We start from the raw sequence: 103,535 nt of genomic DNA, 5'->3' as shown, positions 1-103,535 counted from the left end.
GCCCCTTGATGGCTCGCGTTCCGGTCGAGACTCGCGCCTGCGGCGCATGCGCTTCGACCGCTGGAACGCGAGCCGGGCCGCGAACGGCGCTCGTAAGACTCGCGCCTCCAGTGGTTACTTGTGGGGGCAGGTGGGCAGCACAAACCGCCAACTCGCCGCAGGTCGCTCACCGCCACAGCCGGTGGGCAAGCTCCATCATGCACGGACCGGTTGGTCCTGTACATGAACCTAGTGGGCTAACCCCGTCCGGTGTAGTTAGGGGCCTCGACGGTCATGGTGATGTCGTGCGGGTGGCTCTCCTTGAGACCCGCCGCGGTGATCTGCACGAACTGGGCTTCCTGCAGATGCGCGATCGACTGCGAGCCGGTGTAGCCCATGGCCGCGCGCAGACCGCCGACCAGCTGGTGGATCACCTGGTTGACCGGGCCGCGGAACGGCACCCTGCCCTCGATGCCCTCGGGGACCAGCTTGTCCTCGGCGAGCACGTCGTCCTGGAAATAACGGTCCTTGGAGAACGACTTCGCCTGGCCGCGGCCCTGCATGGCGCCCAGCGAGCCCATACCGCGATAGCTCTTGAACTGCTTACCGCCGACCAGGATCAGCTCGCCCGGCGACTCGGCCGTGCCCGCGAGCAGCGACCCGAGCATCACCGTGGACGCGCCCGCCGCGATGGCCTTGGCGATGTCGCCGGAGAACTGGATGCCGCCATCGGCGATCACCGGGACGCCTGCCGGCTTGCACACGGCGACCGCCTCCAGGATCGCGGTGATCTGCGGCGCGCCGACACCGGCGACCACGCGGGTGGTGCAGATCGAGCCGGGGCCGACGCCCACCTTGACCGCGTCCGCGCCCGCCTCGACGAGCGCGGCCGCGCCCTGGCGGGTGGCCACGTTGCCGCCGACCACCTGGATCCGGTCGCCGACCTCGGCCTTGACCTTGGTCACCATCTGCAACACCTGCACCTGGTGACCGTGCGCGGTGTCCACCACCAGCACGTCGACGCCCGCGTCGGCCAGTGTCATGGCCCGCGACCAGGCGTCCTCGCCGACACCCACCGCTGCGCCGACCAGCAGGCGGCCGTCGCGGTCCTTGGTGGCGTTGGGGTACTGGTCGGTCTTGACGAAGTCCTTGACGGTGATCAGGCCGCGCAGGCGCCCGTTGCCGTCGACGATCGGCAGCTTCTCCACCTTGTGCCTGCGCAGCAGTCCGAGCGCGGCTTCCGCGGTGACGCCCTCCTGCGCGGTGATCAAGGGAGCTTTGGTCATGACGTCGGCGACGCGGCGGTTCTGATCCACCTCGAAACGCATGTCGCGATTGGTGATGATCCCCACAAGCGCACCGGTCTCGTCCACCACGGGAAGACCCGAGATGCGGAACCTGGCGCACATCGCGTCGACCTCGGCGAGAGTGTCGGTCGGACGACAGGTCACCGGGTCGGTGACCATACCGGCCTCGGACCGCTTGACCGTCTCCACCTGGGCGGCCTGGTCGGCCGTCGAGAGGTTGCGGTGCAACACGCCCATGCCGCCCGCGCGCGCCATCGCGATGGCCATCCGCGCCTCGGTGACCGTGTCCATGGCCGAGCTGACCAACGGCGTGCGCAGGCGGATCTCCCTGGTCAGCACACTGGAGGTTTCCACAGAACTGGGGATGAGATCCGAGGCGGCAGGCAGCAGCAGCACATCGTCGAACGTGAGGCCGAGCATGGCGATCTTGTTCGGATCGTCGCCACCCGTAGGAGGGCGGACTGCGATTCGTTCGCCCGGTACGGGATTACTCATTCGGATCGACCCCTCCTGGACGTCGATAGCGACCGGCGCCGGTGTCACCGGCGCCGTGACGGCTGATGGGATGGACGTGGTTCGGCGGCGGTGCGATCGGGACCCGCCGTAGCCTGTGCTCCATCGTATCTGTCCGGTGAACTCGCCGACGAAGTGAGCCCACCACCGAAACTGGCAGGCCGCATAGCTGGCGCAGACCACCCTGTTCTGCGTACCGTGGGGATGTGCGTGACCATCTACCACCTGGCTTGCCGCCGGATCCGTTCGCCGGAGACCCCTCCGACCCGTCCGCCGCGCTCGATGCCATCGAGCCCGGCGAACCGCTGGATCCCCACGAGCGCCTTGCGGTCGAGGAGGATCTCGCCGACCTCGCGGTGTACGAGGCACTGCTGGCCCACCGCGGCATCCGCGGACTCGTGGTCAGCTGCGAAGACTGTAGGCAGGACCACTACCACGACTGGGACATGCTGCGCGCCAACTTGCTTCAGTTGCTGGTCGACGGCACGGTCCGCCCGCACGAGCCCGCCTACGACCCGACGCCGGAAGCGTACGTCACCTGGGACTACTGCCGGGGCTACGCGGACGCGTCGATGAACGAGGCTTTCCACGGCGACGGGTTCGACGGATTCGACGGCTGATACCGGATCGAACCGCACGCGGGCCTCTCGAGGCTCGCGTACCTCGCCTTTGCCGCTGTGATTTTCGACGCACACGAATCACTTCGGCAGACGCACCGTGAGGTTCCGTCGCGTGCGGACACGTCCATGAGTCACCCTATGGTCACCGCTGGCTAGATCGGCTTCTCCCGAAAGACAAAAAGCCGACCGCCTGGCTGGCGATCGGTTCTTGCCTGGACCGTTTTCTTCTGTCAGCGGCCGGGCGGCACGAACGAGCCCGGGTTGGGAATGCCGGGGACGCTGAAGGTCGGCGGCGGATTGTTGTTGCTGTTGTGGGTATTGGTGTTGCCCTGCGTCGGAGCCGTGGGCGGCTGCTGCGGCGCCGTCGGATTACCGGTGTCTCCCGTGGGTCCGCCCGTCGGCGGCTTGACCTCGGTGACCGGCGGCTCCTGCGGAGCCGTCGGTTCCACGGTGGCCGGCGGCTGGGTGGGCGCGGGCGGCGGTGTGGTCACCGGCGGCACCGTGGTCGGCGCGCCGCCGCCGTTCGTCGTTCCGCCGCTGTTCGACGTTCCACCATTGGGCGCGGTGGCGTCGGCCGAGGGCGAAGGCTTGTTCGTCGGCGCACCCGGCTGCTGCACGATCGTCGAGGTCCCGCTACCCGGCGTCGGGCTGGGCTTCGTGGTCGCGCTGCCCGGGGTGGCACGCGGGTCGGTAGTCTTGGGCACCGTCGAACCCAGCTGATCGGCCAACTCCGGATTGACCTCGTGCAGCTTCGCGAGCAACTGTTCCCACTCGGTCATCAGCTCGGCGCGCTTGTCCGGATCGCTGACCTGCGCGGCATTCTCCTTGGCCCGCTCCAGGCGCACCTTGGCCTGCGTCGGGTTCTGAGTGACCAGCGTGGAAGCCTCGTTCAGGTCGTCGCCCGCCCGCTGGACCACGGTCGTCTGGGCCTGTTCGCTGAACACGACCTCTTTGACCCGCCACAGTGGATCGCCCGGCTCGGCGTTGTACGAGAACGCCGTCATACCGCCGATGACCAGGGCCAGCGCGGCCGCGGTGCCCATGATCGGACGTAGTAGCCGCAGTCGCCCGCCGCCGCCGTGCGCCCCGATGCGAACCTGCCGCGCGCCGATCTCCTGGTTGACCGCGGCCACGATCGCGTCCAGGTCCGGCTCGGCCGGCATCGGAGGCGCGATCAACTCCGCTCGCCAGTCCGCGAGCAACGTCGCGAGCTGATACTCCTCGGCGCTGTCGGTGTGCACCGGACCATCGCTGGCGATGGCATCGATCAGAGCATCGTCGCGGCGTACCGCGGCGATGTCGACCGGGCCGGTGTCACCGGACGCCTCGGCGTAGGGACCGCTGTTCCGCGATCCAAGCCGCGCCTTCCAGTCACCCCGACCGCGCTCGCCATCCCTAGCCATACATTTCACCTGCCCTCGCCACTTGTGACTTGAGTTTCGCGAGTGCCCTGTGTTGGGCGACCCGTACCGCGCCCGCCGTACTGCCCACGGCGACCGCGGTTTCTTCCGCTGACAAACCCATGACCAAGCGCAGGATCAAGATCTCTCGATGCTTCTCGGGAAGCGTCGCGAGCAGACGGTTCATCTGCCTGCTCGTCTCGGACTCGAGAGCTCGTTGTTCCGGTCCCTGGTCGGTGGATATGACATCTGGTACTTCGGCCATCGCCTCCGCCTTGTTACGGGCGGCGTTGCGATGCGCGTCGGCGACCTTGTGCGAAGCGATTCCGTAAACAAAGGCCATGAAGGGCCTGCCCTGGTCTTGGTACCTGGGCAAGGCTGTCATCACAGCCAGGCAAACCTCCTGCGCAACGTCGTCCGCGGAGAGCTGCCCACGCTCCGCGGCTCCGATCCGCGCGCGGCAGTAGCGCACCACCAGCGGGCGGATCATCTCCAGTACCTGAGCTAAAGCGGATCTGTCGCCCTGCGCAGCGGCAGCGACGGCGAGGTCCAACTCTTCGCCCGTGTGCGTCATCGTCAGAGATATTCCCGGCGTTACAAAGTGGCATGGTCAGGTGACGACCAATGCTTCCACCGAAGGGGCGGAACGGATCTAACAATAGCGACCCGTTGGCCGGAACTGGTCAACACGGTGGACTCCGTGATCACCTACCACCCCGCCATGGGGCGCAACACGCCGCCGGAGCGGGCGATGGCCGCAGCACATTCGGCCGCCTCCGCCGCCGCGTCCCGCGCGCCCGATCCGGCGCGGAGCATGGCACAAGCCCAGCGCAACGGCAGCAGGCCGTGCTCGCGGCACTGCTCGGCGACGTCCTCGGCCGAGACGCCTGATCTTCCCCGCGCGTCGAGCGCCACGTCGGCGGCGGCGACCAGCAAGCGTGACTTCACCCGGTGGCGCACCGACGGGGATCGCTCGGCCAGCTCCAGCGCGGCCGCCGCGTGCGCCGCCGCCACCTCGAAATCGCCTGCCGCCAGCGCCGTTTCCGCGGACACCCAGCGCAAGCGGATCGCGGGACGCCAACCGGCCCGATACTGCTGTGCCGCCGACGCGCTGCGCCGCAGCAAGCGGTCGGCCAGCGCGAGCCGCCCGGTTCCGAGCGCGTCGGCGGCGAGTCCGGTGAGCGCGTCGCAGATCGCGTCGGCGCGGCTGGGACGGTAGCCGCCGAACTCCCCGGCGCTGTCCGGCTCCGCCCCGGCGCCGGCGGTGAGGATCAGCGCGGCCGCCCACCCGTCGAACGCCGCGGCGCGTTCGTGCCAGCCGAGCTGGCGAAGAAAAGAACCCTCGGTGCTTCCCGCCAGTGAGAGGAGAACGGGATCGTTGCTGTGGTTGCATACCCTTCGCAATTCGGCGCGCGCCGCCGCATAACGGCCCTGGCCGCCGAGAACCACCGCTCGATACCACCGGCCGAGCGCGTCCGACGCGGACGGAAGGTCGGCGGCGGCGCGACCCGGAGCGGCGCCGAAGGCGGCCTCGGCGAGGACCGCGAGATGAGGATCTCCGAGCGGAGCGGGCGCGAACACGGGCGCACTCTATCCCGTGCGGCACCCGGGCTCCGGCGACGAAAGGTGAGCGACGGCCGACCGGCGACACCCGGGATTTCCGTCGCCGAGCGGATGTTGCCATTAGGTAAATCTCGTCCTGGCTATCGCCGAGCGGCCAGGCCGGGAATTCATGCGTGTTTCGCGTAATTAACCTGTCCGCCCCGTTACCGCCATCTTGGGATCCACACCCCACGAACGCCCTCGGCCGCGGCCGTGACCGACATCATCGGCACGAGATCGGCGTCACGTCGGCGCTACGACGATGAAATCGCCTCTACCAGCGGAAATTGGGTCAGTTGCGGCACATGCGGCAGCCACGGACCTCCGGCCAACCGAACAGTATCGCCGGAACCAGCACGAAAAGTAAACAGTTCGGAGGTTAAATTTGGCAGCGCGCGATTTGGAAAAGTGCTGCGCCGAACTATTGACGGAATTTCGCGGCTGGACCTAACGTAGCTCATCGCCACGGACGGCGCCGCGCGAAATTGCAGCGACCACGAAGGGCGAGCCCCCCGGGCACCCCCGCCGACACGGCGTCGTGGCCCACAACTGTTGCAGAACAACTGCTCGACAACGCTGACGAGCTCGCACCACGAGGAGTTCACCATGCCCATGCCGACCCACCTCCCGGGACCCAACGCCGATGTCTGGGATTGGCAGATGCGAGGATCGTGCCGCGGGCAGGATTCCGCGGTGTTCTTCCATCCCGATGGTGAGCGTGGCCGAGCCCGCACGGCACGTGAGATGCGCGCCAAGGAGATCTGCCGCACCTGCCCGGTGCTCATGCAGTGCCGCGCACACGCGCTGAAAGTCAGCGAGCCCTATGGGATCTGGGGCGGCATGTCGGAGACCGAGCGCGAGATGCACGCGCGGCGCAGCCGCCGCCGCATGGCCGTCTGAATCAATCCCCTCCCATCCGCACGCCACCCGGCGTCGAATTCCTAGCAAACAACGGGCCACTGCAACACGCTTCGGCCGAGCCGCTCACGCGACACAGTGACCGGTTCCGCGCCGAAGGTCGGCGCGTGGGTTCCGATCGTCACCATCGATCGGCCGGCCGCCGAGCGAGGCCGGATCCGTGCACCCGGCGCTTCCGGCGCGGTGCGAGGGTTCGGCGTGTCACGGCGTGTCTCTCCCGAGATGTCCGGCGTATCGGCGCTTTCCGCAACGCGGCGCCGGTCCACGACGAGCCTTGTGGCCACCCCACCGGAAGGGAGGTCATAGCGGCGCGCTACGGTAGTGACCGATGACACAGAATGGAGCGTTGTGACAACGCGGCCGTCGGCCGCAGAGGGCGACTCGTTCCGAAGAGCAGCCTTCCCACCCACGGTGGATTCTGCGGTTACGGCACGCGCAGCCGAAAGTATCGAGCTCGCCGCGCTTTTGCATCGATGCGGTCGAGCCGACCAGGAAGCATTCGCCGAGTTGTACGACCGGACGTGTGCGCGCGTCTTCGGTCTGGTGTTGCGCGTTCTGCACGATCCGGGATACGCGGAGGAGACCACGCAAGAGGTCTATCTGCAGGTCTGGCGCATGGCATCGAGTTTCGATCCGGCGAAAGGTTCCGCGGTCACCTGGTTGATGACGCTCGCCCACCGGCGCGCCGTGGACCGGGTCCGCGCCGAGCAAGCCCACACCCAGCGCGAGGTCGCGTACGGGATCCGGGTGCTCGGCAACGAATTCGACGAGGTCACCGAAGAGGTCGAGCGCAGGCTCGAACAACAGGCCGTCCTGGCCGGCCTGGCCACACTCACCGAAACCCAGCGGGAAGCCATCTCGCTCGCCTACTACGGCGGGCGCACCTATGCGGAGGTAGCCACCTACCTCGACGTAGGGTTACCTACGGTGAAGTCCCGGATTCGGGACGGATTGACACGACTGAAGAAAAGTTTGGGGGTGACGTGAGATGAACGAACGCCGTATCGATCTCGCGCACACCGTCGCGCTCGGATCGATCGACGACGAAGACCATCAGGAAGTGCAGGAGCTGTTCGACAGCGAGGACCCCGTGCTACGCGCGGAGTTCATCCAGGAAGTCAGAGACACGAAAGAAGCGCTCGCCGTTCTCGCCACAGCCACGGCGGCCACTCCGCCGCCGTCGCTGCGTGCTCGCCTACTCGCGGCCATCGCCGCCGAGCAGCCCCCGGTCGCCAGCTGAATCCGGCGTCCCGCCAGGCCTTCCCGCCCCGCGCATACCGACCTCAGCGGTCCTTACCTTCCGGCGGCCTCCCTCCAGCCCCGCCGCAGACAGCGTGCCGAGCTTCGGAACCCTTTCGGCCAACCGGTAGTCGAGGCCACATCCGGCAAGGCCCCCGAACCGTGTGGTTCGGAGGCCTTGTCCGTGCGTTGTCCCGAGAAAACCGGGCTCAGTGCGCGTGGCCGTGATGGCCGTGGTCGTCCTGCTCCTCGGCGGGCTTGTCCACCACGGCGCTCTCGGTGGTGAGCACCATGCGCGCGACCGACGCCGCGTTGACGACGGCCGAGCGAGTCACCTTCACGGGGTCGACGACGCCGTCGGTGAGCAGGTCGCCGTAGGTGAGCGTGGCGGCGTTGAAGCCCTCCTTGCCCTCGGCGACCTTGCTGACCACCACGGCGCCGTCCAGGCCCGCGTTGGTGGCGATCCAGTACAGCGGCGCACGCAGCGCGGTGCGGACCACCTCGACGCCGACGGCCTCGTCACCGGACAGCGAATCGCGCAGCTCGACGAGCTTGCTGCTCGCCTGCACCAGCGCGGTGCCGCCACCGGGCACGATGCCCTCTTCCACGGCGGCCTTGGCGGCGCTCACCGCGTCTTCGACGCGGTACTTGCGCTCCTTGAGCGCGGTCTCGGTGGCCGCGCCGACCTTGATCACCGCGACGCCGCCGGCCAGCTTGGCCAGCCGCTCCTCCAGCTTCTCGCGATCCCAGTCGGAATCGGTGGCCTCGATCTCGCGGCGCAGCTGCGCGACGCGCGCCTCCACGTCCGCCGCGGAACCGGCGCCGTCGATGATCGTGGTGTCGTCCTTGGTGACGACGACGCGGCGCGCCTTGCCGAGCACGTCCAGGCCTGCCTCGCGCAGGGTGATGCCCAGATCGGGGTTCACCACGGTGCCGCCGGTGACCACGGCCAAGTCGTCGAGGAACGCCTTGCGGCGGTCGCCGAAGAACGGCGCCTTGACCGCGACGGCCTTGATCGTCTTGCGGATGGCGTTGACCACCAGGGTCGACAGCGCCTCGCCTTCGACGTCCTCGGCGATGATCAGGACGGGCTTGCCGCTCTCGGCGATCTTCTCCAGCAGCGGCAGGAAGTCCGGCAGCGAGCTGATCTTCTCGCGGTGCAGCAGGACGAACGCGTCCTCCAGGATGGCCTGCTGGCTGTCGGGGTCGGTGACGAAGTAGGGCGACAGGTAGCCCTTGTCGAACTGCACGCCCTCGGTGACGACGAGTTCGGTCTGCAGCGTCGAGGACTCCTCGACGGTGACGACGCCGTCCTTGCCGACGGCGGTCAGCGCCTTGCCGACCATCTCGCCGATCTCCTCGTCCCGCGAGGACACGGTCGCGACCTGCGCGATGGCCTGCTCGCCGGAGACCGGGGTGGCCAGCGCAAGCAGCGCCTCGGAGACCGCGTCGGCGGCCTTGGCGATGCCGGAGCCGACCACGATCGGGTTCGCCCCGGCCGCAACGTTCTTCAGCCCGGCGCGGACCAGCGCCTGGGCCAGCACGGTGGCGGTGGTGGTGCCGTCGCCCGCGACGTCGTTGGTCTTGGTGGCGACGCTCTTGACCAGCTGCGCGCCGAGGTTCTCGAACGGGTCTTCCAGCTCGATGTCGCGCGCGATGGTGACGCCGTCGTTGGTGACGGTCGGGCCGCCGAAGGACTTCGCGAGTACGACGTGCCGTCCGCGCGGGCCCAGGGTGACCTTCACGGCGTCGGCGAGCTTGTCGACGCCGCGTTCCAGAGCCCGGCGAGCCTTCTCGTCGAACTCGATCTGCTTTGCCATGGGGATTCGCTCCTGTAGTGGATTGCGGCGCTCCCGGGTCCCGTCGTCGTCACGCAGGCTGCCGCCTCCGGGCCCGTCGCTCGCACCGCGTGTTTCAGTGCCGTGGTGTCGGCGCCGAACGCACTCCGCCCCGGGTCACGAAAGACACCGGGGCGGAACGCATGCGTGCCTGATCGGCTACTTGGTGACGACGGCCAGCACGTCGCGCGCCGACAGGATGAGGTACTCCTCGCCCTGGTACTTGATCTCGGTGCCGCCGTACTTGCTGTAGATGACGGTGTCACCCTCCTGGACATCCAGCGGGATGCGCTTCTCGCCCTCGTCGTCCCACCGGCCGGGACCGACGGCGACAACGGTGCCCTCCTGCGGCTTCTCCTTCGCCGTGTCAGGGATGACCAGGCCGGAGGCCGTCGTCGTCTCGGCCTCGTTGGCCTGGACGAGGATCTTGTCCTCGAGCGGCTTGATGTTCACGCTCGCCACGTTGAGCCCTCCACTTTCAGGGGATTCGGTCGTCCGGAACTCGTCGCTCCGAACTCGTCGGTTGGTCACGATGCTGACCCTGCGCATAGCCCCGTCGTCGCGGGTGCCGGGACCCCTGCCCAGTGGTCAAGCTGCTGGCACAAGCACTACACACAGTGCCGACTAGCACTCTATACATGAGAGTGCCAGCGCTCAAGGCTGAGCGGTGCCAACTTTGCCCGGCGCGCCCGGCGACACTGCGAGCTTGGCGATAAGTTCGGGAAAACAGTAACGTTCGGATAACGGATTGTGACACTATTGACGACGGTTGCGGTCCGGCCGCCGGTTCGTCGCTCCTCCGAGCGGTGGCCAGGCGGCACAGAGGTACCAGAGCGTCGCCGAACCCGCAGCGCCGCAAGCACGATCGTTGCACCACCAGCTTCACCAGAGAGCAAGACACACGTGATCCATGGCCGGTCCCCGCGACCCACCCGGACGAGGGGCCGGTTCGTTTCCCGGTCCGGGTCGCGCGTCATCCATACGGCGGTCCGGCAGTCCATTCGAGATGGTCGGCGACACCATGACCATCCGCTCGAAGGGAGGTGAACATGCGAACATCCCTCGGCATCTCGGCCGGGGCAGAGGTCGTGTGCTCGGCGTTGGTCACCACCGCGCCGAACGGCACGCAGAGCTTCGATTACCGCGTCGTGTCCGCCGACGCGGCTCATTCCGATCTCGGTGACCTGGTGTCGTCCTCGATCGAGCTGATGACGACCCAGCTGCCGACCACGCAGCCGCCGCGCGAGATCATCCGCCCGGTCGGCGGCCGTTTCGCGGGCGGCCCACGCGACTTCGAGCCGGTGACGGGGCACCCGCCCACCAGCGTCGCGGTCGCCTACCGCACCAAGGAGCAGGCCCAGATCATCCGCTCGGCCACCGGAAAACAGCGCGACCTGCGGCTGATCCAGGAGGGCACCGCCGCGCTGACCTACTTGCGGCACACCGGCCTGCTGGACCGCTACGACACGGTCGCCATCGTCGATCTCGGCGCATCCGGGCTCGGCGTCACCGTCGCCGACCGCGCCGACGGCTCCCTGCTCCGTTCCGATCGCACCGCGACCGTCAGCGGCAAGGCGATCGACGATCTCATCTACCACCATCTGGTGGATCTGCACTTCGCCCGGCGCGGCACCCGCCCGAACCGCGGCATGCTCACCAACCGGGGCCGCGCGGCGAAGGAGCACCTGTCCATCGCGCCCGCGGTCACCATCGACCACGTCGCCGGTCGTCCGCTGAAGCTGACCAGGGCCGACTTCGAAGAGTTGATCGCCGAGCTGCTGCGCGACCTGGCGCGGTTCGTCACGATGTCGTTCGCCCGGGCGCCCAGGCAGCCGCAGGCGGTCGCGGTCATCGGCGGCGGCGCCAACATCCCCGCGGTGCTCGACACGCTCACCGCCGCCCTGGACATCCCCGTGTTCACCGTGCCGGATCCCGAGGCGGTGACCGCCAAAGGCGCGGCGCTGGTCGCCGATTCGATGCAGCCCTCGGTGTTCCCGGTCGCCGGGCTCGGCGGCGACGCGCCCGCGGGGACGGTAACCAAGGTGTTCGGCACGCTCGCCGGTGCGATCGTGGTCGTCGGACTGATCGTCGGTTACGGGGTAAAGACGTTCGCGCCGACCTCGGATGACGAGGTCTCTCCCGCGGGGACCACGAGCAGCGCGTCGCAACTGCCCAACCCGACATCCGTGCCGCCCGCGACCACGGCGGCCGCCACGCCGCACAACCGCACGCCGGACAACACCGGCATCGCCCCGACGACCACGGAACGCGGACCGCAGAGCACGACCGGCGGGCCGTCGGCCACGCAGGTGATCACACCCACGCAGCCCACGCTGCGCCCGGATCCGAACCTTCCGCCGATTCCGTTCCCCGAGCTTCTCGGCCCCCTGTTCGGGAATCCGAATGCGGCACCGAACAGTTCGCCCCAATCGCCATCGAGCCGGACGTGGTACCCCGCGGCGCCGACCGCTCCTGCGCCCGGCACGAGCCCGGCGCCCACCCAGGCGCCCGCGCAGTCGAGCCTGCCGCTTCCGCTCCGGGGGAATTCGGGGTCGGCGTCGCATCCCGGACTGCTCGCACCGAACTGATCCGGCCGCACGACGGCCCTTCCCGGCGATCTCACCGGAACGAAACCCGGTGCGGCCGCCGCCGCTTCGCGCGCTGAGTCCGAGCCGGTCAGCGAACCATACTGACCGACACCGGCAGGCCCGGATCGGTGGCGACCGTCAGCGGCGAAGCGGCCGCGCCACCAGCGATGACATGCGCGCCGAGCGCGGCGATCATCACCCCGTTGTCCGTGCACAGCCGAGGCTTGGGCACCCGCAAGGTCAAACCGGCCGCGGCGCAGCGTTCCTCGGCCATCGAGCGGATCCGCGAGTTGGCGGTCGCGCCGCCGCCGAGCACCAGCGTGCCGACGCCGACATCCTGGGCCGCGCGAACCGCCTTCATCGTGAGCACATCCGCGACCGACTCCTGGAAAGACGCCGCGATATCGGGGATGGGCAGATCCTCCGCGGCGACGCCGTCGCGCTGGGCCGCCTCCACGTAACGGGCGACCGCGGTCTTGAGACCCGAGAAGGAGAAGTCGTAGCGCGGGTCGCGCGGCCCGGTCATGCCGCGGGGGAAGGCGATGGCGCGCGGATCACCGGCCGTCGCGGCGGCATCCAGCGCCGGACCGCCGGGAAAGCCCAACCCGAGCAGCCGCGCCACCTTGTCGAACGCCTCGCCCGCCGCGTCGTCGACGGTGCTGCCCAGCTCGACGATCGGCTCGGCCAGATCCGTGACGTGCAGCAGGTGCGTGTGCCCGCCCGACACCAGGAGCGCGACGCACGGCGGCATCGGCCCGTGCTCCAGAGTGTCCACCGCGACGTGCCCGCCGAGATGGTTGAGCGCGTAGAAGGGCACATCCCACGCCGCCGCATACGCTTTCGCCGCGGCGACACCGACCAGCAGCGCACCGGCCAAGCCGGGGCCGATGGTCACCGCCAGCGCGTCCGGTTTCGCGATGCCCGCGGCCGACAGCGCGCGGCGCATGGCGGGCACGATCGCCTCGAGATGCGCGCGCGAGGCGATCTCGGGGACGACGCCGCCGAAGCGCGCGTGCTGGTCGACGCTGGAAGCGACCTCGTCGGCGAGCAGTTCGCAGGTGCCGTCGGGGCGCCTGCGGACGATGCCGACTCCGGTTTCGTCGCAGGAGCTTTCGATGCCCATGACGATCACGACAACACCTCGTCCCGTGTGCGCCAGCGCTCCCCGCTGGTCAGCGCGGGGCGACGCATCGTGTACGCGTCCGCGCCGCTGGGGTGGTAGTAGTTCTTGCGCAATCCGATGATGTGGAAGCCGTGCTTGGCGTACAGCGCGATCGCAGGCGCGTTGTCGGTGCGGACCTCCAGGAACACCGGTCCACCGCGCCGGTCCGCCTCGGCGAGCAGCGCCTCCAGCAGGAGCGTGCCGACACCTGTGCGGTGGCAGCCGGGGTCGACGCCGATGGTGTGGACCTCGGCCTCGGGGTGGTCGGCATCACCCAGCAGGGCGATACCCGCGTAGCCGACCATTCGCCCGTCGTCGTCGCGCGCGGTGATGTAGCGGTTGTGCCGCCCGGCCAGCTCGGACTGGAAGGCTACGGCGGCCCACGGGTCGTCCTCCGGAAAAAGCAATTGCTCCAGCTCGACGCAGCGCGTGATGTCGGCGGCCACCATCGGCGCGATTCGGAAAGTCACCGGCTTCACGCCCCCGTCCGGTCGAGTCGGCGGTAGGCGTTCTCGACCGCGTCCGGCCTGCGCAAGTACAGCGGAACCAGCGGCTCCGGCACGCTGCGGGACAGCACCTCGGCGGCGACGACGCGGACCAACCCGGTGGGCGAGGGCGTCTCGGCGGGGAGCACGGGCAGATCGAAGAAGTCGACATGCGAAGCGGATCCGGCGATCGCCGTGGCGTCCCCCGCGTCCAAGTCCGAGGGCTTGCACACGTCTGGTCCGGCCACGCGCGCACCCTCCCGGTACCGCGCCCAGTACACCTCGCGCCGCCGGGCATCGGTCACCACGAGCAGTTCGGCTTCGGGCGGGAGCTCGACGGGGGGCGGCACCGCTGGGTCGACGGCGGCGTCGGCTGCGATCGCGTCGAGGCTGCACGCGCCGTACACCGGGATCCCGAGCGCGTCGCCGAACGCGGCGGCGGTGGCCATGCCGACGCGCAAGCCGGTGAACGGACCCGGACCGACACCGACCACGATCGCGTCGATCTCGGTCCTGGAACGGCCTGCCTCGGTGAGGCATTCGAGGATCTGCGGAGTGAGTACCTCGGCATGGGCACGGGGGTCGACCCGCACCCGGGAGGCGACGGTGCGTACCCGGACCGGATTCGCCGCGTCGGCGCCCTGCTCCAAGTCCACCAGTCCCGCTGTGACGGCGGGTGTCGCGGTGTCGACGGCTAGTACAAGCATGATTGGGCCAACGATACCGGGTGGTAGGTGAGGCCGACGCAGAGCTACCCGGTAGCTAATTCACCCATTCCCAGCTGGCGGTGCGCACATCCGAGTCCGGCGCCCGCGACAGCACCACACGCAGATGCCGATCCGCGAGGTGCTCCACCACGCCGCGGCCCCACTCCACCACGACGACCGCCTGATGCAGATCGGTGTCCAGGTCCAGCGCGTCCAGTTCGTCCAGGTCGCCGCCGAGCCGGTAGGCGTCCACGTGCACCATGGGCACCGACGGGCCGCCGGCGCGCTGCCCCGCGCGGTGCTGGCGGGCGATGATGAACGTCGGCGAGCTGACCCGCCCCTGCACGCCAAGACCTTCGGCGATACCGCGAGTCAGCGCGGTCTTGCCCGCGCCGAGCGGACCGTCCAGCACCACGAGATCCCCGGCACGCAGATCGGTGGCCAGTTCCCGGCCCAGCGCCTCGGTGTCGGCGACGGTGGGCAGCACTCGATGCCCCGGATCAGCCACGGGCCACCTCCGAGGCCTCCCCCTGCGCCGGGTCGACCACGCCCGCACGCACCAGCAAGCGATCCAGCGCGGCGTTGACTATGTCCGGGTATTGCAGATGCGGCATGTGCGCCGCGCCTTCCAACCGGATCAGTTCGCTGCCCGGCAGAGCGGCGGCGAGCGCACGCGAATTCCGGAACGGGATCACCAGATCGTGCCCGCCGCCGAGTACCAGGGCCGGTATGCCCGCCAGCGCGGGCAACGCCGCCGACTCGTCGTGCAGCTCGATGGCCTGAAGGAACTTCACTACGGTCTCCACCGGCGTCTGGTCGATCATCAGCGTCATGAAGCGCGACAGCGTCGGGCTCACCGGTCCGTGGAACGAGCTGACGTGCAGGATCGGCGTGATCACCCGCCGCGCGGTGACGCGGCCGGCCTGCACCAGCGCGGGCGCGGTGTATACGGCCACCCGGAACCCGTCGATCGCGGGATTGCGCAACAGTTGCCCGATCCCTGCCGCGGTGACCTCGGCGGCCGCGGTCGACAACAGTGCGATCCCGATCACTCTGGCCGCGAACAATTCCGGGAATCGCGCGGCCGCGGCCAGGATCGCCATCCCGCCCAGCGAATGCCCGACCAGCACCACCGGCCCCGCCGGAGCGGTGGCGTTCAGCACGGCGGCGAGGTCGCTCCCGAGCTGGGCGACGGTACAACTCGCGGCGCTCGGCACGCCGGAACGGCCGTGCCCGCGCAGATCGAACAGCACCATGCGAAGCCGTGCGCCGTAGCGCTTTTCCAGGTCACGACGCTGAAAGTGGAAGGAAGCCATGCTGTTGCAGAAGCCGTGCACGAAGATCACCGTCACCGGTGCGTCGTCGGGGCCGCAGATCCGCGTGGCCAACGGCACGCCGTCGTCGGCGAGTACCGTCCCCGCGCGGTCGGCATCGATCAGCGCGAAATTCTCGTCGCGGTAGTCGTCGCCCCGCGCGGGCCACAACACCCGCGCACCGGCGCGACGCAAGGCGTGGGCGCCTGCCAGCGCACCGACGAAACCAGCCGTGGCCAGCCCGCCGCGCAGCGGGGTCAGCCGGAAGCGGCTCATCGAACGCCACCGACATAGCGCCGGGTGACCCGGCCGCGCGGTGAACACACCACTTCGTAGTGGATGGTGTCGAGCAGATCCGCCCACTCCTGGGCGTGCGGTCGCGCACCGAAGAGAATCGCGGTGTCGCCTTCCTGAACGCCCGCCGCGTTGTCACCGAGGTCGACGACGAACTGGTCCATACACACCCGCCCCACGTTCCTGCGCGGCGCCCCGCCGAGCCAGACATCGAAACGTCCGCTCAGGGGGCGGAAAACGCCGTCGGCGTAACCGGCGGGGATCAGCGCGACGGTGGTGTCGCGCGGCGCGATCCACTGGTGCCCGTAGGAAACGCCTTCGCCCGCGGCCACTCGTTTGACCAGGGCGACCTGTGCCTGGAACGTCATCGCGGGCCGCAGGCCGAAATCGTCGTCCGGTATCGGGGACAGGCCGTACATGGCGATGCCCGGCCGGACCAAGTCGAAGGCCAGGTCAGGGCGGGTCAGGGTCGCGGCGGAGTTGGCGATGTGCACCAGCTCCGGTTCCAGGCCGTGCTCCTTGGCCGTGGCGATGGCCTCCAGGAACCGGGCGCGTTGCGCGTCGTTGTTGGGATGCTCGGGTTCGTCGGCGTGCGCGAGGTGGGAGAAGATCGCGCGAAACCGCACCACACCCTCGTCGACCAGAGCGCGCAGCGCCGTCAGGACTTCCGGGTACACGACCGGCGACACGCCGTTGCGGTTCAGGCCGGTGTCCACCTTCAGGGTGACCGTCGCCGGACGGCCCAGGTCGCGCGCCGCGGCCTCGACCGCTCGCAGATGAGCCGCCGAAGAGATCCCGATCTCGACGTCGGCGGCCACCGCAGGCGCGAAGTCGGTGTCCGTGCTGTGCAACCAGCACAGGATGGGCGCGGTGATCCCGGCCGCACGCAACTGCACGGCCTCGCCCACCGTCGTGACACCCAGTTCCGCCGCGCCCGCCGCCAGAGCGGCCCGGCCCACCTCGACCGCGCCGTGGTTGTAGCCGTCGGCCTTCACCACCGCCATCACCGCGGCGCCACCCGCGTGCTCCCGCAGAATCCGCACGTTGTGCGCGATGGCGTCCAGGTCGATGACCGTTTCCACTTGCGCTGTGCCGCCTCTCCGCATATTCGGGCCGGACCGGTCGGGCACGCAAGACTCACGTTCGGATCCTGCGTGTGATGCCGCCTTGATTTCGGGCGTGCCCGACGAGTTACCCATGTGCTCTCGAGATCAGTCGTTGCGTCGATTCCGGTCGAGTCTATTGGCGCGCTCGGTGCTGGCTCCAATCGGTTTGTGTGGCGCGTGAGCGAGGCCACGGAGAACGCCGATGGCGGGGCGGACGTGAGCTGCCAGCAGGCTTGCCGAGATGGGGGTTCCCGCCGGGGCGGCGTCATGTGCGGCGAGGTTCGCGGACAACGCGTGCACGCGCGCGGCCGCCGCCGCCGACCACGCGGGTTCCCGCCCCGCCGCGAGCAGCGCGCCGATGATGCCGGAGAGCACGTCGCCCGCGCCGGCGGTCGCCGCCCAGGAACCGCCCGCCTCGTTGACCAGCACGGGACCGCCCGGGGCGGTGACGAGCGTGGCGCGGCCCTTCAGCAGCACCGTGACCTGCCAGGAAGCGGCGAAATCGCGGACCGCTGCCACCCGGTCGGGACCGACCTCGTGGCCGGTGAGGCGGGCGAACTCGCCCGCGTGCGGAGTCAGGACGGTCGGGGCCGCACGACCGCGCACCAGGTCCGGCTCCGCGGCCAGCATGGTCAGGCCGTCGGCGTCGATCACCACCGGGAGGTCGTTGGCCAGGATCTCGCGCAGGCGTTCCCTGGCGGCGGAGTCGGTGCCAGCGCCGGGACCGAAGACCCAGGCCTGGACGCGACCGGTCGCGGCGACCTCCTCGGCGGCGATCACTTCGGGGAAGTGGTTCAACACCTCGGCCGCCGCGGTCCCGGCATACCGCACCATCCCCGATGTCGCCGCGACGGCGGCGCCCGCGCACAGCACCGCGGCGCCCGGATACGTTGCGCTACCCGCGCATACGCCCGTCACACCCTGCGTGTACTTGTCGTCGGCCGGGCCGGGGACCGGCCACGCGGCGCCGATCGCCGCGTGCTCCAGCGCGAGGAGACCCGGTTCCGGGAGACGTAAACCGATGGGCACCAATTCGATTCGCCCGCACTGCGGCGCGGCGAGCGCGTGCACCGGCTTGTACGCGCCGAACGCGACCGTGACGTCCGCGCGAACCGCCGGGCCTTCGATCGCGCCGGTGTCCGGGTCGACGCCGCTGGGCAGGTCTGCCGCGACGACCGGAGCCTCGAGCGCCGCAACGATTTCCGCGGCACGCGGCCGCAACGCACCGCGACCGGAGATGCCGACGATGCCGTCGATCACCAGATCCGGGCGGCCCACGTCGTCGGCGACTCGACCGCCCGCTCCGCGCAGCGCGGCGAGTCCTCCGGCGTGCACCCGCTCCGGGCTGAGCAACACCGCGGTGACCGCGACACCGCGGCGGCGCAGCTGCGCCCCGGCCCAGAGCGCGTCGCCGCCGTTGTCCCCGGAACCGACCAGCAGGGTCACCGCCCGCCCCGCGATACCGCCGGCACGCTCCCCGAGCTCGCCCGCAACCACCGTGGCCAGGCCGTGCGCCGCCCTGCGCATGGGCACGCCGTCCGGCACCCGGGTGAACAGCTCGGCCTCCGCCGCGCGCACTTCGTCTACCGTGAAATAGCCCCGCTGCGTGGACATCGCCGCTCCCTCCGTCGGTATGGCCTACTACGCTTGGCCATCATGCCAAGCGTCCGCCGCATCGGGATCGTCCGCGTCGTCACGGGAGTCGCCCTGGCCTGCGCGCTCCTACTGTCCGGTTGCGGCGGCGACGAATCCGGTTCGGCCGCCACCACGACCAGGAAACCGGCCGGGCCGACCACCACCGCGCAGCAGACCGGTGACCGCAAGCCCGCCGCGGCCACCGTCGTGGCGCACGACATGAAATTCTCCCCCGCCGAGGTCACCGTCGCGGTCGGCGACACGGTCACCTGGAAATTCGACGACAAGGTCCCGCACACCGTGCAGGGCATCGGCGACAAGGCCATGGGCATAAACAGCCCGATCTTCGACAAAGGCGAGTGGAGCTACACCTTCACCACGCCGGGCACCTACCGCTATCTCTGCTCACTGCACCCGGAGATGCGCGGCTCGGTCACCGTGCAGTAGACCGCGCGGTACGGACCCTTCGGGCCTACCGGGGCGTTCCACCGGCAAAGCGCTCCGGACGTCGCCTCGGCGAGGTCCAGCCGAGACACCGAGCCGTCTCGCGCTCACACCGGACGGTAGTCGCGGTGCCGTGCGCCGTGGGTGTTCAGTGCTTCGACCGCGGCCACGAGCGGAGCGAGTTCGGGGTTGGCGGCCGCCTGCCCGAGTGCTCCGGCCAAGGCGGCGTCGTGCGTGGGCCGCGCCTGTTCGAGCAGGTCCAAGCCCGCCGGGGTGACATCGGTGTAGATGCCACGACGGTCGTCGGGGCAGAGGTAACGCTGGAGCAGACCGCGATCTTCCAGCCGGGAAACCAGTCGGGTTGTCGCGCTCTGGCTCAGCACCACGGCCTCGGCCACCTGGTTCATCCGCAGGTGCCCGCCCGGCCCGTCGTGCTGGCGGCTCAGTACGACCAGCAGGGAGTACTCGCGAACGCTCAGGTCGTGGCCGGATTGCAGGGCCCGCTCGATGTGCGCCTCGATCCGGTCGTGCAGCAGCGACAGTGCGTACCAACCATCGGCGAGGCCGGTCAAGGCGGCATCCGCGGTCATCGGCGTTCCTTCGTCGTCGGGGGGCGTGCCTCCAGGATAGCCAGAGATCACAATAGCCCGCGCTTGCAATTAAAGGGCGTCTGCAATTATTGTTTCCGCTTGTAATAGTTTGAAGCAACGTCACGTGGAGGCTTCGTTCATGCCCCTCGCACTCCTCGCCCTGACCCTCGGGGCATTCGGAATCGGGACGACGGAATTCGTCGTCGTCGGACTGCTACCCGACATCGCGAGCAGCTACTCGGTGTCCATCCCCACCGCGGGCCTGCTGGTCACCGGCTACGCGCTCGGCGTCGTGGCGGGTGCGCCGCTGATGACCGGGCTGGGTACCCGGCTGTCGCGCAAACGGATGCTGCTCGGCATGCTGACGCTGCTCGTCGCCGGCAACCTCCTGTCCGCCGCGGCACCGACCTTCGCGCTGATGCTGACCGGACGGATCGTCGCGTCGCTGGCCCACGGCGCGTTCTTCGGGATCGGCGCGGTCGTCGCCGGAACCCTGGTCAGCGCCGATCGGCGCGCCGGTGCGATCGCGATCATGTTCACCGGGCTCACCGTCGCCACGGTGGTCGGCGTCCCGCTGGGGACGCTGCTCGGCCAGCACTTCGGCTGGCGGCTGACCTTCGTGTTCGTCGCACTGGTCGGGTTGATCGGCCTGCTCGGCGTCGCGGCGCTGGTCCCGGAACAGCCCGCCGCGGCGAACGCCGCGCTGCGCACCGAACTCGCGGTGTTCCGCAACCCCCAGGTGTTGCTGGCGATGGCGATGACGGTGCTCGGCTTCGGCGGGGTCTTCGCCGCGATCACCTATCTCGCGCCGATGATGACCGAGGTCACCGGCTATGCGGAGAGTTCGGTCACCTGGCTGCTGGTCCTGTTCGGCCTCGGCTTCTTCGCGGGCAATCTGATCGGGGGCAAGTTCGCCGACCGCCATCTGATGCCGATGCTGTATCTCACACTCGGCGGGCTCGCGCTCGTTCTCGCGCTGTTCACCGTCACCGCGCACGACAAGATAGCCGCCGCCGTCACGGTGGTGTTGATCGGTGCTCTTGGCTTCGCGACCGTGCCGCCGTTGCAGAAGCGCGTCCTCGACCAGGCCGCGGGCGCACCGACCCTCGCGTCGGCGGTGAACATCGGCGCGTTCAACCTCGGCAACGCGGTGTCGGCCTGGCTCGGTGGCGTGGTGATCGCCGCAGGCTACGGCTACACCGCACCCAACTGGGTCGGCGTCGGTCTGGTGCTGGTGGCGCTACTGCTCGCGATCCTGTCCGGGCGGCTCGAGCGTCGCGCGACACCGACCGCCTCGGAGGAGCCCCTGGCTACCGTGCCGGCATAGCCGCCGGTCGTCCCGGCGAAACAGCGGCCGCGCACTGCGAAGTGCGCGGCCGCCGAACTATTCCACGGTGACGGATTTGGCCAGGTTGCGCGGCTTGTCGACGTCGTAGCCGCGCGCCTGGGCCACCTCGGCGGCGAAGATCTGCAACGGGACCGTCGACAACAGCGGCTGGAACAGCGTCGGCGCGCTCGGGATCTCGATGAGGTCGTCGGCGAACGGACGCACCGTGTCGTCGCCCTCCTCCGCGATCACGATGGTGCGCGCGCCGCGAGCCTGGATCTCCCGGATGTTGCTCAGCAGCTTCGAGTGCAACACCGCGCGCCCCTTCGGCGACGGCATCACCACGATCACCGGCAGGCCGTCCTCGATCAGGGCGATCGGACCATGCTTGAGCTCACCCGCCGCGAACCCCTCGGCGTGCATGTAGGCCAATTCCTTGAGCTTGAGCGCACCCTCCAAGGCCACCGGGTAACCGACGTGCCTGCCCAGGAACAACACGGTCGGCACCTGCGCCAGCTCCCGCGCGATGGCCCGCACCTGCGGCGCGGTCTCCAGCACGCGTTCCACCAGCTTCGGCATCGCCTCGAGTTCGGCGAACTCGCGGGCCACCTCGTCCGGGTACTTGGTGCCGCGCGCCTGCGCCAAGGCGAGCCCGACCAGGTAATTCGCCGTCACCTGGGCCAGGAACGCCTTGGTGGAGGCGACGCCGATCTCCGGCCCGGCCCTGGTGTAGAGCACCGCGTCGGACTCGCGAGGGATCTGCGCGCCGTTGGTGTTGCAGATCGCGAGGACGCGCGCCTTCTGTTCCTTCGCGTGCCGCACCGCCTCCAGCGTGTCGGCGGTCTCGCCGGACTGGGAGATCGCCACCACCAGCGTGGAGCGGTCCAGCACCGGATCGCGGTAGCGGAACTCGCTGGCCAGCTCCACCTCGACGGGCAGCCGCGTCCAGTGCTCGATGGCGTACTTCGCCAGCAGACCGGAGTGATAGGCGCTGCCGCACGCCACGACGAAAACCTTGTCGAAATCGCGCAGCTCCTGATCGGCGAGGCGCTGCTCGTCCAGCACGATCCGGCCCGCGCCGTCGTGGTCGGTGCTGAAATGCCCCATCAGGGTATCCGCGACCGCGGCGGGCTGCTCCTCGATCTCCTTGAGCATGAAGTAGTCGTGGCCGCCCTTCTCGGCGGCGGCCAGGTCCCAGTCGATCGTGAACGGGCGGGTGCGCGAGCTCGCGTCCTCGCCCGCGAAGTCGGTGACCCGGTAGCTGTCCAGGCTGATCACCACGGCTTGGTCCTGACCGAGCTCGACCGCCTCGCGGGTGTGCTCGATGAATGCCGTGACATCCGAGGCGATGAACATCTCGCCCTTGCCCACGCCCACCACCAGCGGGGTGGAGCGGCGCGCCGCCACGATCGTGTCCGGATGATCGGCATGCGTGAAGACCAGCGTGAACGCACCCTCCAGACGGCGCAGGACGGACAGCGCGCTGGCCGCGAAGTCGCCTGCGGTCGGGCCATGGGCGTACGCGCGGGCCACCAGGTGCACCGCGACCTCGGTGTCGGTGTCGCTGTTCAGCTCGACCCCGGCGTCCTCCAGTTCGCGACGCAGCGGGGCGAAGTTCTCGATGATGCCGTTGTGTACGACGGCGACCTTGCCGGTGTGGTCCCGATGCGGGTGTGCGTTGCGGTCGGTCGGCGCGCCGTGCGTGGCCCAGCGGGTGTGCCCGATGCCCGTGGTGCCGACGAAGCGATCTATCCCGGTTTCGGCGAGCTGGGCCTCCAGGTTGGCCAGGCGGCCCGCCTTGCGTTCCACCGCCAGCGTGCCCGCGCCATCCAGGATCGCCACACCCGCGGAGTCGTATCCGCGATATTCCATGCGGCGCAACGCGTCAACGACGACGCCGAGCGCGTCTCGGTACCCGACGTACCCCACGATTCCGCACATGGCTCACCACACTACTTATCGGATAACGTTCACGTCGTGTCGGCGTCTGTGAAATCGCTATTGAGCACCCTGACCAGCCGGGGCCCGCACCGCGTGTTGCGTGGCAACCTGGCCATCGCCGGCCAGCCGGGGGTGGTGTTCACGCCCGAGACAGGGCGGAACCTACCTGCTGTCGCGTTCGGACATGGCTGGTTGACCGGGGCGAACCACTACCGCACGCTGCTCGAACACCTCGCGTCCTGGGGAATCGTGGCCGCCGCGCCCGACACCGAGCGCGGGCCGATTCCGTCACATCTGGGGCTGGCCGCCGATTTGCTCACCACACTCGATATCTGCACCGGTGTGCGGCTCGGGGACGGCGAGATCAGCGTGCATCCGGAGCGCCTGGCTCTGGCCGGGCACGGCATGGGAGCGGGCGCCGCGGTCATCGCCGCAGGCCGCCGCGACGTCGCCGCCGTCGCGGCGTTGTTCCCCGCGCCGACGGCGCCCGCCGCCGAAGCCGTCGCCCCGGAGCTGGACGTTCCGGCGTTGATCCTGGCCGGCGCGACCGACATCGCCTCGGTCAGCTCCAACGCCATCCCCCTGGCCACCGCCTGGGGCGGCCCGGCGACCCTGCGCGCCATCGACAAAGCCTCGCACAACGGCATCATCGAGGGGCGGCGCGTCCTCGCCGCCGTGGGTGCGGGCAAGCACGAATCGAAGACCTCCCGCACCACGCGCGCCCTGCTGGCCGGTTACCTGCTCGCCACGCTGGCGGACGACAAGACCTATCGCGCCTTCACTGATCCCGACGAGGTCATCCCGCACACCACCGTCGTCGACCCCGCGGCGCCCCAGGAGAAGGAGCCGCCGAAGCTGAAGGTCGGCCAGCTCGCCGCGCTGCTGCGGCGGTAGCCGACCGACCGGCCCGCGGAGCGTCGGTCAGATCAGCCAGCTCTTGCGTTGGTAGAACTTGGCCTCCTCGTCCTCTTCATCGACCGGCGTCACCGTGTGATTGGCCCGGCGGGCGGCCATCGACCGTGCGATGGCCGCGCGCTGCTCTTGTGCTTCCTCTTGTAGTCGCTGCCGCTCCTCCGCCTCGGCGGCGGCCTTGTCCAGGTCGGCGGCGTGCGTCATCCAGAATTCGTCCATCTCGGCGGTCAGCCGGTCGGCGAATTCCCGGCCGGTCGCCGCGGTCTGCTCGTTGATCGCCTGGATCTCGTCGAGCAACAGCGACATGCGGCGCTGGTTCTCGGCGGCGAGTTGCCTCGCTTCCTCGGCGTAGTCGACCATGCTGCGCCTCCTCGCTCATGCGGTGTGCGACCTCGTCCCGGACGGGCTCACAGTGGGCCCGCCTCAGCGAACCCCGCGTCCAGCGGCCCGGCTTCGGCGAGTTCCGCGCCACTGTCCACTGGAACGTCCGGTCCCCGCTCGCCCTGCTCCGGCATCGGCTTCGGGTAGTGCTCGCCGTCCTCTTCGCGCCGGGTGCGCGGCAAGGTTCCGCTCGGCAGCCCGGGCCGATCGTCCTTGGTGTCCGGTTCCGAACCTGGAGCGGGCGTTTTCTCTTCTTCCCGAGGTTCCGGTGCCGGAGACTCCTCGTTCCGAGACTCCGGCGTAAGAGCCTCAGGCACCGGGGGCTGCGCGTTGTCGGCGTCGCGCTCGATCGTGGAGATGACCGGCATGCCGTGCTCGTTCAGCTCGACGGTGAACACCTGCTCCGCACCCGTGGTATCGGAGAGGACGAGTCTCAACCGGCCGTCCGGCCCCATCTCGAACTGCACATGCTTACCGCCGATTTCGAATTCCGCCTCGGCGCGCGGCTTTTGGTTCTGACCTTCGTCGTCCCGGTCGTCGGCTTCGGCGTTCTGCGGATCGATGCTGTGCGTGAGCTTTTCGATCGCGTCATCGACTCCGCTTTTGATGATTCCGCTCAACGCGGACACGCCCTGCTCCACCGCCTGACCGAGACCGGTTGCCAGCGGCGCGAATTCCCGCGCCACCTGGCTGAGCGCGGCAAGTCCGTCCAGTGCGGGCATCCTGGGCGCGGGGGCGGTCGGAGTACTCGGCGTGGTCGGAGTACTCGGCGTGGTCGGGGTACTCGGCGCGGTCGGGTTGTCCAGCGTGGTCGGCGTGGTCGACGCGGGGACTGTGCTCGGTGTCGTGCTCGCCGGGACCGTGGCGGCGGGCGGGCCCGGCGGGACGGGGCCACTGGTCACCTGGGGTTCGTCCTGGTCGACCGGTGTCCCCGGTGGTGGTTCCGACGGACCTTCCGGGCGCGGGTAGCCATGCTCGGCCACCTGCGTCAGCGCATCGGCCAGGTTCTTGTACTGGTCCTTGAACAGTCGATCGACCTCGGTACAGACGTCGATATAGGACGACAACTTCCGGTCGAAGTCCGGCTTGAACGTCTTGGTCAGCCACTCATCGGTGACGCTGCGCACTCGGTCGCCGTACGCGCCGGTGAGCAGATTCTCGCTGTCGGAGTTGATGAAGCCGAGCACGCTTTTGTTGATCTTGTCCTCCGGCACGGCGAGTGCGGGGAAGATGCGGCCCAGCTCGCGGACCTGGTCGGCGTCGATCCATTCTCGCGCGTTGTGCACGTCGACGATGACCTTCACCTCCGCCGGGGTCTTACCGTCGATCTCGACCACCTTCCTGCCGCCCACCGGTCCCGCGAGCAACTCTCGGGTGGCGAACGCCTTCGCGGCCACCGCCGACCGCAGCGAACCCGCCATATCGGCGATCACGGTAACGGCGGCCCTGACGTGCTGCCGGTCCTCGTCGGCCAGGACCGACTGTTTGCCGAGCATGTCGAGTGCGGCGGCGGCCGCCGTACCCTGCCACAGTTCGGGCAGCCGACGGGTGTAGCCCTGCTGCGCGTCCCATTGCCGATCCACTTCCGACAGTGCGGCTTTCAGCGCCTCGCCCGTCTGCTCCAGTCTCTCCAACCGGGTGCCGCGCTGCTCGTCGTACATCGCCAGCAGCTTGCCGACGCCGACGCGTCTCTCGTTGTCGCCGAACGCCGCCTCGTACAGCGGCGTGAACTCGATCCAGTACCGCAACCCCGCGCTGCCCTCGTCCAAGAGGGTGTCGATCGCCTTGCCCTGCCAGGAAACCGTCATGATTCCGACTCCTCGAATGTCTGGCGTCGCCGGTGCGAGCACGGGTCATTCGGCGGTCTCATGTCTTGTTCGTCTCGGAAGCGCGCTGCTGGTCGGTTTCGGCGTAGGCCACCACGGCGGCCCCGAGCGCGTCGGCGGTCGCGGTCGTGGCCTCACTCCAGATCCGCAGCCACGCACCGACCCGTTCGAGGCCCTGATGCACCGCGATCCCCTGCGGCGCGTAATTCCGGCCCGCCTCGGCACCGCCGCCGAACAGATGATCGGCAACTCGCTTCGCCTGGTCCCGGACGACGTCCGCCGATCTGCGATAGTCGCTGCCGAGCGCACCTAGCTCCCCCGTCCGCACACCGACCATTTCCGACCCGCCCACGAATCCCCTCCGTCCTCGTAGTGTCGTTGCGCCGACGCGAATTTCGTTCGCGCCGAATGCCGCCCTACTTCCTTCGACGCAACACGCCGACACTCGGTTCCCTCGAATTTCCGCCCCCCGCGGATTCGGTCAGCTGCCGATTCTGCCTCGGTCGGTGCGGACCCACTCGGAGGTGCCGTCGGGGTGGCGGTGGAATTCCCATGCGGCGTAGTCGCCGTCTTTCTCCACCACGGTGACGTGGTCGGCGAAGCCGTCGTGGTCGTAGTCGGTCCAGACCTGCATCGCGTCGTCACCCGTGGTGGTGATGGTGTCGAGCGAGCCGTCGCCGTCGATGTCCTGCGTCGGGTGGTGCAATTCGATCGCGCCCAGGCCGTCGAGCGACGAAGACGCGTCGATGCCGGGTATATCCAGGCCTGGGAATTCGCTCGAGGTGATCATGACCCCTCCTCAGCAGGACTCGTACCGGTGGTGCGATGCCGCCCGAGCGGCATCGTTCCATCCTGTCACCCGCGCGGGCTCGACGCAGCCCCCGCGGGTTCACTTCTTGGGCATCAACAGCCACAGCACCAAGTAGATGACGAACTGCGGGCCGGGCAGCAGGCACGACACCACGAACAACAGACGGACGACGTTGGCGTTCCAGCCGAGGTACTCGGCGATGCCACCGCAGACGCCTGCGATCCACTTGTCGTGGGTGGAGCGGGTGAAACGGCGGGTGGGGGCGGTCATTGGTCTTCCCTCTCGTGCGGTGATCGCTACGTCCTCCACTGTGCCCGTCGTCGCGGGCCCCGCCATCGGCCCGGCGGCCGATACCGACCCTGATTTCTCCCGGGGTCGACCTCAGGGTCCGACCCCGAACACGGCAGACTCGTGCTGGTGAGCACCACTCTGCATGCCCGCGGCCTGTCGGCCGGTCACGGCGAGCGCACACTGTTCGCCGACTTGGATCTGACCCTCGCGCCGGGCGACGTGATCGGCCTGGTCGGCGTGAACGGCGCGGGCAAGTCGACGCTGCTGCGCATGCTCGCCGACCGGCACGCGCCGACGGGCAGCATCACGCTCAGTCCCCCGGACGCGACGGTCGGTTATCTGGCCCAGGAGGCACAACGGGTCGAAGGCGAGACCGTCTTCGAATTCCTCGGCCGCCGAACGGGAGTCACCGATGCGCAGCGAGTGATGGACGCCGCGGCCGAGCGCCTCGCCGACGGCGGGCCGGACGAGTACTCCCCCGCGCTGGAACGCTGGCTCGCCCTCGGCGGGGCCGATCTGGACCAGCGCGCCCACGAGGTCGCCGCCGATCTCGGCCTCGCGGACAGTCTGCCCAGCGGCCTGGACACACCCATGACCGGTTTGTCCGGCGGTCAGGCCGCGCGCGCCGGGCTGGCCTCGGTCCTGCTGTCCCGCTTCGACATACTGCTGCTGGACGAGCCGACCAACGACCTGGACCTGGACGGCCTGACCCGGCTGGAACAGTTCGTCGCCGGTGTGCGGGTCCCGTTGATGGTGATCAGCCACGATCGAGAGTTCCTGGCGCGCACGGTGAACCGCGTCGTGGAGCTGGATCTCGCGCAGCAACAGGTCGGGTCGTACGACGGCGGCTACGAGTCGTACCTGATGGAGCGCGAGATCGCCCGGCAGCACGCGCGCGAGGCGTACGAGGACTACGCCGACACCAAGGCGGGCCTGGAGGCCCGCGCGCAGATGCAGCGCAACTGGCTCGAACACGGTGTCCGCAACGCCCGCCGCAAGGCGCGTGATCCCAGGAAGCTGGACTCGGACAAGGCGGGCCGCAAGATGCGAGCCGAGTCCACTGAGAAGCAGGCCGCCAAGGCAAGGCAGACCCAGCGCCGCATCGAACGGCTCGAGGCGGTGGAAGAACCCCGCAAAGAATGGGACCTGCGCATGAGCATCGCCGCGGCGCCGCGCAGCGGCTCGGTGGTGGCGACACTGTCCCAGGCGGCCGTCACCCGTGGCGACTTCACGCTCGGCCCGATCACCACCCAGGTCGACTGGGCCGACCGCATCGTGCTCACCGGGGCGAACGGCTCCGGGAAGTCGACGCTGCTCGCCCTGTTGCTGGGAAAGCTCCAGCCCGACACCGGGACAGCGACCCTCGGCTCCGGCGTCGAGGTCGGCGAGGTCGACCAAGCGCGCGGGCTGTTCCGCGGGACCGCGGCCCTGGCCGCCACTTTCGGCGGCGAACTGCCGGACTGGCCGGAGGCCGAAGTGCGCACCCTACTGGCGAAATTCGGCCTGCGTGGTCCACACGTACTGCGGCCGTGCGACACGCTCTCCCCCGGCGAACGCACCCGCGCCGCCCTCGCGCTGCTCCAAGCCCGGGGCGTGAACCTGCTCGTGCTCGACGAGCCGACCAATCACTTGGACCTCCCCGCCATCGAACAACTGGAGCAGGCCGTCGAATCCTTCACCGGCACACTCCTGCTCGTCACTCACGACCGCCGCATGCTCGACACCGTCCGCGCGACCCGCCGCTGGCACGTGAACGCGGGCGTACTCACCGAAACCCACTGACCTACGGCCGCGGCACGACCTCAACCCGCTATACCCCTGCGACCCGCTTCGCCAGATCGTCCGCCAGCTGGCGCGCCTGCGCCGGGTCGGTGGCCTCCACCATCACTCGCACCAATTCCTCCGTGCCGCTCGGTCGCAGCAGCACACGCCCGGAGTCGCCGAGTATCCGCTCCGCCTCCAGCACGGCTTCGCGAATCTCGGGTGCGCGCGCGACCACGGATTTGTCGTTGACCGGCACGTTCACCAGAATCTGCGGCACGGTGCTCAGCACGCTCGCCAGGTCGGCCAGGCTGCGCCGGGACTGCGCCATCCGCGCCATCAGGCGCAGGCCGGTGAGAATGCCGTCGCCGGTGGTGCCGTATCGCGGGAACACCACATGCCCCGACTGCTCGCCGCCCAGCGTGAAGCCGCCGCGCCGCAACTCCTCGAGCACATAACGGTCGCCGACGGCGGTGGTGCGCATGGTGATTCCGGCCGTCCGCATCGCGATGTGCAGGCCGAGGTTGCTCATCACGGTGGCGACCAAAGTGTCTTCGGCCAACTCGCCCGCCTCGTGCATGGCGAGGGCCAGGATCGCGAGGATCGCGTCCCCGTCGACCACATTGCCGTAGGCGTCCACGGCCAGGCAGCGGTCGGCGTCGCCGTCGTGCGCGAGACCGAGGTCGGCGCCGTGCTCCACCACCGCGGCCCGTACCTGCTCGAGATGGGTCGAGCCGCAGCCGTCGTTGATGTTCAGCCCGTCCGGCTCGGCGTTGATGGCGATCACCGTCGCACCGGCCTCACGATAGGCGGCGGGTCCGACTTCCGCGGCGGCGCCGTGCGCGCAGTCGACCACGACGGTCAACCCGGATAGGTCCTGCCCCGTCGCCTCCACCAGATGTTCCACATAGCGTTCGTGGGTGCCCGCGAGGCTGTACTGATCCGGGACGGACAGCCCGTGATCGCGCGCGCCCGAGGCGTTGCGGACCCGGCCGATGCCCGCGCCGGTCGGCCGGAACGGCGTCTCCGCGGCCATGAGCGCCTCGATCCGGTCCTCGATCGCGTCGTCGAGTTTGTGCCCGCCCGCGGCGAAGATCTTGATCCCGTTGTCGGGCATCGGGTTGTGCGAGGCGGAGATCATCACGCCCAGACAGGCGTCGTACAAACCGGTGAGGTAGGCGACGGCCGGTGTCGGCAGCACCCCCACCGACAACACGTCCACTCCCGCCGCGGTCAGCCCCGCGGTCACCGCGGCCTCGAGCATCTCCCCGCTGGCCCGCGGGTCGCGCCCGACCACCGCGAGCGCGCGCTTCTTGCCCCGGCTCAGGATCTGCGCGGCCGCGCCGGAAACGCGCAACGCCAGCTCCGGACTCAGTGACTCGTTGGCAAGCCCGCGGACTCCGTCGGTGCCGAACAACCGTCCCATACCTCGCCCCTCATTGGTGATCTGTGGCGTGGGCGCGCCGGCCCGGGAGGCACCGGCCCGTGCACCACGAAGGCCCCGCTAACGCCGCATCTTCATACAGCGCGAGAGCAGGCGACCAGCTGTTCGCTGGAGCCTGCTCTCGTACAGCTGCCGCGTCGACCGTACCGCGTCCGGCACCGCGAGGGTGCCGGATGCGGAGGGCCGACGATGCCGAAATCAGCGCTTCGAGTACTGCGGCGCCTTGCGCGCCTTCTTCAGACCGTACTTCTTGCGCTCGGTGGCGCGCGGGTCACGGGTCAGGAAGCCGGCCCGCTTGAGGGCGGGACGATCCTCCGGGGTGACCTCGATCAGCGCACGGGCGATCGCCAGCCGCAGAGCGCCTGCCTGGCCGGACGGGCCGCCGCCGACCAGGCGGGCGTGCACGTCGAAGGACTCGGTGCGCTCGACGGTCACCAGCGGCGACTTGACCAGCTGCTGGTGCACCTTGTTCGGGAAGTAGTCCTCGATGGTGCGTCCGTTGAGCACGAAGTTGCCGGAGCCGGGCAGCAGGCGCACGCGCACGACGGCCTCCTTGCGGCGGCCGACGGTCTGCACCGGGCGGTCGATCACGACCGGAGCGTAGGACGCCGAGGCCTCGGAGTCCTCGTAGCCCGCACCGTCCTCAACGGCCTCGGCGGCGTCGAATTCCTCGACGTATTCCTCGTTGAATTCCTCGGGAGCGGTCACTGGGCCACCTGCTTGATCTCGAACGGAATGGGCTGCTGGGCGGCGTGCGGGTGCGTCGGTCCCGCGTACACCTTCAGCTTGCCCGCGATCGCGTTGCCGAGCTTGTTCTTCGGGATCATGCCCTTGACGGCCTTCTCCACGAGCCGATCGGGGCGGCTCTCCAACACCTGACCGACGGTCCGCGACTTCAGGCCGCCCGGGTGCCCGGAGTGGTGGTGGATCAGCTTGTCCTGCCGCTTGTTGCCGCTGATGGCGACCTTGTCGGCGTTGATGATGATGACGAAATCGCCACCATCGACGTTCGGGGCGTAGGTCGGCTTCGTCTTGCCACGCAGCAGATTCGCTGCCTGGACGGCGAGACGGCCGAGCACTACGTCAGTGGCGTCGATGACGTACCACTTACGGGTCACGTCACCCGCCTTGGGGCTGTACGTAGGCACAGTGCTTCCCTGTCTGTCGTCGGTGTTGCCAGCCGAGCGTGCGGTCGAGGTGTTCCCGGCGGCCGGTGGAGACCCGGGACTCGGCGGACATCCGGACGATCACCAGGAGTCGGCCGGACGTTCCACACGCCAGCGAGCAACGATACCAGTGGGGTATCGCGGGAAGAAATCGCGTCAGATCTCGATCGGCGGGCCCAGGTCGATGGCGCCCGGCGGGCCGGGGACCAGATAGCGCAGAGTATCGACATCGGGCCGTCCGCACTCGGCGACCCGTTCCCGCGCTTCCCGCTGGTTGCCCCGCGCGGCGGTGACCCCTGGCTTGGGCTGGATGATCGCATCGGGCGCGGTCGGACAGCCGACCGGCTCGCCATCGACCCCTTCCTCCGCGACGACCGACGCCGTGTCGAGGACGACCGGCTGCGCGGTCAGCTCCACGCCGTGATTCCCGGAGGGAAGCGCGACCACGGCCAGCGCCACCGCCCCGACGACGGTGTTGGCCCCGAACAAGTTGCCCTTCATCTTGTTCCACAGCTTGCCCTTGGGGTGCCGGTCCTCGTCGTCGGAGTCGGCGCCCGAGTCCCGCCATGGCCCCTGGCGCTGCTGCCCGGGGTACGGCTGTTCCGGCCCGCCCGGATAGGGCGGACGCGGGCCGAGGGGCGGCACCGGCCCACCGGGCGGACGACCGCCGTCTTGCTGCTCGTCCGGCGCGCTCGGCGGCCGGGTGAAGCGGCTACCCAGCTCGGCGAGATTCGGCGGCAGGCCACGCGGCGCTTCGTCGCGACCGATCCTGGTCGTCGCCTCTTCGGGTTGGGTCGGGTATCCCGGGCCGTACTGCACACCGGGCACCGGCCGCGCCGACCGCTGACCCGCGTCCGCCTGCTGCGGAGGGTGCTGCGCGTCCACCGGGCGCTGCGGAGCGGGCGCGGGTTCGGCGTGCCTGCCCGCGGGCTCCGGCTCGTCCGCCTCCGGATCGCTCACCAGCAGGTGCGCGGCGCCGAGGACGAGCGCGTGCATCGGATGATCGGCCACGTGCAGGCGGTGTCCGAGATGGTTCTGGAAGGCCAGGCGCAACGCGTCGTTGAAGCGCACGTTGCCCGACAGCAGGACCGTCGAGGTGTCCGCGCCGATCGAACGGGCCGCCGCCATGACCTCGATCACGACGTCGTCCGCCGACCTGGCGTCACGCATGGCCTCCGCGTCTACCGGAACGTCGACCGACTCGGTGGGCTGCTCGTCGTCGCCGTGCACCGCGACCACCAGCATGCCGCGGCCGTCGGAGTACACGCCCGTCGCGCCGACGCCGTTCGGCCTGGACCGGTCCGGCGGGTGCACCAGTCCGAGGGCGCGGACGTAGCCGGACAGCGCGACGCTCTCCGGCAGCGGTTCCACGACGACATCGAGCTGTTCCACCATCGATGCGTAGACATCGATCTTCTCGTCCGGCCAGCTGTCCGGGTAGGGCAACGCCACCAGATCCGGTTTGCCGCGCAAGTGTTTGCCGATCTCGGCGAGCGGGTTGTACAGGCGCGCGCGGAACACCAACTCCGCGGGCCATGTCGCGCCCGCGACCACGATCTGCGGATGCCCGAGGATGTCGCGCACGTCGGCGATCGCCATCCCGAGATCGGGTCTGTTGCGTTCCACGCCTGCCGTGTGCAACCGGCCCGACGAATCCGCCAGCAGATAGGCCGGCGGCGTCCACATGCCCTCCACCTGCACGGGGCGGATGGGAACGCCACCGCCACCGGCCGCCACGGACACCACATCCCAGCCGAGATGCACTGCCCCTACTCGCACCGTCACAGGCATAAGTGTGCCCGGTTCGCGGCCGAGATGCTCGTCGTTGCCGTCCCACGCCGCTGGGCGCCGCCTCCGCGCACCGGGGCGTAGCCGGACCGCGTCACGCGGCCGACTTCTTCAGTCGCAACCGGCGCCAGGTGATGACCGCGAGCACCACGGTGATCAGCAACAGCACGCCGACGTCCAACGCCCAGATCTCCGCCTTGTGCTGCCAGAGCGTGTCGGCCTGCGCGTTCAGGAACAGTTCGCGGATGTTCACCGTCGACGCGCCCGTCGCGTATCCCCAGCGAGCGGGGAACAGCCAGGACACCTGCTCGAGCACCACCCGGCCGGTGACCGGGATCAGGCCGCCCGCCATCACCAGCTGGCACATGATGGCCACCACCAGCAGCGGCATCACCTGCTCGTTCGACTTGGCCAGCGACGAGAGCAGCAATCCGACGACCACACAGCAGATCGCGGTCAGTGCGATATCGATGTACAACTCCGCGCTGCCGGACGCCAGCACAGCCCCCTGGCCCGGACGCTTCTTGCCCGCCAGGACGATGCCGACCAGCACCGCCGATTGCAGCAGCGCGGTGAAGCTGAACACCGCGATCTTCGCCATCAGATACGCCGAGGGCAACAACCCCACGGCGCGCTCGCGATAAAAGATCGTGCGTTCGCCGACCAGGTCGCGCACCGTGAGCGTGGAGCCCATGAAGCAGGCGCCCAGGATCAGCACCACGAGCAACTGCTGTGTCTCACTTCCGCCTTCGGGCACGAATGTGCCGTCCGGCAGCGCTCTCAGCGCACCGCGCTGGAAACCGTTCTTCCCCGGCACCACCAGCGACAGGCCGCCGAGGATGAACGGCAGCAACACCAGGAACGTCAGATATCCGCGGTCGGCCAGGATCAGGCGGACCTGCCTGCGCGCCAGGGTCGAGAACTGTTTGCCGCGGCTGGATTGCGGCGGACTGCCCGCGGGCCCGTACGGTTGCGCCGGCGGCGGGGGTGGCGCCGCGAACGCCTGCCGGGAGCGATACGCGGCGAACGCCTGATCCGGGTTGGCCGCGACGTTTGCGAAGATTTCCGCCCAGTCGCTGGTGCCCAGCGCCGCGCCGACACCGGCCGGATTGCCGCAGTAGGCGGTCTTCCCCCCTGGGGCGAGCAGCAGCACCTGATCGCACATGTCCAAGTGCGCCACCGAGTGGGTCACCACGATCACCACGCGGCCCGCGTCGGCCAGTTCGCGCAGCATCACCATGACCTGGCGGTCCAATGCCGGGTCCAGGCCCGAGGTCGGTTCGTCCAGGATGAGCAGCGACGGGCCGGTCAGCAGTTCCAGCGCCACCGAGGCGCGCTTGCGCTGACCGCCGGAAAGGCGGTCGACCCTGGTGTCGGCGTGCTCGGTGAGCGAAAGCTCTTGCAGCACACCGTCGATGACCTGCTGCCGGTCCTGCTTGCTGTTGTCCCTCGGCAGCCGCAGCTCGGCCGCGAAACCGAGCGCCTGGCGCACTGTGAGCTGGCGGTGCAGCACGTCGTCCTGCGGCACCATGCCGATCCGGGAACGCAGCGCCTCGTACTCGGCGTGCAGGTTGCGGCCTTCGAAGGTGACCACGCCGCCCGAAGGCCGAGTGGTGCCCGCGATCAGGCGCGACAGCGTGGATTTGCCCGCTCCGGACGGGCCGATCAGCGCGGTCAGGGTGCCGCGGCTGGCCGACATGTTCACGTCGACGAGCAGTTGCTTGTTGCCCTCGACGGTGAAGCCGACCCCGTGCACCGCGAGGCCCTGCTCGGCGACCGGCTTCTGCCGGTGCACCAGTGTGCCCTGCTGGACGACGAAGTCGACGTTGCCGATGGTGATGATGTCCCGCTCGCGCAGCACCGCCCGTTGCTGGCGGTGCCCGTTGACGAACGTGCCGTTCGCCGAGCCGAGATCCTCGATGGCCAGCCCCTCGGCGGAGGCCACCAGGCGGGCGTGCTTGCGCGAGGCCAGCGGATCGTTGACGACGATCTGGTTGTCGGTGGTGCGGCCGATGCTCAGGCCGGTCTGCGGGATCCGGTCGGCGCGGGCGATGGGCGCCGTGCTCGCCCTGGCCCGGACCGGCGGCATGTTCGAGGTGTCCGCCCTGGTCGTCATGTTGATGTTCACCGCGGGCGCCGGTGCGTCCTGGGGCGGCGGATAGTGCGGATGCTGGAACTGCTGCACGGGCCGCCGGACCCCGTGCGGCGGCGGTCCCGGCTGCGGCACCGGAGCCGGTTGCGGCGGGCGCGCGGACGGACGTTGCGGGGGTTGCGGGTTCGCGGGCAGCAGGTGCAACAGCGGGCCGCTGATCGCGTCACCCAGCCGGACCTGCGTGGGGCGGTCGATCGACACCGGCTGGGTCAGCCTGCGCGCGTCCACGAAAACACCGTTGGTGCTCTTGTTGTCGGTCAACACCCAGGCGCTGCCCTGCCAGGCCAGCGTGGCGTGCACACGCGAGACGAGTGGGCTGTCGACGAAAAGCGTCACCTCCGGCGCGCGGCCCATCGTGACGTGCTGGCTCGAATCGAATACTCGTTCGTTTCCATCATGGCGCACGGTGATGGTCTGCGCCCCCGGTGAAGACATGCAGCGGATACTATTCCATCACCCGGACATCGGCGGTGCCCCCGATGCGCCAAATGCCCCGATCCGGCGACCGACGTGAACGACCTAGCGGCCGACTAGGGGGAGCCTTGCCGAGAGTCCGAGCGACCGCGCTGGTTGCGACGCTGCTCAGTTTTTCAGTGCTGGTCGGCGGCTGTATTCGAGTGGTCGACGGCCGGGCCGTCTCCGTCTACGACGATCCGTTCAAGGTTGCCGGGCTACCCACCACGAGCGGCCCAAGCGGCCCCCGCACCGGCGTCCCGGACAGCACGCTGACCGCGACCAACGGCGACGGCGGCGCCGTGGACACCCTGGCGCTCAACGCCGTCGACGACATCCAGACCTACTGGCGCGGCGAGTTCGGCAAGGAGTTCCAAGGCGAGTTCAAGCCGGTCGAGAAGCTGCTGTCCTGGAGCGCGAAGGCCGGGCGTCCCGAGTCGGTCGAGTTCTGCAAGGAGAGCACCTACCGCTTGGTGAACGCCGCCTTCTGCCGCCTGGACAATTCCATCGGCTGGGATCGGTCGGTGCTGCTTCCCACCATGGAGGAGACCTTCGGGAAGATGTCCGTCGTGATGGTGCTCGCGCACGAGTACGGGCACGCGGTGCAGACCATGGCCAAGATCGTCGGCGCGAAGGACCCGGTGATCGTCAAGGAGCAGCAGGCGGATTGCTTCGCAGGCGCGTTCATGCGGCACGTGGCGGAGGGCAAGGCAAAGCACTTCACGATCAACACCTCCGACGGCCTCAACACCGTGCTCGCCGCCACCGTCGCCATCCGCGACTCCGACCCGGATGATCCGGAGAGCGTGCACGGCTCCGCCTTCGAACGGGTCACCGCCGTGCAGATCGGTTTCACCGACGGTCCCAAGGCATGCAAGGGCATCGACCAGGACGAGATCGACCAGCGCCGCGCCAACCTGCCGCAGAGCTTCAGCGACGACAACGGGCGCGGCGAGTACCCCATCACGAAACAGACCCTGGTCGAACTCACCAAAGCACTCAAAGCCATTCTGCCGATCAGCCACGAGCCGACATACGACTACTCACGGGCGAAAATCGATTGCCCCGACGGCGTCGTGACCGGACCGGTGTCGTACTGCCCCGCCGCGAACACGATCGCCACCGATATTCCCGGACTCGCCGAGCGCGGTACCTCGACGTCCGGCGCGGACGACCCGCTGCCGCTCAAGGTAACCGGCGACTACAACGGCTACATCGTGTTCATCTCCCGATACACCTTGGCCGTCCAGCAGAGCCGCGGTCAGAGTCTGGTCGGGGCCAAGACCGGCCTGCGCGCGGCCTGTCTGTCCGGAGTGGTCACCGGCAAACTCGCCGAGTCCGGGCGGCCGGTGGAACAGGGCGATATCAAGCTCGCCGCAGGCGATCTGGACGAGGCGGTCTCGGGGCTGCTCACCGATGGCCTGGCCGCGAGCGACGCCCAGGGCAAGACCGTCCCGAGTGGTTTCTCACGAGTCGAGGCCTTCCGTGCCGGCGTCCTGAACGGCGAAAGCGTGTGCGCCGCGCGCTATTCGTAGCGCGGGCTCAGCGGCCGAACGGCGGCGGCGCGGCCAGTTCGAAGCGCAGCACGCGGTTGCCGAGCATGATCTCGGTGCCCGGCATGAGCGCCATGGACTGGCGCGGCGCCAGGCGCACCCAGTCGCGGTAGCCCGGTAGGCGAGTGCGGGTTCCGTTGGTCGAACCGCAGTCCACCACCGTCACATCCCAGTTCACCAGTCGGATTTCGGCGTGCGCCCTGGACATGCCACCGGAGGCGTCGTCGACCCGCAGCGGGACGAGTCCGCTCTCCGCGGCGGGCGAGCGCTCCGGATCGCGACCGATTACCGCGTCCGCGGCGAGCATGTAGGTCATGCCGTCGTCGAGGATCAGCATGCCCAGCGGCGGGCGGACCACTTCGATCAGCGCTTGGGTCTGGTCGACCGGCATACCGCAGACGGTGCAGAACGCCGCCCGCGGATCGCTGGGATGTGCTCGCGCGCATTTGAATCCCATCACCTTGACGGTCAGCGCGGTGGCCTTCGCGGTCGCCTCGATCCGACGCTGCAACTCCGGGTCGGGCCGCGGCGCGGGATTGGTGCCGCCCAGCTGCGTCGGCGCGTGGTGCGGGTCGATCGGCGTCTGTTCGGTCTGAGCGTCGAGCATCGCGGTCGACGGCGCCGTCGGGTATCGCGGCGGTCGCGGCTCCTGCCGGCGCGATTCGGCGGACGGCTCGGGTTCGACGCGCGGCGTCGGCACCGGAGGCGTCTCCGGGCGGCCGTGCGCGCCAGCGGAACCGGGCTCTCCGCCGTTCGTCGGCAGACTCCTGCGGGAGCCCTCCGTCCAGACGATCGCGCCACCTGCCTGAGCGATGCCCTCGACCAGCCTGCCGATGCCGCGCTCGGGTGGCAGATCCGGGATGCGGCCCTTCGCGTCGTCGACGAACAGCGCCGCCGCCCGCGCCGGAACCGCCGCGACCCGATCCACCGTGAAGGCGGCGTCGCTGCCGCGGTATCGCTCGAGCACGCCGTCACCGGCCAGCACGGCGGTGATCGCCCCGTGCAAGAAGATCGCCACGCCCCCGTGCTCGGCGGTGGACAGAATGCCGAAGTCGATCGGCTCGCCCGGGCTGATCTGCTCGGCCTGTTTCATCAGCCAGCGCGTCGCGTGCCGGGCCACCAGAGCGCCGGGGCCACCCGGCTCCCGATCGGTCGCGTCGCGCACCAGTTCGGCCAGTGATTCCAAAGCGACGACGGCGGTCGAGTCCGGGGTGGGCCTGCCCGGCCTGCGGTGCGCGACGACGACGACCGCGCCCGCGACCCTGGCCACGGCGTGGCTGCCGACGACGACCTCGACCTGCCGATCCATCACCGGTATCGGCCTCCACCGGGATTGCAGTGCAAGGTCGTCGCCACACCGACAAGGGTATTGCAATACGACGACCATCGGTCCCCCTACCCGGCGTCCGTCGGGTAACTTCAGTGTCAGCAACGGGAGGAACGAGGGGCCTGAGATGGTTCGGACGCAACGGATCGCGCTCACCGCGTCTTGCCTGGCACTGGCGGGGATGCTGGCCGGTTGCGCGGGTGTGCACGGCACGCCGACCGCGGGTGAGATCGATGTGCGCAAGCTGGAAGTCGGCACCTATCCCGTCGACAAGCACGAGTACAACCAGGATTCGGCGGGCAAAGGCGCGCTGCTGGAAGGCATGCGGATGTCCGACGCCGTGGCTCCGACCGTGCGCATCGACTCCGCGCTGAAATTCGGCCGCGGCAGCACCGTCGTCAAGGACGCCGAGCAGGCGCTCGACTTCGTGGCCAAGGTGTCCAGGCCGGTCTTCGACAATCGCAAGCTGGTCGTGGGATACGCCGCCAGCGGCGCCGACCGTCCCGATCCGGCCGGCCAGTCCAATCCGGCGCCGCAGGCCACCGCGGTCACGAACGCGTTGTTCCGCTTCCCCGACGAGGCCACCGCGAAGCTCGCCGCCGGTGAACTCGAGGACGTCGATATCGCCGTTTCGCCGGACAATCGCAAACTGTCGTCCACGAAGTATCCCGACTCCTACATCCACTGGCGGCCCGGCGTTCCCAACGTCGGCACTTTCATGGCGTACAAGGAATTCGTCATCTCCTTGTTCATCCAGCGTCCGACGGCGGATGGCGACGACCTGGTGAAGTGGGTCGACAAGACCTTGGCCGCCCAGGTCGCGCAGCTGGACAAGTTCACCCCGACCCCGGTGAACAAGCTCGACACCCTGAAGGCCGATCCCGACGGCCTGCTCGCCCGCGTCGCGGTCGCCGACCGCAAGAACCGCGTGCCGGATCCGGCTACCTTCGCCGTCTACGGCGGCTTTCACACGGTGCACCGCGCCGACGACGAGTCGGTACACCTGCGCCTGGTCGAGGAAGCCGGCGTCGATCACATCGGCCTGCTCGACGACAGTTACGTCGCCCGCACCCGCGACGCGGCCGCCGCCCAGAAACTGGTCACCGGCCTGTTGGACAGCGAAGGCGCGCACTACGACCCGCTGGGCGCTCCCAAGGACGTCCCCGGCGCCAAGTGCCTGCAACTCAACAGCAAGGGCGACCCGGACCGGGAGTACAAATACCGGTGTTACGTCGCGTACAAGCGGTACGTCGGAGTCGTCACCAGTGATAAGGAACCGGACGTGCGACAGAAGGTCGCCGCGGAGTACGCGCTGCTGGCGAACAGTTTCTGAGATCGAAGGCGGTAGGCGCCCAGCGCTTTCGCGATCCTCGGCCGCGGGTGGGCCGAAGTAGGATCCGGCGCAACTACCGCAGTCAGGGGAGGGAAGAGTGCAGCACGGCGCGATGTCGAGACCGATCCGAACCGCCGGTGCCCTGGTGCTGGCCTGCGCCGTCGCCCTCGGGGGCGGCGCGTGCGGCGACCCGGCGGCCGGAACGGACAAGTCCGCGCAGCCCGTCGATCTGGCGCAGCTCGACGTGGGCAATTACGCGACGACCCCGCGCGCGTACGGAACAGCGAAGAATCCCGAGCAGGCACGCATGATCGAGGCGGAGCGGCTCGCGAACTTCCTCCCGCCGCCCTCGGACATCGACCCCGGGTTCGTCTTCCAGAATCCGTCCTTGTCCAAGGTGTTCATCGAGCCGAAGAACTCGCTCGGGCGGATCATGGATGTCTCCCGGTTCGCCGAGGCGGCGCCGGATTTCGTCGCGGGTTTCTTCAGCAACGCGGGCAATGCGCCGGACAACCGGGGCACCGACCTGGTCAACGCCGTCATGATCTTCCCGGACGAGCAGAAGGCGGCGGCCGCGGCGGAAGCCCTGGAACGCGTCGACTTCGAGGCCAACAACCGCAACACGCCCGTCCAGATCGCGAAGTACCCAGCCGCGCACGCGCATTGGCAACCCACGGATCAGTCCATCGGATCATGGTTCGCCACGGGTAAATTCGTCGTCTACACCTGGGTCTACGACTACGTGAAGGTCTACCTGGAGAAAGTCGACCTCGCCGAACTGCTCGCCCTGGTCGAGAAGAGCCTGGACACCGTGGTCCCGGCGATCGGCCGGTTCACGCCCACGCCCGTCGACCAACTGATGACATCGCCGGTCGATATCGACGGCATGCTGAACCGGGCGCTGCCGCGTCCCAGGGAAGACTCCTGGATCGACCCGCCCGGCGCGTACACCGAGCGCGGCGCGCTGCACTTCACCATCGATTCGGCCGACGACCGCCGGATCATCGAAGCGGCGGGAGTGGATCGGTACGCCGCCGACGGCACCCATCTGTTCCGCGCGCGCGACGCCGACTCGGCCGCACGACTACGCGAGGAACTCGGCGGACTCACGAAGAAATTCCGCGGAGCAGAGTCACCGAAGGGCCTTCCCGCTGCCCAGTGCAAGGAGTACATCGGCAACAAGACGGTCGTCGTCCGGTTCTATTGTTCGGTGTCCTACGACCGCTACGCCGCGTTCGCCTGGTCGCATCAGCTGCTCGACGCACAGCAACGCGTCTCCGCCCAGTACGCATTGTTGGTGAATGCCGCATGACAGGATTCCGTACCGCCGCTCTCGCTCTCGCGTGCACGCTGGCCGCCACGATCGTCACCGGCTGTGGTTCGACCCTCGCGGGAACCGCGCGGCCGGGTGAGATCGATATTCGCGGTCTCGACACCGGCAACTACCCCACCGAGCCGCCGAACGCGCACGACGACGACTATCAACCGCTGTTCATCGACATGGGAAAGGTCGCCGCCATGCGGCTGGCCGATCACGTCGCCTCGGCTTACGACATCGATCCCAGGATGAAGTACAGCTGGACGCCGTCGAGTATCAGCAAGGGAACGCTGCCCGATGAACTCGGTCGCCAGGAGGACATGCGACCGATCGCGGAACGGAACCGCATGATGTACGGGTTCCACACCAACGGCTCGGATCAGAAGGTCAGCCTGATCGCGTCCGGGTGGCCGGCCAAGCCCCGGCCCAATTCCACCACGATCGGGACGATCGTCATGCAGTTTCCCGACCCGGACCGCGCCCGGCAGGCCGCGAACGAGTTCTACGACGCCGACCTCGGCGCCTACCGCGAGCAGAACGAGCCGGTCACGCTGCCGCGGCAGCCGCAGGCGCGAGCGCACTGGCGCCCCGGCTCGCCCTTCCTGCGCACGATGCTCGCGCACGGCTCCTACGTGGTGGCGTTCCTCGTCTCGGTCAACGCTCCCGACCGCAACGCCCTTGTCACTCTCGCGGAAAAGGCGTACGACGTTCAGCTTCCGCTGCTCGATCAGCTGGCTCCGCTGACCGAGGAGGAGATGCTGCGGTTGCCCTGGGATCCCGATCATCTGCTGAGCCGCACCCTGAATCCGGCCGGGGTCCGATCGCCCAGCTACGACGATTCATACGCCTTGTTCGGCCTGCGCGGCATCATGCAATACGCCGAAGACCTCGATTACGCGAAACAACGTTTCACGGCGATGGGGGCCGAGAAATTCGCCGTCTCCGGAGACACATTGGTGATCCGCACACCGAACCAGGAAATGGCCCGGCGGATAGCCGCGGAACGTATCACTCCCACAGTGGTCGCGGGTCCGGCCGATCCCCCGCAGCACCTGCCCGATTCGGCGTGCGTGGAGAACCGGAGCGGACTTTTCGACGACAGGCGATTCACCTGCGTCGTCGCGTACAAGGAATACGTCGGATTCGTCGCGGCGAATCAACTGCTGGACGCGCAACAGCGCGCCGCCGCACAGTATTCCGTTTTCGCGAACAGCCGATAATGCCGCACTTTCGTCGCGAATTCGGTCGAGTATGCTGCGGGGCGAACGCCAGCGGCCCGCGTGGAGTCAGGAGATCGTGCACATGGCGATGAGCCCCGGGACCATTGTCGGCGGGTACCGCATCATGCGGGTGCTCGGCGCGGGCGGCATGGGCACGGTGTATCTGGCCAAACATCCCAGCCTGCCCAGGACCGACGCGCTGAAGGTGCTCGGCGGCGAACTCAGCCGCGACTACGAGTTCCGTACCCGTTTCGAGCGCGAAGCCAATCTCGCCGCCGGACTGGATCATCCGAACATCGTCTCGGTCTACAACCGCGGTGAAGAACACGGCCAGTTGTGGATCGCCATGCAATACGTGGACGGCACCGATGCCGCCGCCGAACTGGCCCGCGATCCGCATGCGATGAATCCGCTTCGCGCACTCCGTATCACGACCGAAGTCGGCAAAGGTCTCGATTACGCGCACCGCAAGGGCTTGCTGCACCGCGATGTGAAACCGGCGAATTTCCTGCTGTCCGCACCTGGCGACGGCGAGGAAGAGCGCGTGCTGCTCACCGATTTCGGCGTGGCGAAAGCCAATGACGACACCACCGAACTCACGCAGACCGGTAGTTTCGTCGCGACCATCGCCTACGCCCCGCCCGAGCAGCTCACCGGCAGCCCGCTCGACCACCGCGCCGACGTCTACAGCCTCGCGTGCTCATTCTTCAAATTGCTCACCGCGCGCAACCCCTACCCGGGAACCCAACCCGCGCTGGTGATGATGGGGCATCTTCACGAGCCCCCGCCGCTGGCCACCGCCGTCAAACCCGGCCTGCCGCCCGCCATCGACCACGTTTTCGCCCGCGCCATGGCGAAAAACCCGGCCGAAAGGTTCAACAGCTGCCGGGAATTCACCGATGCGGCGGCGAGCGCCCTCATTCCCGGCTACAATCCCGTCGCCACCAACACCTCCCCGACCTATCCCATCCAGGTCTTCGATCCGCGGCCGGGGACCGACCCCCGAGTGGCCGTCTCCGGTCAAGGGAGCGCCGCCGCACGACCCGCGCGCAAGAACTGGCTGCTCGCGGCGGCCGCGGGCGTGGTGACCGTCCTACTCGCCGCGGGGATCGGCATTTGGGCATCGAATCGCGACGGGCAAGCACCCGATCCCGCTGTCGCCACGCCGAGCAGCACGGCAGCGCTGTCGCCGCTGGACCGCGCGCGAGCGGACAATCCGGTATTCCGGGGCAAGACGATCACGATGGTCGACGTGGCGCGCGGCTCGCAGGTCTCGATCTTCCTCGGCGGCACCCCGCAAACCGAGTTCTTGCAAAATCTCGGATTCGTCTACAACCTCAACTACCGGCGCGCGGGCGACGAGGCATCGCCTCGCGAACTGACCGGAACCAACCGGCTGGAAGTAGCGGCGGACGGCTACGTGCTGGCCGTGCGCAGCGACGAAAAGGCCGGCGGCGGTGGCCTGCTCGGCCTTCCGTACCAAGTGGCGGGCACCCGTGCCACGGTGATTCCGCTGGACGATCCCGCGGCCGTCGCCGCGGTCCGCGACTGGAGCGAGTCGTCCCAGCAGACGTTGCTCGACCGTCTGGTGCCGGTGCTGCGCAATCGCGTGAAGTGATTCGGTCGCGTCCGCTGAATCCAAGGCTCAGTGCGGTTTTCGGTTCACGAGACCACCGGCTTTCGTCAATCTGCTGGTAGCGGCGGACTTAGGCGTTCGGTAAGGTGTACCGCAGCCAGCCCACTCGCCGATCATTACAGCTGCGAGCAGGGGGAAGGAGGGGAGCCGAGCGCTGGCGTTACAAGTCATGCAGACCCGAATCGCATCGTGGTCTTCCGAGCAGGCCCGTGCGCGGCCGCCGAAAACTACGGACGAGCCGGGCTGAGGGGCGCAGGGCCCTGATCCCGTGGGGCGATGCCGAACTTTCTCGAGTCGGATGGAACCGATCAGACCCGCACCGCGTCCAATCAGATGTACAGGCCAACTGAGGCTTCCGCCGTTGGCCGAGACGGGAACCGAAAGGAGCCGAAATGGCAGGACAGCTCGAAGCGAGCGAAGAGGCGATCTCGAAGTTTGTGGACAACTGCCGGCAGCGGCACCAGGATCTGCAAACCGCGATCACCGCACTGAACAGCAAGTCGGATCAGACCACCGCCACCTGGAGCGGTGCGGCTCGTCAGGCGTTCGACACGTTCATGGACAGCTACTTCGCCCAGGCGCGGAAGCTGAACGACCAGCTGGACCAGACGTCGGACAAGCTCGCCCACGCCGGACGGAAGTTCGCCGATCAGGACCAGCAGTTCGCCCAGCAGGTGGCCGCGCAGGCCTCCAGCCTGGACCTTCCCTGATCCGATAGCCGAACCACAGACAACAAGGAGCTCCCCATGGTAGCGAACGATCCCGGTCGGATTGCTTCGAACTTCGGCGAGGTCGAGGCGGGCGCCCAGGCCATCGTGTCCGAAGCGCGCAGCGTCATGACCATGCTCGAAGATTTCCACAAGCAGGTCACCGACTTCGTGACCAACTACTGGAAGGGTGACGCGAACGACGCGTTCGCCTCGCTGCAGGCCCAGTGGAACACGCAGGTCACCCAGCTGAACACCACGCTGGAAAGCGCGGGCAAGCTGGTCAGCAGTGGCAACTCGGACCTGCAGGGCACCGACACCGCGCTGGCGGGCCTCTTCTGAGATCCCGTCTCGGCTGATTCGAGCCCCCGGTACTTCGGTGCCGGGGGCTCGAATCGTTCTGCGCCGCAGCGGAGTCGGCTAGATATGCGTGCCCGCGCCCATCACGGCACGACGCGGACCGTATCCCCGAAATGCGAGCACGGGGCTTCCAATTGCCCCCATTCGTCTCCTGCGTACTGGCATCCGATGCTCAGCTGAATTCCGAACTCCAACAGAACATGCCAGCGAACGGTTGATCCGTCTCCGGGATGTTCCAGGTAGGCCAAACCGGAACGGCCACCGAACATCACATCCTGCCGCAAGTCGGTCAGCACCCCTGGCGGGCGCTGCGCGATCTGCGCTTCCAGCTTCGCCGCGACCTGCGCGTAACTGGACGACGCTGTCAGCGGTACCTGCATTACCGTAATCCGTTGCCGCGCGGCCCCGGCGGGCACCAAATCGACACGAGCACGCGCCGTGTCAGGCGACTGGGCAATACGCCAGCCGGGAGGGACACGGAATCGGATTCGGCCGAAAGCCTCTGGTGCCGCCTCGGCCGGCGGGCCGACCGGCGGCGGTGCGGCGGTCGGCGACGCTGCTTCCGTGCTGGGCGCCGCTACCGTCTCTTCGCCGCGGCGACCGGACAAGACAACCGCACCGACGATCGTCAACGCGACGACCACCACGGCCGCGATCGCGGCGACCGCGATACGGGCGGCGCCATATCGAGGCTCTCGTGTCGCGGCACGCTCGCGAAGCGGTCGCATCCACTGTGTCTGCGCGGCGTGGACTTCGCGTTCCTCGGTCCGCCGCCCTCGGACGAGATCGGGACCGGCGACCACACGCAGCTCGACCTCGGCACCTGCGGACTGCTGGACCGCCGCACGGAGCAAGTCCAGTTTTCCGGTATCACTGATAGCCGCCACTTGCACGAGGTCGATCGGGCCGCTGTCGAGCAACCGAGTGATCAGGCTGCACAGAGCGGCGAAGCTCGCGGATCCGCTCTCGATCTCGGCCAACGCGAGCGTCGGCTCGTGCTCACAGGATTCGATATGCACGCCGCGATGGCTTCGGATGACCGCCGACGCCGTGGTGGCCAGCGTGCCGAACTCCAGTACCAGCGTTCGCCGACTGTGGCTGGTGCCCTCGTCCGACGCGACCGAACGGACCGCGATGTCCTCGAACACGACATCCGAGGCCACGCGGCGCGCCGCCTGAGCAAGCACGCCGCGACGGGGCGCGCCCCATTCGGTCGGGCAGACCAACGTCATCCGGGCACACGGGGTCGCGACACGAAGATGCTCGAGCACACTCGCGAAAACGGCGCTCATCGCGTCCACCACCGAGGGTGTGCGGGGTGGCAAAGCTATGGCATCGGCGGACACGAATTGCACGACCGAACCGACGTGGGTAGGCGGACTCAGCGCTTGCCCCACGACGAGATCGAAGCCGTTGCTGCCCAGGACCACCGACGGCGGCGCGTCCCAGTGCGTGTCGGCGCCACGCGCCCAGATACGCGCCTCGGTGACGACGAGCTCGACCTCGGACATCAGGGCAACGGCATCCACGCCGTCTGGACCAGGCCCTCGACATTACGGGTGACGTAGGTGCCTCGGCCCGGCGGCATCGGGCTCGGTCGCTTGGTGCCCATCAGGACGCCCTCGTCCTTGCTGCAGCTCAGAATCAGTCCCGCCGAGCCCAGATCACGCATTCGAGCCAACGTCGCCTCGAACATCGCCCTGCTCGCACCACCCGAGCGCCGGGCGATGATCACGTGGAAGCCGAGGTCTCGGGCGTGTGGCAGATGTTCGAGCAGCGCTTGGACCGGGTTGCCCGCGGAGGTGGCGACCAGATCGTAATCGTCGATGATGACGTACAACTCCGGCCCGCTCCACCACGAACGCTCCCGCAACTGCTGCGGCGTGACGTCCGAGCCCGGCGTGCGCTTGCCGACATAGGCGGCCAGGTCGTTCATGTTCTGGGTGAACTGCGGCGCCGTGGAGCCATAGCCCGCGAGATAGCCCTCCGGAACCAGTCCGAGCATGCCGCGTCGGTAGTCGCCGATGATGAAACGAGCCTGATCGGGGGTGTTGGACGCGGCGATGCCCTCGATCAGCGAACGCAGCAGCGTCGTCTTTCCCGATTCGGTGTCGCCGATGACGATGAAGTGCGGGCTCTCCACGAAGTCGATGTAGACCGGCGCGAGCTCGGACTCGTTGATACCGAACGGGATTCGCAGGCACTTCGCGTTCGGGTCGACCTGGGCGGGCCAATCACCCGCCAGATACAGCAGCTGCTCGCGCGGGAGCTGTTCGGGCAACATGCGAACCTGCGGCGCGTGCCGGCCCGGCGTCAGTCTGGCGATGGCGGCGACCGCGTCCGCGACGGCCTGGGTGAGGTCGGTCGGGTCGGAGCTGCCGTCGATGCGGGGCAAGCCGGTCAGCATGTGCAGGCACTCCGGGGTCATACCGCGGCCCGGCCGCCCCTGCGGAACCAGTGAGGCGAACTTGCGGCCCAGATCGGAGTCCATCGGATCACCGAGGCGCAACTCGATCCTGGTGCCGATCTGATCCTTGAGCGCGGGCCGCGCCTCCGCCCAGCGGTTCAGCGCGATGACCACGTGCACACCGTAGGACAGACCCTGCACGGCGAGGTTCATGATGGTCTGCTCGAGCATCTCGAAGTCCTGGCGGATCGAGCTGAAACCGTCGACCACCAGGAAGACGTCACCGAACGGATCCTCGTGCGCGCCCGCGGCGCCCGGGCTACCGGCCGGGTCCATCGCGCGCAGCCTGCGGAAATCGGTCATCGATTCGATGCCGAGCTGGCGGAAGCGCGCCTCGCGCTGCCGGACGATGGTGGTCATCTCCGCGATGGTGCGGCGGACCTGGTCCTCGTCCAACCGGCTGGCCACCGAGCCGACGTGCGGCAGCCCTTGCAGGCTCGCCAGGGTGCCGCCACCGAAGTCGAGGCAGTAGAACTGCACCTGCTCGGCGGTGTGCGTCAACGACATCGCCATGATGAGTGTGCGCAGCGCCGTCGACTTGCCGGACTGCGGGCCACCGACGATGGCGACATTGCCGCGGGCGCCGGACAGGTCGATGACCATCGGGTCGCGACGCTGGTCGTACGGGCGGTCGACGATGCCGATCGGGGCACGCAGCGTGGACACCGGAGAGTATTCGCCGGTGAGAATGGAGCGCGGGACGAGCTGGTCGAGCGTCGGCGCCTCGTCCAGCGGCGGCAGCCAGATCTCGTGCGCCGGGCGGCCGTGGCCGCGGATCCGGGCGACCAGCATGTTCAGGTTGGACAGCTGCTCGCCGTCCTCGTCCTGTTCCGGTTCCAGGCTCGGTTCGGGCGGCAGCGGAACGCGGTCCGCGGCCCGGAAGTCGACATGGGTGGCGGTGAACGCCCGTGCCCTGATATCGATCTCACCGGACTGCGTGGCAACGGTCATGTCGCGCTGCGAGCCGCCGCCGACATACGCGCCGGAGACATAGGAAGCCTGGAAGCGCTGGATCTCTCCGGAGTCGGCCTTCAGGTAGCCGCCACCGGGATTGTTCGGCAGGTTGTAGGCGTCCGGCACACCGAGTACCTGGCGAGATTCGTTGGCGGAGAACGTCTTCAGGCCGATTCGGTAGGACAGGTGGGATTCCAGGCCCTTGAGCTTGCCTTCCTCCAGTCGCTGCGAGGCGAGCAGCAGGTGCACGTGCAGCGAGCGGCCGAGGCGGCCGATCATGACGAACAGTTCCGCGAAATCCGGGTGCTGAGTGAGCAGTTCGGAGAACTCGTCGAGCACCACGAACAGTGCGGGCAGCGGATCCAGGTCGGCGCCCGCGGCCCTGGCCTTCTCGTACTCCAAGACGTTGGCGAAGTTGCCCGCCGCCCGCAGCACTTCCTGGCGGCGGTTCATCTCACCGGCCAGGGCGTCCTTCATGCGGTCGACGAGATCGGCCTCTTCCTCCAAGTTGGTGATGACGGCGGCGACGTGCGGAACGCCCTCCAAACCGAGGAACGTCGCGCCGCCTTTGAAGTCGACCAGCACCAAGTTCAGCTGGTCGGGCGAGTGCGTGGCCAGCAAGCTGAGCACGAGGGTGCGCAGGAACTCCGATTTACCGGAGCCGGTGGCGCCGATGCACAGACCGTGCGGGCCCATGCCGTTCTCGGCGGCCTCCTTGATGTCCAGTTCCACCGGAAGGCCATCGGCGCCCACACCGAACGGGACGCGCAGGCGTTCCCGTCCGTAGCGCGGCCGCCACGCGTGCTCCGGGTTGAAAGAGCCGATGTCCCCGAGGCCCATCAGCTGTGCCCACGTCGAGATCGCCTCGGCGTCATCGCTTTCCACGTCGCTGCTGCGCTGCGTGGCGGCACGGTACGGGGCCAGCCTCCGCGCCACCTGCTGCGCCTGCTCCGGACTGATCCGGTCGATCAGCGCGAACCGCTCCTGATTGCCGGTCGCGCCGCGGCCGACGCACTCGCCGTTCTCGACGATCATCTTGATGCCGCGCGACACCGCCAGGCGCGGCGCGTAGCCGCACAGGTCGATGATGGTGACGCCCTCGTAGCCGGATTCGCGCAACTGATCGTCCTCGGCCTCGAGCAGACCGCCGTCGACCACGATGACGATATGCACCATGTTCGCGTTGGCCGGCTGGTTGCGCGAGTACCGGACCCGGTTGCCGAGCAACGGATGCAACCCCGCCATCGCCTCCCGGATCGAGCCGTAGAACATGCGCTGGGTACCGATGCCGTCCTGCGCGTCGGGGTGCTGGGTGTGCGGGAGCCACTTGGTCCACTCCCACTCCGGCGCGGTATCCGGCCCGCAGACGACCGCGACGAGCACCTGGTCGGGAGCCTGGAACATGCACAGCTGCACCAGCATCGCGCGGGTCATGTCGCGCGCTTGGCCGCGGTCGCCGTCCAGCGCGATGGTGGCGAAGCCCTTGACCGCGATGGCGGTCGGCAGATCGGGCACGGTCGAATGAGCGCGCACGAAGCGGCGCAGCGAGACCGCGGCGATCGGTTCGAGCTCCTCGACCGGACCGGTCTCCGGAGCGACCAGCCTGGTGGCCAGGCGCTGGCCGCCGAGACCGATGCGCGCGTGGCAGAAGTCCTTGTCCCCCGCGCGACGCTCCCACATGCGGCTGGTGCCCGCGAGCATCCAGACCAGCTCCGGCTCCGGGTGGCTCCATTCGACGGAAGCGCGCTGCTGAGCGGCGGTCTCATCGACGTCCTTGCGCACCTGGTCGAGGTAGCGCAGGTAGTCCTTGCGATCCTCGTTGGCCTCGGCGGCCTTCTGCCCCTTGCCCCCACCCTGGCCCGCGAACATGCCGACCATCGAGAACACCATCATGAGCGGGAACATCATGCTCATCGGGTTGGAGGCGATGCCGCCGCCCTGGGTGAACATCAAGGCCATCATGCCGACCATGCCGATCACCATCACGGCGGGCATGAGCTTCAGGACGAGGTTTCCCGGTGTGACCCGGGGGATTTCGGGCGGGGGTTGCAGCGTCACCTCGCCGCCGGGCGTCCTGGGCATCTCGCGGCGCGCACGGCGCTGGAAGCGGACAGTGCTCATCGACGAGATTCCCCCTTCGGCCAGCTGTGATTCGGCCTCAGTGTAGAGGTCACAGCCGACATGTCGTACAGTTCGACCAGCATTCTGCTGCCCGGACCGAGGGTTCGCAAGCTCGCCCCCGGCCCGCCGAGTCGTGGAATCACGAGGTAGAAGACCGAGTTGGGGGAAGCTTGACGCACGCGCGACTTGACCACATCGACGAAGAATCCTCGCGCGGGATCGTCCGCGCCCCCGACCTCGCCCGGGTGACGATTCTGGCCAAGCACACTCAGGTCGACATGGCCATTCCGGTCGACGTGCCGGTCGCGCTGGTGATTCCGAGCGTGGTCGACATGGTCGCCCAGCACAGCCGCTCCAACGACTTCGACAACGAGGGTGAGCGTTACGAGCCCGCGGAGTGGGTGCTCGCCCGGATCGGCCATCCGCCGTTCTCCAACTCGCTCAGCCTCGGCGAGCACGGCGTCCGCGACGGCGAACTGCTGATGCTGGAGAGTGCTTCGCACACCGCGCCGACACCGCTGTTCGACGACATCATGTACAACGTCGCGATCGCCGACGCCGACCATTACCGCAGCTGGACCCCTCGGGTCGCGCGGATCACCGGCTCGGTGCTCGCGGCGCTCACCATGATCGTCGGCTGTCTCGGGCTGCTGCTGTCCCCCGGCTCGCTGCCGATCGGGGTCGGCGGTTCGATCGCGCTGGTGGTCGCGATCCTGCTCGTCGTCAGCGCGATGGTGCTGAGCAGGGTGTACGGCGACAACGGCACCGCGCTGGTGCTCGGCGGCTGCGCGCTGCCCGCTGCGTTCAGCGCGGGAATGCTCTACGTGCCGGACGATTACGGCTGGGCGCACATCCTGCTCGGATCGGTCCTGGCCGGGGCGACGGCGATTCTGGCGTGGCGGGTCACCGGCGTCGGGCTCGCGTTGTTCATCGGCGGGGCCGCGCTCGCCGCCTACGCGGTGCCCGCGGCGCTGGTCGGCCTGCTCACCGACCAGCCGGAGCGGGCGATCGGCGCCGGCGCGGCGGCGCTCGGGCTCGGCGGCCTGTCCCTGGCCCCGCGAGTATCCATGCTGCTGGCGAAATTGCCGCTGCCACCGGTGCCTTCGCCGGGCACCCCCATCGATCCGACCGAGGACGACCCGGACGATCATCGCGCGCTGCCGACCATGGAGGTGCTGCGGGTGAAGTCGGAACGCGCCCGCATGTACCTCGCGGGCCTGGTCGCGGCGACCACGCTGGTCACCGTCGTCGGCGCCCTCGGCGCCACCGACCCGGCGTCCGACGACCCGTACTGGCCGGGCATCGCGCTCGCCCTGGTCTGCGCCGTGGTGCTGATGTTCCGCAGCCGCACCTACGCGGGCGCGGAACAGGCCGTCGTGCTCATCTCCGGTGGCGCGGGCATCGTACTGATCATGTTGGTCGGCGCGGGTTTCGCGATGCACCAGCCGCTGGCCGTGTTCGGCGCGGCGATGGTGGTCCTGATCGCGGCGCTCATCCTCGGCATCATCATCCCGAACCAGTCGGCCACCCCACCGATGCGCCGCGGCGTCGAACTGCTCGAGTACACGTTCGTCGCCGCGGTCCTGCCATTGGTCTTCTGGGTAGCGGACCTCTACGCCATCGTTCGCGGGCTGTGAGCTCGGAGCGATGAGTTCGAAACAGCGGATCGACAGTTGTTTCCGAGCGGTTCGGTTGAGCACGGCGGTCTGCGTGTTGGCGCTCAGCGTCTCCGTCGGGCTCGGAGCAACCATGGGAATCCCTCCTGCGCAAGCGGAGAAGCCCACCGTGAGCCCGAACACGCCACCGCCGCCGGGCGAGCCGGCCGCTCCACCGGACAAGACCGAGCGGGCGTCCAACACTCCGTGCGTCAGTACCGGCTCGGGAGGCAACGGGCCCTCGACCCCGGACGCACAACGCTCCCTCGACCTTCAGCATGCCAGGCGATTCTCCAAGGGCGCAGGCCAACTCGTGGCCGTCATCGACACCGGTGTGGCGCGTCATCCGCGTCTGCCAGGGGTGATCGCGGGCGGCGACTATGTGAGCAATAGTGACGGAACCGAGGACTGCGACGCGCATGGGACGTTGGTCGCGGGGCTGATCGCGGCGACAGAGGTCGACGGTCAGGGCTTCTCCGGGGTCGCCCCCGAGGCGCGAATCCTCACTATCCGCCAGACCAGCAAGCTGTATCAGAAGGAGGGAGCAAATCGGGACAAAGGGCCCGATGCGCTACCCCAGGGATACGGCACCACTCGCACCATGGCGTCGGCGATCCGCCGCGCGGCGGACATGGGAGCTACCGTCATCAATATCTCCGAAGTCGCGTGCAGGCCGACTTCTGCGCCTTTCGAAGATACCGAGCTGGGTGCCGCGGTCCGGTACGCCGCGATCGAGAAGGACGTGGTCGTGGTGGTCGCAGCAGGCAACCTCGATGAGAGTACGGACTGCAAGGGCACCAATCCGGTGATCGACCCGCTCGACCCAGCGGCCGACCCGTGGAGCAAGGTGAACCTGAACGTATCACCGGCCCGCTATGACGATTATGTGCTCTCTGTCGGTTCCATCAACGGAAACGGCCAACCGTCTACGTTCACCGTGCCCGGGCCATGGCTCGGCGTGGCGGCTCCCGGCGAGAACATCACTTCCCTCGATCCACTCTTCAATGACCCGAACAGCAAAGGAACCGCGGTCCAACTCGGCAGCGTCCAACAATCGGGAAAGCTCGGGCCGATTCAGGGCACCAGTTTCGCCACCCCGCTGGTTTCAGGGATAGCCGCCCTGGTGCGAGCCCGTTTCCCGGAGCTGAGTGCCCTGGAGGTCATCAAGCGCATCGAGGCCACCGCCCATGCCCCGGCGGAGGGGTGGAACCCTTACATCGGTTACGGTGCCGTCGATCCGATCGCCGCCCTGACCGCCGAAGTGCCGAAAACGCTGCCGCCCAAGCGACCCTCGGCAGCCGCGAGGGTGCAATTGCAGGTTCCGTCACCGGCCCCACCACCCGACAATCGGGCGCGAAACGTAGCGCTGATCGGCAGCGGCAGCGTCGCGATACTACTGGTGTTGGGCATGCTCGCCTCGTTCCCGATCCGCCGCAGATTCGGCGTCCGCGAGGACCAGTGAGAAAGACTCGATAACCGCACGATGAAACAATTGTGGCCCGTCGAACGACGGGCCGCAATTATCAGGTTTCCACCATGGTCATACATTCCTTGTAGGTCATGCCGTGTTTGGTACGCATCGGTTCAGCGGTTGCAGTTGCGGCAGTCGACGCGGCGACGGCGCCGACCACGAATGCGGCAGTGATAGCGATCGCCAGTTTGTATGCGACGTGTTTCATTCCAGTGAATCCCTCCCTTCCTGCGGCGAGACTCCCTCTCGCCGGACCGGGGAGTACCGGAAGCGACTTCAATAGCAAACTCTGGCGCGCCCGAACTCAATTCGTATTTTTTGACGAGCTCTTTCGCCGGGTTGGCGTCCGGCGCGACGCCGTCGTGAGCCACCATCGCGTCTTGACGGCTGAGGGTCGGCCCGGAGGCAAGCAGGCGGAGGATCGGCCATGGAGCCGGTTCCGGCTGCTTCACACCCGAATCCGAACTCATGCCAAGAGCTTTGACCGCCTCGGCATCCTTGATGCCGTAGCGGACGCCGGTATCGGCGACGTAGAACATGCTGTCCTTGCGCTGACTATCCGGCTCGATGCCGGTGCCCTGAACGAAGGCGCCGGAACCTGGCTTGAAGTAGACCGAGTCCACGTTGGGGCCGTCACCGTCGGCTTGGGCCAGCGGCACCAGGCGAGCGTCCTCCCGCATCGGCAGACTCACGCCGGTGATCAGCGAAAGCTCGGCATGATTGCCACCACCGCCCTCCGCGGCAGCGATCGGCTTCCACGACAGACAGCTGACCGGCCGATCCTTGATCTGCACGAGCGCGGGCGCGGTGGCCGGATAGTCCTTCACCGGCAGCGTCGTCGATATGGGCGAATAGGTCTTCTCATACGGGACGATCGTCGGATTGCGGCCCGCCGCCGGGTCGGAGTTGAGAATGATGTTGGCGGTCAGCTGCGAGATTTCCTGCCTGCCATCGTGCAGCACCACGAAATACTGCTTCGTCGCGGCATCTTGCACCACCTCGCCGATCCGATGATCACCGATGGTGTATGTCGGCTGCGCGCCTCGATCGTCGATGTGCGGCACTTCGATTCGCTGCACCTCGGGTATCGCATTGAGCAAGCCTTCGCTGATCGGCCGTGGTGCCACATTACGAATGCCCAGCGCCTCGGTCACCGCGTTGTTGTTCATGTCGACGCGGGCGCGCTTGTTGTCGTAAACGAGGTAGGTGGCGTCCTTGCCCTTGACGAGCAGAGCGTTACCCGACTCCATTGCGGAAGCCTTGGCGCCGAGTTCCAGGTCCCCGATGAGCACCGAAGTGGTTGCCTTGTTGGTGCCGTCGAGCTGCAGGGTGTCGCACACCGTCCACGCGCGCCCCTTCCCCTCCTTGTCGAAGGGCAGCGAGCCTGGAGCGCCCGGGATGCCGATCAATTGGCCGCGCGGCTTCTTCCCGAGTTCGGAGTCCTTTACGGTGGCCGGCTTGGCGGCTTCGCCTGCGGCCAGGCGGGCGGAGGCGAGGTTGAGGGCCGGGTGCACCACGTCGTCGATTCGCACGTAGACCGCGCCGGAGTCCTTGCCGATCAGGATCTTGGCGTCACCGATCTTGTCCTGCGGGCGCAGCAACGCGAGCACGCCGCATCCGGCCAGTGCGACACACGCCAGGATCAGACCGGCCGCGTACGCGCGGGACTGGGAACGCATGGGGTCGTGCAGCATTCGCACATCCCTGCGCACCAAGGCGTGCTCCATCCGCCGGACCAGAAAGCGGTAACCGCTGACCTGCCAGCGAGTGGTGGGTTTCGAAGCCATTATTCCTCCCCCGAACAGTGCTCGCGTTCGCCGAACACAGTACAGTTCCCGGGGACTGTTGTTCAGCTCGGCCGCGGCGAACCGGCCGATTTCGGGTACTTGGGGGACGACGATGGCGGAACCGGCCGGTGCGGGACCACGACCGCTTTTCGGACGCGTCTCGATGCGGAACCTGCTGATCGCCCAGATCATCGGGCTGATCGCCGCGGTCGTCGCACTGTTCGCCGGTTTGCCGGGGCTTCCCACGCTCGGCGTGGCGGTGGTCGTCGCGCTGATTCCGCTGATCCCGGTCGCCGGACGCACTGTGCTGGACTGGATCGCGACCTGGTGGCGCTATCTCACGCATCGGGACTACGAACTCGGCGACACCGTCGATTTCCGCGGCACCGATGGTCGCTCGCTCGGCCTGTACTGGGACGGCAGCCGCGTGGTGACGGTGGTCGAGGTACTGCCTCCCCCCGGCGGGCTGACCAGGATCGCCCGCACCACGGTGCACGCATCGCACCTGCTTCCGCTGGCGGAGCTGGCGAAATGCCTGAACCAGCACGACATCCTGCTCAGCGGCATCGACATCATCAGCCACGGGCATCGCAGCCGCTCCGGCACGCCCGCGGGCAAGATCTACGAATCGCTGCTCGGCCCGCTGCCCGCCACCGCGCACCGCACCGTGTGGCTGGCGATCGGTTTCGACGCGGTGGCCTGCCCGGAGGCCGCCGACCGGCGCGGCGGCGGAGCCGAAGGCGCGTCGCGCGCGGTCACCATCGCCACCCAGCGCATCATGCGCACGCTCGAGGACGCCGATTGCAACGCGCGCATCCTCACCGCGCCCGAGATCCGCAAGGCGGTCCTGCAGATCACCGGCGGCTACGATCCGCGCACGCTCGAACACGGCTGGCGCTACGCGGAAATCGGCAACAGCGTGAACATCGGCAGCGCGTTGGATCCCAAGCGACTCGAATCAGACGTGCTCGCCCAGCTCTGGGTGGCCCCATCACGCGGCACGACGGTGGCGGTTCGGCTGCGCCCCGGCAGTTCCGCCGACTCGGTGAGCATCGGCGCCGCCTGGCGACTGACCGCACGCGAACTGCCCGAACGCTCCGAGCTGCCGGGCATGATCTCGATGAACGGACGCCACCGCGACGGGCTGCTGGCCCATCTGCCGCTCGCGGTTCCCGGCGTGGACGACACCATTCCGATGATCGAGCACCTGATCGACATCGTCGACGATCTGCACCTGCCCTCCTCCGGCTGCGGCCAGCTGATCGGGTCCGATGACGAAGGCAACGGCGTGGCGGCTCGCATCGTCGGCGCGGGCATCTCCACGGTGTATGTCGCCGGCGAGCTGTACCTGGCGCAGCAGCTGGTTTTCCGGGCGCTCGCGGTCGGCGAACGGATCCTCATCCGCACCGACCGGGCACGGGCCTGGGAGAACCTGGTCACCACGATCGGCAATCCGGAGCGCCTGACCATCGCGATCGAAACCCACCAGTCCGACGCGGGATTCACCGCCACGGTGGTGGACGGGGTACTCGCGCCTGCCCCGCACGCGGGCGTCACCACCATCTACGTCACGGGCGATCCGATGGGCTGGCCCGCCGCCCGCCCCGACCTCGCCATCCACCAGCCCGGCGCGATCGGCAACCACGTGGTGCTGCGCACCGGCACGGCACAGGTCGACCTGACACTGGTGTCCATCCCGAGCGAGGCGACCTACATCGGTCAGCCGCGCGGTCGGCGCGCGATGCAGCCGCAGTAAACCAGCGCGACAGCGCTAACCGGGGTACGGGTCCGCCGTGCGCGCTGCTCGCAAAGTACGTGCCCACCAGGCCAATTGACGCAACATTCGTTCCGCGGCGTCGATGGCGGCCCCGTCGCGGGTGTCACCTGTCTCGTCGAACCGCTTCTTGGCCTGGTGGAAACTGACCGTCTCGCGGACCGACACCATATGGATCTCGGCCACCACTTGCCGCAACTGCTCCACCGCACGCAAGCCACCGGAAAGGCCGCCGTAGGAGACGAAAGCGATGGGCTTCGCGCGCCACTCGTGCTTCGCGGTGTCGAACGCCGTCTTCAGCGACGCCGGATAACCGTGGTTGTACTCCGAAGTGACGACGACGAACGCGTCCGCGTCCCGTAATCGCGCGCGGTAGGCCGCGGTCTCCTCGTTGTCGGTGAGTTCGACCGGCAACGGCGTATGCGCGAGATCGATCACGCCGGTATCGAATTCGGGACGGGCGCGCACGGTACGTAGAAACCAGTCCGCGACCACCGGCGCGAACCGCTCCGGACGCACACTGGCCACGATGACCTCGAGCCGCAACGGGGTATCCACCGCGCGAGCCTAACTCGGGCCCCGCACGTCACCACGTACCGGCGCGCTCCAGAGGACTTCCACCCGCTCGATCCCTTCGGGTGGTCGTGCTTCCGGTCCGTGGTCGAACAGCAGGTCCACTCCGGTCACCTGGTGTCCCCCGGCGAGCAGCGCATGGCGCAGGTGCCCGCCGAGGAACCCCGCTGCCCCGGTGACCAGCGCCCGGATCGGACTCAGGGCAATTCGAACGGCAGCGACACGTCCGCGTGGACACGGCATCGGTCGCAGGTGTCGCTGCTGTCCACCGCGGCCACCGCGCGACGGACGAGCTCCTTGAAGGGCACGAGGTTTCGCTTGAACTCGGCGAAGACGTCGACGGCGCGCACTCCCTCGCCCTCCTCCAGACCGGCGTCCAGATCGGTGACGAGGGCGACGGCGGCGTAGCACATCTCGAGTTCGCGGGCGAGCACCGCCTCCGGGTGGCCGGTCATGTTCACCAGCTCCCAGCCCTGGGCGGCGAACCACCGGCTCTCGGCGCGGGTGGAGAAGCGCGGTCCCTCGACCACGACCATCGTGGCCGCGTGCATCATGTGCAGTTCGTCGGACGCGGCCTTGATGGCCGCGGCCCGCAGTTCCTCGCAGTACGGGTCGGCGAAGGACACGTGGATGCCGCCGCCGTCGAAGTAGGTCTGCGGACGACCGGAGGTCCGGTCGACCAGCTGATCGGGCACCGCGACCGTGCCGGAGCCCCAGTCCGCCCGCAGGCTGCCGACGGCACAAGGCGCGAAAATACGGCGCACGCCCAGCGAACGCAGGGCCCACAGGTTGGCCCGGTAGGGCAAGGTGTGCGGCGCGAATTCGTGGTTCTTGCCGTGGCGCGGCAGGAACGCCACCGGCCGCCCCTCCACCTCTCCGACGGCGATGCCCGCGCTCGGTGCACCATAGGGGGTGTCGACCTCGACGATGGTCGCCTCGTTGTCGAAGAAATCGTAGAAGCCGCTGCCGCCGATGACGGCGAGCGCGGGCCGGGGGTGCGAACTCATACCTCAATTGTCTCGTCCCAGGGTGGCCGTCGCGCGCCGGGATCCGCGTTACCCTGCTTTCCGGCGGAACACGGACCGTTCCGACCGAGCGGGGTCTGCCGCACCAGGTGGCCCGACCTGACAAGATGCCCCCGGAGCTGTACCCTAGGGGGGTATTGATCCAGTTCCGGCGACCGGCAGGCAGCGAGGAGATATCGGTGGCAGCTTCCCCCCACGACCCCACGGCGGCCGACCACGCCGCGCACGGCTACATCACCGCCAAGGACGACTACCTCAAGCGGCTGCGGCGCATCGAGGGTCAAGCGCGCGGTCTGCAGCGGATGGTCGAGGAGGAGAAGTACTGCATCGACATCCTCACTCAGGTGTCCGCTATGACCAAAGCCCTGCAAGCGGTCGCGATGGGCCTGCTGGAGGATCACATCAGCCACTGCGTCGTGGACGCGGCCGTCGCGGGTGGCCCGGAGGCCGAGGCCAAGATCAAGGAAGCGACCGACGCCATCGCCCGCTTGGTCAGGTCCTGACGGAACTATCCGTGCCAGCGGCGATAGACCGCGGCAGCTCCCGGGTGCAGCGGGATCGGGCCGGTGCTGATCAGCGACCGGCCGTCGAGGAATTGGGTGCCCGCCGCCTCGGTGGGCACCAGCGCGTCGGCGTGCCACACCAGTAGTTCGACGATGGCCGCGGCCACCTCCTCCGACATACTGCCCGCGGCCAGCAAGAGATTCGCCACCCCGATGGTGTGCACCGAGACCCCGCCCGGATAGGCATCCGCGGGGATCGCCACCCGGTCGTATACCGGCCCGAACCGGTCCCGCATCGGCGCGGCCAGTTCGCCCATGTCCACGAGCCGCATCCGGCTCGGCACCGCGAGCCGTGCCGTCGGCACGCCGCCCGCCCACAACAGCGCGTCCGCGTCGCCCGCGGTCAGGGCGGCCACCGCCTGCGCCAAGGGGCGATGGGCGATCGCCACGTCGGCGCTCGGGTCGAGCCCCGCGACGCGCAATATCCGTTCGCCGGTCAAGGCCGCGCCCGATCCCTCCGCGCCCAGACTCACCCGCGTTCCACGCAGATCCGCGACCGAACCGATCGGGCTGTCCGCGCGCACGACCAACTGTAGGTAGTTCTCGTAGACCCGGCCCAGCGCGAACACCTGATCGGCGCTGTCGCGCACCGAATCCGCGAGCGCGAGCGCGGCATCGACCTCACCGCGCGCCAGCAACGCCAGATTGTCCTGCGAACCCGATGTGGTGACCCGCTCGATCCGCACCTCCCCGACGTCCTCGGCGGCCAGGCCGAGCAACCCCGCGAAGGCGTGATAGAAGCCGCCGACCTCGCCGGACGCCAGCCGCGCAGTGGCGCCCCGGCCGCCTCGCCCGCAACCCGCGAGACCCGCCGCGACGGCCAACGCGAGGAAGCCGCGCCGCCCCACGCCGCGCCGGACGATCGGTTCCCGGCCGGTCATCGGGCCTCCGCCTCGGGCAGGCGCACCGAGACCGCCAGACCATGCGGACGCACCGCGGCCACGGTGAGCACGCCGCCGCGCGCCTGCGCCAATGCGGCGGCGATCGGCAGGCCCAGCCCGGAGCCACCGGCCCCCGCGGCCGAGCCGCGGAAGAAACGGGTGGTCAGCTTGTCGAGCTCAGCGGGAGGAACGCCGCTGCCGTCGTCGCGGACGGTCACCGTGACCCAGCCCGGCTCGGTCGCGACGACCAGATCGATGTGCGCGCCCGCGCCCGCATAGCGTGTCGCGTTGCTCAGCGGTACGTCGAGCATCTGCGCGAGAACGTCGGCCGGGACCGCGACGTCGGCGTGCCCGGCCACGGCCGCCACGCGCAATTGCTGTCCGGCCGCCTCGAATGCCGAGCACCAGGCGTCGAATCGGTCGGCGATCACTTGCACGGCGTCGCACTGGTCGTCGCCCTCGGCCGTGTGGGCGACGTCGAATGCCGCCGGGGTCTCGGCGACGGCCAGGCTGAGCAGGCCGTCGAGCAACGCGGTGAGCCGCTCGACCTCGGCGGCCGCGTTGTGGAAGATGCTCGCCGCGCTCGCCGGGATCGCTGGTTCCAGGGAATCGAGGCGGATGGTCAGGGCGGCCAGTGGATTGCGCATCGCGTGTGCGGTGTCGGCGACCAGCTGGCGCTGCGCGTCCGCCGAATCGGCCACGGCCAGCGCCATCGCGTCGAACGACTCCGCCAGCGCCCGCATCTCCGGCGGCCCGCCGTAGCGGCCCGCGATCGATACCGGCGCGACGGTGTCGGCACGCGGCTTGGGCAGCGTCGCGGTCAACTCCGCCACACCGTGCGACAGCGCCGCGAGCGGCCGCAGCACCCAGCGGCCGATCGTCACCGCCAGCACCACGAACAGGGCCATCGCGATCACGCCGCCGAGCACGATCACCGCCCAGTCCCGCGCGATGTCACCGCGGGCGCGGGCCGTCGACGCCTCGATCACCACGGCCCCGTTCACCTGCACGCCGGTGCCGACCGGACGCGCGACCAGCATGCTCGGCGCACCCCACGGCGTCAGCTTGTCCACCGCGTGCGGACGCTGATTGCGGCGCGCCGCCGCCACCGCCGCGACGATGCCGGGATCGTCCATGTCCGCGCCCGCGTTCACAGTCGGCGCGCCCCTGGCGTCGACCACGAGCACGTTCTCGCCGTACAGCTCGTGATAGCGCAGCACCTCGTCGGCCAGCGCACGGCTGTCCCCCGCGGTGACCGCGTTGTCGGCGAGGGTGGCGAAGCGGTCGGCGTCCCCCGAGCGCGCGAGTACCAGCTGCTGGGTGCGGCTGGTGGCGATCGTCAGCGACAGCGGGACCGCGAACGCCAGCACCGCGATGGCCGCGAACAGTGTCAGCGCGACCAGCAAGCGACGCCGCATGGCACACCTCCGGACCCCCGGACCGCGCTCACTGCCCCCACCGGTACCCGTACCCGCGGATGGTGGTGATCAGGCCGGGCCGGTTGAGTTTCGCCCGCAAGCCGGTCATGTGCACGTCCAGCGAACGCGAGACCGCGACGAAGGCGTCACCCCAGATGCGGTCCATCAACTGCTGACGGCTCACCGCGGCCCCCGGCCGTTCCACCAGCGCCTCGACCAGCTCGAATTCCTTCTGTGTCAGCGACACCGGCTCCCCGGCCACCTCGACGACGCGGGCGCCGAGATCGACTCGCACGTCACCGGTGACGATCACCGACTGCGCCTGTCGCGCCGCCGCGGCCGCCCGCCTGGTGACCGTCTCCAGCCGGGCGACGAGTTCCGCGATGCGCGGCGGCTTCACCAGATAGTCGTCGGCGCCACCGCGCAAGCCCCGCACGATCGAGCGTTCGTCGCTGCGCGCGGTCAGGATCAGCACGGGAACCGAACTCACCTCGCGCAGTCGCCGCAGCACCTGCAGCCCGTCGCCGTCGGGCAGTCCGAGGTCGAGGATCACCGCGTCGTAGTCGCGGTGCGCGATCAGCAGATCCGCGCCGCGGCGCTTGCGTTCGGCGCGGTAACCGCGGGCGTTGAGCGCCTCGACCAGCGCGTCTCCCACGCCGTCGTCGTCCTCGACCACCGCAAGCCGCACGCGCCGATCCTCCCACAGTGGGCGGACCGGCGCGTGTGCCGGTCGGTCAGTCACGCACGGTGACCATCGGCCGACCCGGCTCGGCCCCTGCGGCGCCGGACCCGGTGCCTGCGCTCGCGGTGGGCTCGGCCGCGTCGATCGCCGACGAGGCCGAGGTCTCACGCATGAAGTAGTAGGTGATCAGCGAGACGGCGATGCAGCCTGCGACATACCAGAAGTACAGCGACTCGTGGCCGCCCTTCTTCAGCGCGAGCGCGATCGTCTCGGCGGTGCCGCCGAAGATCGCGACGGTCAAGGCATAGGGCAGCCCTACGCCCAGCGCGCGGATCTTCGTCGGGAACAGCTCGGCCTTCACGATCGCGTTGATCGAGGTGTATCCCGTGATGATCACCAGCGCCGCCATCATCAGGCCCCACGCGGCGACCGGATTGGTGGTACGCGCGAGCACCGTCATGATCGGCACGGTCAGCAAGGTGCCCGCCACGCCGAAGAAGATGAGCAGCTTGCGTCGGCCGATCCGGTCCGACAGCGCACCCGCCAGCGGTTGCAGCACCACGAAGACCAGCAGCGCGATGAAGTTGATCCACGCCACGGTCGACTTGGAGATGCCGGAGGTGTTGATCATGAACTTCTGCATATAGGTCGTGTACGTGTAGAACGCGACCGTTCCGCCCAGCGTCAACCCGACGACCAGCAGACATTCTCGGGGGTACTGCAACAGGATCCGCAGGGAGCCGCGCGATTCCCGCACCTCGGCGGCCGTCGCCGCGTCGGTCGCGGTCTTCTTCGGCCGCTGTCCGGATTCGGCGCGGAACTGCTCGGACTCGTCCATGCCGCGCCGCAACCACATCACGATCAGCGCACCGGCGGCGCCGATCACGAACGGGATCCGCCAGCCCCAGGCGTTCATCTGGCCGGCGTCGAGGAACTGTTGCAGCACGATCTGCACTCCGAGCGCGACGAGCTGGCCTGCCACCAGGGTCACGTATTGGAAGCTCGAGTAGAATCCGCGCCTGCCCGCCGAGGCCACCTCGGACAGATACGTCGCGCTGGTGGCGTATTCACCGCCGACCGACAACCCCTGCAGCAGCCGGGCGATCAGCAACAGAGCCGGAGCGGCCAGGCCGATGGTCTGGTAACCCGGCGTCGCCGCGATCATCAGCGAACCGGCGGCCATCACGGTCACCGACAGGGTCAGGGCCGAGCGCCTGCCGAACCGGTCGGCGTACCGGCCCAGTGCCCACCCGCCGATCGGGCGCATCAGGAAGCCGACCGCGAACACGGCGGCGGTGGACAACAGTTGGGCGGTCGGATCGTCCTTGGGGAAGAACGTCTTCGCGAAGTACACGCTGAACGCGGCGTAGACATACCAGTCGTACCACTCGACGAGATTGCCGATGGATCCGCGCAGAACATTCGCGACCACCCGGCGCTCGCCGACGGGCTGTGTCGTAGTCACAACATCTCCTTCTCCGACGCCTCATCACGTCGTCGCAGATCAGTGTGTCGACAGTCACACGCGCGCGAAATGGCTCTCGAAGCTTCCTAACAGTCCCTTAGGACGATCGCCGGAAACAAAACCGGCCCCCGGTGCAGCGCCGGGGGCCGGAGACGAGACGGGCGGTCAGGACCCCGCGGTCAACAGCGCAGCAAAGGTGCGCAGCGCCGGGGGCCGAGACGACACAAGGTCAGGATCCTATGGCCAACAGCGCAGCAAAGGTGCGCAGCGCGGGGGCCGAGACGAGACCGGTGGTCAGGGTCGCTCGGTGAGCAGCGGAGCGAGGGTGCGCAGCGCCGGGAGGTAGTTGTCGCCGAGGATCTGCACCGCCACATGGTCGGCGCCGGCGTCGACGTGTTCGTACAGCTGCGCGGCGATCCGCTCCGGCGTGCCGTGCGCGATGACGGCGTCGAACAGCGCCTCGCTCGGCGGCACGGTGAGGTCGGCGTCGGTGAAACCGAATCGGCGCAGGTTCGACGCGTAGTTGGTCAGGCCGATGTAGAACTTGACGGTCTCGTCGGCGACCGCGTGCGCCGTGCGGGCGTCGTCGGTCAGCACCACCTTGTGCTCGGTCGCCAGCAACGCGTCCGGGCCGACGATCTCGCGGGCCTTCGCGGTGTGCGCCGCGGGCACGAAATACGGCAGCGCGCCCAGCGACCGCTCGGCGGCCAGCTTGAGCACGCGCGGGCCGAGTGCGGCCACCGCGCGACGTTCGGCGGGTACTCCCGCGGCGTCGAGGTCATCGAGATACTCGACCAGCGCGTCGTACGGCTTGCGGTACTCACCGGTGTGCTCCGGGTGTCCCGCACCGATGCCGAGCAGGAACCGGCCCGGGAAGCGGGCCTCGATCCGGTGGAACGAGTCGGCCACCTCCTTCGCGGGCGCCGCCCAGATGTTCACGATGCTGGTGGCGACGGTGATCGTTTCGGTCGCCTCCAGCAGCGGTTCGACCGTCGCCAGATCCGCCGGAGGTGAAGCCCCCAACCAGAGCGCGCCGTATCCGAGCCGCTCCAATTCTCGCGCGTCTTCCGGGCTGAACCCGTTGTACGCCCGCCACACTCCGAACCGTCCGAGACTGTCGAATGCCATGTCCGACCCAACACACGCCCGGAGGGCGCTATTCCGGCCGGGCCCGTCCGCTGCCGGGACGGCCCCGTCGAGTCGATGCCGTCCCGATTACCGAGGGCTACTGTGGCTATTGCACAGCTATCGGCGCCTGCCGCCTGGCCGACGCCACCACTAGGAGATGGAGGTGATTGCTGTGCTTCGATTCGATCCGTTCCACGACATCGACACCGTTGCCCGCCAACTGCTCGGTGAGACCGCCGGAACCGGTCGCGCCCCGCGATTCATGCCGATGGATCTGTTCAAAGCGGGAGATCACTACGTCCTGAACGCGGACCTGCCCGGCGTCGACCCCGGCTCGATCGACGTCAGCGTCGACAACGGCACGCTCACCTTGCGGGCGCAACGCACCGTGCCGAGCGAAGAAGGCGTCCAGTGGATCGCCTCGGAACGTTTCGCGGGCACTTTCATGCGCCAGGTCTCCCTCGGCGAGAATGTCGACGTCGACAACATCAGCGCGACCTACAACAACGGCGTGCTGTCGGTGACGATCCCCATCGCGGAGCGCGCGAAGCCGCGCCGCATCCAGATTTCCGGGGCGTCCCAAGAACCGAGGACCATCGAAGCGCAATCCGGCCGGTCCACACCGATGTCACCGGCGCAGCAGGAGCAGACTCAGCAATCCGCACAGTCGCAGCAGCAATACCCGCAGTCATCGAAGTGACCGCGTTCGCTACCCGCACCCGAGCACGGGTGCGGGTAGTGCGCGGACACTCTCACTCGCCGCAGCAGCCTCCGCCAGATACCGGAACCGACCGCATCTCCCGCGTCTGCGCGTTACGGACCGCGAGTTCCTCATCGGCCGGGTAGTCCACGCCTGTCAAGCTCAAACCATGTGCGGGAGCGACGGTGACCGAACTGGAGCGCTCGGTCTCCCGCAACAGATCGGCCACCCATTCCGGCGTCCGCCGCCCTTCGCCGACGGCGAGGACCGCACCGACCAGACTGCGGACCATCGACCAGCAGAACGCGTCCGCGCTGACGTAGGCGATCAGCAGGTCGCCATCGCGGACCCAGTCGAACCGCTGCAACTCCCGTACCGTCGTCGCACCCTCCCTGCGGCGGCAGAATGCGGCGAAGTCGTGCAGCCCGAGCAGTTTTCGCGAAGCCGCCCGCATCGCGTCGACATCGACGTCGGATCGGCAGGCGACCACGCTGCGGGCCTGTAGCGGCTCCGCGCCGTACGGCGCGGTGGTCAGCCGATAGGCGTAATGGCGGCGGATGGCGGAGAACCGGGCGTCGAACTCCGGTGCGGCCGGGCGCGCGTGCCTGATCCGCACGTCCTTCGGCAGGAAGCGCGCCATCCGGTGCACCAGTTTCGCCGCGTCCAGTTCACCGGCGGTGTCGAAATGCGCGACCTGCCCCTCGGCGTGCACGCCCGCATCCGTACGGCCCGCCACGGTCAGCTGGATCGGCTCGCGGAACACCTTGCTCAGCGCGTCCTCCAGCACCCCCTGGACGGTGCGCAGACCAGGCTGACGCGCCCAGCCGACGAAATCCGTGCCGTCGTAGGCGATGTCCAACCGGACCCGGGTACGTGGCACGTCGATACCGGACGCGCCCGGTGCGTCCTCGCCCGGTCGATCCGGCATCGATCCCACCGATTCCTCCACGGTCACATGATCCTCTGGTCGAAACGAACGAGCCCGCCGACCCAGTGCGGGTGGCGGGCTCGTGCGCGAACTCCGACGCGAAGCGTCAGGCGTCCTTCTTGTCCTCGGCGGCCTCGTCGGCAGCCGGAGCCTCGGCGGTCTCGGCGACGGCCTCGTCGGCCTCCTCCTCGACGACCTCGGCGGCCGGAGCCTCCTCCGCCTTCTTCGAGGCAGCCACACGACGAGCGCGATCGGCCTCGTTGGTCACGGTCTTCTCGCGAACCAGCTCGATGATCGCCATCGGCGCGTTGTCACCCTTGCGCGGCAGCGTCTTGGTGATGCGGGTGTAGCCACCCTCGCGCCCCTCGAACGACGGGCCGATCTCCGCGAAGAGCTCATGCACGACATCCTTGTTGCGGATCACCTTCAGCACCTCGCGACGATCGGCCAGGGTGCCGCCCTTCGCCTTGGTGATCAGCTTCTCCGCGTAGGGACGCACGGCCTTGGCCTTGGCCTCGGTGGTGGTGATCCGGCCGTGCTCGAAGAGCGCCGTGGCCAGATTGGCGAAGATCGCCTTCTGGTGCGACGCCGACCCGCCGAAGCGGGCACCCTTCTTGGGCTTGGGCATTGTGGTGTTCTCCTTGTATGAGGCCGGGCCGGGGCGCCTACCCCGGCGGCCTAGAGCTGTTCGGTCTCGGCGTAGTCCTGCTCGCCGCCGTCGGTGTCGCTGAACGTGCCGCTGTCGCTCCACGTGCCGGTGCTCGCGTCGTAGCCGACCACGCTGGACGGATCGAACGACGCGGGGCTGTCCTTCAGCGAGAGGCCGAGCGCGTGCAGCTTGACCTTGACCTCGTCGATGGACTTCTGACCGAAGTTGCGAATGTCCAGCAGATCCGACTCGGTGCGGGCGACCAGCTCGCCCACGGTGTGCACACCCTCGCGCTTGAGGCAGTTGTAGGACCGGACGGTGAGGTCCAGATCCTCGATCGGCAGACCGAACGAGGCGATGTGATCCGCCTCGGCCGGCGAGGGGCCGATCTCGATGCCCTCCGCTTCGACGTTCAGCTCACGGGCCAGGCCGAAGAGCTCGACCAGGGTCTTGCCCGCCGAGGCGAGCGCGTCCCGCGCGCTGATGGAGTTCTTGGTCTCCACGTCCAGGATGAGCCGGTCGAAGTCGGTGCGCTGCTCGACGCGGGTCGCCTCGACCTTGTAGGTCACCTTCAGCACCGGCGAGTAGATCGAATCCACCGGAATCCGGCCGATTTCCGCGCCGGACGCCTTGTTCTGCACGGCCGGGACGTAACCGCGACCGCGCTCGACGACGAGCTCGATCTCCAGCTTGCCCTTGTCGTTCAGGGTCGCGATGTGCATGTCCGGGTTGTGCACCACCACGCCGCTGGGCGGGACGATGTCACCGGCGGTGACGGTGCCCGGGCCCTGCTTGCGCACGTACATCGTGACCGGCTCGTCCTCCTCGGAGGACACGACCAGGCCCTTGAGGTTCAGGATGATGTCGGTGACATCCTCCTTCACGCCCGGAACGGTGGTGAACTCGTGCAGGACGCCGTCGATGCGGATGCTCGTGACCGCCGCCCCCGGAATCGAGGACAGCAGGGTACGCCGCAGCGAGTTGCCGAGGGTGTAACCGAAGCCCGGCTCGAGCGGTTCGATGGTGAACTTCGAGCGGTTCTCGGCGACGACCTCTTCGGTCAGCGTCGGACGCTGTGAAATCAGCATGTGGATCATCCTCCTTTTTGGGCGCCCGCTATTTGACGCCTCGTCTCAGGGGTTGTGCCCGGCCGCCCATCGGGACGGCCACGCACCAGCGGCACGTTGTGCCGAGTGTTACTTCGAGTAGTACTCGACGATCAGCTGTTCCTGCAGCGGCACATCGATCTGGGCGCGCTCGGGCAAATGGTGGACCAGGATCCGCAGCCGGCCCGGGAGCACCTGCAGCCAGCCCGGAACCGGACGGTCGCCGATGGTCTCACGCGCCACCTGGAACGGCAGGGTGCCCAGCGACTTCTCCTTGACATCGATGATGTCGTACTGGGTGACCTGGAAGCTGGGAACGTCGACCTTCTTGTTGTTCACCAGGAAGTGGCCGTGCGAGACCAGCTGGCGAGCCTGGCGGCGGGTACGGGCCAGACCGGCGCGGTACACGACGTTGTCCAGGCGGGTCTCGAGCAGACGCAGCAGGTTGTCACCGGTCTTGCCCTTGAGGCGGTTGGCCTCTTCGTAGTACCGGCGGAACTGCTTCTCCATGACGCCGTAGGAGAAGCGGGCCTTCTGCTTCTCCTGCAGCTGGAGCAGGTACTCGCTCTCCTTGATCCGCGCGCGGCCGTGCTGGCCGGGCGGGTAGGGGCGACGCTCGAACGCCTGGTCGCCGCCGACGAGGTCGACGCGCAGACGACGCGACTTGCGGGTGATAGGGCCTGTGTAACGAGCCATTGTTCGTTATTCCTTTCCCGCTAGACGCGACGCCGCTTGGGCGGACGGCAGCCGTTGTGCGGCTGCGGGGTGACATCGGAAATCGTGCCCACCTCGAGGCCGGCGGCCTGCAGCGAGCGGATCGCGGTCTCGCGGCCCGAACCGGGGCCCTTCACGAACACGTCGACCTTCTTGACGCCGTGTTCCTGCGCCTTGCGGGCGGCGTTCTCGGCGGCGAGCTGCGCGGCGAACGGGGTCGACTTGCGCGAGCCCTTGAAGCCGACGTGACCCGACGACGCCCAGGAGATGACGTTGCCGTTCGGGTCGGTGATCGACACGATCGTGTTGTTGAACGTGCTCTTGATGTGCGCGTTGCCGTGCGGGACGTTCTTCTTGTCCCTGCGACGCGACTTCTGGGTCTTCTTCGGGCCCGCGGCCCGACTCTTCGGAGGCATCGGTTATCCCTACTTCTTCTTGCCGGCGACGGTGCGCTTCGGGCCCTTGCGGGTGCGCGCGTTGGTCTTGGTGCGCTGGCCACGCACGGGCAGGCCACGACGGTGGCGCAGGCCCTGGTAGCAGCCGATCTCGATCTTGCGGCGAATATCGGCCTGCACCTCGCGGCGCAGGTCACCCTCGACCTTGAACTCCGAAGCCTCGATGTAGTCACGCAGCTTCGTCAGATCGTCGTCGCTGAGATCCTTCGAGCGCAGGTCCGGGCTGACGCCGGTGGCGTCCAGGATCTCCTTGGAGCGGGTACGGCCAATGCCGAAAATGTAGGTCAGTGCGATCTCCATGCGCTTCTCGCGCGGGAGGTCGACGCCCATGAGACGTGCCATCTGGCAGTTTCCTTAATCGTTGCGGAGGTCTGCTCCCTGTCCGTCCCCTCGTCTTGGCGGGGCACCGGCCTCCGAACCGGTGGTAGGCGCGCACGCCCAGGGCGAACCCTGATTTCCGCAGCGTGCGGCTGGTGCTGGGAGTTCTTCTTGCCAATCCGAACTGCGGTTCGGTGCTTGGCTGGTGTCGCGTCGAGCGTTCGCCGTCGGCAAGCCTCGGGCGGGTGGTGCGAGGTCTCCCTCGCCTCCGCTCAGCCCTGGCGCTGCTTGTGGCGCAGGTTGTCGCAGATCACCATGACCCGGCCGTGACGGCGGATCACCTTGCACTTCTCGCAGATCTTCTTGACGCTCGGCTGAACCTTCACGTCCGTCCAATCTGTTGTGGTTCACAGGGGTGTGAACACAGTTTTTCCCCAGTCGGCGACTGGGGAAGCTCTGGTGTGAGTCTTTCGACTCGGCCCCGGCTCACGCCGGGACTGCCGGCTCGCAACCGACGCCGATCGCGCCGGGCACGATCACTTGTAGCGGTATACGATCCGGCCACGCGACAGGTCGTAGGGCGAGAGCTCGACGACCACACGGTCCTCGGGGAGGATACGAATGTAGTGCTGCCGCATCTTCCCGCTGATGTGCGCGAGAACCTTGTGTCCGTTCTCGAGCTCGATCCGGAACATCGCATTGGGCAGCGGTTCGACAACTCGACCCTCGACCTCGATGGCCCCGTCTTTCTTCGCCATGTCCTCCGCGATCCCGGTTACGCTCAACCTGGTTTGTTTGCTGGTTCTGCTCGAATGGGACCGATCGCCGGAGCGAACCGCTCGCACACAAACAGGCGGCGCCTAGGTGCACCGCCGCTCCAGCTTACCGATCCGTTCCGGATCGGGCAAAAATGCCTCCTTGTATACCCGTGTCGCCAGCGGTTTCGCAGCCGTCTTCCCACGCGTGGCGGGCCTCGGACGCTGCGCCGCGACGGCACCGGGTTGTCGCGTAAACTGGCCGCTGTCCAGGTATTTGGGTCGAACGGATCGAGGGGGACGCGTGAGCCGGCGCAGCGTGCGAGCCACCGGCGTAGGCGCTCTCGGTCGCGGCCGAAGCGAGCGGCAGGGAGGCGAGGCAGTGAGTAATCGTAGCGAGCGAGTCAACGGCAGAGCGTCCCTGGCCACGACCGAGCCGAGCGGGCAGCGAGGGCAGTCGTGACCGAGCGCAGCGAGCGAGAGATCGGCACGCCGAACATCGGCGAGGCGCAGTCGTGAGCCGTAGCAATGACGGCCTGCCCATGCTGCCGCCGTGGCTGTCGGAGAGCGACGTCGGCCAGAGCGGCTACGAAGCGCCGGTACAGAACCTTCCGCACGACGACCTCATCGAGGACTCCTCCAGCCGCAGGCGCGGCCGTTTGCGCAGCCGCGCGCCCGAGGCGGAACGCCCGGATGCCGCACGGCCGGAGAAGCGCCGTAAGGGCTGGCGCCGCGACAAGCACGAGGGGAACGCCCAGGAGGAACAGCGGCAGGGCGACGCGAGCCGCGCGCCCGCGCCGGTTCCGGAGGAGCAAGCACCGGCTCGGCCCCCGCATGAGTCCTGGCAACAACCGCAAGAGTCCTGGCAACAGCCACAGGAGTCCCAGCAGCAACCGCAAGATTCACGGCAGCACCCGCAGGAATCCCGGCACCAGCCACAGGGGTCCTGGCAGCAGCCGCAAGAGTCCCGGCACCAGCCACAGGAGTCCTGGCAACAGCCCCCGCAAGAGTCCCCCCGGCAACAGCCATACGAGTCCTGGCAGCAGCCGCAAGAGTCTCGGCCCCACCCACAGGAATCCCAGCAGCAACCGCAGGAGTCCCAGCAGCAACCGCAGGAGTCCTGGCAGCAGCCCGGCTACGACCGCACTCCACCGGCGCAGGACAATTCGTGGCAAGCGCCGCCGGAGCGCACCGGCGCTCCGCAGCACAGCCTGCCCACGCGCAATCCGTCGCAGCCCTCACCCGGCTTCCAGCCACTGGGCAGCAGGTCCGCGAACCCGCCCGCGTCGAACGAGCAGCAGGCGCGCCAGCAGGCGGACCGGCCGGAGCTTCCGCCACCGCCGCCCCGGCAACCAGCCGACGAGCAGCCCGCTCCGCCCCGGAACGAGGAGCATGCCCAGTCGTCGCACGGCCGGAGCGCGCCCCGCCAGGCCGTCGGCGGCCGACCTCCGCTCGGGCCGCAGCACGGCGGATGGCCGTCCACCGGCAACCCTCGCCTCGATGCCGCCCTGTCGGCCGTGGCTCCGAACCTGTGGCCGAACTCGGCTCCGCCCAATCGGACCCCACCGGTGGGCCCGAGCCCGACCGGAAACGAGGCGACTCAGCGCGGCGAGTCTCGCGAGACCCCACCCGCCGGTCCGAACCAGACCTGGCCTACCTCGACATCGACCGGCCGCCAACCGTCCGTGCAACCGCCCCAAGGCGGATATCCCGCCGCGCCTCCGTCCGCTCCGGACCAGCCGGCGCGGCAGGGCGGACACTCCTCGACGCCGACCAGCGCACAGCCCGCACCGCAGCCGCCCATCGACCCGGCGACGTCGACTCCCGACCGGAGCACGGCCGACCACACGGCGCGACAGAAGGCTCAGGCACCGACCGGCGTGCCATCCACTCCACCGTCAGCAGGGCCGACCAGCGGCGGAACCTCGCCCGTAACCGGCCAGGAGCACGCGGCACGGCAGGGCGGACACCCGTCGGCCCCGACCGCCACGCCAGTATCCAGCGCGGGGCAGGCCCCCGGCTCGCTGAGCGAAAATGCGCAGTCACCGCACGGCGAGGGATCCGAGCCGTCAGCGGGCGAGCACGCGGGGCCGTACGGCGATCCGACAGCGGCACGTTCCGCTGAAAATCCCGCTTCCGGGAGAGCGGACCCTGATCGGCGGGCCGAGAGCCGAGAAGCGACGCCGACCGGCGCCGGCATGTTATCCACCGGCGCAAGTCCGACCGAACCGCACAGCGAGAACACCACTGCCGGGGTGAACCGGAGCGCGGCTGCGGCTCAGGCCCCGACAACGTCGGCAGGTGCGGGATCCGAGCATGGCTCCACGCTGGGCACCGGCGACATCACGCCGTCGAGCGATGCCCACCGGCCACCGCCCATTACCGTGCATCCGGCGGGAGCCCCGCGGACCGCCTCACCCGTTCCCACGGCGGTGATTCCTGATGGTCCGCCGCCGTGGCTCGCGGCTCCTCGGCCCGAGCAGGCCGACGCGCCCGCGACCGACGCGCCGTGCCGACTCCCACCGCTGCCCGACCCGCCCGTGCCGCACGAGCGGCCGCACAACAGTGCATCCGGTACCGCGCCGGAGGCCCCCGGGCAGCCCGACTCGGCCGGGTCGGTCGATGCGACTCACGTACAAAAAGACTCGAGCGCACCGGAGTCGAACCGGGTCGGCGCGACCGACATCGGCCCAGCGGCGGCGCGACCTGTCGCCGGTGGCGGACGCCACCGGCTGTCCGCGGAGCCGAACGAACCTTCGGCGTCCCAGCCGCCGGTCGGACAAGCGCCGAACTCCGACCAGCAGCCGCCACCTCAGCCCCGTCCGGATGCGGCTCACTACGCGGGCGCGCCACAGCCGCACCCCTACGCCTCGGGCGGCGTACCCGCCGGTCACCCGACGCAGTCCGCGGGCGACCAGGCAGCGGGCAGCGCACCGCAGGTCCCCATCGACCAGTGGCGCAATACTGCCGCGCCCGAATCCGGTCCGGCATCACCGCATTCCGTGCCGCCGCACCAAGCCACTGGGCACCCCGCCCCGCAGTGGGGCACGCCTCCCGGCTACCCACAGCCACCCGCCCAGCAGGGCGCCCCGTTCCAGCAACCTTCACTCGACGACGTGCCGCTGCGCAGGGCCAAGAAAGCTCCGGGAACCGGGTGGCGCAAGGCCGTGCACCACGTGTCGGGTGGCGCGATCAACCCCGGTATGTCCGCCGAGGAACGCAGGTTGCAGGAACTGGTCGCGCGGATCAGGCAGCCCGTCCGCGGCGACTACCGGATCGCGGTGCTGTCGCTCAAGGGCGGCGTCGGAAAGACCACCACCACAATGGGTCTCGGCTCCACCTTCGCCTCGATCCGGGGCGACCGGGTGATCGCCGTCGACGCCAATCCGGACTTCGGCACACTGTCGCAGCGGGTGCCCCTGCAAACCAGGTCCACCGTGCGCGACCTGCTCCTCGATTCGACCATCCAGCGCTATTCGGATGTGCGCAGGCACACCTCGCAGGCGACGAGCCGCCTGGAAGTGCTCGCCAGCGAACGTGATCCGGCCGCGTCGGAGGCGTTCAGCGAAGAGGAGTACCGCGCGGTCGCACGAATCCTGCAGCGGTTCTACAACATCATCCTCACCGACTGCGGTACCGGGCTCATGCATTCGGCCATGTCCGGTGTACTCGACCTGGCGCACTCGCTGGTACTGATCTCCTCCCCCGCGATCGACGGAGCCCGCAGTGCCGCAGCCACATTGGACTGGTTGTCGCTGCACGGCCACGACCATTTGGTGCGCAACGCGGTGGTGGTGATCAACTCCCCGCGGGCCGGATCGCCGAACGTCGGTATCCAGCAGCTACGGGAGTACTTCCTGTCCCGGTGCCGCGCCGTGCACATCATCCCGTTCGACGCGCACATGTCCGAGGGCGCCGAAATCGATTTGCACCGCTTGCACAAACAGACCAAGCGGGCCTACGTCGAGCTGGCCGCGACCGTCGCGGACGACTTCGCCACCGATCATCGTCGTTACCACCCGTGACACCCGCCGGGCGGTGGCCCGGCGGGGCGAAGGGCGAACGGATCAGCCGCTCACCACTCGGGCAGACGCCGCCTGCCCGCCATGACGTCGCGCACCAGATCGTCATAGGCGTCCGCGAGTTCGGCGAGATGATGCCACGCGTTGTGCAGCAAATCGTCGTGCGCGTTCAGAGTCATCAACGCGTGGTGCGCGCGCACCGACGACTCGGCCAGGCGATCGATCACCGCACCCACCGTTTCGGTGTGCAGAGTGGCGCCGAGCCGATGCTGCGGCACACTTCGCATCACCCAGTCGTCGATGGCCATCACCAATTCGACTCTGCGACGCTCGATTTCGCGAACCACCGCCACGGAGGTGTCCACCGAACCACCGCGGCCGACCAGGCGGCGCTCATGTAGCACTGCCAGATCACGAGCGAACCACAAGAGCGGACCACCGACCACGCGGTGTCCGCGACACGCCCGAACCAATAGGTCGGACGTGGGAAGCAATCCCGGTGCCGAAGAGCGCACCGAAGGATCGACACACCTAGGTGTGCCAGGGAGGGCCATTACGACCGTTGTATCCGAACCTGCCACGTTGCCTCGCCGTCATCGCCGCACAACACCGGATCAGGACTTCATTACAATAAACCTCTGAAGGCACCTGTCAAGCGTTAACGGGCCGTAGGGAGTCACGGAGAGTACACTTCGTTACCTGCATGACCAACCGAGGAGCAAGATGGCGGACGGTCCGACGTATCACCGGATCGCAGACCTCCTCCGCGAGGAGATCCGCGCAGCCAAGTGGAAACCGGGCGATCGACTGCCCAGTCACTCGGAGCTTGCCGATCAAATGCAGGTCTCGATTACCACGGCCCGCAACGCGATCCAGGTGCTGGTGACCGAAAATCTCGTCTATACAGCTACTTCCCGCGGAACGATCGTTCGAAACCAGGAAATCCTGGAATCCGTTGTCACCGATTCCATCCGCCCCGACCGGCCGCAGACCCCGCACGACATCTTCGAGGAGATCGCGCGGGCCGCGCACCGGGAGCCGTCGAAGGAGTTCAGCGCGAAGATGGAGCCCGCCAGCCCCGAAGTCGCGTCTTGGTTGGGTATACCGCCGGATTCGTGGGTGCTGGCCAGGACGGTGGTCCAGTATCTCGACCATGAGCCGTGGTCGTGGGAGGTCAGCTTCTATCCCCGTGACCTGGCCGAGGCGACCGGAATCGACTCACCGCACGACATTCCGGAGGGCACCACCCGCCGCCTCGCCGACCGGGGCCATGCCGAGACCGCGCACCGCGACACGCTCGTCGCCCGGCCCGCCACCGCGGAGGAAGCCTTGGTGCTCGGCGTCGCCACCGGCACCATCCTGCTCGACCATCTGCGCATCGGCGCCAACCACGAGCGCGTCACCCGTGCCACGCGGCAACGCTCGCTCGCCTCCGGCAATCGGCTCGCCTACGAGCTCGGCGACGCCGAAGGCACCGCAGTCATCCGGACCACGCTTGCCGATTCGCACGGGACCGGCCGGGCCTAGCCCATGACGATCGCGCTGCGCCAGGCGACATGGGGCGATCTCGGCATGATCTGCCGCCTGCGCGTACAGCGCACGGCGTGGCTCACCGCGCGAGGCTCCGATCAGTGGACGGTCGCCGGACGCGGCCTGCCCATCGAGATCTTCGCTCGCGCCGTGGGACGGTCGCTGGACGCGGGCGAGACCTGGATCGCCGAGGTCGCGGGCGAACCGGCGGGAACGATCACGGTCAACGACCGCGCCGACGCCGGTCTGTGGTCGGGATGGGAACTCGACGACGCGGTGATCGCCCATTACATGATCGTGGATCTGCGTTTCGCGGGCCGGCGCGTGGGCCATCACCTGCTGGCGCACGCGGGACTGCTCGCCCGCTCGCAGGGCCGCGCCTGGGTCCGGCTCGACGCGTGGACCACCAATACCGATCTGCACGCCTACTACCGTTCGGCGGGATTCCGTTTGGTGCGCATCGCGGGCCCGCTCGCGCTGGGCCCGTCACGGGCGCTGTTCGAGCGAAGAGCCGATACCTGGTATCCCGCACTTCCCGTGCCGGTCACCGCTGTCGGGCGAGTAGCCGCGCCGGCGCTTTTGCGCCCACCGCCGCCGAACAACTGATCCCACGCGGCGACAACTGAACGATCCGCGCTGTCCGGGGCTGCCCGCCGCGCGATCTCGAGTCCTTCCCGCCCACGGTAACAGCGGATGACTAATCACCAGTGACGTCAACGGGAACGGGGAATTCCTCGATGTTTGCGGGCAGGCTCCGTGCCCAGGTCGAGCGCGACGCGGATCACCAGATGCGCTCGGAGCCCCCGATTTCCGGGCCAAGACAACAGCTCACAGCTCCACCATTAGGGTGACCGGACCGTCGTTCACCAGGTCGATGTGCATGTGCGCGCCGAACCGCCCGGTGGCCACGGTTGGGCCGAGTTCGCGCAACGCCTCCGCGAAGTGCTCGACGAGTGGTTCGGCGACAGCGCCGGGCGCGGCCGCCGACCACGACGGACGCCTGCCCTTCTTCGTGTCCGCGTACAGCGTGAACTGGCTGACCACCAGAATCGGCGCGCCCAGGTCCGCGGCCGAGCGCTCCCCGTCGAGGATGCGCAACCGCCATACCTTGTCGGCCAATGCCCGCGCGGTCGCCTCCGTGTCGGAGTGCGTCACGCCGACCAGGGCGACCAGGCCGTGCGGGAGGCCGTCGGCCACCGGATCGATCGTTCCGACGACCTGCTCGTCGACCGTCACCCGGGCCGATCTCACGCGCTGTAGGAGGGCTCGCACAGCCTTCGATCATGCCTTCCGCCACCGCGTCGGCCGCCGCGCGGGTCGCCGACCGCCGAACGACCCGGTCTGCCTCGCGGGATACAGGTGCGCGCGGGCGGCAAGCGTGACAAACTCGGTGCGCAGAAGAATGTGTTGCGCGGTTGCCGCGCGTTGGCGGAGGATCATGCTGGAAACGAGGAGCGCGATGGATCTGGACGCGATGGAGCGTCAGATCGCGGCGGATCGGTATGCGGCCCTCGACCGGACGGTCGAATCCGAATTGCGCTTGGCCACCTCGCTCGGCGAACTCGCCAAGGGGCTGATCGCCACCAAGAACAACGGCTCGATGCGCGACCGCACGAGGGAAGCGCTGGCGCCCGCCGAAGAAGCGGTGGCGATCCGCCTGCGCCTGCTGTCCAGGGGCCAAGTGCTCACCGCCCGCCTGGCCGGGGAATTGAACGACGCGCTGCGCTCCTTCGAGCAGGCGGCACGGCACAGCGGGCGCAGGGAACTGGCCACCACGACGATCCGGCGCGCCTGTGACGTCTACCGGCAAGTGGCGCGGGCGCATCCGGAAGTCGCGGGCCCGTGCGCCGACGGCCTGTCCAAGTGCGGTGTCTGGCTGGGCAGGCTGGACCAGGACGCCGCCGTGGCCGCGACCGAGGAGGCGGCCCGCATCCGCGCCGGCCTGGCCGCGGCGAACCCGGAGTTGTCCGGCAAGTACCTGGCCAGCCTGAGCACGCTGCTGCGCACGCTCATGGTGGGCCGGTCGCGCAAGCAGGCCATCGCCATGTACCGGGAGCGGTACGCCGCGTTCACCTCCACCAGCATGTCGATCCGGTTGCGCGCCTGCGGCATCCAGGACCTGGATCTCACGCCCAAGTCGCACCGGGCGCTGGTCGAACTGGGCTGCCGCACCCTGGAGGGAGCCGGACGGCTCACCCAGCAGCAGATCATGTTCAAATCCTCCGGCGACCTGTCGACCGTCGAGGAAATCAACTGGAAGCTGGCTCTTGTGGGCCTGCGCCCGCTCGCGCCGGGCACCGAGCAGGATCAGCCGTCGACGCCCGTCCAGATCGGCTCCACCTTCGGCGCGCTCAGCGTCTACCTGCCGGAACGGGACGCCATCGCCCACGTACGCGCCGCGATCATCGCGGCCTACGCCGTCGACGACGCCTATCCCCTCGACCGCGAGAGCTATCTCGGTACGCCCGAGTCGAAGTGGAAGATCCGCGAGCCGAAGCTGAACACCTCCGCCACCCTCGGCGACGACATCGTGCTGATCGACCAGCCCTACGGCGGCTGGGTGACGGTCATGAGCCTGAACTGGGAACTCACTCCGGTGGGGAAACATCCACTGGCACTGCGTCTCTCCCAGGACTGGCCGGTCGCGGCGATCACGGTCACGGAGGACGTAGCCTACGAGTTGTGCTGGTACGAGCGCGGTACGGCCACCCAGTACGCCGCGCTCGGCCGCCCTGCCGGGCAGGCGCCCCTCGACAAACCGCTCGCGCCACTCGATTTCGAGACACTGGCCTTGTACAACCCCGACCGGGCGACGGAGAGCAAGCTGCGCGCGGCCTTCGGCAACACGAAGGTGTTCGCCAACCTCACCTACCTGCCGGATTGCGGCCTGCGCCAGGTCAGTGTCGACACGCCGTTGTCCGAGCACGGCGACCGCGTGCTGTACTTCCGCACGACACCCTGAGGCGCGCTGCCGCGGTATCGATTTGCGGCAAGGTAGCGCACGCGTCAGCGACGGCGATGAACAAAATTCCCCGCGTTCTCGCCCCGCATCTTCACAGGTCGTTTGACCAGGAATTACGTACGCCGAGTTGAACGCGGGGCAGCGCCGCGCACCCTACCGGTAACTGCACCCGCCGGTAACCGACGGGCGAACGAATTTCTCGAGAACTAATTGAACGGAATGTTTGATCCGCTCCATGGAGTGCTCTACTGAGACAACGCCCGCACGATGAACCGGATCACAAGCACTGGTGCCGCAGCGCCGTCCGGGCGGCTTGGAAAAAGTCACACGATGCTACCCGAGGGCCCCATGGACCAACTGGCGTTGGCGGATACCCCGACCGCCCGATGCGCCTACTATCGACACACCTGCGACCTGCCCGCCGGAGTCCATCCGGAGATAGGCCGAATCGTCCTCCGCGCCGGATTCGTCGGCGCGATCACGATGCCCGCCGCGTTGGGGCAGAAAGTTCGCGACGACCTCACTCATCGCCGAATAGCGTTGGGCCCGATCGTTTCTCATGTCCGGTCCAAACGGTGGACCTTTCTCACCCGCCCCGACTTACCCGACGACGTCCGGCTGTTCGCGGAACTGTTCCGTCTCAATGTCTCCATCGTGCCCTCCGGCGGTGAGATCGCACTGCCGTCTCCCGCCGTGGCCGACGCCGACTATCGGCACTGGATCGTGGCCCCCGAGAACGGTTTCCGTCCCTCCGGCTCGTCCATCGTCGACACCGTACGGTCCTGCACGAGAACGGGCGGGCGATGACCACCGGGGCGGTACTTCCGGCGAAACATCAAGTGCTGCAAGCCTGCCGAGGCGAGATGCACGAGAGCAACCCGATGCTGCGCTGCGCACACGAACTCACTACGTTGCACGAACGCAGGCTCAGCGCGGGACACGAATCACTCGGCGAGATAGACGCGTTGCGTGCGAGCCTGATTCACGACATCGATCGCTGGATCACCACGCAATTGCCGCCCGCCCACGGCGCGGCGCACGTGCACACCGAGACCGTCGGCGCCGTGATCGATCGCCTGGCCCAGTTCACCGCGAACGCCTACGCGGCGCTGGCCAGCAGTTCGGAATGGGATCTGTGGGACGCCTGGCAGCGCCTGGCCGAACTGGCCGTCGGCTACGACGACCTGGCCGCCGAGGTCTGCGCGGGCGTGCGGAGACTTCCCGGCGCATCTTAGGTTCCGTCGCGGCTCCCCATCCGTGGAGTGAAACGGATGGGGAGTCCGGACAACTACGAAGAAAAGCTCGCCTTGCACACTAGATGGGCGAGTTCGGACAAGTGGCGCTACCCGGCCACCCGCCGTTCCGCGACCACGAGTTCGAACGGTCGACCTTCCCGCACCGATATCGCCGCACCGCAGAGTCCCTGACCGCGACCATCGGTACGCAATCGCACACGGTGGTGATCTCCCCCGACGAGCGGACCGAAGTGCTCGGCCGGATCAGGGCCTGTCTGCTGGCGAGGCCGGAGACGGCCGAAGGCGAATTCGATCTACCGATAGTCACTTTGGCGCTGCGAACGACTCTGCGCCGCGCGCACTGAACGGCTACTTACGCACACGAAATAGCCAGGCCACAGCGTTGCCCGCCCCGTCGCGGTGTCCACGGAGCAGGCCGGATAGCGGCGAACTGCGGCGTGCGCCAAGCCGATTCGAGTAGCGGTCTACTCAGGTCACCGGCTACTGCCCGGCCATACGCTGACGGCATCGTTCAGAACAGTTCCGAAAACAAGGAGAAAGTAACCGTTCCACCCCGCATGGGCACCGACCGGGCCCACCGCTTCGGCTCGACGCGAAGGACGCGGGTGCAAGGAACGACGTCACCGATCCAGCGAACGCTGGGTATCGCCCGGTGGCGTGTCGGCGCATCGTGTCGGCACGCGGAGAGACGGCGAGATCGACCAGGGATTCCTGGCGTCGGTGCGGCTCGTTTCCTCGCCGCGCAGTGTCATCGAACCGGGGCAGCCCGAGGGCCGTGCCCTACTCCGGACGCAACGTCAGGATCCGGGGTCCGTCCTCCGTGACGGCGACCGTGTGCTCCCAATGTGCCGCACGACTGCCGTCCACGGTGACCACGGTCCAGTCGTCGTCGAGCACCTTCGTCTGGGTGGTGCCGAGCGTGAGCATCGGCTCGATCGCGAGCACCGATCCCACCACGAGCTTCGGGCCCTTACCGGGCTCGCCTTCGTTGGCGAGGAACGGATCGAGGTGCATCTCGCGCCCGATGGCATGCCCACCGTAGCCGTCGACGATGCCGTAGCCGCGCCCGTGCTCCTTCTCGGCTGCCCGGGTGCCCAGCTCGATGGCGTGCGAAACGTCGGTCAGCCGGTTACCGGGCAACATCGCCGCGATACCGGCCTCCATCGACGACTTGGTCGCCTCGCTGAGCAACCGATCGGCCTCGATGATGGTGCCGACGCCGAACGTCCAGGCCGAATCGCCGTGCCAGCCGTCGAGAATCGCGCCGCAGTCGATGGACACCAGGTCGCCCTCGGCGAGAATCTCCCCCGCCGTCGGAATCCCGTGCACCACGCGGTCGTTCACCGATGCGCAGATGGACGCCGGGAAGCCGTGGTAGCCCTTGAAGGAGGGCACCGCGCCCGCGTCCCGGATTACCTGCTCGGCAACCTCGTCCAGTTCCGCGGTGGACACCCCGGGCTTGGCGGCCGCGCGCACGGCCACCAAAGCGCGGCCGACGATCGCGCCGGCCGCCGCCATGGCATCCAGTTCGCCTGCCGTCCGGAACGGCACGACCTTCTTCTTGCGGTTGAAGACCATCCGCCCTCAGCGCTCCATCGCGAGTCGGCTCAGTGGCCCAGCGCGCGCAGCGCCCGCGCGTTGACGTCGTCGACCTCGCCGACGCCGTCCACCGAGACGACCAGGCCGTCGTAGTGGTCCAGCAGCGGCTCGGTCTCCTCGCGGTACACCCGCAGCCGGTTGCGGATCACGCTCTCGTTGTCGTCGGCGCGGCCGCGCGCGAGCATCCGCTCGACCACGGTGTCCTCGGGCACGACGAAGCGCAGCACCGCGTCGAGCGAGGTGTTCATGTGCTTGAGGATCTTCTCCAGCGCGTCGGCCTGGTCGACCGTGCGCGGGTAGCCGTCGAGGACGAAGCCGTTGGCGGCGTCGGGCTCGTTGACCCGCGCCTCCACCATGCGATTGGTCACGTCGCTGGGCACCAGGTCGCCCGCGTCCATGTACTTCTGCGCCTCGCGACCCAGCGGGGTCTGCTGGCTGATATTCGCACGGAACAGGTCCCCGGTGGAGATGTGCGGAACGCCCAGCTTCTCCGACAGCAGGACGGCCTGGGTGCCTTTACCGGCGCCCGGCGGACCGAGCAGTACAACTCTCACTTGAGGAACCCTTCGTAATTTCGATTCATCAGCTGGCTCTCGATCTGCTTCACGGTGTCCAAACCGACGCTCACCATGATCAGCACCGCGGTACCGCCGAACGGAAGGTTCTGGGTACCGCCGGAGGCGCCGATGTCGAGGAACAGGTTCGGCAGCACCGCTACCAGACCGAGATAGATCGAGCCGGGGAGGGTGATACGGCTCAGGACGAAGTTGAGGTAGTCGGCCGTCGGCTTGCCGGGCCGGTAGCCCGGGATGAAGCCGCCGAACTTCTTCATCTCGTCAGCGCGCTCCTCCGGGTTGAAGGTGATCGCGACGTAGAAGTAGGTGAAGAACACGATCAAGCTGAAGTAGATCGCGATGTACACCGGGTTGCCGGGATTCACCAGGTATTTCTGGATGATCTCCTGCCACCAGCTCGGATTCTGGTTGTTCTGCGACCCCGTCAGCTGCGCCACCAGGTTCGGCAGGTACAGCAGCGACGAGGCGAAGATGACCGGGATCACGCCCGCCTGGTTCACCTTCAACGGCAGGTAGGTCGAGGAGCCGCCGTACATCTTCCGGCCGACCACGCGCTTGGCGTATTGGACCGGGATCCGGCGCTGGCCCTGCTCGACGAAGATCACGGCGGTGATGATCGCCAGCGCGGCGACACACACCAGCCCGAAGACCAGGCCGCCCCGGCTGTCCAGGATCGCCTTGCCCTCGCTCGGGATGCGGGCGGCGATACCCGAGAAGATCAGCAGGGACATACCGTTGCCGATGCCGCGCTCGGTGATCTGCTCGCCGAACCACATCACCAGCGCCGCGCCCGCGGTCATCACGAGCACGATGATGATCATGCCGAAGATGCTGGTGTCGGCCAAAATGTCCTTTTGGCAGCCTTGCAGCAGCTGGCGACGGGCCGCGAGCGCGACCAGGCCGGTGGCCTGCAGGATCGCGAGGGCGATCGACAGGTATCTGGTGTACTGCGTCATCTTGGTCTGGCCGGATTGGCCTTCCTTGCGCAGTTCCTCGAACCGCGGGATGACGACCGTGAGCAGCTGGATGATGATGCTCGCGGTGATGTAGGGCATGATGCCGATCGCGAAGACCGACAGCTGCAACAGCGCACCACCGGAGAACAGGTTGATCAGCTGGTAGATGCCGCCGGACTCACCGCCCGAGACCAGGTCGATGCACTCCTGGACCGCCTTGTAGTCGACGCCGGGGGACGGCAGCGAGGCACCCAGGCGGTACAACGCGATCAACCCCAGCGTGAAGAGAATCTTCCGCCGTAAGTCCGGAGTCCGGAAGGCCGATACGAAGGCGGAAACCACTGATCCTCCTGGCGAACGACATGGTCATGACATGGATGTTCAGCGATGTCCCTGCTCGACACAGAAGGGACGCCGAAAACCACGACGAGGCTTGGCAGACAACAATTGAACTCTAACAGTGGCACCGGACGAGCTCTCCACTCGTCCGGTGCCGCTGTAATGCAGAGTACCGTCAGCCCAGCTCGGTGACGGTGCCACCGGCGGCGGTGATCTTCTCCTTCGCCGCGCCGGTGACCTTGTCCGCGGTCACCTGGACCGCGACGCCGATCTCACCATCGCCAAGGACCTTGACCAGCTGGTTCTTGCGAACCGCACCGGCCGCCACGAGCTCGGCCTTGCCGACCTCGCCGCCCTCGGGGAACAGCTTCGCGATCTTGCCGACGTTCACGACCTGGTATTCCGTGCGGAACGGGTTCGTGAAGCCCTTCAGCTTGGGCAGCCGCATGTGGATCGGCATCTGCCCACCCTCGAAGGCGGCCGGGACGTTCTTGCGCGCCTTGGTGCCCTTGGTACCACGGCCCGCCGTCTTGCCCTTGGAGCCCTCACCGCGACCCACACGGATCTTCTCGGTCTTGGCGCCGGGAGCCGGACGCAGGTGATGCAACTTGATGGTCATGTCAGACCTCCTCAACGGTCACGAGGTGGCGCACGACGTTGATCAGCCCGCGGTTCTGGGCGTTGTCCTCGCGGACCACGGTCTTGCGGATACCGCGCAGACCGAGGGTCCGAAGACTGTCCCGCTGATTCTTCTTGGCGCCGATCGAACTCTTGATCTGGGTCACCTTGAGATCTGCCATTACTTGACACCTCCGGCAGCCTGAGCGCGCGCACGCAGCATGCCGGCAGGGGCGACGTCCTCGAGCGGCAGGCCACGGCGGGCCGCGACCTCTTCCGGACGCTGCAGCTGCTTGAGGGCAGTGACAGTCGCGTGCACGACGTTGATGGCGTTGTCGCTACCGAGCGACTTCGCCAGAATGTCGTGGATACCGGCGCACTCCAGCACGGCACGAGCCGCGCCACCGGCGATCACACCGGTACCCGGCGAGGCCGGACGCAGCATGACCACACCGGCGGCCGCCTCACCCTGAACCGGGTGCGTGATGGTGGAGCCGATCATCGGGACGCGGAAGAAGTTCTTGCGAGCCTCTTCGACACCCTTCTGGATGGCCGCGGGAACTTCCTTGGCCTTGCCGTAGCCGACGCCGACCAGGCCGTTGCCGTCACCGACGATCACGAGGGCGGTGAAGCTGAAGCGCCGACCACCCTTCACGACCTTGGAGACGCGGTTGATCGCGACGACCCGCTCGAGCTGGTTCTTCTCCGCGGCGTTGTCGCGACGGTCGCCACCGCCCCGACGGTCGCCGCCACCGCGACGATCGCCGCGGCCGCCCTCGGGGGCGCTGCCATTCTGTCCGGCGGGTCCGCTTCCGCCGTCACGCCTCTGACGTCCCGGCATCAGACGTTCCTTCCGTTCTTGTTATCGATCATCAGAATTTCAACCCACCTTCGCGAGCGGCATCGGCCAGTGCGGCGATCCGGCCGTGGTAGTCGTGACCACCACGGTCGAACACGACGGCCTCGACACCGGCGGCCTTGGCACGCTCGGCCAGCAGGGCGCCGACCTTCTTGCTCTTGGCCGACTTGTCGCCGTCCACCGCGCGCACGTCGGCCTCGATGGTCGAGGCGGCGGCGATGGTCTTGCCGACCGAGTCGTCGACCAGCTGCGCGTGCAGGTGGCGCGAGGAGCGGTTGACCACCAGGCGCGGACGCTCGGTGGTACCCGCGAGCTTCTTGCGCAGGCGGAAGTGACGGCGCGTCTTCGACAGACGGCGCTGCGTCGACACGTCCTTGCCCAGGGGGATGCGCTTGGCCTGCTGGTTTTCGGTTTGCGCCATGATCACTTACCCGTCTTTCCGACCTTGCGGCGAACGACCTCGCCGGCGTAGCGGATGCCCTTGCCCTTGTACGGGTCGGGCTTGCGCAGGCCGTGGATGACCGCCGAAATCTGGCCGACCTTCTGCTTGTCGATTCCGGACACGGAGAACTTGGTGGGCGACTCCACCGCGAACGTGATCCCCTCGGGGGCCTCGATCGGCACCGGGTGGCTGTAGCCGAGGGCGAACTCGAGGTTCTGGCCCTTCAGCGCGACGCGGTAACCGACGCCGAAGATTTCCATCTTCTTCTCGTAGCCCTGGGTCACGCCGACGACCATGTTCGACACCAGAGTGCGGGTCAGGCCGTGCAGCGCGCGGCTGCGGCGCTCGTCGTCCGGACGGGCGACCTCGAGCTGGCCGTCCTCGCCCTTGGCGACGGTGATCGGCTCGGCGACGGTGAGCGACAGGGTGCCCTTGGGCCCCTTCACCGCGATGTCCTGGCCGTCGATGGTGATGTCGACGCCAGCGGGGATTGCGATGGGCTTCTTACCAATACGCGACATTGTCCTGACCTCCCTTACCAGACGTAAGCGAGGACTTCGCCGCCCACGCCCTGCTTGGCCGCCTGCTTGTCGGTCAGCAGGCCGGAGGACGTGGAGATGATCGCCACGCCGAGGCCGCCGAGCACCTTGGGCAGATTGGTGGATTTCGCGTACACGCGCAGACCGGGCTTGGAGACGCGGCGCACGCCGGCGAGGCTGCGCTCACGGCTCGGGCCGTACTTGAGGTCGACGATGAGCGTCTTGCCCACCTGTGCGTCCTCGGTCCGGTAGTCGGCGATGTAACCCTCGCGCTTGAGGATCTCGGCGATGTTCGCCTTGAGCTTCGAGTGCGGAGCCTTCACCTGATCGTGGTACGCCGAGTTGGCGTTGCGCAGACGTGTCAGGAAGTCTGCGATCGGATCAGTCATGGTCATGGTTCGACCTAGACACCTTTCTCGCCGCGGTTCCCATACAGCGCTGACATGCACATCGGCATGCCCAGCGGTGGGCCTACGACAATTCGGATGGTCCGGCCGACACTTGCCGACCGGAGGAGGTTCGATCGCCCGAGCGCACGCATGCGGGCATGGAGGTGCCCAGGCAACCGCTCTAGTGTAGGCAAGGGGTTCACCTGGGCAAAATCGGGGTCTGCGCGGGACCCGCTCCACTTGGCTCATGACCAGCGGAAACAGCCGGTGACCGGGGCTAGCATGGGCCTATGTCGAGCTCAGGCGTCGAACGACCCGACCTCCCGGAGTCCATGACCTGGGAGGAGCTCGAGCAGCTACCCGAGGAGATCGCCGGACAGATCGAGCTGCGCAACGGGCGCGTCGTCTGGCGACAGCGGGGACCCGCCGAACATCAAGCGTTCACGTTCGCGCTGACCAGCGCACTCAAGCGCTGCGCCCGCGATGACATGGCCGAGCAGCCACAAAGCTGGTGGCGTGTCGACTTCGAAACCAACGTCTTCTTCGGCACGACCGGAAAGTCGGACTTCGCCACCCCCGACGTGCTCGTCTACCGCCGCCTCGACACCCCCTACCAGGACATCCGCGCTGACGACGTGCTGCTTGTCGGCCACGTCAGTTCTCCGGCGACGATCGCAGTGGATCCGCACGAGGAGCAGCGACGCTACGCCGATGGTGGCATCCCCTGGTATTGGGAGGTGACGCTCGCGCGTAAGAAGAGTGCCATCGCGACGGTCCGCACGTACGCCCTGGAAACCGTCCCCGGCGAGCTCCCACCCGGCGTACGCCCGCTTTATCCGACGAACTATCTCCTGATCGGCGAATGGTCACCGAACGATTCCGACGCCATCACCATCGACTTCCCGTTCCCCATCCACATCCCCTGGTCCGAGTTGGAGGTCTGAGTCGCTCGGAGAACCGGCCGCTGCTGGTCCGAGGTATCGCCGCACGCCCGGACGCAAGACCTGCGAACCATCACTGCAATGGCTCGCTGCAGTTGCTAATGCGAACCAATGAAGGAGCCCCAGGCGCATGAGAAGCTCAGAGGCGACACTGGGGCGTTCGTGACGTAGCATACCGGCTCGTGACGGGGGATGTCGACTACAGCAACACCAAGGTCTGGGACCTGCTCTCCAAGCCTCGAATGGCTCCGTACCTACACGCCGCACAGGGTGACCGCGCCGCCGCCATGAAGCTCTACACCTGGAGCGCCCGGACTGTTGCTGCCTCGTTCGAGGTGCTGGGTCATATGGAAGTCCTGCTGCGGAACGCCTTGGATACCGAGTTGCGCAAGCATTTCGAGGAGGCATCTCGCGGCATCCCTTGGTTCTTGCTGCCGTTGAACGACAACGTGACAACCGCAGTGGAAGTTGTCCGAAATCGCCTCCGAGAACAAGACCTCGAGTACCGAGATCAGATCGTTGCAGGCTTGAGCTTCGGATTCTGGACCGGACTACTCGGCCCGAAATACGAACAGCTGTGGCGGGATTGCCTGCGTCATGCCTTTCCCAACTCGTCGGGACGACGCAAACAGGTGATGGTGGCTCTCGAAGGTGTTCGCAAGTTTCGGAATCGTCTCGCTCATCACGATTCGATCTTGAACATCGACATTCCGTTCGAGGTACGGCGAATCATCGAAGTCGCCGACTACATCGATGAAGATTGCGCCGCATGGCTTACCGACCTCAGCCGAGCGATGCTGGTATATGGCAAGCGCCCGATAACCCCGTCGGACACGGCAGTTGTCGCAGCCCGCTCGGCGTGGCCGCTCTATCAGTCGTGTTACGCGTACGTCTGCCAGGCCGGCCGGTTCTTCCGCCCCATCGAGCGAATAGCCTTCTACACTAATTCGGCAATCCAAGTAGAAGTGCCGCGTGTGCGGCATCGACGAGATGGTGTCGAGTGGACGCAGGACTCAGCCAATCGACTCCGAATCTCGGCGAATCGGGACGATCGCAAAATCGCCGCCGTCATCGACGCGTCTTGCCAACTCGGGTGGACCGAAGGTGCCTACCAGGTCTTCTTGCTGACTCGACCCGGTGATCCGGAACACCGCACGCTGCCGAATCCGCTACCGCATAACGCGACAGGTCGCGGTGCGGCATTCACGCAACGGCAGCGCTACGTGTCGCTACATGCCCTGGAGACGGCGCAGACGACGGCTGACCTCTGAATGATCAACTCGGCGGGCTTCGATCGCCAACGCTGCTCGGCATGCCCTGCCGCCTTTCACCGTACGACGGTCACGGGAGCGCACAGAACCGGGAAGGAACATTGCGATCTCACGCGGTCGGAGGACACCTGAGGACGACGGGCTGACCGAGCCCGAGGCCGTCAGCGAAGTGCGTCATGAAATCCGACTGGCCATGGAGCTCGCCGCCGCCGTATACAACCGTCGCACGGAGCTCGGCCTCACCCAAGCCGAACTCGCCGACCGGGCGGGACTGACGCAGGCGAAGATCTCCCGGATCGAGGGATCCGACGCCGTCCCCACCCTTCCGCTACTGACGAAGCTGGCACGAGCCCTGGACGCTTCGCTGAACATCGCCATCGATGCCGACGACGCGCGCGTCAGTTTCACGCCGCACACCAGCGCGGCGTAGCGATCGCTGCGCCCGGCTTCCGGCGTTCGTCCCCTCGCACAGAGCCGAAATGAACCGCCTCCCATATGGCTCGCGACAGCTTCGCGCACACCTCTGCCACAGTGTGCATATGCCTCTCGAGCAAATCACGGTCCACGCTGATACTGCCGACTTGGCCGTCATCGAGGACGCGGCAATGCGGACGGGCGTCAGCAGTGCGGATATCCTTCGCGACGCTATTCACCTGGCCGCGATGCGGGTCCGCCGATCGCGGCCTCTACGCCTGAACCGTTTCGCCAGCGGCGATCCCACACTCGCCGCGCGCGTCGACGACATCCTCGCCGGTGACCTCCATGACAATCCGGACCGCCGATGACACGCGGCGTCCGCGAGTGGCACACCACCGCGCCATCGGCCGAGTAAGCCTCTCGACGGTGTGCCACTCGCGGCCCCGTCGCACGGGTTGATTGCGCCCGAGTCGAGAATTCGTCCGCGGCGTGTGGCGCGAGCGTCTTCACGGTTGCAAGTAGAGGCGCTCGCACGGCAAACGCGGCAGCCCGGCGGTATCGCCAGGAACAACGACGAGGTCGGCAGCAGCGCGTACCGCACACCACTCCTTGATGAACCGCACGGCTGCGGTATCGCAAGCGGCGAAGTCGAGACTCAGGCCGCCGAGCAGGACGCGCAGGTGGACATCGGGCTCCTCTGGGCGGGGGGTGGTCACACCCTCTCCTGCGGTTCGGCAGCCGGAGACGCGGGTCGCGCCCTGTGCGGAATCTTAGGTCACACTCGCCAGGCGGCTACCGCGTCCACCATGGCGTTGAACCCGTCCTAGTGCCGCACGTGGTGGAGAATCTGATCCTCGGTGATTCCGCCGGGTTGCCGTTCCTCTCGGCGGCAGCGCGCGAAGTCCGCGGTGAGCAGGCTGACCATCTCGCCGTAGGAGTAATGCATCTCCTCGGCGTCCTCACCAGGCCGGTGACCCGCCGTTTCGAGCAGGTCTTCCACATATCGGTCGATGGCCCAGATATGCAGGTCCATCAAATAGGCCAACCGCTGGCTCATCGGACGGCCGGGCTTGCGGGTCTGGTAATGCCGGACCCACACGCCGAGCAGCCCCACGGCCGACACCATCAGCGCGTCCGCCGGATCGACGCGGGCGTTGAAGATGTCGAAGAAAGCGCGGGTGCCCGGCAGGCGCGGCGCACGAACCTGGTTGCGGCTCAGTGGACTTCGGGGATGGATTGTCACCGAACTCCCCTGGCCCGGGTAGAAACTCCGGAGATGCCGAGCGCGGACGGGTGATCGCTCGCGGCGGAAGGCATCGGCTGATCGCCGCGACCACCACCATCGCCGAGGGCCGGAAACCGTCCCGAGGCGGCTCGACCCAATGCCGTACCGCAGGAGGCTGGTCGGCCGGCGACGGCAACGCGATCACCCGGCCGTGGGCGTAAACCGTGACACCAGCCCGATACAACTGGGCGAACGCAGTGGTCGAGTCCGGAAGATCGGGACGCACGAGAAAGACCCAGCTGCGCGATCTCGAGTACGACACGATCGGCCCGGTAGCGCATCCGCGCCGCCGGAGTTCCTCGTGAACCTCGTGGCCGAGATACGCCGCCATCCCCAATTCCCATACGCTCCCAGCCGGGACCGTGATGCGGCCGGTGTGCGGGTCCACGCCTGCTGCGAGTCCACCGATACGGCGGTAGAACGCGCACCTGGTGGTGGGAGTGTCCCGAAAGGAGCCTTCCTGCATGGTTTTCCCCTGCCGTCGAGTGAGTCGGAAGTGCGCCATATCGCGGAATGCTCGCCGCTTGGAATCGAGAAAGTCCTGTTCAGCGACCTGGCGCACGCACAGCACACCAGCCGGGCACCGCCCACTTCGACCTGATTCGCGTGTTCCCGACAACTTCTCCGAAAGCCCTGGACAGCATCGAATTCTGGGGTATCAATGGATGCAGTTCAGACCGTGTGCTGGATTCATTCATCTGGGGAAAGCCGATGACCGAAATCGAGTCGCCGACGCTGCTGCGCCGCCAGCTCGGTAGATTTCTGCGCGAAGCGCGCGAGGGCTGCGGACTGACGATCGCCGTCGCCGCGAAGGAAGTTCAGCTCAGCTTCAGCGGGTTACAACGCCTCGAAACCGGACGCGCGGTGAAGCCGCGCCGCCAGGACGTACGCGAACTGTGCATGCTGTACGAGGTGAAGGCCGAGCAGACCGAACAGGCGGTGGGGCTGGCGTCGCGCGCGGCTACGGCGCGCGACGAGGAGGGCGTCACTCCGCTCGGCGGGCTGTTCTCGGATGCGTTCAACATGTACGTCGGCATGGAGCGGTCGGCCCAGCGGCTGACGTCATACGCGGTGCAGGTGCCTGGATTGCTGCAAACCGCCGACTATGCCCGCGCGCTGATAGGTGCTTTCCTGCACGACGGCCCCGACGAGGAGATCGAGCAACGAGTACGTCTTCGCCTCAACAGGCAGGTTGCGGTCACCCGCAAGACCCGACCGGTTGACCTTCACGTACTTCTTGATGAATCAGCGCTCTACCGGGTCGTTGGCAGCGCGAAAGTGATGGCCGCGCAACACCGCTACCTAGCTGATGTCAGCACACGGCCGAACATCACTCTGCGCATCCACCCGTACGCGGCCGGATACACGCGCGGCATCTTGCATGGATCCTTCGTGCTCCTGGACTTCGGCACGGACAGCAAAGGGCGACCGATCGAACCTCCGGTCGTCTATCTCGACGGCGGGATGAGCAGTGATCTCTACTTGGAAAGGCCCGAATTGGTGCAGCGTTACACTGAAATGGCCGACGCCATCCGAGAGACGGCCCTGGACGAGAAGACCTCGCGAGACCTGCTCCGCCTGGTAGCAAGGAGTTTTGACGGTGACCGCTGACCTATCCGGAGCAAGTTGGTTCAAGAGCAGCCACAGCGAGTCCAACGGCCAGTGCGTAGAGGTAGCCCACCTGAACGACGGCACGATCGGCATGCGCGACTCCAAGAACCCGACCGGACCAGCCCTGAGATTCAACCCCACCGCCTGGGACACCTTCATGTCCGCAACCAAGGACGGCGAATTCAACCGCCGCTGAACGTCTTCCGTGCCCCTCGGATCGTCCCCTGAGCGCCGGATGATTAGCCCAACAGCAGCCAACTCCATATCGAACGACGAGCCGTCCGCGATGACACTGGCGTCCTGAGAGCATGCGGGCGCTCGAATCGGGAGAGCCGGTGCCCTCGTCGGCCGCAGGTCAACGGCCGGGCGGCATCTTCCTCGACGGCACCGGGCGTGCTGGGTCCGATGTTCGAGTGTCGCTCTCCGGGCTGGCAAGACGTCGTTCCAAGGCGGTGAAAGCGCTGATCGCCTCAGGCGACTCGAAGGCCCTGTTTCGTCGACCGACGGTGAGCTGGCGCAGGATTCCCGCTTCGGCCAGACGCTGGACGGCCGCGTTCGCGGCTGGAAAGCTGCGCCCGGTCAGCGTCGCCGCCGTGGCGACGGTGAGGATCGAAGCTCCGACCAGCTTGCCGAGCAGCAGATCCAGCGCGGAGTTCGCCCGTACCGGCGCCACTCGATCTCGCCACGATCTCTGTAGTTCAGCCGCTTTCATCTCGAAAGCGGTCGCATCCTGGGCCGCGCGAGTACAGGCGGCGGCAAAGCGCGCCACCCAGATGTTCAAGTCGTCCGTGGCCTGTTGGGAATCGGGCGCACCGATGTACCGGAAGCGAGTCAGACCGTCGATATAGCTATCGCTCCACGTGGCGAGGATGAGCGAGACAGGCGCGACGACGCGTTCGGCCACGCCACGGCGGCGCAGGATCAAATGGATCAATGCTCGACCGGTTCGGCCGTTGCCGTCGATGAATGGGTGGATCGTCTCGAACTGTGCGTGGGCGACGGCGGCTTGCGCGACAGCGGGCAGATCGTCGCTATTACAAAACGCGATCAAGTCCTTCATCAGTTCGGGGACAAGCTCTGACGGCGGCGGAACGAATACGGCCGAGCAGGGATTGAAGGAGCTGCCGCCGATCCAGTTCTGCGCGTCTCGGAAACACCCGCCGTGCTGTGCGAGTCTGGTGCCGGTGAGCAGCCGCCGATGGATTTCTAGCAGGATATCCTCGGTGATCGGCTCACCACGGCCGACCGCACTGGTGGCCAGTGCCATAGCGTCGATATTCGCCAGAACCTCTGCGGCCGTCACGTCCGATGATTCGCCCTCGAGTTGGCGCGCCGCTTCCGCGCGCAATAGCAGACGTGCGCCGACCACCAGCCCCTCGATCCGTGACGATGCGATGGCCTCGGCGCGCAGCAGCAACCGAGACAACGCTTCGGTCTCGACAAGCGCTACCGCCTCGGTATCGAGACGAGTTATCGCCACCTCCGCGTCGACCACGTCGGCGGCGGTCTCGCTGGTCAAGACGATGCGGCGACCAGTCAGCGAATCGGGCATGTACACCTCGTATGTGCCAGAGCCACGGTCCCGCCGAGACAGGCCGCCACCATCCAGGTTGCCGGCCCACCGCCGTCGCGCAAACTTTGCCATGCCACCTCCTTATTAAGGGTTAACAGATAACCTTTAATAAGATCGACTCGCCTTTAAGGTTCGCCACGAGATGGCAGTGCGGGACTGCATCCGCGCGGGCACGCTCCGGCCGCGTCGTCGGCAGCCTCTCCAATCGCCACATCGCAGACGCTGCGCACCGGATACGGCAAGCCTGGCGTCACCACACGGGAAGTGACATCGGAATCGAAAGCCTCAGGCCCGATCGGGAGATCGCGATACCCGTTCCGGCTTCTCGATCACGACAAATACGCCTTCAATGCCCTAGCACCAGCCCAGAGCTCATGTCTACCCACGCGAACGTTCACTACGGCTTCTCCGAAAATTCGAATTGCGGATCGTTGTTGCTCCAGATTCGCACCTTCCCCCAATCGCCCTCCATGTAATACACCCCGTCAGTGTTGGTCAATACATCCATGTTTCCCAAATCTTCCGATCCTGAAGCGTCCTTATACTTCTGGAAAGATCGCTCCAGCCATTCGACACGACGCACTTTCACGAACGCGAGGTCGCCACGGATGTAGCAATACTGCTCCCGGGGACTCGGGGCGCGATACCTCGAATGCCCGGGCGTCAGCGCCGCTTCAAGGATGAACACGACTTCGCCAGGCCGCTCGATAACATCGAGGACGTAGCTGTCCTCGAGGCACAGATTAGAAAGGACCGGATAGTCCGAGTAATTTCGCATCACCGGAGAACCCAGTTCGATGAGGGTATCGGCCAACTTTCGACAAAGTCATGTCCATCGACGTGGCAATTGTCGATCTATTCACGGCAGATGAGATTACCAACCGATCGCATCTTATTCATCTTTGGGCGTCAGATACCCGAAAAGCTGTTCGATCTGATTTATCCCTTCGCTTACTTCAGACGAGGGAGATAGATTCATGATCTTACGAGAATCCTGTAGGATCGGTATCCGACCGTTGATCTGCAGCTCTCGCAGACGGTAGGCGATATAGTCAGAATCGGGATCGTCGACACGTCGCCCCAACTCGCCGAGGATGGCCAAGAGTCCAGCTCGGCCACCGAAACGAGCCAGCGTCTCAGTCGCTTCCAGCTCTACTGCCATATCATCGTCACCGAGAAGTTCGGACAGTCGTTGGATCACTTGCTCCGACGGGAGCATTTTCCCGAGTTCGGTAGCAGCACCTTCACGCACCTTCCAGTCCGCCGAGTGCGAATCAGCCAGCACACGCGCTAATTTCACATTGCTCCTATCACGAAATTTCGCCCTATGCCGCAAGCCCGGCCAGCTTCGTCAATCCCTGCACGTACACTGCGCCATCCGGCGCGACATGATGGACTATCTATCTAAGCGCTCCGCGCGAGCAGCATGCGACCGACAGAATTCACCGGGTCAACGACACATCCCTGATCCGGATCGGATACACTTCTACAGCTAATTCGCCCGAAATATCGACTCCACTAGTCGAGATTTTGATTACCCCACTGCCTTCGACCGAAATACGGTTCACCTGTTCTCGGAAAATATCCACCACGAGCATCGAGTCCTGCAACCAACGCACTCGCGCGGATCGCGCTATTACATCATACGATAATTCCAGTTTGTTCCTATCGTCGGAGGCTATACTCACCACAAAGGAAGCAGTAGTTCCGGGGATGGCTACACGATCGGCCCCGAAAGCCTCCAAGAACTCCGACTCTTCCGGCTCAATGAACTCATGATCGGCCACTACGCTCCTCCACCCTTCGGAATCACAGTTGTCAAGCGTAAGCCTTCCGGCGTCACTTGCCATGTTGTTTCAAACTTCAGAATACCGTTCGGACCGACGAACAGCGACTCCCGCACTTGGAAGTCTCCATAATCATTCGAGAAGGTTCTTGCGATATTACCGTCAGTGCGGACGACCTCGTCGAAATGACTATTGAGCAGTTCCCTTCCAGCCGGGTTGTCGAAAACTCCTACACGGTTCAATTGGGAGAGATTCTGCAACGATCTTGGAGAGTTGTGCGCGTCTTCTGCCGCCCTACCGAAGAGATACTCGTACTTCTTCTCGTCTACGATTGCCTTAGACGGTGGTTTAGGGGCACTGGTCACATCACCGGCGCGTTTCCCGCGCAGTCGATCGCGCAGATCCGTAACCACTTTCCTGGCCTTGACGGCGGCGTCCTTCGCCTCCTGGCGGATCCCTGCGATCTGGAGTACCTTGCGGGCTCGCCAGGCGATGATGCCGTCTTTGATCTTCCCGGCCCACCTCCGCACCGTGTCCAGAGACTTGGCGGCGGTGACCGCGCCTGCGCCGAAGCTGATCAGCGACAGGCCGATGGTGATAGCGGCGTCGATGGCGAGCTCCTGGACGAGGGAATTCAAGAAGCCCTTGATCTCATTGCGGAGTTCCGTCAGCGCGTCCTTGTACGCGGTGCAGGATTGGCTGATCTGGGTGCAGGCGGTCAGCAGTTGATCGATCGAACTCGCCAGCGATTTGAGATCGTCTCGGATGTATCCCGCATCGTCGGCGGTCACACTGTCGAACAAGCTCGCCGCGATCGTGATCTTGTCGCGGGCGTTCGTGTTCTGATAGATCGTGCCGAGGCGATCCCAGGCGTCGGCTGCCTTGGCGAGTTTTCCGGTGTCGCCGTCGGGGACGGGGATGCCGATGTGGCTGATGATATTGATGCCCTTGTCGACGATCCCTTGGCAGGGGCCACCAGCGGAAGCCGGGACCGAGAACGGGCCGAACACGGGCATTCCCGGGTCGGTCGGCCGGTCCGGCTGCGGTGTGCCCTTCATGGTGGCGTCGGCTTGCGCGTGTGTGAAGCCGATGTCGTTGAGGGCGTTGCCGTACGCGTACAGCGTGGAGTGGACGTCCTGGAAGAATCCCACCGCCTCGTAGGCGGAGGTGTTGTACGAACGCGCCCACTCCTGGCCGTTCTCGTCTACGCCCGCCATCGATCCGCATTCGGACAGCTCCGCGAAGATGTACAGAAAGCTGTCCCGCAGCGCGGATGCGGCGTCGAAACAGTTGGTGGCCGCTTGGTAGTACGCCTTCGGATCGACAGCCAGAGCCGTCATACCCCGAGGATCCTCAAGCCCTCGGCAACGGCGCTGGTATAGCTATCGTGGGCGAGCTTCACGGCCTCCTCCAAAGCTGTGAGCCCTTCGGTGATATCGGTGGCTCCCGCCAACCACTCGTCGTGCGCCTCGCGGTAGGCCACCATCGCCGCACCGGCCGACGCGGCGTCGACCTCCTTGACTTTCTGGTCGATCGCCGCAAGCTGATCGGACAGCAACCCCGCGAAGCCGCGGATCCGGGCGGCCAAGTTTTCGAGTTTGTCGAGATCTACCGAGAAGGCCTCTGCGTCGGACATACGGTCCCCCTCAGGGCAGATCGAGCGAGCTGACGCCCGCCGCGAATGATTGATCGGCGCCGCGCACGGTGTCTGCGGTGATCCCCAGCTTCTCCGCCAGCTCGAACAGCGCATCCCACACCTGCACCGCCCCTTGATGGAACTCTTCCCACCCGGCCGCGAAAGCGCCGGCGTTGCTACCGGCCCAGCTCTCCAGCATGTCCCGGACATCGGTCTCCAATGCCGAATACCCGTCCCTGCACTGAGTGGCGACATCGAATGTCAAGCGCGCCAGAGCTTCGACTGCATCGGTATCGACCGACAGCGATGGATGCTCCCCGACCAACCCTCTGCCCCCTCTCCCACCGAACAGTCCCACCGACAAGGTACTCCGAGCATGACGACGGGAAAAGCGTTGCCCGACAGGTCTGAACGCGAAAAGGGCGCTCACCCGGCAACGGAACACCGAACAACCACTGCCCCAAACGTAAGCGAGGGCACGGACTCGTATGGAGTCCGTGCCCCGCTCGGTATGCAGTTGGTGACGCTCAGCCGAGCGTCAGCTCACCAGGAGCTCTCGTGCACGCCCGGCAGCTCGCCGCGGCAGACGCGGCACAGGCCGAGCTTGCGGTAGACCGTATGAGGGCGGCGGCAGCGCTGGCAGCGACCACATCGAGAAATCGGCGCTGCTCGTCGTGAAGTAGGGCACTTACCCGAGAGGTAATCGACTTCATTATCAAGACCCGACATGATGATGCGGTATCCGAGGATTGGAGAAAACGATGCCCTACTTCGAATCGCACGACGGCACCACCCTGCACTACCAGGACTGGGGTTCCGGACAGCCGGTGCTCTTCCTGGCCGGTGGCTGGTTGAGCAGCACTTCCTGGGAGCTGCAAATGCTGCCCCTGTCCAAGCAGGGCCTGCGGTGCTTGTCGTATGACCGGCGTGGACACGGCAAGTCGGACTGGGTCGGGCACGGGTACGACTACGACACGCTGGCCGCGGATCTGGCCGCATTCCTGGACCATCTCGATCTGCGCGAAGTCACCGTGGTCGCGCATTCGATGGCGGGCGGTGAGATCGTCCGGTACCTGACCCGGTACGGCAGCGATCGGATCAGCCGGGTCGCGCTGGTATCGGTGACGATGCCGTATTTCGCGCAGGCCGAGGACAATCCGAACGGCGTGCCGAAGGCGGTCTTCGATGCGGTGAACGCGGCTCGCGCCGCGGATCGGCCGCTGTGGATGGAACAGAACGCACAGGCATTCTTCGCGACGCATCTGGGCAACCAGGTGTCTTCGGCGCGGATCGCGTGGATGGTGCAGAAGTGCATGGACTGTTCACTTCTCGCCGCGGACGAGATCATGAATACGATCTACCACGCCGACTTCCGCGACGAGTTGCGCGCACTCACCGTGCCCACGTTGGTCATCCACGGTGACGCCGACGCCTCGGCTCCCATCGACCTCTGCGGTCGGGTGATCAAGGATCTGATTCCCGGCAACACCTACAAGGAATACCCGGCGACCGGACACGGCATCATGATCTCGCACGCCACGCAGCTCAATGCCGACATCCTCGATTTCATCAAGGCATGAGTCCGGTGCGGTAGCGGCGGATACTTGTCCTACCCCGCCGCTACCACGCGACCCCTGACCAGTGCTTTCGGTGCGGACAGGTTGGCCGAGCCAGCGACTACCGAACCAGGTCGGCGAAGCTGATGTCGCCGAGCACCACGTGCTCCCCCGCCTCCGAATTGAGACGGGTGATCGCCACCTCTGCATCGACGACGTCGGAAGTTTTCACTCGACTCTGCCGATCAAAAACGCGCTGAGTCGGTCTCGAAGCGGCGGAACCGGTTCACGCTCCGAGACCGGTGGTGGCAGCGCGGAAATCAGTGGGGCGGATACCTCGAAGTCGCTTGAACGCCGCGCTGAAACCGAAAGCGTCCGCATAGCCGACGGCCTTCGCCACCTGCGCCACGGTGAGACTCCGGTCAGCCAGTAGTTCCTCCGCCTCATCCATCCGGCATTCGGTGAGGTACGCCAGGGGCGACTGGCCCATGACCTCGGAGAACCGACGTGCGAACAGCGCCCGGGATACCCCCGCCTCGGCGGCCAGCGACGCGACCGTCCAACCGGCGGCCGGCTTTCCGTGCATGGCCTCCAACGCCGGCCCGACCACCGGATCGGCCGGCCCTCGATACCACCCCGGCGCGTCAGCGTCCAGTTCATCGAACCAGTCGCGCAGCGTGCAGACCAGCGCCCAGTCGAGCAGCCGGTCCATCATCGCCTGCGCTCCGGCCGGACGCCGGGCGGCATCGGCGGCGATCGACTCCATCCACGCGCACACCTCCACGTCGTCGGTCACCACCAGGACTGGCGGTAGCGCACGCAGCAGACGTTCGTGGCGTCGGCCGGAAGCCCGATAGGCGCCGACGATCAGAGCGGTCTCACCGGTGAGGTCGTTCTCCCAGCGACCGCGATCGAGCGCGGGATCGCATTTCGCGTCCGGCGCGAAGCAGGCGACCTCGTATTCCTCGTGCGGCAGGCCGACAGTATCGGCGCGGTCGACGAGAACGAACGGTCGCGGACCGCGCACGATCGCAATGTCCCCCACAGTGATCCGGCGTTCAAGACCGCCCGGCAGCAGCAGTGTCCCCGCACCGCGCAGCACGGTGACCATGGTCAACGGCGCCTCGTCGGCGAATCGGATGCTCCACGGTGCTTCCAAGACCGCGGTGGTGAGCACAGCTCCCTCGGCGCGTATACCGCCCAGCAGTTTGCTCAGAGGATCCACACCATCGAGAGTAGACGAACTCCTATCAGATGTAGATCTTCAGCCATAGATCGTCCACTGGTCACGGTATGGAATGAAGTCCGGACCGAACAACCGATCGTCCGGAACTCCGGACCCACAGTGGAGGCCACCTTGCCGAACAATCCGACCGTGGACACCGCGATCACCCGCACCGCACTGGTCGTCGTCGCCCATCCCCGGCCCGATTCACTGACCGCCCATATCGCCGAACTGGCCATCCGGCGGCTCACCGCGGCCGGCTACCGAATCGACCTGCTGGACCTGCACGCCGAGAACTTCGATCCCCGGATGACCGCCGCCGACCTCCCGGAATGGGGCAACCGGGAGAAGGCCTACTCTCCCGAAGTAGAGAGCCATATGCGGCGCATCCTCGACGCCGACGTGATCGTCGCGGTGTTCCCGGTGTACTGGATGCAGGTCCCGGCGATTCTGAAGGGCTGGATCGACCGGGTGTGGAACTACGGATTCGCCTATGGCCGCAGCAAATCCCGGCTCGCAGGCAAGCGGATGCTGTGGCTGGGCCTGGCGGGCGTGGCAGACGACGACGCGCTCGTCGGACCGATGCAGGATGCGCTCAGCGCGCAACTCGATGACGGTATCGCCTATTACTGCGGTCTCACACAGTCATCGGTGGGCTTGTTGCCCGGCGCGGAGGAAAAGCGGCAGCGCCTGGATGCCGCGGGCAACCTGCTGTTCGACGAAGCCCTCACCGGCGCGGCGCGCCAGGCCCACTACGCCGACCTGGAGAACCGGGCGCTGGGCTTTATCGACGATTTCCTCGCCGCCGACCGGGTTTCGGCCTGACCACGCGGGCGAGCGCGGCCCAGCAGTCGAACAGAACCGGCCGTAGCTACACGGTCGGTATCACCACAGAGGAAGTGATGCGAGGATCGAAAGACCCAGCCCCAACCAAGAGATCGCGATTCCCGTTCCGAACTGCCGAGCCTTGCCCTTCAAAAGGAACAGGATTGCGACTAACGCCAGCTCAGCGGCAAAGACAAAGGCATAGAGGAAGAGCAAATAGTACGCCGTGGCGATCAAGGGAATCCCGTTGACAAGCATGGCCACAGAGCATCCGGCGAAGGATGGGCGGCCGAATCGGGACAACGAACTATCGTCTTCGTCGGCGGAAGCGACCGCGAACCAGATCACCGCCAGCGGCAGAGCCAAGGGAAAGAACCGCAGTGCTGGTACGCAGAGCAGCAGGGCGGCTGCGGTGAGCAGGCCCAGCCCGACACCTCTCCTACTCGGAGAACTGGACAAAGCCAGTCCGCCTCCGATGAGCACACCGACACCGGACACGACCAGATAACAGCCGACAGGCGGCTCGTTGCGATCCTGGTAGATCACCGCCATCGCGACTGCTAGCGCGAGCAACTGGGGAACGAACCACAGCGAAGTCGTCCAGGTCGCGGCGGTCCAATACCCAGAGCCTGTCCGCAAAACACGGAGGCCGACCATCATTCACCTTTCTCTGGACTCAGGAGCCGCAGCCCTCGTTGCTGATTCGGATTGCGGGGCCTACCGGCCCAACGGATGATCGCCTTCGGTAATCGTGCGGACCGAGGGCGGCTTGTCCGGCGTCCCGGCGGCGGTCCCTGGAAGGTCGGTCGTCACAGGGAATCCGGGGGGCTGGTCCCCCGGGTATTCCTGGTATGTCCTGAACTGATCGAAGATGTTCGGATCGGTACCGGGAAGCTCATGGTGGAAAGGCAGGTTCACACCTGGCCCCCAGGAACGGCCTGACGCCGCCGGATCCACAGTGATGGTCCGTGTGCTGCCATCCGGACGGTCTTGATAAGCCTCGAGGGAGGGGTAGTCCGATCGAGAGCCTTGTAGTCGGACACCGTCCTGGCCGGGGACGAACACCAGGTCGCCATTGACCGAGATCGGATGTTCCGACATGGGTCCAGGAGGATTCCTGGCTATGTCGGGCGCGAACGGATTGGCTGCGTCATAGCGGATACGCACCGTACCGTCATCCGTCTGCCACACGGTCGCCTCGGGAGCGCCGACCTTCGACACACCGGGACTCCCGTCGGGGTTTTGATCGACCGATGGATTCTGCCGGATGACGACGATGCCGTTCTCGTAGTCCACGTAGCGACGCGTGTGTGTTCGGGATCGAAGTTCGGATCAGCCATCCGATTGTCACCCATGTCCCGATTCGTCGGCGGAAAGCTTGTTACATCACGCTGCTCGATGTACTGGCTGGTCCGCACCACCCCCTGATCCTGGACAGGATTGATGCGAACCACCCGGATCTCGGGTCCTACTCCCTGATACTTCGGGTCGTAGCTCTTCGGATTCAGCGCTTCCGCAGTGGTCCAGTCGGTCGGGCTGGCCGGTGGCCGACCGAATACCTGCAGAAACGCGGCAGCAGAGGTTTGGAGGCGTTCGGGGTCTGCCCGAGAATCCTCGGAGCGGTCGGCCTGGATCGCGGCGTTGGCGGCTGCGAGCACTGACTCAGGCGCCATGGCCGCCAGTTCGTCGTTGGCAGCCGAGATTTTCGCCCCCCACTGTGCGTCGAACGCCTCTAGTGTCGAGACCAGTCCGTTCAGTCTCGAAAGCTGGACTCCCGCTTCTGAGTTCCAGTCCTCAACACCGCTGATAGTCCAGTCGTCACCGACCGTAACGGGCAGCGCGACGTAATACTGGAAAATTGTGCGAATTTCGGAAATCGGGTGGGCCATATCGCGAGCGGCTCCAGCACAAGCAGTGCTGAGGTCATCGTAAGCGATTGCGATGGCGCGCATCTGGGTCTGTTCCCGATCAGCGCGCCCCTCCGCCGCGATTCTCGCATCACCTTTCCAACCCAGGCCAGAAATCGTGCCGTGCATCGAATTGGATGCCGCAATGATCGCTTCCGCGATGCGGGTCGCGTTGTCGGCAACCGCTTGAAGCCCGGACACATCCCAGTTCAGGACTTCGATAGGGGTGGGCACGGCTCACCGTCCCTCGTGCGGGTCGCCCGAGTTGATATCCGATACCGCCGCTAAGGGTTGTCCCGTAAGTCCGACGCGGTGATGACGACCTGGACCCGGTTACGGTCAGCGGGCGTGGGCGAGGTTGGCCAGAGTGGCAACTCCG

General features: G+C 67.6%; 103 protein-coding genes and 2 pseudogenes. 36 read left to right on the top strand and 69 right to left on the bottom strand.

The features are described 5' to 3' along the window. Positions 1 to 236 precede the first annotated feature (236 nt). On the bottom strand, positions 237 to 1,781 hold the full coding sequence (gene guaB / locus ACWEO7_RS14665; protein ID WP_452423674.1) for an IMP dehydrogenase: 1,545 nt from the start codon (positions 1,779 to 1,781) through the stop codon (positions 237 to 239). Positions 1,782 to 2,005: 224 nt separating this feature from the next. Here guaB and ACWEO7_RS14660 point away from each other — a divergent pair, with 224 nt between their 5' ends. Then, a complete protein-coding gene (locus ACWEO7_RS14660; protein ID WP_039795739.1) occupies positions 2,006 to 2,419 on the top strand; it encodes a DUF5319 domain-containing protein in 414 nt (137 codons plus the stop codon). Between the two features lie 230 nt (positions 2,420 to 2,649). On the opposite strand, the gene ACWEO7_RS14655 is transcribed toward ACWEO7_RS14660, so the two are convergent. From ACWEO7_RS14655 to ACWEO7_RS14645, 3 genes are all read right to left on the bottom strand, one after another. Continuing rightward, positions 2,650 to 3,822 (bottom strand): anti-sigma-D factor RsdA, encoded by a 1,173-nt coding sequence (locus tag ACWEO7_RS14655; protein ID WP_452423672.1) that lies wholly within the window; start codon positions 3,820 to 3,822, stop codon positions 2,650 to 2,652. Beyond that, positions 3,815 to 4,393, bottom strand: a complete 579-nt coding sequence (locus ACWEO7_RS14650; RefSeq protein WP_039795737.1) for a sigma-70 family RNA polymerase sigma factor — start codon at positions 4,391 to 4,393, stop codon at positions 3,815 to 3,817. The genes ACWEO7_RS14655 and ACWEO7_RS14650 overlap by 8 nt, the downstream gene beginning before the upstream one ends. A 134-nt stretch (positions 4,394 to 4,527) precedes the next feature. Further along, positions 4,528 to 5,400, bottom strand: coding sequence for a hypothetical protein (locus tag ACWEO7_RS14645; RefSeq protein WP_452423670.1), 873 nt, complete (start codon positions 5,398 to 5,400; stop codon positions 4,528 to 4,530). Positions 5,401 to 6,027: 627 nt separating this feature from the next. Between ACWEO7_RS14645 and ACWEO7_RS14640 the strand changes: the two genes are divergently transcribed. The 3 genes from ACWEO7_RS14640 to ACWEO7_RS14630 all read left to right on the top strand — a co-directional run bounded on the left by ACWEO7_RS14640 (position 6,028) and on the right by ACWEO7_RS14630 (position 7,579). After that, positions 6,028 to 6,321: a WhiB family transcriptional regulator gene (locus tag ACWEO7_RS14640; protein ID WP_355076302.1), complete on the top strand. Its 294-nt coding sequence runs from the start codon at positions 6,028 to 6,030 to the stop codon at positions 6,319 to 6,321. Between the two features lie 429 nt (positions 6,322 to 6,750). Beyond that, positions 6,751 to 7,326: a sigma-70 family RNA polymerase sigma factor gene (locus ACWEO7_RS14635; protein ID WP_355076300.1), complete on the top strand. Its 576-nt coding sequence runs from the start codon at positions 6,751 to 6,753 to the stop codon at positions 7,324 to 7,326. 1 nt (position 7,327) lies between these two features. Then, complete coding sequence (locus tag ACWEO7_RS14630; RefSeq protein WP_355076299.1) at positions 7,328 to 7,579, top strand: RskA family anti-sigma factor; 252 nt, start codon at positions 7,328 to 7,330, stop codon at positions 7,577 to 7,579. Between the two features lie 208 nt (positions 7,580 to 7,787). On the opposite strand, the gene groL is transcribed toward ACWEO7_RS14630, so the two are convergent. Together groL and groES are read right to left on the bottom strand one after the other, a co-directional pair. Further along, positions 7,788 to 9,398, bottom strand: a complete 1,611-nt coding sequence (groL, locus tag ACWEO7_RS14625; protein WP_450015100.1) for a chaperonin GroEL — start codon at positions 9,396 to 9,398, stop codon at positions 7,788 to 7,790. A gap of 177 nt (positions 9,399 to 9,575) precedes the next feature. Then, complete coding sequence (gene groES, locus ACWEO7_RS14620) at positions 9,576 to 9,878, bottom strand: co-chaperone GroES (protein ID WP_028479292.1); 303 nt, start codon at positions 9,876 to 9,878, stop codon at positions 9,576 to 9,578. A gap of 587 nt (positions 9,879 to 10,465) precedes the next feature. On the opposite strand from groES, the gene ACWEO7_RS14615 reads away from it, so the two are divergent. After that, positions 10,466 to 12,004 (top strand): Hsp70 family protein, encoded by a 1,539-nt coding sequence (locus tag ACWEO7_RS14615; protein ID WP_452423669.1) that lies wholly within the window; start codon positions 10,466 to 10,468, stop codon positions 12,002 to 12,004. A gap of 88 nt (positions 12,005 to 12,092) precedes the next feature. Here the strand turns inward: ACWEO7_RS14615 and tsaD are convergent, their stop codons facing one another. The 7 genes from tsaD to ACWEO7_RS14580 all read right to left on the bottom strand — a co-directional run bounded on the left by tsaD (position 12,093) and on the right by ACWEO7_RS14580 (position 18,685). After that, the gene (gene tsaD, locus ACWEO7_RS14610; protein WP_452423667.1) at positions 12,093 to 13,136 is read right to left on the bottom strand and encodes a tRNA (adenosine(37)-N6)-threonylcarbamoyltransferase complex transferase subunit TsaD; all 1,044 of its coding nucleotides are present in this window, start codon (positions 13,134 to 13,136) and stop codon (positions 12,093 to 12,095) included. Next, positions 13,133 to 13,636: a ribosomal protein S18-alanine N-acetyltransferase gene (gene rimI, locus ACWEO7_RS14605; RefSeq protein WP_452423665.1), complete on the bottom strand. Its 504-nt coding sequence runs from the start codon at positions 13,634 to 13,636 to the stop codon at positions 13,133 to 13,135. Before rimI ends, tsaD begins: the two co-directional genes overlap by 4 nt. Positions 13,637 to 13,641: 5 nt before the next feature. Then, positions 13,642 to 14,358, bottom strand: coding sequence for a tRNA (adenosine(37)-N6)-threonylcarbamoyltransferase complex dimerization subunit type 1 TsaB (gene tsaB, locus ACWEO7_RS14600; RefSeq protein WP_452423663.1), 717 nt, complete (start codon positions 14,356 to 14,358; stop codon positions 13,642 to 13,644). 55 nt (positions 14,359 to 14,413) lie between these two features. Next, positions 14,414 to 14,866, bottom strand: a complete 453-nt coding sequence (tsaE, locus tag ACWEO7_RS14595; protein WP_355076288.1) for a tRNA (adenosine(37)-N6)-threonylcarbamoyltransferase complex ATPase subunit type 1 TsaE — start codon at positions 14,864 to 14,866, stop codon at positions 14,414 to 14,416. Continuing rightward, positions 14,859 to 15,947: an alpha/beta fold hydrolase gene (locus ACWEO7_RS14590; protein ID WP_452423661.1), complete on the bottom strand. Its 1,089-nt coding sequence runs from the start codon at positions 15,945 to 15,947 to the stop codon at positions 14,859 to 14,861. The genes tsaE and ACWEO7_RS14590 overlap by 8 nt, the downstream gene beginning before the upstream one ends. After that, a complete protein-coding gene (alr, locus tag ACWEO7_RS14585) occupies positions 15,944 to 17,071 on the bottom strand; it encodes an alanine racemase (protein ID WP_450015124.1) in 1,128 nt (375 codons plus the stop codon). Before alr ends, ACWEO7_RS14590 begins: the two co-directional genes overlap by 4 nt. 105 nt (positions 17,072 to 17,176) lie before the next feature. Then, positions 17,177 to 18,685 (bottom strand): NAD(P)H-hydrate dehydratase, encoded by a 1,509-nt coding sequence (locus ACWEO7_RS14580; protein WP_452423659.1) that lies wholly within the window; start codon positions 18,683 to 18,685, stop codon positions 17,177 to 17,179. A gap of 42 nt (positions 18,686 to 18,727) precedes the next feature. Between ACWEO7_RS14580 and ACWEO7_RS14575 the strand changes: the two genes are divergently transcribed. Further along, positions 18,728 to 19,153: a cupredoxin domain-containing protein gene (locus ACWEO7_RS14575; protein ID WP_450015094.1), complete on the top strand. Its 426-nt coding sequence runs from the start codon at positions 18,728 to 18,730 to the stop codon at positions 19,151 to 19,153. Between the two features lie 104 nt (positions 19,154 to 19,257). Here ACWEO7_RS14575 and ACWEO7_RS14570 read toward each other — a convergent pair whose 3' ends face one another. Next, positions 19,258 to 19,740, bottom strand: coding sequence for a MarR family winged helix-turn-helix transcriptional regulator (locus tag ACWEO7_RS14570; RefSeq protein ID WP_355076279.1), 483 nt, complete (start codon positions 19,738 to 19,740; stop codon positions 19,258 to 19,260). A 139-nt stretch (positions 19,741 to 19,879) separates the two neighbouring features. On the opposite strand from ACWEO7_RS14570, the gene ACWEO7_RS14565 reads away from it, so the two are divergent. Beyond that, positions 19,880 to 21,067, top strand: a complete 1,188-nt coding sequence (locus ACWEO7_RS14565; protein ID WP_452423657.1) for an MFS transporter — start codon at positions 19,880 to 19,882, stop codon at positions 21,065 to 21,067. Between the two features lie 57 nt (positions 21,068 to 21,124). Here ACWEO7_RS14565 and glmS read toward each other — a convergent pair whose 3' ends face one another. Beyond that, the gene (gene glmS, locus ACWEO7_RS14560) at positions 21,125 to 23,008 is read right to left on the bottom strand and encodes a glutamine--fructose-6-phosphate transaminase (isomerizing) (RefSeq protein ID WP_452423655.1); all 1,884 of its coding nucleotides are present in this window, start codon (positions 23,006 to 23,008) and stop codon (positions 21,125 to 21,127) included. Between the two features lie 36 nt (positions 23,009 to 23,044). Here glmS and ACWEO7_RS14555 point away from each other — a divergent pair, with 36 nt between their 5' ends. Further along, entirely contained in the window at positions 23,045 to 23,902 is an 858-nt protein-coding gene (locus ACWEO7_RS14555) for a poly(ethylene terephthalate) hydrolase family protein (protein WP_452423653.1), read from the top strand. Between the two features lie 27 nt (positions 23,903 to 23,929). Here ACWEO7_RS14555 and ACWEO7_RS14550 read toward each other — a convergent pair whose 3' ends face one another. The 5 genes from ACWEO7_RS14550 to ACWEO7_RS14530 form a co-directional block, all read right to left on the bottom strand. Then, positions 23,930 to 24,280 (bottom strand): hypothetical protein, encoded by a 351-nt coding sequence (locus ACWEO7_RS14550; RefSeq protein WP_452423652.1) that lies wholly within the window; start codon positions 24,278 to 24,280, stop codon positions 23,930 to 23,932. Positions 24,281 to 24,327: 47 nt separating this feature from the next. After that, the gene (locus ACWEO7_RS14545; protein ID WP_452423650.1) at positions 24,328 to 26,109 is read right to left on the bottom strand and encodes a hypothetical protein; all 1,782 of its coding nucleotides are present in this window, start codon (positions 26,107 to 26,109) and stop codon (positions 24,328 to 24,330) included. A 58-nt stretch (positions 26,110 to 26,167) separates the two neighbouring features. Continuing rightward, positions 26,168 to 26,479, bottom strand: coding sequence for a hypothetical protein (locus tag ACWEO7_RS14540; RefSeq protein ID WP_452423648.1), 312 nt, complete (start codon positions 26,477 to 26,479; stop codon positions 26,168 to 26,170). A 129-nt stretch (positions 26,480 to 26,608) separates the two neighbouring features. Further along, the gene (locus ACWEO7_RS14535) at positions 26,609 to 26,917 is read right to left on the bottom strand and encodes a DUF6802 family protein (protein WP_450015088.1); all 309 of its coding nucleotides are present in this window, start codon (positions 26,915 to 26,917) and stop codon (positions 26,609 to 26,611) included. Between the two features lie 99 nt (positions 26,918 to 27,016). After that, positions 27,017 to 27,208: a PspC domain-containing protein gene (locus ACWEO7_RS14530; RefSeq protein ID WP_039795694.1), complete on the bottom strand. Its 192-nt coding sequence runs from the start codon at positions 27,206 to 27,208 to the stop codon at positions 27,017 to 27,019. A 147-nt stretch (positions 27,209 to 27,355) separates the two neighbouring features. On the opposite strand from ACWEO7_RS14530, the gene ACWEO7_RS14525 reads away from it, so the two are divergent. Beyond that, positions 27,356 to 29,011: an ABC-F family ATP-binding cassette domain-containing protein gene (locus ACWEO7_RS14525; RefSeq protein WP_452423646.1), complete on the top strand. Its 1,656-nt coding sequence runs from the start codon at positions 27,356 to 27,358 to the stop codon at positions 29,009 to 29,011. Between the two features lie 28 nt (positions 29,012 to 29,039). Here the strand turns inward: ACWEO7_RS14525 and glmM are convergent, their stop codons facing one another. From glmM to ACWEO7_RS14500, 5 genes are all read right to left on the bottom strand, one after another. Further along, positions 29,040 to 30,416: a phosphoglucosamine mutase gene (gene glmM, locus ACWEO7_RS14520; protein ID WP_452423644.1), complete on the bottom strand. Its 1,377-nt coding sequence runs from the start codon at positions 30,414 to 30,416 to the stop codon at positions 29,040 to 29,042. Positions 30,417 to 30,632: 216 nt separating this feature from the next. Further along, the gene (gene rpsI, locus ACWEO7_RS14515; RefSeq protein ID WP_063021350.1) at positions 30,633 to 31,142 is read right to left on the bottom strand and encodes a 30S ribosomal protein S9; all 510 of its coding nucleotides are present in this window, start codon (positions 31,140 to 31,142) and stop codon (positions 30,633 to 30,635) included. Next, complete coding sequence (rplM, locus tag ACWEO7_RS14510; RefSeq protein ID WP_067803768.1) at positions 31,139 to 31,582, bottom strand: 50S ribosomal protein L13; 444 nt, start codon at positions 31,580 to 31,582, stop codon at positions 31,139 to 31,141. Before rplM ends, rpsI begins: the two co-directional genes overlap by 4 nt. Positions 31,583 to 31,756: 174 nt before the next feature. Then, a complete protein-coding gene (locus tag ACWEO7_RS14505) occupies positions 31,757 to 33,391 on the bottom strand; it encodes a hypothetical protein (protein ID WP_452423642.1) in 1,635 nt (544 codons plus the stop codon). A gap of 91 nt (positions 33,392 to 33,482) precedes the next feature. After that, the gene (locus tag ACWEO7_RS14500; RefSeq protein ID WP_452423640.1) at positions 33,483 to 35,975 is read right to left on the bottom strand and encodes an FHA domain-containing protein; all 2,493 of its coding nucleotides are present in this window, start codon (positions 35,973 to 35,975) and stop codon (positions 33,483 to 33,485) included. A 107-nt stretch (positions 35,976 to 36,082) separates the two neighbouring features. On the opposite strand from ACWEO7_RS14500, the gene ACWEO7_RS14495 reads away from it, so the two are divergent. Continuing rightward, positions 36,083 to 37,528, top strand: coding sequence for a metallopeptidase (locus tag ACWEO7_RS14495; protein WP_452423638.1), 1,446 nt, complete (start codon positions 36,083 to 36,085; stop codon positions 37,526 to 37,528). Positions 37,529 to 37,535: 7 nt separating this feature from the next. Here ACWEO7_RS14495 and ACWEO7_RS14490 read toward each other — a convergent pair whose 3' ends face one another. After that, a complete protein-coding gene (locus ACWEO7_RS14490; protein ID WP_452423679.1) occupies positions 37,536 to 38,855 on the bottom strand; it encodes an FHA domain-containing protein in 1,320 nt (439 codons plus the stop codon). A 145-nt stretch (positions 38,856 to 39,000) separates the two neighbouring features. Here ACWEO7_RS14490 and ACWEO7_RS14485 point away from each other — a divergent pair, with 145 nt between their 5' ends. The 6 genes from ACWEO7_RS14485 (at position 39,001) to ACWEO7_RS14460 (ending at position 45,429) form a co-directional block, all read left to right on the top strand. Next, positions 39,001 to 40,206 (top strand): DUF7373 family lipoprotein, encoded by a 1,206-nt coding sequence (locus tag ACWEO7_RS14485; RefSeq protein WP_452423636.1) that lies wholly within the window; start codon positions 39,001 to 39,003, stop codon positions 40,204 to 40,206. A gap of 112 nt (positions 40,207 to 40,318) precedes the next feature. After that, positions 40,319 to 41,518, top strand: a complete 1,200-nt coding sequence (locus ACWEO7_RS14480; RefSeq protein WP_452423634.1) for a DUF7373 family lipoprotein — start codon at positions 40,319 to 40,321, stop codon at positions 41,516 to 41,518. After that, on the top strand, positions 41,515 to 42,744 hold the full coding sequence (locus ACWEO7_RS14475) for a DUF7373 family lipoprotein (protein ID WP_452423633.1): 1,230 nt from the start codon (positions 41,515 to 41,517) through the stop codon (positions 42,742 to 42,744). The genes ACWEO7_RS14480 and ACWEO7_RS14475 overlap by 4 nt, the downstream gene beginning before the upstream one ends. Before the next feature lie 82 nt (positions 42,745 to 42,826). Next, the gene (locus ACWEO7_RS14470) at positions 42,827 to 44,362 is read left to right on the top strand and encodes a serine/threonine-protein kinase (RefSeq protein WP_452423631.1); all 1,536 of its coding nucleotides are present in this window, start codon (positions 42,827 to 42,829) and stop codon (positions 44,360 to 44,362) included. Between the two features lie 410 nt (positions 44,363 to 44,772). Next, the gene (locus tag ACWEO7_RS14465) at positions 44,773 to 45,090 is read left to right on the top strand and encodes a WXG100 family type VII secretion target (RefSeq protein ID WP_039795679.1); all 318 of its coding nucleotides are present in this window, start codon (positions 44,773 to 44,775) and stop codon (positions 45,088 to 45,090) included. 36 nt (positions 45,091 to 45,126) lie between these two features. Next, entirely contained in the window at positions 45,127 to 45,429 is a 303-nt protein-coding gene (locus ACWEO7_RS14460) for a WXG100 family type VII secretion target (RefSeq protein ID WP_355076245.1), read from the top strand. Positions 45,430 to 45,530: 101 nt separating this feature from the next. On the opposite strand, the gene ACWEO7_RS14455 is transcribed toward ACWEO7_RS14460, so the two are convergent. After that, positions 45,531 to 46,958 carry a type VII secretion-associated protein gene (locus ACWEO7_RS14455; protein WP_452423630.1) on the bottom strand — a complete coding sequence of 476 codons (1,428 nt, stop codon included), beginning with the start codon at positions 46,956 to 46,958 and terminating at the stop codon, positions 45,531 to 45,533. Then, positions 46,958 to 50,989 (bottom strand): type VII secretion protein EccCa, encoded by a 4,032-nt coding sequence (gene eccCa / locus ACWEO7_RS14450; RefSeq protein ID WP_452423628.1) that lies wholly within the window; start codon positions 50,987 to 50,989, stop codon positions 46,958 to 46,960. The genes ACWEO7_RS14455 and eccCa overlap by 1 nt, the downstream gene beginning before the upstream one ends. Before the next feature lie 170 nt (positions 50,990 to 51,159). Between eccCa and eccD the strand changes: the two genes are divergently transcribed. Beyond that, positions 51,160 to 52,626, top strand: coding sequence for a type VII secretion integral membrane protein EccD (gene eccD, locus ACWEO7_RS14445; RefSeq protein ID WP_452423626.1), 1,467 nt, complete (start codon positions 51,160 to 51,162; stop codon positions 52,624 to 52,626). A 10-nt stretch (positions 52,627 to 52,636) separates the two neighbouring features. Beyond that, positions 52,637 to 54,106: a type VII secretion-associated serine protease mycosin gene (gene mycP / locus ACWEO7_RS14440; RefSeq protein ID WP_452423624.1), complete on the top strand. Its 1,470-nt coding sequence runs from the start codon at positions 52,637 to 52,639 to the stop codon at positions 54,104 to 54,106. 122 nt (positions 54,107 to 54,228) lie between these two features. Here the strand turns inward: mycP and eccB are convergent, their stop codons facing one another. After that, a complete protein-coding gene (gene eccB / locus ACWEO7_RS14435; RefSeq protein WP_452423623.1) occupies positions 54,229 to 55,902 on the bottom strand; it encodes a type VII secretion protein EccB in 1,674 nt (557 codons plus the stop codon). Between the two features lie 112 nt (positions 55,903 to 56,014). Here eccB and eccE point away from each other — a divergent pair, with 112 nt between their 5' ends. Then, positions 56,015 to 57,658: a type VII secretion protein EccE gene (gene eccE, locus ACWEO7_RS14430; protein ID WP_452423621.1), complete on the top strand. Its 1,644-nt coding sequence runs from the start codon at positions 56,015 to 56,017 to the stop codon at positions 57,656 to 57,658. A 15-nt stretch (positions 57,659 to 57,673) separates the two neighbouring features. On the opposite strand, the gene ACWEO7_RS14425 is transcribed toward eccE, so the two are convergent. Genes ACWEO7_RS14425 through ACWEO7_RS14415 form a run of 3 tightly spaced genes read right to left on the bottom strand, consistent with a single transcriptional unit; the run spans position 57,674 to position 59,256 of the window. Next, positions 57,674 to 58,234: an NADPH-dependent FMN reductase gene (locus tag ACWEO7_RS14425; RefSeq protein ID WP_450015071.1), complete on the bottom strand. Its 561-nt coding sequence runs from the start codon at positions 58,232 to 58,234 to the stop codon at positions 57,674 to 57,676. Between the two features lie 9 nt (positions 58,235 to 58,243). Further along, positions 58,244 to 58,492 carry an NAD-dependent epimerase/dehydratase family protein gene (locus ACWEO7_RS14420; RefSeq protein WP_452423620.1) on the bottom strand — a complete coding sequence of 83 codons (249 nt, stop codon included), beginning with the start codon at positions 58,490 to 58,492 and terminating at the stop codon, positions 58,244 to 58,246. Beyond that, entirely contained in the window at positions 58,447 to 59,256 is an 810-nt protein-coding gene (locus ACWEO7_RS14415) for an S-methyl-5'-thioadenosine phosphorylase (protein WP_452423618.1), read from the bottom strand. Before ACWEO7_RS14415 ends, ACWEO7_RS14420 begins: the two co-directional genes overlap by 46 nt. Before the next feature lie 197 nt (positions 59,257 to 59,453). On the opposite strand from ACWEO7_RS14415, the gene ACWEO7_RS14410 reads away from it, so the two are divergent. Then, the gene (locus ACWEO7_RS14410; protein ID WP_450015069.1) at positions 59,454 to 59,777 is read left to right on the top strand and encodes a metal-sensitive transcriptional regulator; all 324 of its coding nucleotides are present in this window, start codon (positions 59,454 to 59,456) and stop codon (positions 59,775 to 59,777) included. Between the two features lie 5 nt (positions 59,778 to 59,782). Here the strand turns inward: ACWEO7_RS14410 and ACWEO7_RS14405 are convergent, their stop codons facing one another. The 5 genes from ACWEO7_RS14405 to ACWEO7_RS14385 form a co-directional block, all read right to left on the bottom strand. After that, a complete protein-coding gene (locus ACWEO7_RS14405; protein WP_452423616.1) occupies positions 59,783 to 60,718 on the bottom strand; it encodes a TAXI family TRAP transporter solute-binding subunit in 936 nt (311 codons plus the stop codon). Further along, a complete protein-coding gene (locus ACWEO7_RS14400) occupies positions 60,715 to 62,136 on the bottom strand; it encodes a sensor histidine kinase (RefSeq protein WP_452423614.1) in 1,422 nt (473 codons plus the stop codon). Before ACWEO7_RS14400 ends, ACWEO7_RS14405 begins: the two co-directional genes overlap by 4 nt. A 28-nt stretch (positions 62,137 to 62,164) precedes the next feature. After that, positions 62,165 to 62,824, bottom strand: a complete 660-nt coding sequence (locus tag ACWEO7_RS14395) for a response regulator transcription factor (protein ID WP_195084845.1) — start codon at positions 62,822 to 62,824, stop codon at positions 62,165 to 62,167. 46 nt (positions 62,825 to 62,870) lie between these two features. Then, the gene (locus ACWEO7_RS14390; protein ID WP_452423612.1) at positions 62,871 to 64,283 is read right to left on the bottom strand and encodes an MFS transporter; all 1,413 of its coding nucleotides are present in this window, start codon (positions 64,281 to 64,283) and stop codon (positions 62,871 to 62,873) included. A 294-nt stretch (positions 64,284 to 64,577) separates the two neighbouring features. Beyond that, positions 64,578 to 65,411, bottom strand: a complete 834-nt coding sequence (locus ACWEO7_RS14385; protein ID WP_452423610.1) for an LLM class F420-dependent oxidoreductase — start codon at positions 65,409 to 65,411, stop codon at positions 64,578 to 64,580. 172 nt (positions 65,412 to 65,583) lie between these two features. On the opposite strand from ACWEO7_RS14385, the pseudogene ACWEO7_RS14380 reads away from it, so the two are divergent. Continuing rightward, a pseudogene (locus tag ACWEO7_RS14380) lies at positions 65,584 to 66,021 on the top strand (Hsp20/alpha crystallin family protein); the annotation flags it as partial. A gap of 142 nt (positions 66,022 to 66,163) precedes the next feature. Here ACWEO7_RS14380 and truA read toward each other — a convergent pair. From truA to infA, 8 genes are all read right to left on the bottom strand, one after another. Then, the gene (gene truA, locus ACWEO7_RS14375; protein WP_452423677.1) at positions 66,164 to 67,039 is read right to left on the bottom strand and encodes a tRNA pseudouridine(38-40) synthase TruA; all 876 of its coding nucleotides are present in this window, start codon (positions 67,037 to 67,039) and stop codon (positions 66,164 to 66,166) included. A gap of 106 nt (positions 67,040 to 67,145) precedes the next feature. Then, positions 67,146 to 67,667 (bottom strand): 50S ribosomal protein L17, encoded by a 522-nt coding sequence (gene rplQ / locus ACWEO7_RS14370; RefSeq protein WP_355076207.1) that lies wholly within the window; start codon positions 67,665 to 67,667, stop codon positions 67,146 to 67,148. Positions 67,668 to 67,717: 50 nt separating this feature from the next. Continuing rightward, positions 67,718 to 68,776: a DNA-directed RNA polymerase subunit alpha gene (locus tag ACWEO7_RS14365; protein ID WP_039796155.1), complete on the bottom strand. Its 1,059-nt coding sequence runs from the start codon at positions 68,774 to 68,776 to the stop codon at positions 67,718 to 67,720. 108 nt (positions 68,777 to 68,884) lie between these two features. Continuing rightward, entirely contained in the window at positions 68,885 to 69,490 is a 606-nt protein-coding gene (rpsD, locus tag ACWEO7_RS14360) for a 30S ribosomal protein S4 (RefSeq protein ID WP_452423608.1), read from the bottom strand. A 20-nt stretch (positions 69,491 to 69,510) separates the two neighbouring features. Further along, a complete protein-coding gene (gene rpsK / locus ACWEO7_RS14355) occupies positions 69,511 to 69,924 on the bottom strand; it encodes a 30S ribosomal protein S11 (RefSeq protein ID WP_039795647.1) in 414 nt (137 codons plus the stop codon). A gap of 9 nt (positions 69,925 to 69,933) precedes the next feature. Continuing rightward, complete coding sequence (rpsM, locus tag ACWEO7_RS14350) at positions 69,934 to 70,305, bottom strand: 30S ribosomal protein S13 (RefSeq protein ID WP_040864911.1); 372 nt, start codon at positions 70,303 to 70,305, stop codon at positions 69,934 to 69,936. A gap of 248 nt (positions 70,306 to 70,553) precedes the next feature. Further along, positions 70,554 to 70,667, bottom strand: coding sequence for a 50S ribosomal protein L36 (gene rpmJ / locus ACWEO7_RS14345; protein ID WP_011207363.1), 114 nt, complete (start codon positions 70,665 to 70,667; stop codon positions 70,554 to 70,556). A gap of 150 nt (positions 70,668 to 70,817) precedes the next feature. Next, entirely contained in the window at positions 70,818 to 71,039 is a 222-nt protein-coding gene (gene infA / locus ACWEO7_RS14340) for a translation initiation factor IF-1 (protein ID WP_003418601.1), read from the bottom strand. Between the two features lie 512 nt (positions 71,040 to 71,551). Between infA and ACWEO7_RS14335 the strand changes: the two genes are divergently transcribed. After that, on the top strand, positions 71,552 to 75,061 hold the full coding sequence (locus ACWEO7_RS14335) for a nucleotide-binding protein (RefSeq protein ID WP_452423607.1): 3,510 nt from the start codon (positions 71,552 to 71,554) through the stop codon (positions 75,059 to 75,061). Positions 75,062 to 75,111: 50 nt separating this feature from the next. Here the strand turns inward: ACWEO7_RS14335 and ACWEO7_RS14330 are convergent, their stop codons facing one another. Next, positions 75,112 to 75,423 carry a DUF4254 domain-containing protein gene (locus tag ACWEO7_RS14330; protein ID WP_355076200.1) on the bottom strand — a complete coding sequence of 104 codons (312 nt, stop codon included), beginning with the start codon at positions 75,421 to 75,423 and terminating at the stop codon, positions 75,112 to 75,114. A gap of 358 nt (positions 75,424 to 75,781) precedes the next feature. Here ACWEO7_RS14330 and ACWEO7_RS14325 point away from each other — a divergent pair, with 358 nt between their 5' ends. Beyond that, complete coding sequence (locus tag ACWEO7_RS14325; RefSeq protein WP_355076198.1) at positions 75,782 to 76,585, top strand: GntR family transcriptional regulator; 804 nt, start codon at positions 75,782 to 75,784, stop codon at positions 76,583 to 76,585. A 3-nt stretch (positions 76,586 to 76,588) separates the two neighbouring features. Next, entirely contained in the window at positions 76,589 to 77,194 is a 606-nt protein-coding gene (locus tag ACWEO7_RS14320) for a GNAT family N-acetyltransferase (RefSeq protein ID WP_450015061.1), read from the top strand. A 222-nt stretch (positions 77,195 to 77,416) separates the two neighbouring features. Here the strand turns inward: ACWEO7_RS14320 and dtd are convergent, their stop codons facing one another. Next, complete coding sequence (dtd, locus tag ACWEO7_RS14315; protein ID WP_452423605.1) at positions 77,417 to 77,860, bottom strand: D-aminoacyl-tRNA deacylase; 444 nt, start codon at positions 77,858 to 77,860, stop codon at positions 77,417 to 77,419. Between the two features lie 166 nt (positions 77,861 to 78,026). Between dtd and ACWEO7_RS14310 the strand changes: the two genes are divergently transcribed. The 4 genes from ACWEO7_RS14310 (at position 78,027) to ACWEO7_RS14295 (ending at position 81,150) form a co-directional block, all read left to right on the top strand. After that, the gene (locus ACWEO7_RS14310; protein WP_452423603.1) at positions 78,027 to 79,550 is read left to right on the top strand and encodes a hypothetical protein; all 1,524 of its coding nucleotides are present in this window, start codon (positions 78,027 to 78,029) and stop codon (positions 79,548 to 79,550) included. A gap of 330 nt (positions 79,551 to 79,880) precedes the next feature. After that, positions 79,881 to 80,357 carry a DNA-directed RNA polymerase subunit beta gene (locus tag ACWEO7_RS14305; protein ID WP_452423602.1) on the top strand — a complete coding sequence of 159 codons (477 nt, stop codon included), beginning with the start codon at positions 79,881 to 79,883 and terminating at the stop codon, positions 80,355 to 80,357. Further along, the gene (locus ACWEO7_RS14300) at positions 80,354 to 80,785 is read left to right on the top strand and encodes a DUF4254 domain-containing protein (protein WP_450015057.1); all 432 of its coding nucleotides are present in this window, start codon (positions 80,354 to 80,356) and stop codon (positions 80,783 to 80,785) included. The genes ACWEO7_RS14305 and ACWEO7_RS14300 overlap by 4 nt, the downstream gene beginning before the upstream one ends. A gap of 83 nt (positions 80,786 to 80,868) precedes the next feature. Next, entirely contained in the window at positions 80,869 to 81,150 is a 282-nt protein-coding gene (locus tag ACWEO7_RS14295; RefSeq protein ID WP_452423601.1) for a hypothetical protein, read from the top strand. A gap of 436 nt (positions 81,151 to 81,586) precedes the next feature. On the opposite strand, the gene map is transcribed toward ACWEO7_RS14295, so the two are convergent. The 9 genes from map to rpsH all read right to left on the bottom strand — a co-directional run bounded on the left by map (position 81,587) and on the right by rpsH (position 87,128). Next, entirely contained in the window at positions 81,587 to 82,384 is a 798-nt protein-coding gene (gene map, locus ACWEO7_RS14290) for a type I methionyl aminopeptidase (RefSeq protein ID WP_355076141.1), read from the bottom strand. A 29-nt stretch (positions 82,385 to 82,413) separates the two neighbouring features. Beyond that, complete coding sequence (locus ACWEO7_RS14285; RefSeq protein WP_379251983.1) at positions 82,414 to 82,959, bottom strand: adenylate kinase; 546 nt, start codon at positions 82,957 to 82,959, stop codon at positions 82,414 to 82,416. Further along, complete coding sequence (gene secY, locus ACWEO7_RS14280) at positions 82,956 to 84,278, bottom strand: preprotein translocase subunit SecY (protein ID WP_452423599.1); 1,323 nt, start codon at positions 84,276 to 84,278, stop codon at positions 82,956 to 82,958. The genes ACWEO7_RS14285 and secY overlap by 4 nt, the downstream gene beginning before the upstream one ends. A gap of 172 nt (positions 84,279 to 84,450) precedes the next feature. Further along, positions 84,451 to 84,894 carry a 50S ribosomal protein L15 gene (gene rplO, locus ACWEO7_RS14275; RefSeq protein WP_039795561.1) on the bottom strand — a complete coding sequence of 148 codons (444 nt, stop codon included), beginning with the start codon at positions 84,892 to 84,894 and terminating at the stop codon, positions 84,451 to 84,453. Between the two features lies 1 nt (position 84,895). Further along, positions 84,896 to 85,075, bottom strand: coding sequence for a 50S ribosomal protein L30 (gene rpmD / locus ACWEO7_RS14270; protein WP_039795559.1), 180 nt, complete (start codon positions 85,073 to 85,075; stop codon positions 84,896 to 84,898). Then, positions 85,075 to 85,734 (bottom strand): 30S ribosomal protein S5, encoded by a 660-nt coding sequence (rpsE, locus tag ACWEO7_RS14265; protein ID WP_039795557.1) that lies wholly within the window; start codon positions 85,732 to 85,734, stop codon positions 85,075 to 85,077. Before rpsE ends, rpmD begins: the two co-directional genes overlap by 1 nt. Before the next feature lie 31 nt (positions 85,735 to 85,765). Then, the gene (rplR, locus tag ACWEO7_RS14260; RefSeq protein ID WP_452423597.1) at positions 85,766 to 86,173 is read right to left on the bottom strand and encodes a 50S ribosomal protein L18; all 408 of its coding nucleotides are present in this window, start codon (positions 86,171 to 86,173) and stop codon (positions 85,766 to 85,768) included. A 2-nt stretch (positions 86,174 to 86,175) separates the two neighbouring features. Then, positions 86,176 to 86,715, bottom strand: a complete 540-nt coding sequence (gene rplF, locus ACWEO7_RS14255; RefSeq protein ID WP_452423595.1) for a 50S ribosomal protein L6 — start codon at positions 86,713 to 86,715, stop codon at positions 86,176 to 86,178. Positions 86,716 to 86,729: 14 nt separating this feature from the next. After that, complete coding sequence (gene rpsH, locus ACWEO7_RS14250) at positions 86,730 to 87,128, bottom strand: 30S ribosomal protein S8 (protein ID WP_039795549.1); 399 nt, start codon at positions 87,126 to 87,128, stop codon at positions 86,730 to 86,732. Between the two features lie 284 nt (positions 87,129 to 87,412). On the opposite strand from rpsH, the gene ACWEO7_RS14245 reads away from it, so the two are divergent. The 4 genes from ACWEO7_RS14245 (at position 87,413) to ACWEO7_RS14230 (ending at position 90,119) form a co-directional block, all read left to right on the top strand. Continuing rightward, positions 87,413 to 88,066: a Uma2 family endonuclease gene (locus tag ACWEO7_RS14245; RefSeq protein ID WP_452423593.1), complete on the top strand. Its 654-nt coding sequence runs from the start codon at positions 87,413 to 87,415 to the stop codon at positions 88,064 to 88,066. Positions 88,067 to 88,245: 179 nt separating this feature from the next. Continuing rightward, on the top strand, positions 88,246 to 89,334 hold the full coding sequence (locus tag ACWEO7_RS14240) for a hypothetical protein (protein ID WP_452423592.1): 1,089 nt from the start codon (positions 88,246 to 88,248) through the stop codon (positions 89,332 to 89,334). Between the two features lie 169 nt (positions 89,335 to 89,503). Further along, complete coding sequence (locus ACWEO7_RS14235; protein WP_452423590.1) at positions 89,504 to 89,764, top strand: helix-turn-helix domain-containing protein; 261 nt, start codon at positions 89,504 to 89,506, stop codon at positions 89,762 to 89,764. Positions 89,765 to 89,915: 151 nt separating this feature from the next. Continuing rightward, positions 89,916 to 90,119: a hypothetical protein gene (locus ACWEO7_RS14230; RefSeq protein WP_452423589.1), complete on the top strand. Its 204-nt coding sequence runs from the start codon at positions 89,916 to 89,918 to the stop codon at positions 90,117 to 90,119. Positions 90,120 to 90,257: 138 nt separating this feature from the next. Here the strand turns inward: ACWEO7_RS14230 and ACWEO7_RS14225 are convergent, their stop codons facing one another. Next, the gene (locus tag ACWEO7_RS14225) at positions 90,258 to 90,467 is read right to left on the bottom strand and encodes a hypothetical protein (RefSeq protein WP_452423587.1); all 210 of its coding nucleotides are present in this window, start codon (positions 90,465 to 90,467) and stop codon (positions 90,258 to 90,260) included. A 107-nt stretch (positions 90,468 to 90,574) separates the two neighbouring features. After that, positions 90,575 to 90,994 carry a hypothetical protein gene (locus ACWEO7_RS14220; protein WP_452423585.1) on the bottom strand — a complete coding sequence of 140 codons (420 nt, stop codon included), beginning with the start codon at positions 90,992 to 90,994 and terminating at the stop codon, positions 90,575 to 90,577. A 753-nt stretch (positions 90,995 to 91,747) separates the two neighbouring features. Here ACWEO7_RS14220 and ACWEO7_RS14215 point away from each other — a divergent pair. Together ACWEO7_RS14215 and ACWEO7_RS14210 are read left to right on the top strand one after the other, a co-directional pair. Beyond that, entirely contained in the window at positions 91,748 to 92,647 is a 900-nt protein-coding gene (locus tag ACWEO7_RS14215; protein ID WP_452423584.1) for a helix-turn-helix domain-containing protein, read from the top strand. Then, entirely contained in the window at positions 92,637 to 92,843 is a 207-nt protein-coding gene (locus tag ACWEO7_RS14210; RefSeq protein ID WP_452423582.1) for a DUF397 domain-containing protein, read from the top strand. Before ACWEO7_RS14215 ends, ACWEO7_RS14210 begins: the two co-directional genes overlap by 11 nt. Before the next feature lie 159 nt (positions 92,844 to 93,002). Here ACWEO7_RS14210 and ACWEO7_RS14205 read toward each other — a convergent pair whose 3' ends face one another. The 8 genes and pseudogenes from ACWEO7_RS14205 to rpsN all read right to left on the bottom strand — a co-directional run. Then, positions 93,003 to 94,199: a Fic family protein gene (locus ACWEO7_RS14205; RefSeq protein ID WP_452423580.1), complete on the bottom strand. Its 1,197-nt coding sequence runs from the start codon at positions 94,197 to 94,199 to the stop codon at positions 93,003 to 93,005. 418 nt (positions 94,200 to 94,617) lie between these two features. Then, positions 94,618 to 95,034: a hypothetical protein gene (locus tag ACWEO7_RS14200; RefSeq protein ID WP_452423578.1), complete on the bottom strand. Its 417-nt coding sequence runs from the start codon at positions 95,032 to 95,034 to the stop codon at positions 94,618 to 94,620. Between the two features lie 78 nt (positions 95,035 to 95,112). Further along, a complete protein-coding gene (locus ACWEO7_RS14195) occupies positions 95,113 to 95,520 on the bottom strand; it encodes a HEAT repeat domain-containing protein (protein ID WP_452423576.1) in 408 nt (135 codons plus the stop codon). A gap of 142 nt (positions 95,521 to 95,662) precedes the next feature. Beyond that, a complete protein-coding gene (locus ACWEO7_RS14190) occupies positions 95,663 to 96,007 on the bottom strand; it encodes a hypothetical protein (RefSeq protein ID WP_452423574.1) in 345 nt (114 codons plus the stop codon). Then, positions 96,007 to 97,347 carry a WXG100-like domain-containing protein gene (locus ACWEO7_RS14185; RefSeq protein ID WP_452423573.1) on the bottom strand — a complete coding sequence of 447 codons (1,341 nt, stop codon included), beginning with the start codon at positions 97,345 to 97,347 and terminating at the stop codon, positions 96,007 to 96,009. The genes ACWEO7_RS14190 and ACWEO7_RS14185 overlap by 1 nt, the downstream gene beginning before the upstream one ends. Continuing rightward, a complete protein-coding gene (locus tag ACWEO7_RS14180; protein ID WP_452423571.1) occupies positions 97,344 to 97,643 on the bottom strand; it encodes a WXG100 family type VII secretion target in 300 nt (99 codons plus the stop codon). Before ACWEO7_RS14180 ends, ACWEO7_RS14185 begins: the two co-directional genes overlap by 4 nt. A 10-nt stretch (positions 97,644 to 97,653) precedes the next feature. Then, a complete protein-coding gene (locus tag ACWEO7_RS14175) occupies positions 97,654 to 98,001 on the bottom strand; it encodes a WXG100 family type VII secretion target (protein ID WP_452423676.1) in 348 nt (115 codons plus the stop codon). A 185-nt stretch (positions 98,002 to 98,186) separates the two neighbouring features. Next, positions 98,187 to 98,288, bottom strand: a pseudogene (gene rpsN / locus ACWEO7_RS14170) (type Z 30S ribosomal protein S14); the annotation flags it as partial. A 116-nt stretch (positions 98,289 to 98,404) separates the two neighbouring features. Here rpsN and ACWEO7_RS14165 point away from each other — a divergent pair. Continuing rightward, complete coding sequence (locus tag ACWEO7_RS14165; RefSeq protein ID WP_452423569.1) at positions 98,405 to 99,223, top strand: alpha/beta fold hydrolase; 819 nt, start codon at positions 98,405 to 98,407, stop codon at positions 99,221 to 99,223. Positions 99,224 to 99,485: 262 nt separating this feature from the next. Here ACWEO7_RS14165 and ACWEO7_RS14160 read toward each other — a convergent pair whose 3' ends face one another. Continuing rightward, a complete protein-coding gene (locus ACWEO7_RS14160) occupies positions 99,486 to 100,424 on the bottom strand; it encodes an AraC family transcriptional regulator (protein ID WP_452423568.1) in 939 nt (312 codons plus the stop codon). Between the two features lie 132 nt (positions 100,425 to 100,556). On the opposite strand from ACWEO7_RS14160, the gene ACWEO7_RS14155 reads away from it, so the two are divergent. Continuing rightward, complete coding sequence (locus ACWEO7_RS14155) at positions 100,557 to 101,249, top strand: NAD(P)H oxidoreductase (protein ID WP_452423566.1); 693 nt, start codon at positions 100,557 to 100,559, stop codon at positions 101,247 to 101,249. 60 nt (positions 101,250 to 101,309) lie between these two features. Here the strand turns inward: ACWEO7_RS14155 and ACWEO7_RS14150 are convergent, their stop codons facing one another. Together ACWEO7_RS14150 and ACWEO7_RS14145 are read right to left on the bottom strand one after the other, a co-directional pair. Further along, the gene (locus ACWEO7_RS14150; RefSeq protein WP_452423564.1) at positions 101,310 to 101,801 is read right to left on the bottom strand and encodes a hypothetical protein; all 492 of its coding nucleotides are present in this window, start codon (positions 101,799 to 101,801) and stop codon (positions 101,310 to 101,312) included. Between the two features lie 569 nt (positions 101,802 to 102,370). Further along, positions 102,371 to 103,390 carry a WXG100 family type VII secretion target gene (locus tag ACWEO7_RS14145; protein ID WP_452423563.1) on the bottom strand — a complete coding sequence of 340 codons (1,020 nt, stop codon included), beginning with the start codon at positions 103,388 to 103,390 and terminating at the stop codon, positions 102,371 to 102,373. Positions 103,391 to 103,535 lie beyond the last annotated feature (145 nt).

This window comes from Nocardia sp. NPDC004260 (assembly GCF_053603155.1).
Note: the sequence above shows the minus strand (reverse complement) of the source record. Positions and strands in the feature narration are given on the sequence as shown.

Excerpts from the sequence above, each read along its gene's own strand:
- ACWEO7_RS14205 (WP_452423580.1), bottom strand. The coding sequence starts at position 94,199 with ATGCCCGATTCGCTGACTGGTCGCCGCATCGTCTTGACCAGCGAGACC.
- ACWEO7_RS14215 (WP_452423584.1), top strand. The coding sequence starts at position 91,748 with ATGACCGAAATCGAGTCGCCGACGCTGCTGCGCCGCCAGCTCGGTAGA.
- ACWEO7_RS14650 (WP_039795737.1), bottom strand. The coding sequence starts at position 4,393 with ATGACGCACACGGGCGAAGAGTTGGACCTCGCCGTCGCTGCCGCTGCG.
- rpsE (WP_039795557.1), bottom strand. The coding sequence starts at position 85,734 with ATGCCGGGACGTCAGAGGCGTGACGGCGGAAGCGGACCCGCCGGACAG.
- glmM (WP_452423644.1), bottom strand. The coding sequence starts at position 30,416 with ATGGGACGGTTGTTCGGCACCGACGGAGTCCGCGGGCTTGCCAACGAG.
- guaB (WP_452423674.1), bottom strand. The coding sequence starts at position 1,781 with ATGAGTAATCCCGTACCGGGCGAACGAATCGCAGTCCGCCCTCCTACG.
- ACWEO7_RS14615 (WP_452423669.1), top strand. The coding sequence starts at position 10,466 with ATGCGAACATCCCTCGGCATCTCGGCCGGGGCAGAGGTCGTGTGCTCG.
- ACWEO7_RS14500 (WP_452423640.1), bottom strand. The coding sequence starts at position 35,975 with ATGTCTTCACCGGGGGCGCAGACCATCACCGTGCGCCATGATGGAAAC.
- mycP (WP_452423624.1), top strand. The coding sequence starts at position 52,637 with ATGAGTTCGAAACAGCGGATCGACAGTTGTTTCCGAGCGGTTCGGTTG.
- rpmD (WP_039795559.1), bottom strand. The coding sequence starts at position 85,075 with ATGGCAGATCTCAAGGTGACCCAGATCAAGAGTTCGATCGGCGCCAAG.
- groL (WP_450015100.1), bottom strand. The coding sequence starts at position 9,398 with ATGGCAAAGCAGATCGAGTTCGACGAGAAGGCTCGCCGGGCTCTGGAA.
- ACWEO7_RS14150 (WP_452423564.1), bottom strand. The coding sequence starts at position 101,801 with ATGGCGGTGATCTACCAGGATCGCAACGAGCCGCCTGTCGGCTGTTAT.
- ACWEO7_RS14640 (WP_355076302.1), top strand. The coding sequence starts at position 6,028 with ATGCCCATGCCGACCCACCTCCCGGGACCCAACGCCGATGTCTGGGAT.
- ACWEO7_RS14530 (WP_039795694.1), bottom strand. The coding sequence starts at position 27,208 with ATGACCGCCCCCACCCGCCGTTTCACCCGCTCCACCCACGACAAGTGG.
- ACWEO7_RS14630 (WP_355076299.1), top strand. The coding sequence starts at position 7,328 with ATGAACGAACGCCGTATCGATCTCGCGCACACCGTCGCGCTCGGATCG.
- truA (WP_452423677.1), bottom strand. The coding sequence starts at position 67,039 with ATGCCGGATCGACCGGGCGAGGACGCACCGGGCGCGTCCGGTATCGAC.
- rplQ (WP_355076207.1), bottom strand. The coding sequence starts at position 67,667 with ATGCCCAAGCCCAAGAAGGGTGCCCGCTTCGGCGGGTCGGCGTCGCAC.
- ACWEO7_RS14400 (WP_452423614.1), bottom strand. The coding sequence starts at position 62,136 with ATGCGGCGTCGCTTGCTGGTCGCGCTGACACTGTTCGCGGCCATCGCG.
- ACWEO7_RS14415 (WP_452423618.1), bottom strand. The coding sequence starts at position 59,256 with ATGAGTTCGCACCCCCGGCCCGCGCTCGCCGTCATCGGCGGCAGCGGC.
- ACWEO7_RS14365 (WP_039796155.1), bottom strand. The coding sequence starts at position 68,776 with ATGCTGATTTCACAGCGTCCGACGCTGACCGAAGAGGTCGTCGCCGAG.
- rplR (WP_452423597.1), bottom strand. The coding sequence starts at position 86,173 with ATGGCGCAAACCGAAAACCAGCAGGCCAAGCGCATCCCCCTGGGCAAG.
- ACWEO7_RS14245 (WP_452423593.1), top strand. The coding sequence starts at position 87,413 with ATGTCGAGCTCAGGCGTCGAACGACCCGACCTCCCGGAGTCCATGACC.
- ACWEO7_RS14385 (WP_452423610.1), bottom strand. The coding sequence starts at position 65,411 with ATGGCATTCGACAGTCTCGGACGGTTCGGAGTGTGGCGGGCGTACAAC.
- rpsK (WP_039795647.1), bottom strand. The coding sequence starts at position 69,924 with ATGCCTCCGAAGAGTCGGGCCGCGGGCCCGAAGAAGACCCAGAAGTCG.
- ACWEO7_RS14550 (WP_452423652.1), bottom strand. The coding sequence starts at position 24,280 with ATGGTCGACTACGCCGAGGAAGCGAGGCAACTCGCCGCCGAGAACCAG.
- ACWEO7_RS14470 (WP_452423631.1), top strand. The coding sequence starts at position 42,827 with ATGGCGATGAGCCCCGGGACCATTGTCGGCGGGTACCGCATCATGCGG.
- ACWEO7_RS14310 (WP_452423603.1), top strand. The coding sequence starts at position 78,027 with ATGCTGGAAACGAGGAGCGCGATGGATCTGGACGCGATGGAGCGTCAG.
- ACWEO7_RS14545 (WP_452423650.1), bottom strand. The coding sequence starts at position 26,109 with ATGACGGTTTCCTGGCAGGGCAAGGCGATCGACACCCTCTTGGACGAG.
- eccCa (WP_452423628.1), bottom strand. The coding sequence starts at position 50,989 with ATGAGCACTGTCCGCTTCCAGCGCCGTGCGCGCCGCGAGATGCCCAGG.
- ACWEO7_RS14575 (WP_450015094.1), top strand. The coding sequence starts at position 18,728 with ATGCCAAGCGTCCGCCGCATCGGGATCGTCCGCGTCGTCACGGGAGTC.
- ACWEO7_RS14490 (WP_452423679.1), bottom strand. The coding sequence starts at position 38,855 with ATGGATCGGCAGGTCGAGGTCGTCGTCGGCAGCCACGCCGTGGCCAGG.
- ACWEO7_RS14180 (WP_452423571.1), bottom strand. The coding sequence starts at position 97,643 with ATGTCCGACGCAGAGGCCTTCTCGGTAGATCTCGACAAACTCGAAAAC.
- rplO (WP_039795561.1), bottom strand. The coding sequence starts at position 84,894 with ATGACCATCAAGTTGCATCACCTGCGTCCGGCTCCCGGCGCCAAGACC.
- ACWEO7_RS14475 (WP_452423633.1), top strand. The coding sequence starts at position 41,515 with ATGACAGGATTCCGTACCGCCGCTCTCGCTCTCGCGTGCACGCTGGCC.
- rpsD (WP_452423608.1), bottom strand. The coding sequence starts at position 69,490 with ATGGCTCGTTACACAGGCCCTATCACCCGCAAGTCGCGTCGTCTGCGC.
- ACWEO7_RS14320 (WP_450015061.1), top strand. The coding sequence starts at position 76,589 with ATGACGATCGCGCTGCGCCAGGCGACATGGGGCGATCTCGGCATGATC.
- ACWEO7_RS14460 (WP_355076245.1), top strand. The coding sequence starts at position 45,127 with ATGGTAGCGAACGATCCCGGTCGGATTGCTTCGAACTTCGGCGAGGTC.
- ACWEO7_RS14420 (WP_452423620.1), bottom strand. The coding sequence starts at position 58,492 with ATGCCGTGTCCACGCGGACGTGTCGCTGCCGTTCGAATTGCCCTGAGT.
- ACWEO7_RS14590 (WP_452423661.1), bottom strand. The coding sequence starts at position 15,947 with ATGAGCCGCTTCCGGCTGACCCCGCTGCGCGGCGGGCTGGCCACGGCT.
- eccE (WP_452423621.1), top strand. The coding sequence starts at position 56,015 with ATGGCGGAACCGGCCGGTGCGGGACCACGACCGCTTTTCGGACGCGTC.
- ACWEO7_RS14185 (WP_452423573.1), bottom strand. The coding sequence starts at position 97,347 with ATGACGGCTCTGGCTGTCGATCCGAAGGCGTACTACCAAGCGGCCACC.
- ACWEO7_RS14165 (WP_452423569.1), top strand. The coding sequence starts at position 98,405 with ATGCCCTACTTCGAATCGCACGACGGCACCACCCTGCACTACCAGGAC.
- ACWEO7_RS14295 (WP_452423601.1), top strand. The coding sequence starts at position 80,869 with ATGGGCGAGTTCGGACAAGTGGCGCTACCCGGCCACCCGCCGTTCCGC.
- ACWEO7_RS14325 (WP_355076198.1), top strand. The coding sequence starts at position 75,782 with ATGGCGGACGGTCCGACGTATCACCGGATCGCAGACCTCCTCCGCGAG.
- ACWEO7_RS14305 (WP_452423602.1), top strand. The coding sequence starts at position 79,881 with ATGCTACCCGAGGGCCCCATGGACCAACTGGCGTTGGCGGATACCCCG.
- glmS (WP_452423655.1), bottom strand. The coding sequence starts at position 23,008 with ATGTGCGGAATCGTGGGGTACGTCGGGTACCGAGACGCGCTCGGCGTC.
- infA (WP_003418601.1), bottom strand. The coding sequence starts at position 71,039 with ATGGCGAAGAAAGACGGGGCCATCGAGGTCGAGGGTCGAGTTGTCGAA.
- ACWEO7_RS14465 (WP_039795679.1), top strand. The coding sequence starts at position 44,773 with ATGGCAGGACAGCTCGAAGCGAGCGAAGAGGCGATCTCGAAGTTTGTG.
- ACWEO7_RS14655 (WP_452423672.1), bottom strand. The coding sequence starts at position 3,822 with ATGGCTAGGGATGGCGAGCGCGGTCGGGGTGACTGGAAGGCGCGGCTT.
- ACWEO7_RS14480 (WP_452423634.1), top strand. The coding sequence starts at position 40,319 with ATGTCGAGACCGATCCGAACCGCCGGTGCCCTGGTGCTGGCCTGCGCC.
- alr (WP_450015124.1), bottom strand. The coding sequence starts at position 17,071 with ATGCGGAGAGGCGGCACAGCGCAAGTGGAAACGGTCATCGACCTGGAC.
- ACWEO7_RS14405 (WP_452423616.1), bottom strand. The coding sequence starts at position 60,718 with ATGACCGGCCGGGAACCGATCGTCCGGCGCGGCGTGGGGCGGCGCGGC.
- ACWEO7_RS14580 (WP_452423659.1), bottom strand. The coding sequence starts at position 18,685 with ATGTCCACGCAGCGGGGCTATTTCACGGTAGACGAAGTGCGCGCGGCG.
- rpsH (WP_039795549.1), bottom strand. The coding sequence starts at position 87,128 with ATGACCATGACTGATCCGATCGCAGACTTCCTGACACGTCTGCGCAAC.
- ACWEO7_RS14485 (WP_452423636.1), top strand. The coding sequence starts at position 39,001 with ATGGTTCGGACGCAACGGATCGCGCTCACCGCGTCTTGCCTGGCACTG.
- ACWEO7_RS14570 (WP_355076279.1), bottom strand. The coding sequence starts at position 19,740 with ATGACCGCGGATGCCGCCTTGACCGGCCTCGCCGATGGTTGGTACGCA.
- ACWEO7_RS14300 (WP_450015057.1), top strand. The coding sequence starts at position 80,354 with ATGACCACCGGGGCGGTACTTCCGGCGAAACATCAAGTGCTGCAAGCC.
- ACWEO7_RS14505 (WP_452423642.1), bottom strand. The coding sequence starts at position 33,391 with ATGCCTGTGACGGTGCGAGTAGGGGCAGTGCATCTCGGCTGGGATGTG.
- eccB (WP_452423623.1), bottom strand. The coding sequence starts at position 55,902 with ATGGCTTCGAAACCCACCACTCGCTGGCAGGTCAGCGGTTACCGCTTT.
- rpsM (WP_040864911.1), bottom strand. The coding sequence starts at position 70,305 with ATGGCACGTCTCATGGGCGTCGACCTCCCGCGCGAGAAGCGCATGGAG.
- ACWEO7_RS14455 (WP_452423630.1), bottom strand. The coding sequence starts at position 46,958 with ATGTCCGAGGTCGAGCTCGTCGTCACCGAGGCGCGTATCTGGGCGCGT.
- tsaB (WP_452423663.1), bottom strand. The coding sequence starts at position 14,358 with ATGCTTGTACTAGCCGTCGACACCGCGACACCCGCCGTCACAGCGGGA.
- rplF (WP_452423595.1), bottom strand. The coding sequence starts at position 86,715 with ATGTCGCGTATTGGTAAGAAGCCCATCGCAATCCCCGCTGGCGTCGAC.
- map (WP_355076141.1), bottom strand. The coding sequence starts at position 82,384 with ATGGTCTTCAACCGCAAGAAGAAGGTCGTGCCGTTCCGGACGGCAGGC.
- ACWEO7_RS14565 (WP_452423657.1), top strand. The coding sequence starts at position 19,880 with ATGCCCCTCGCACTCCTCGCCCTGACCCTCGGGGCATTCGGAATCGGG.
- ACWEO7_RS14535 (WP_450015088.1), bottom strand. The coding sequence starts at position 26,917 with ATGATCACCTCGAGCGAATTCCCAGGCCTGGATATACCCGGCATCGAC.